Annotated in this window: 97 protein-coding genes, 1 pseudogene, 1 riboswitch and 1 other annotated feature (1 of these 100 running past the window's edge); of the genes and pseudogenes, 36 read left to right on the top strand and 62 right to left on the bottom strand. The window is 55.4% G+C overall.

The window, feature by feature from the left end; translation table 11 throughout:
- Both secA and secM read right to left on the bottom strand, forming a co-directional pair.
- The coding region (secA, locus tag JHD74_RS00005) for a preprotein translocase subunit SecA (RefSeq protein ID WP_199061193.1) at positions 1-1,533 on the bottom strand (1,533 nt) is incomplete at its 3' end.
- An 89-nt stretch (positions 1,534-1,622) separates the two neighbouring features.
- Entirely contained in the window at positions 1,623-2,156 is a 534-nt protein-coding gene (secM, locus tag JHD74_RS00010; protein ID WP_024483520.1) for a secA translation cis-regulator SecM, read from the bottom strand.
- A gap of 26 nt (positions 2,157-2,182) precedes the next feature.
- Here secM and JHD74_RS00015 point away from each other — a divergent pair, with 26 nt between their 5' ends.
- Positions 2,183-2,710: a DUF721 domain-containing protein gene (locus JHD74_RS00015; protein WP_024527165.1), complete on the top strand. Its 528-nt coding sequence runs from the start codon at positions 2,183-2,185 to the stop codon at positions 2,708-2,710.
- A gap of 16 nt (positions 2,711-2,726) precedes the next feature.
- On the opposite strand, the gene lpxC is transcribed toward JHD74_RS00015, so the two are convergent.
- The 16 genes from lpxC to mraZ form a co-directional block, all read right to left on the bottom strand.
- On the bottom strand, positions 2,727-3,644 hold the full coding sequence (gene lpxC, locus JHD74_RS00020) for a UDP-3-O-acyl-N-acetylglucosamine deacetylase (RefSeq protein ID WP_021179330.1): 918 nt from the start codon (positions 3,642-3,644) through the stop codon (positions 2,727-2,729).
- A 103-nt stretch (positions 3,645-3,747) separates the two neighbouring features.
- Positions 3,748-4,902, bottom strand: a complete 1,155-nt coding sequence (ftsZ, locus tag JHD74_RS00025) for a cell division protein FtsZ (RefSeq protein WP_024483522.1) — start codon at positions 4,900-4,902, stop codon at positions 3,748-3,750.
- A gap of 74 nt (positions 4,903-4,976) precedes the next feature.
- Complete coding sequence (gene ftsA / locus JHD74_RS00030) at positions 4,977-6,233, bottom strand: cell division protein FtsA (protein ID WP_024527166.1); 1,257 nt, start codon at positions 6,231-6,233, stop codon at positions 4,977-4,979.
- A complete protein-coding gene (gene ftsQ / locus JHD74_RS00035; protein ID WP_024527167.1) occupies positions 6,230-7,084 on the bottom strand; it encodes a cell division protein FtsQ in 855 nt (284 codons plus the stop codon). The genes ftsA and ftsQ overlap by 4 nt, the downstream gene beginning before the upstream one ends.
- A 1-nt stretch (position 7,085) precedes the next feature.
- A complete protein-coding gene (locus JHD74_RS00040; protein ID WP_199061195.1) occupies positions 7,086-8,006 on the bottom strand; it encodes a D-alanine--D-alanine ligase in 921 nt (306 codons plus the stop codon).
- Positions 7,999-9,474: a UDP-N-acetylmuramate--L-alanine ligase gene (murC, locus tag JHD74_RS00045; protein WP_024527168.1), complete on the bottom strand. Its 1,476-nt coding sequence runs from the start codon at positions 9,472-9,474 to the stop codon at positions 7,999-8,001. The genes JHD74_RS00040 and murC overlap by 8 nt, the downstream gene beginning before the upstream one ends.
- A gap of 54 nt (positions 9,475-9,528) precedes the next feature.
- Complete coding sequence (gene murG / locus JHD74_RS00050) at positions 9,529-10,593, bottom strand: undecaprenyldiphospho-muramoylpentapeptide beta-N-acetylglucosaminyltransferase (protein ID WP_024527169.1); 1,065 nt, start codon at positions 10,591-10,593, stop codon at positions 9,529-9,531.
- Positions 10,594-10,596: 3 nt separating this feature from the next.
- Positions 10,597-11,799, bottom strand: a complete 1,203-nt coding sequence (gene ftsW / locus JHD74_RS00055; protein ID WP_024527170.1) for a cell division protein FtsW — start codon at positions 11,797-11,799, stop codon at positions 10,597-10,599.
- Positions 11,796-13,115 (bottom strand): UDP-N-acetylmuramoyl-L-alanine--D-glutamate ligase, encoded by a 1,320-nt coding sequence (gene murD / locus JHD74_RS00060; protein WP_199061197.1) that lies wholly within the window; start codon positions 13,113-13,115, stop codon positions 11,796-11,798. The genes ftsW and murD overlap by 4 nt, the downstream gene beginning before the upstream one ends.
- 2 nt (positions 13,116-13,117) lie before the next feature.
- Entirely contained in the window at positions 13,118-14,200 is a 1,083-nt protein-coding gene (mraY, locus tag JHD74_RS00065; protein ID WP_024527172.1) for a phospho-N-acetylmuramoyl-pentapeptide-transferase, read from the bottom strand.
- Positions 14,194-15,555, bottom strand: coding sequence for a UDP-N-acetylmuramoyl-tripeptide--D-alanyl-D-alanine ligase (murF, locus tag JHD74_RS00070; RefSeq protein ID WP_199061199.1), 1,362 nt, complete (start codon positions 15,553-15,555; stop codon positions 14,194-14,196). The genes mraY and murF overlap by 7 nt, the downstream gene beginning before the upstream one ends.
- Positions 15,552-17,039 (bottom strand): UDP-N-acetylmuramoyl-L-alanyl-D-glutamate--2,6-diaminopimelate ligase, encoded by a 1,488-nt coding sequence (gene murE / locus JHD74_RS00075; protein WP_199061201.1) that lies wholly within the window; start codon positions 17,037-17,039, stop codon positions 15,552-15,554. Before murE ends, murF begins: the two co-directional genes overlap by 4 nt.
- On the bottom strand, positions 17,026-18,792 hold the full coding sequence (locus tag JHD74_RS00080; protein WP_024527175.1) for a peptidoglycan glycosyltransferase FtsI: 1,767 nt from the start codon (positions 18,790-18,792) through the stop codon (positions 17,026-17,028). The genes murE and JHD74_RS00080 overlap by 14 nt, the downstream gene beginning before the upstream one ends.
- A gap of 42 nt (positions 18,793-18,834) precedes the next feature.
- Positions 18,835-19,155, bottom strand: coding sequence for a cell division protein FtsL (ftsL, locus tag JHD74_RS00085; protein WP_021179318.1), 321 nt, complete (start codon positions 19,153-19,155; stop codon positions 18,835-18,837).
- Positions 19,152-20,093, bottom strand: coding sequence for a 16S rRNA (cytosine(1402)-N(4))-methyltransferase RsmH (rsmH, locus tag JHD74_RS00090; RefSeq protein WP_024527176.1), 942 nt, complete (start codon positions 20,091-20,093; stop codon positions 19,152-19,154). The genes ftsL and rsmH overlap by 4 nt, the downstream gene beginning before the upstream one ends.
- 2 nt (positions 20,094-20,095) lie before the next feature.
- A complete protein-coding gene (mraZ, locus tag JHD74_RS00095; protein ID WP_024483534.1) occupies positions 20,096-20,554 on the bottom strand; it encodes a division/cell wall cluster transcriptional repressor MraZ in 459 nt (152 codons plus the stop codon).
- An 895-nt stretch (positions 20,555-21,449) separates the two neighbouring features.
- On the opposite strand from mraZ, the gene JHD74_RS00100 reads away from it, so the two are divergent.
- On the top strand, positions 21,450-21,917 hold the full coding sequence (locus JHD74_RS00100; RefSeq protein ID WP_199061203.1) for an L-alanine exporter AlaE: 468 nt from the start codon (positions 21,450-21,452) through the stop codon (positions 21,915-21,917).
- A gap of 198 nt (positions 21,918-22,115) precedes the next feature.
- Here the strand turns inward: JHD74_RS00100 and cra are convergent, their stop codons facing one another.
- The 5 genes from cra to leuO all read right to left on the bottom strand — a co-directional run bounded on the left by cra (position 22,116) and on the right by leuO (position 29,142).
- Positions 22,116-23,120, bottom strand: coding sequence for a catabolite repressor/activator (gene cra, locus JHD74_RS00105; protein ID WP_021179314.1), 1,005 nt, complete (start codon positions 23,118-23,120; stop codon positions 22,116-22,118).
- A gap of 281 nt (positions 23,121-23,401) precedes the next feature.
- Positions 23,402-23,896: an acetolactate synthase small subunit gene (gene ilvN / locus JHD74_RS00110; RefSeq protein ID WP_021179312.1), complete on the bottom strand. Its 495-nt coding sequence runs from the start codon at positions 23,894-23,896 to the stop codon at positions 23,402-23,404.
- A complete protein-coding gene (gene ilvI / locus JHD74_RS00115) occupies positions 23,896-25,614 on the bottom strand; it encodes an acetolactate synthase 3 large subunit (protein ID WP_024527178.1) in 1,719 nt (572 codons plus the stop codon). Before ilvI ends, ilvN (JHD74_RS00110) begins: the two co-directional genes overlap by 1 nt.
- Positions 25,615-25,932: 318 nt before the next feature.
- Positions 25,933-27,738, bottom strand: a complete 1,806-nt coding sequence (locus tag JHD74_RS00120; RefSeq protein WP_199061205.1) for a long-chain fatty acid--CoA ligase — start codon at positions 27,736-27,738, stop codon at positions 25,933-25,935.
- 456 nt (positions 27,739-28,194) lie between these two features.
- Positions 28,195-29,142, bottom strand: a complete 948-nt coding sequence (gene leuO / locus JHD74_RS00125) for a transcriptional regulator LeuO (RefSeq protein WP_024527180.1) — start codon at positions 29,140-29,142, stop codon at positions 28,195-28,197.
- Between the two features lie 919 nt (positions 29,143-30,061).
- Between leuO and leuA the strand changes: the two genes are divergently transcribed.
- From leuA to leuD, 4 genes are read left to right on the top strand one after another with little or no spacing between them, the layout of a single operon-like run.
- Positions 30,062-31,636 (top strand): 2-isopropylmalate synthase, encoded by a 1,575-nt coding sequence (gene leuA, locus JHD74_RS00135; RefSeq protein WP_024527181.1) that lies wholly within the window; start codon positions 30,062-30,064, stop codon positions 31,634-31,636.
- A gap of 2 nt (positions 31,637-31,638) precedes the next feature.
- Positions 31,639-32,730: a 3-isopropylmalate dehydrogenase gene (gene leuB / locus JHD74_RS00140; protein WP_199061207.1), complete on the top strand. Its 1,092-nt coding sequence runs from the start codon at positions 31,639-31,641 to the stop codon at positions 32,728-32,730.
- 3 nt (positions 32,731-32,733) lie between these two features.
- A complete protein-coding gene (gene leuC / locus JHD74_RS00145) occupies positions 32,734-34,134 on the top strand; it encodes a 3-isopropylmalate dehydratase large subunit (protein ID WP_024527182.1) in 1,401 nt (466 codons plus the stop codon).
- 11 nt (positions 34,135-34,145) lie between these two features.
- Positions 34,146-34,748, top strand: a complete 603-nt coding sequence (gene leuD / locus JHD74_RS00150; protein WP_199061209.1) for a 3-isopropylmalate dehydratase small subunit — start codon at positions 34,146-34,148, stop codon at positions 34,746-34,748.
- A 45-nt stretch (positions 34,749-34,793) separates the two neighbouring features.
- Here the strand turns inward: leuD and JHD74_RS00155 are convergent, their stop codons facing one another.
- The 3 genes from JHD74_RS00155 to sgrT all read right to left on the bottom strand — a co-directional run bounded on the left by JHD74_RS00155 (position 34,794) and on the right by sgrT (position 37,917).
- Entirely contained in the window at positions 34,794-36,266 is a 1,473-nt protein-coding gene (locus tag JHD74_RS00155; RefSeq protein WP_074028477.1) for a DASS family sodium-coupled anion symporter, read from the bottom strand.
- 143 nt (positions 36,267-36,409) lie between these two features.
- Positions 36,410-37,597, bottom strand: a complete 1,188-nt coding sequence (locus JHD74_RS00160; protein ID WP_024527184.1) for a sugar efflux transporter — start codon at positions 37,595-37,597, stop codon at positions 36,410-36,412.
- Positions 37,598-37,743: 146 nt separating this feature from the next.
- A complete protein-coding gene (gene sgrT, locus JHD74_RS00165) occupies positions 37,744-37,917 on the bottom strand; it encodes a glucose uptake inhibitor SgrT (protein ID WP_071784394.1) in 174 nt (57 codons plus the stop codon).
- Positions 37,918-38,009: 92 nt separating this feature from the next.
- Between sgrT and sgrR the strand changes: the two genes are divergently transcribed.
- The 7 genes from sgrR (at position 38,010) to ilvN (JHD74_RS00200) (ending at position 45,451) form a co-directional block, all read left to right on the top strand.
- On the top strand, positions 38,010-39,671 hold the full coding sequence (gene sgrR, locus JHD74_RS00170) for an HTH-type transcriptional regulator SgrR (RefSeq protein WP_199061210.1): 1,662 nt from the start codon (positions 38,010-38,012) through the stop codon (positions 39,669-39,671).
- Positions 39,672-39,708: 37 nt separating this feature from the next.
- Positions 39,709-39,827: riboswitch (TPP riboswitch) on the top strand.
- Positions 39,828-39,883: 56 nt separating this feature from the next.
- Positions 39,884-40,870, top strand: a complete 987-nt coding sequence (gene thiB / locus JHD74_RS00175) for a thiamine ABC transporter substrate binding subunit (RefSeq protein WP_199061212.1) — start codon at positions 39,884-39,886, stop codon at positions 40,868-40,870.
- Positions 40,846-42,453: a thiamine/thiamine pyrophosphate ABC transporter permease ThiP gene (gene thiP, locus JHD74_RS00180; protein ID WP_199061214.1), complete on the top strand. Its 1,608-nt coding sequence runs from the start codon at positions 40,846-40,848 to the stop codon at positions 42,451-42,453. Before thiB ends, thiP begins: the two co-directional genes overlap by 25 nt.
- Entirely contained in the window at positions 42,440-43,144 is a 705-nt protein-coding gene (gene thiQ / locus JHD74_RS00185; RefSeq protein WP_024483547.1) for a thiamine ABC transporter ATP-binding protein ThiQ, read from the top strand. Before thiP ends, thiQ begins: the two co-directional genes overlap by 14 nt.
- Before the next feature lie 88 nt (positions 43,145-43,232).
- Positions 43,233-43,346 carry an ilvB operon leader peptide IvbL gene (gene ivbL / locus JHD74_RS00190; protein ID WP_193569011.1) on the top strand — a complete coding sequence of 38 codons (114 nt, stop codon included), beginning with the start codon at positions 43,233-43,235 and terminating at the stop codon, positions 43,344-43,346.
- A gap of 113 nt (positions 43,347-43,459) precedes the next feature.
- Positions 43,460-45,154, top strand: coding sequence for an acetolactate synthase large subunit (gene ilvB, locus JHD74_RS00195; protein WP_024483548.1), 1,695 nt, complete (start codon positions 43,460-43,462; stop codon positions 45,152-45,154).
- Positions 45,155-45,157: 3 nt separating this feature from the next.
- Complete coding sequence (gene ilvN, locus JHD74_RS00200) at positions 45,158-45,451, top strand: acetolactate synthase small subunit (RefSeq protein ID WP_024527189.1); 294 nt, start codon at positions 45,158-45,160, stop codon at positions 45,449-45,451.
- A 65-nt stretch (positions 45,452-45,516) separates the two neighbouring features.
- On the opposite strand, the gene dinQ is transcribed toward ilvN (JHD74_RS00200), so the two are convergent.
- Positions 45,517-45,606: a damage-inducible type I toxin DinQ gene (gene dinQ / locus JHD74_RS00205; protein ID WP_138106268.1), complete on the bottom strand. Its 90-nt coding sequence runs from the start codon at positions 45,604-45,606 to the stop codon at positions 45,517-45,519.
- Between the two features lie 392 nt (positions 45,607-45,998).
- A complete protein-coding gene (locus JHD74_RS00210; protein WP_199061216.1) occupies positions 45,999-46,766 on the bottom strand; it encodes a DedA family protein in 768 nt (255 codons plus the stop codon).
- Positions 46,767-46,936: 170 nt separating this feature from the next.
- Between JHD74_RS00210 and JHD74_RS00215 the strand changes: the two genes are divergently transcribed.
- From JHD74_RS00215 to rluA, 3 genes are all read left to right on the top strand, one after another.
- On the top strand, positions 46,937-49,303 hold the full coding sequence (locus tag JHD74_RS00215; protein ID WP_024527191.1) for a DNA polymerase II: 2,367 nt from the start codon (positions 46,937-46,939) through the stop codon (positions 49,301-49,303).
- 356 nt (positions 49,304-49,659) lie between these two features.
- On the top strand, positions 49,660-52,566 hold the full coding sequence (rapA, locus tag JHD74_RS00220; protein WP_199061218.1) for an RNA polymerase-associated protein RapA: 2,907 nt from the start codon (positions 49,660-49,662) through the stop codon (positions 52,564-52,566).
- A gap of 54 nt (positions 52,567-52,620) precedes the next feature.
- Positions 52,621-53,271, top strand: a complete 651-nt coding sequence (gene rluA / locus JHD74_RS00225; protein WP_024483552.1) for a bifunctional tRNA pseudouridine(32) synthase/23S rRNA pseudouridine(746) synthase RluA — start codon at positions 52,621-52,623, stop codon at positions 53,269-53,271.
- Positions 53,272-53,306: 35 nt separating this feature from the next.
- Here the strand turns inward: rluA and djlA are convergent, their stop codons facing one another.
- Positions 53,307-54,140: a co-chaperone DjlA gene (gene djlA / locus JHD74_RS00230; protein ID WP_024527192.1), complete on the bottom strand. Its 834-nt coding sequence runs from the start codon at positions 54,138-54,140 to the stop codon at positions 53,307-53,309.
- A gap of 230 nt (positions 54,141-54,370) precedes the next feature.
- Between djlA and lptD the strand changes: the two genes are divergently transcribed.
- From lptD to apaH, 6 genes are all read left to right on the top strand, one after another.
- Entirely contained in the window at positions 54,371-56,737 is a 2,367-nt protein-coding gene (gene lptD / locus JHD74_RS00235; protein WP_074028469.1) for an LPS assembly protein LptD, read from the top strand.
- Between the two features lie 67 nt (positions 56,738-56,804).
- Positions 56,805-58,106, top strand: a complete 1,302-nt coding sequence (surA, locus tag JHD74_RS00240) for a peptidylprolyl isomerase SurA (RefSeq protein ID WP_074028468.1) — start codon at positions 56,805-56,807, stop codon at positions 58,104-58,106.
- Positions 58,093-59,085, top strand: a complete 993-nt coding sequence (gene pdxA / locus JHD74_RS00245; protein WP_024527195.1) for a 4-hydroxythreonine-4-phosphate dehydrogenase PdxA — start codon at positions 58,093-58,095, stop codon at positions 59,083-59,085. Before surA ends, pdxA begins: the two co-directional genes overlap by 14 nt.
- On the top strand, positions 59,078-59,896 hold the full coding sequence (gene rsmA, locus JHD74_RS00250; RefSeq protein ID WP_021179275.1) for a 16S rRNA (adenine(1518)-N(6)/adenine(1519)-N(6))-dimethyltransferase RsmA: 819 nt from the start codon (positions 59,078-59,080) through the stop codon (positions 59,894-59,896). Before pdxA ends, rsmA begins: the two co-directional genes overlap by 8 nt.
- Before the next feature lie 13 nt (positions 59,897-59,909).
- On the top strand, positions 59,910-60,287 hold the full coding sequence (gene apaG / locus JHD74_RS00255; RefSeq protein ID WP_024483557.1) for a Co2+/Mg2+ efflux protein ApaG: 378 nt from the start codon (positions 59,910-59,912) through the stop codon (positions 60,285-60,287).
- 1 nt (position 60,288) lies between these two features.
- Positions 60,289-61,140, top strand: coding sequence for a bis(5'-nucleosyl)-tetraphosphatase (symmetrical) ApaH (gene apaH / locus JHD74_RS00260; protein ID WP_199061220.1), 852 nt, complete (start codon positions 60,289-60,291; stop codon positions 61,138-61,140).
- Between the two features lie 46 nt (positions 61,141-61,186).
- Here apaH and folA read toward each other — a convergent pair whose 3' ends face one another.
- The 3 genes from folA to JHD74_RS00275 form a co-directional block, all read right to left on the bottom strand.
- Positions 61,187-61,669, bottom strand: a complete 483-nt coding sequence (gene folA / locus JHD74_RS00265; protein ID WP_024527197.1) for a type 3 dihydrofolate reductase — start codon at positions 61,667-61,669, stop codon at positions 61,187-61,189.
- Between the two features lie 141 nt (positions 61,670-61,810).
- Positions 61,811-62,275 (bottom strand): threonine/serine exporter, encoded by a 465-nt coding sequence (locus JHD74_RS00270; protein ID WP_024483560.1) that lies wholly within the window; start codon positions 62,273-62,275, stop codon positions 61,811-61,813.
- Positions 62,272-63,072 (bottom strand): threonine/serine exporter ThrE family protein, encoded by an 801-nt coding sequence (locus tag JHD74_RS00275; protein WP_024527198.1) that lies wholly within the window; start codon positions 63,070-63,072, stop codon positions 62,272-62,274. The genes JHD74_RS00270 and JHD74_RS00275 overlap by 4 nt, the downstream gene beginning before the upstream one ends.
- A gap of 126 nt (positions 63,073-63,198) precedes the next feature.
- Between JHD74_RS00275 and JHD74_RS00280 the strand changes: the two genes are divergently transcribed.
- On the top strand, positions 63,199-63,813 hold the full coding sequence (locus JHD74_RS00280) for a LysE family translocator (protein WP_021179269.1): 615 nt from the start codon (positions 63,199-63,201) through the stop codon (positions 63,811-63,813).
- A gap of 33 nt (positions 63,814-63,846) precedes the next feature.
- Here the strand turns inward: JHD74_RS00280 and kefC are convergent, their stop codons facing one another.
- From kefC to ribF, 12 genes are all read right to left on the bottom strand, one after another.
- Entirely contained in the window at positions 63,847-65,700 is a 1,854-nt protein-coding gene (gene kefC, locus JHD74_RS00285; protein ID WP_024527199.1) for a glutathione-regulated potassium-efflux system protein KefC, read from the bottom strand.
- On the bottom strand, positions 65,693-66,253 hold the full coding sequence (kefF, locus tag JHD74_RS00290; RefSeq protein ID WP_024527200.1) for a glutathione-regulated potassium-efflux system oxidoreductase KefF: 561 nt from the start codon (positions 66,251-66,253) through the stop codon (positions 65,693-65,695). Before kefF ends, kefC begins: the two co-directional genes overlap by 8 nt.
- Positions 66,254-66,397: 144 nt before the next feature.
- Positions 66,398-67,630: a cysteine desulfurase-like protein gene (locus JHD74_RS00295; protein WP_024527201.1), complete on the bottom strand. Its 1,233-nt coding sequence runs from the start codon at positions 67,628-67,630 to the stop codon at positions 66,398-66,400.
- Complete coding sequence (locus tag JHD74_RS00300) at positions 67,627-68,265, bottom strand: 2OG-Fe dioxygenase family protein (protein WP_024527202.1); 639 nt, start codon at positions 68,263-68,265, stop codon at positions 67,627-67,629. The genes JHD74_RS00295 and JHD74_RS00300 overlap by 4 nt, the downstream gene beginning before the upstream one ends.
- 216 nt (positions 68,266-68,481) lie before the next feature.
- Entirely contained in the window at positions 68,482-71,703 is a 3,222-nt protein-coding gene (gene carB, locus JHD74_RS00305; RefSeq protein ID WP_024527203.1) for a carbamoyl-phosphate synthase large subunit, read from the bottom strand.
- 18 nt (positions 71,704-71,721) lie between these two features.
- Positions 71,722-72,870, bottom strand: coding sequence for a glutamine-hydrolyzing carbamoyl-phosphate synthase small subunit (gene carA, locus JHD74_RS00310; RefSeq protein WP_029710773.1), 1,149 nt, complete (start codon positions 72,868-72,870; stop codon positions 71,722-71,724).
- 470 nt (positions 72,871-73,340) lie between these two features.
- Positions 73,341-74,162: a 4-hydroxy-tetrahydrodipicolinate reductase gene (gene dapB / locus JHD74_RS00315; protein WP_098928836.1), complete on the bottom strand. Its 822-nt coding sequence runs from the start codon at positions 74,160-74,162 to the stop codon at positions 73,341-73,343.
- A 457-nt stretch (positions 74,163-74,619) separates the two neighbouring features.
- Positions 74,620-75,573, bottom strand: a complete 954-nt coding sequence (gene ispH / locus JHD74_RS00320; RefSeq protein ID WP_199061222.1) for a 4-hydroxy-3-methylbut-2-enyl diphosphate reductase — start codon at positions 75,571-75,573, stop codon at positions 74,620-74,622.
- On the bottom strand, positions 75,554-76,024 hold the full coding sequence (gene fkpB / locus JHD74_RS00325; protein WP_024483572.1) for an FKBP-type peptidyl-prolyl cis-trans isomerase: 471 nt from the start codon (positions 76,022-76,024) through the stop codon (positions 75,554-75,556). Before fkpB ends, ispH begins: the two co-directional genes overlap by 20 nt.
- Position 76,025: 1 nt before the next feature.
- Positions 76,026-76,532, bottom strand: a complete 507-nt coding sequence (gene lspA, locus JHD74_RS00330) for a signal peptidase II (protein WP_199061224.1) — start codon at positions 76,530-76,532, stop codon at positions 76,026-76,028.
- 13 nt (positions 76,533-76,545) lie between these two features.
- A complete protein-coding gene (ileS, locus tag JHD74_RS00335) occupies positions 76,546-79,362 on the bottom strand; it encodes an isoleucine--tRNA ligase (RefSeq protein ID WP_199061227.1) in 2,817 nt (938 codons plus the stop codon).
- A 30-nt stretch (positions 79,363-79,392) separates the two neighbouring features.
- The gene (gene ribF / locus JHD74_RS00340) at positions 79,393-80,331 is read right to left on the bottom strand and encodes a bifunctional riboflavin kinase/FAD synthetase (RefSeq protein ID WP_024483575.1); all 939 of its coding nucleotides are present in this window, start codon (positions 80,329-80,331) and stop codon (positions 79,393-79,395) included.
- A gap of 435 nt (positions 80,332-80,766) precedes the next feature.
- Here ribF and rpsT point away from each other — a divergent pair, with 435 nt between their 5' ends.
- A complete protein-coding gene (gene rpsT / locus JHD74_RS00345) occupies positions 80,767-81,030 on the top strand; it encodes a 30S ribosomal protein S20 (RefSeq protein WP_024527210.1) in 264 nt (87 codons plus the stop codon).
- Positions 81,031-81,096: 66 nt separating this feature from the next.
- Here the strand turns inward: rpsT and nhaR are convergent, their stop codons facing one another.
- From nhaR to dnaK, 4 genes are all read right to left on the bottom strand, one after another.
- The gene (nhaR, locus tag JHD74_RS00350) at positions 81,097-81,996 is read right to left on the bottom strand and encodes a transcriptional activator NhaR (protein WP_021179255.1); all 900 of its coding nucleotides are present in this window, start codon (positions 81,994-81,996) and stop codon (positions 81,097-81,099) included.
- 179 nt (positions 81,997-82,175) lie between these two features.
- Positions 82,176-83,342: a Na+/H+ antiporter NhaA gene (gene nhaA, locus JHD74_RS00355; protein WP_199061229.1), complete on the bottom strand. Its 1,167-nt coding sequence runs from the start codon at positions 83,340-83,342 to the stop codon at positions 82,176-82,178.
- 279 nt (positions 83,343-83,621) lie between these two features.
- Complete coding sequence (dnaJ, locus tag JHD74_RS00360) at positions 83,622-84,752, bottom strand: molecular chaperone DnaJ (RefSeq protein ID WP_024527213.1); 1,131 nt, start codon at positions 84,750-84,752, stop codon at positions 83,622-83,624.
- Positions 84,753-84,857: 105 nt separating this feature from the next.
- Complete coding sequence (gene dnaK / locus JHD74_RS00365; protein ID WP_021179252.1) at positions 84,858-86,774, bottom strand: molecular chaperone DnaK; 1,917 nt, start codon at positions 86,772-86,774, stop codon at positions 84,858-84,860.
- Between the two features lie 323 nt (positions 86,775-87,097).
- On the opposite strand from dnaK, the gene satP reads away from it, so the two are divergent.
- A complete protein-coding gene (gene satP, locus JHD74_RS00370; RefSeq protein WP_024527215.1) occupies positions 87,098-87,697 on the top strand; it encodes an acetate uptake transporter in 600 nt (199 codons plus the stop codon).
- A gap of 71 nt (positions 87,698-87,768) precedes the next feature.
- Here satP and JHD74_RS00375 read toward each other — a convergent pair whose 3' ends face one another.
- The 3 genes from JHD74_RS00375 to tal all read right to left on the bottom strand — a co-directional run bounded on the left by JHD74_RS00375 (position 87,769) and on the right by tal (position 90,864).
- The gene (locus JHD74_RS00375) at positions 87,769-89,061 is read right to left on the bottom strand and encodes an MFS transporter (protein WP_029710774.1); all 1,293 of its coding nucleotides are present in this window, start codon (positions 89,059-89,061) and stop codon (positions 87,769-87,771) included.
- A gap of 128 nt (positions 89,062-89,189) precedes the next feature.
- Positions 89,190-89,777, bottom strand: coding sequence for a molybdopterin adenylyltransferase (gene mog, locus JHD74_RS00380; protein WP_074028460.1), 588 nt, complete (start codon positions 89,775-89,777; stop codon positions 89,190-89,192).
- 133 nt (positions 89,778-89,910) lie between these two features.
- A complete protein-coding gene (gene tal / locus JHD74_RS00385) occupies positions 89,911-90,864 on the bottom strand; it encodes a transaldolase (RefSeq protein WP_199061230.1) in 954 nt (317 codons plus the stop codon).
- Between the two features lie 379 nt (positions 90,865-91,243).
- On the opposite strand from tal, the gene JHD74_RS00390 reads away from it, so the two are divergent.
- Both JHD74_RS00390 and yaaA read left to right on the top strand, forming a co-directional pair.
- Complete coding sequence (locus JHD74_RS00390; protein WP_199061231.1) at positions 91,244-92,677, top strand: sodium:alanine symporter family protein; 1,434 nt, start codon at positions 91,244-91,246, stop codon at positions 92,675-92,677.
- Between the two features lie 101 nt (positions 92,678-92,778).
- On the top strand, positions 92,779-93,552 hold the full coding sequence (gene yaaA, locus JHD74_RS00395) for a peroxide stress protein YaaA (protein WP_199061232.1): 774 nt from the start codon (positions 92,779-92,781) through the stop codon (positions 93,550-93,552).
- A gap of 43 nt (positions 93,553-93,595) precedes the next feature.
- Here yaaA and thrC read toward each other — a convergent pair whose 3' ends face one another.
- From thrC to JHD74_RS27015, 6 genes and pseudogenes are all read right to left on the bottom strand, one after another.
- The gene (gene thrC, locus JHD74_RS00400) at positions 93,596-94,885 is read right to left on the bottom strand and encodes a threonine synthase (protein WP_199061233.1); all 1,290 of its coding nucleotides are present in this window, start codon (positions 94,883-94,885) and stop codon (positions 93,596-93,598) included.
- A gap of 3 nt (positions 94,886-94,888) precedes the next feature.
- Positions 94,889-95,818, bottom strand: coding sequence for a homoserine kinase (thrB, locus tag JHD74_RS00405; RefSeq protein WP_021179245.1), 930 nt, complete (start codon positions 95,816-95,818; stop codon positions 94,889-94,891).
- 1 nt (position 95,819) lies between these two features.
- Complete coding sequence (gene thrA, locus JHD74_RS00410) at positions 95,820-98,279, bottom strand: bifunctional aspartate kinase/homoserine dehydrogenase I (RefSeq protein ID WP_199061234.1); 2,460 nt, start codon at positions 98,277-98,279, stop codon at positions 95,820-95,822.
- Positions 98,280-98,304: 25 nt separating this feature from the next.
- Positions 98,305-98,423, bottom strand: a sequence feature (Thr leader region).
- Positions 98,362-98,448, bottom strand: a complete 87-nt coding sequence (gene thrL, locus JHD74_RS00415) for a thr operon leader peptide (protein WP_071592991.1) — start codon at positions 98,446-98,448, stop codon at positions 98,362-98,364. (Overlaps the previous feature by 62 nt.)
- Before the next feature lie 195 nt (positions 98,449-98,643).
- Positions 98,644-99,330, bottom strand: coding sequence for a tRNA/rRNA methyltransferase (locus JHD74_RS00420; RefSeq protein ID WP_024527221.1), 687 nt, complete (start codon positions 99,328-99,330; stop codon positions 98,644-98,646).
- A 389-nt stretch (positions 99,331-99,719) separates the two neighbouring features.
- A pseudogene (locus JHD74_RS27015) lies at positions 99,720-99,857 on the bottom strand (hypothetical protein); the annotation flags it as partial.
- Positions 99,858-99,965: 108 nt separating this feature from the next.
- Here JHD74_RS27015 and arcA point away from each other — a divergent pair.
- Entirely contained in the window at positions 99,966-100,682 is a 717-nt protein-coding gene (gene arcA / locus JHD74_RS00425) for a two-component system response regulator ArcA (protein WP_024483588.1), read from the top strand.
- Between the two features lie 125 nt (positions 100,683-100,807).
- Here arcA and creA read toward each other — a convergent pair whose 3' ends face one another.
- Positions 100,808-101,287, bottom strand: coding sequence for a protein CreA (gene creA / locus JHD74_RS00430; protein ID WP_021179241.1), 480 nt, complete (start codon positions 101,285-101,287; stop codon positions 100,808-100,810).
- Positions 101,288-101,629: 342 nt separating this feature from the next.
- On the opposite strand from creA, the gene robA reads away from it, so the two are divergent.
- Complete coding sequence (robA, locus tag JHD74_RS00435; RefSeq protein WP_024527222.1) at positions 101,630-102,499, top strand: MDR efflux pump AcrAB transcriptional activator RobA; 870 nt, start codon at positions 101,630-101,632, stop codon at positions 102,497-102,499.
- On the opposite strand, the gene gpmB is transcribed toward robA, so the two are convergent.
- Positions 102,496-103,143, bottom strand: coding sequence for a 2,3-diphosphoglycerate-dependent phosphoglycerate mutase GpmB (gene gpmB / locus JHD74_RS00440; RefSeq protein WP_024527223.1), 648 nt, complete (start codon positions 103,141-103,143; stop codon positions 102,496-102,498). The genes robA and gpmB overlap by 4 nt on opposite strands.
- A gap of 127 nt (positions 103,144-103,270) precedes the next feature.
- On the opposite strand from gpmB, the gene yjjX reads away from it, so the two are divergent.
- Positions 103,271-103,816, top strand: a complete 546-nt coding sequence (yjjX, locus tag JHD74_RS00445) for an inosine/xanthosine triphosphatase (RefSeq protein ID WP_024527224.1) — start codon at positions 103,271-103,273, stop codon at positions 103,814-103,816.
- Between the two features lie 19 nt (positions 103,817-103,835).
- On the opposite strand, the gene trpR is transcribed toward yjjX, so the two are convergent.
- Positions 103,836-104,156 (bottom strand): trp operon repressor, encoded by a 321-nt coding sequence (trpR, locus tag JHD74_RS00450; protein WP_029710775.1) that lies wholly within the window; start codon positions 104,154-104,156, stop codon positions 103,836-103,838.
- Between the two features lie 270 nt (positions 104,157-104,426).
- The gene (gene sltY, locus JHD74_RS00455) at positions 104,427-106,346 is read right to left on the bottom strand and encodes a murein transglycosylase (protein ID WP_024527225.1); all 1,920 of its coding nucleotides are present in this window, start codon (positions 106,344-106,346) and stop codon (positions 104,427-104,429) included.
- A 649-nt stretch (positions 106,347-106,995) separates the two neighbouring features.
- On the opposite strand from sltY, the gene JHD74_RS00460 reads away from it, so the two are divergent.
- The 5 genes from JHD74_RS00460 (at position 106,996) to ettA (ending at position 114,195) form a co-directional block, all read left to right on the top strand.
- Positions 106,996-109,725 (top strand): cation-transporting P-type ATPase, encoded by a 2,730-nt coding sequence (locus JHD74_RS00460; RefSeq protein WP_074028454.1) that lies wholly within the window; start codon positions 106,996-106,998, stop codon positions 109,723-109,725.
- A 274-nt stretch (positions 109,726-109,999) separates the two neighbouring features.
- Entirely contained in the window at positions 110,000-110,602 is a 603-nt protein-coding gene (locus JHD74_RS00465; protein WP_199061235.1) for a YfiR family protein, read from the top strand.
- The gene (locus JHD74_RS00470) at positions 110,599-111,846 is read left to right on the top strand and encodes a diguanylate cyclase domain-containing protein (RefSeq protein WP_024527228.1); all 1,248 of its coding nucleotides are present in this window, start codon (positions 110,599-110,601) and stop codon (positions 111,844-111,846) included. Before JHD74_RS00465 ends, JHD74_RS00470 begins: the two co-directional genes overlap by 4 nt.
- 41 nt (positions 111,847-111,887) lie before the next feature.
- Positions 111,888-112,385 (top strand): OmpA family protein, encoded by a 498-nt coding sequence (locus tag JHD74_RS00475; protein ID WP_199061237.1) that lies wholly within the window; start codon positions 111,888-111,890, stop codon positions 112,383-112,385.
- Between the two features lie 142 nt (positions 112,386-112,527).
- On the top strand, positions 112,528-114,195 hold the full coding sequence (ettA, locus tag JHD74_RS00480) for an energy-dependent translational throttle protein EttA (RefSeq protein ID WP_021179229.1): 1,668 nt from the start codon (positions 112,528-112,530) through the stop codon (positions 114,193-114,195).
- A 50-nt stretch (positions 114,196-114,245) separates the two neighbouring features.
- Here ettA and JHD74_RS00485 read toward each other — a convergent pair whose 3' ends face one another.
- Entirely contained in the window at positions 114,246-115,154 is a 909-nt protein-coding gene (locus JHD74_RS00485) for a LysR family transcriptional regulator (RefSeq protein WP_029710777.1), read from the bottom strand.
- 100 nt (positions 115,155-115,254) lie between these two features.
- Between JHD74_RS00485 and JHD74_RS00490 the strand changes: the two genes are divergently transcribed.
- A protein-coding gene (locus tag JHD74_RS00490; RefSeq protein ID WP_024527231.1) for a zinc-binding alcohol dehydrogenase family protein crosses the window boundary here: on the top strand, positions 115,255-115,343 show its beginning. 913 nt of this gene lie beyond the right edge of the window; 89 of the gene's 1,002 nt are visible here — the first part of the coding sequence; its start codon is at positions 115,255-115,257; its stop codon lies beyond the right edge, outside the window.

A 115,343-nucleotide genomic window follows, 5' to 3' on the forward strand; every position in this document is an offset into this window, starting at 1 on the left:
GGTACCACGACCGGCCATGTTGGTGGCGATGGTTACTGCGGCAGTCTGACCCGCATTGGCCACAATATCCGCTTCCATGGCGTGGAATTTGGCGTTCAGAACCTTGTGTTCGATCCCTGCCTTGGTCAGCTCACGGGAAACCACTTCCGATTTCTCGATCGAGATGGTCCCCACCAGCACCGGCTGGCCGTTGGCGGTACGCTCACGGATATCTTCGATGATCGCCGCGATCTTCTCTTTCTCGGTCATGTAGACCAGATCCGGCATATCTTTACGGATCATTGGGCGGTTGGTCGGCACCACGATGGTATCGAGCTTGTAGATGGAGCTGAATTCGAAGGCTTCGGTGTCCGCTGTACCGGTCATCCCGGCCAGTTTCTCGTAGAGACGGAAGTAGTTCTGGAAGGTGATCGAAGCCAGCGTCTGGTTCTCGTTCTGGATCTCTACGCCTTCTTTAGCTTCTACCGCCTGGTGCAGACCATCGGACCAACGGCGGCCCTGCATGGTACGGCCGGTGTGTTCGTCAACGATAATGACTTCACCGTCTTTAACGATATAGTCAACGTCGCGGGTGAACAGCACGTGGGCACGCAGCGCGGCGGTGACGTGGTGCATCAGCATGATGTTGGTTGGTGAATACAGCGATTCGCCTTCATCCATGATGCCCGCTTCCATCAGCATCTCTTCGATCATGATCAGGCCGCGTTCGGTCAGGTGAACCTGGCGCGCTTTTTCATCGACCGAGAAGTGCCCTTCCCCCTGGAAGGTGTCGGAGTCTTCTTTTTCCTGGCGGATCAGCTGTGGGATCAGCTTGTTAACGCGCTTGTACATTTCTGAGCTGTCTTCGGCCGGGCCGGAGATGATCAGCGGCGTACGCGCTTCGTCGATCAGGATGGAGTCAACCTCATCCACCAGCGCATAGTGCAGCTTACGCTGTACGCGCTCTTCCGGGCTGAACGCCATGTTGTCACGCAGGTAGTCAAAGCCGTATTCGTTGTTGGTACCGTAAGTAATATCTGCGGCATAGGCTTCACGCTTGGCCGGAGCAGGCATGCCAGGCAGGTTGATACCCACGCTCAACCCCAGGAACTCGAACAGCGGACGGTTGTTTTCGGCGTCACGCTGTGCCAGGTAGTCGTTGACGGTAACCACGTGCACGCCACGGCCGCTCAGGGCATTCAGATAGGCAGGCAGGGTTGCAGTCAGGGTTTTACCTTCACCGGTACGCATCTCGGCGATACAGCGGTCGTTGAGCACCATCCCGCCCAGCAGCTGCACGTCGAAGTGACGCATGCCGAAGACTCGCTTACTGGCCTCACGCACTACGGCGAAGGCTTCCGGGATCAGGCTTTCCAGCACTTCGCCCTTTTTCAGACGCGCGCGGAACTCATCGGTCTTGGCCTGCAGTTCGCTATCAGACAGTTTTTCCATGTCTGGTTCCATACGGTTGATCATCTCAACCGCTTTGCGCATGCGGCGCAGGGTACGATCGTTGCTGCTACCAAAAACTTTGGTCAATAGTTTGATTAACATGATTCTTTATATCTCTTACGCGACGACACCATAATGGCCGTCAACAAGCTGTTGTGTTGTTTGTTTTTTTGCTGCCCTGAGGGCAAAGATTAGCCGAGGGCTGCAGGCCCGGCGCGAATACCTTGCACCTGAGCGAGCCATAGCCCGGCCTGATGCTGCGCCAAAGAAGGAACGATAGGGTGATGGGTATCACGAATGATGGTCGGTGGTTTTGGCTCGTGCGTCAGTAGCGCATTGAGCGTGGAGAGCAGGGCAAGCTGAGCCACCTGTAATGGGGGTTCAACCGCAACGGTCTCCGCTTCCTGCACCCGGGCATAGACAGCCTGAGGTGCCAGAGCAAAAGAGAGGTGACGAATGACGGTTCGAAGCGCATGCTGGTGCCAGTAATCAACGTTAAACGTTGGGCGACGATGCACTTCTTGCAGTAACGCCAGGCTGTTAAAGGCGTGACTGACGGAATTTTGCCGGTTAAGACTGGACGAGGTGCTCGGTAATGCGCTTTGATCGACGGTGCCGGACAGATTTTGCGGTACGCCAAGCGTAGCCGCTACCATCCCCAACAGGAGATGAGGCCAGAAATAACGTCTGCCAAATTGTCGCCAACGATTTAGAATACCGATCACGTGTTTATTATCCGCCGGAGCCCATTATGCGCGATAGCCGTCCACAATTATTAGATATCCTGTTTGACGACGCGTCTGCAACAGAGAAAGGACCGCTGCATAACGTTCAGCAACGCGCTACCGCGCTACTGAAACTCAATCGTGCCGTGAAGGGGTTATTGCCCGCTCAGTTGCACCCTTGGTGCCGTGTCGCCAACTTCAGACAGGGTATTTTAGTGCTGGAAACCGCTAACGCCAGTTGGATGATGCGCTTACGCTATGAACAACCCAGCCTGCTATCCGCACTACGAGCGCAAATTCTACCATCTTTGTCATCAATCGACATCAGGATTAATCCTTCGTTGATGGCAAAAGGCAGCAGCCAGGTACAAAACCTCGGCAAAACTACGGAAAATGGCCAGCAAGCGGAGGTGCCGATGCGTCATTTGAGCCTGGAAAGTGCAGATGCATTACGGGGATTGGCGGCGCAGAGCCCAGAAAAATTACGCAAGATATTAGAACGACTGGCCGCGTTGGCAGGAGAGAGAGCCAACGCGACCGGTCGTGATAAGTAATTAACGTCTTGGCAGCTTAGGCCAGTACGGTTGACGGAGCCTTGAATGCCAACGGCATTTCGGCTTCATCCTGGAATGTCACGAATTCCCAAGCTTCCTGCTTCGCCAGCACGGCTTGCAGCAGTTTGTTGTTCAGCGCATGGCCTGATTTGTACGCGGTGAACGCGCCAATGATGTTATGGCCGCACATGAACAGATCGCCGATGGCATCCAGCATTTTGTGGCGTACGAATTCGTCTTCGAAGCGCAGGCCGTCTTCGTTGAGGACACGATAGTCATCCACCACAATCGCGCAATCGAAGCTGCCGCCCAGGGCCAGGCCACGGGACTGCAGATATTCGATATCACGCATGAAACCGAAGGTACGCGCACGGCTGATTTGGCGTACGAACGAATCGGCTGAGAAATCCAGACGATAACGTTGGGTACTGGCATCAATCGCCGGGTGGTTGAAGTCGATGGTGAAGTCCAGGCGGAACCCGTTATGCGGGGACAGCTCTGCCCACTTGTCGCCATCTTCAACGCGTACGGTGTCTTTCAGACGCAGGAATTTCTTCGCCGAGTTCAGCTCTTCGATGCCGGCATCCAGCAACAGATAGACAAACGGGCTGGCACTACCGTCCATGATCGGGATTTCGGCAGCGTCAACTTCAATAATGATGTTGTCGATACCCAAGCCCGCCAACGCAGCATTAAGATGCTCAACGGTGGAAATACGCACGTCTGACTCATTCACCAGGCAAGTACAGAGCATGGTATCACGCACGGATTTGGCATCAGCCGGGAAATCAACCGGTGGATTCAAGTCAGTGCGACGATAGATGACCCCGGTATTAGCCGACGCTGGGCGCATTGTCAGCGTGACTTTCTTGCCGGTATGTAAACCGACACCAGTCGCCTGAACAATACGTTTTAATGTCCTTTGTTTGATCATCGTTTTATCTCGCAATGTTATCAATCCAACCAGCCCAGCATACAGCAAGGCCGGCGGGACAGTTTAGCACAAAGAGCGGAGATTCCAAATTATCAGCTTATTCCTAGTCTGCCTGCTTACGCAGGAAGGCCGGGATATCAAGATAATCAGGCTCTTTGTTTGGTTGCGCGCTCTGGTCGTTCACCACCTTGGCGGCAGGTTTCACTTCCTGCTGCAGCGGTGACATACCATGCTGCTGGTAGCGGTGATCCATCACTGGCTGGCTGGCCTGTTTATTGGTTACCAGAGTGATTTCAGGACGTTTGTCCATACCGATACCGGTCGCAACTACGGTCACGCGCAGTTCGTCGTTCATTTCCGGATCCAGCGAGGTACCGATTACCACGGTCGCATTGTCGGAAGCGAAAGCACGAATGGTGTTACCCACGGTTTCGAACTCATCCAGACGCAGGTCGAAGCCAGCGGTGATGTTGACCAGCACGCCACGGGCGCCGGACAGGTCGATATCTTCCAGCAGTGGGCTGGAGATCGCCATTTCCGCCGCTTCTTCGGCACGGTCTTCGCCACAGGCAACGCCAGAACCCATCATCGCGTAGCCCATTTCGGACATCACGGTGCGCACGTCAGCAAAGTCGACGTTCATCAGGCCTGGACGGGTGATCAGTTCGGCAATACCCTGCACCGCGCCTTTCAGCACGTCGTTGGCCGCGCCGAACGCGTCCAGCAGAGAAATGCCACGGCCCAGAACTTTCAGCAACTTGTCGTTCGGGATGGTGATCAGTGAGTCCACGTGCTTGGACAGCTCGGCGATACCCTGCTCCGCGAATGCCATGCGCTTCTTGCCTTCAAAGTTGAAAGGCTTGGTCACTACGGCCACGGTCAGAATACCCAGATCTTTTGCGACTTCTGCCACCACTGGCGCAGCACCGGTACCGGTACCGCCACCCATGCCGGCCGCGATGAAGACCATGTCTGCACCTTCCAGAGCGGCGCGCAGGGCTTCACGGTCTTCTTCCGCTGAATTACGACCCACTTCCGGGTTCGCGCCTGCACCCAGACCTTTGGTAATACCGCTACCAATCTGGATGGTTTGGCCAACTGCCGTTTTACGCAGCGCCTGAGCGTCTGTATTAACGGCGAAGAATTCAACACCTTCGATGCGCTCGCGCACCATGTGTTCAACGGCGTTGCCACCGCCACCGCCGACGCCGATGACTTTAATCACCGCGTCATTGGTTAGTTCCATTGGTTCAAACATAGTTTCTCTCCGTTTTGTGCCTGTCGCTGCGAGATCATAAAAAGATTACTCAGCATGATCTCTTTGTCTAAACATTAAAACTCTTTTCTCAGCCAGCTATTGATGCGTTTAAACCAATTGCCCACCGAGGCGCGTTTTTCTACTTCTGCCTCACCGCTCAGGTGAGACTCTTTTCCATAGTGCAGTAGCCCGACCGCTGTAGAATAGTAAGGCTCTTGCGCGTAATCCGTCAGCCCCGTGATGTTCAAGGGTTGGCCGATGCGTACCTGGGTATGAAATACCCGTTGCGCACAGGCTGCCAGGCCATCAATCTGGGCGGCACCGCCGGTCAGCACAATACCCGCTGCCAGATGATGCTTCACCCCTTGCTGACGCAGTTGCTCCTGCAATTGCAATATTTCATCGTTAACCAGATTCAACAGTTCGGTATAGCGTGGTTCAATCACTTCAGCCAATGTCTGTCTTTGCAGACTCCGAGGAGGCCTTCCCCCCACGCTTGGTACCTCTACACTTTCATCCTTGCTAACAATCGCCCCTAATGCACAACCGTGTCGAACTTTAATCGCTTCCGCGTCGGTCGGCGGCGTGCCGAAGGCGTAGGCGATATCGCTGGTGACCACGTTCCCGGCATAAGGGATCACTTTGGTGTGGCGCAGAGCACCGCCGGTATACACCGCCATATCCATGGTGCCTCCGCCGATATCTACCACACAGACGCCGAGCTCGCGCTCATCTTCGGTCAGCACCGCATAACTGGCGGCCAGACCGGCGAAAATCAGTTGGTCCACTTTCAGACCACAACGTTCCACTGCTTTGACAATGTTCTTGGCCATATCGTTATGGCAGGTGATCAGGTGCACCTTGGCCTGCATACGCACGCCGGATAAACCAACCGGGTTTTTGATGCCTTCCTGATAGTCGATGGCGTATTCCTGAGGAATGACGTGCAGGATGCGGTGTTCGTCACGCACACGTACCGACTTGGCGGTATGCACCACGTTTTCCACGTCTTCCTGCGTCACTTCCTCTTCGGAGATCGGCACCATCCCGATCTCGTTCTGACAGCTGATATGCTTACCCGACAAGGCCAGGTAAACCGAAGAAATCTGACAATCCGCCATCAGTTCGGCCTGATCGATAGCGCGCTGTACGCACTTGACTACCGATTCCAGATCGTTAACGCCACCCTTATCCATACCGCGAGACGGGCAACTACCCACCCCGATAATGTTGACCATGCCATCGGGCAAAACTTCCCCCACCAATGCGGAGACTTTTGCGGTACCGATCTCCAGTCCAACTACCAGTTTTCTGTCCGTCGACTTGATCATTGTTGTTTTGCCTGTGCCTGATTCTGTTGCTGATTACTGTTTGGCCGATCGCCTGCGGCTGCCTGCGGGTCGATAAACGCCGGAGCCCAGCCGACTGAGGCACCGGAGTCATAGCGTAAATCGACATAGCTGACGCGCTTGTTTTCCGCCTGCGCCTGCTGCAACAGCACCGGATAAAGCCCGATGAAGCGTTGCAAGCGACCCATGCGATCGTCACGTCCCAGTTCCAGCCGAACATCGTTATCCAAAGCCAACTGCCACGAATGCCGGGCTGTCATGGACGCCATCTTAAGCTGATACTTGTTGGCTGCCAGCACGCCGTTCATCGCGCGGTAACCTTCCAGAACATCCTGTTCGCTGCCTTCCGGACCATAGAGCAAGGGTAATTTCTGATTGCCCAAACGCTGCGCCGGAATGCTGAACGACTTGCCCTCGGCATCAACCATGTGCAAATCATTCCAATGCGCCACCGGGACATACTCCACCAGGTGGATTTTCAGCTCATCCGGCCACTGTTTACGTACGCTGGCCTGTTTGATCCACGGCAGACGTTCGATCTGCTGCTGGATGATGTCCACATCCTGCGTCATAAAGGTGCCCGGTGCTCCCAAAGCCAAGATCGCCTGGCGAACATCGTCGTTAGTGGTGAAATGGCGCTCACCGGTCAACACCAGCCTTGAGAGCGGCAGACGGCTGGCATCTTGCATCCAACCCACCACTACCCAGCCGCACCACAGGATAGTGCCTAACACCATCAGCAGGAAAATCATCCCTGCCAGCTGGGTGCCATTGCTGCGGCGTGGGCCGTTATCCGCCTCGCGATCGCGTGCATTCAGAGCCGCTTGCGACATCTCAGTCAGCCAACGCCAGAATTCCCGCAACCAGCTGCGAGAAAGTTAATCCAGACTGCCGGGCCGCCATCGGGACCAGACTGTGGCTGGTCATGCCCGGAGAGGTATTCGCCTCCAGCAGATAGAAGCTGCCATCGCTGTCTTGCATGACATCAACACGCCCCCAGCCACTACAATCCAGGCCCCGGTAAGCCCGCAGAGCCAGCGCAGCCATAGCGGCTTCCTGCTGTGCATCCAGGCCACTCGGGCAAAAATACTGCGTATCGTCGGAAATATATTTGGCCTGGTAATCGTAAAACACGCCAGCGGGCTGAATACGGATGGAAGGCAGCACCTTATCGCCCAGGATCGCCACGGTGTATTCCGGACCGCTGAGCCATTTCTCTATCAGCACATCCTCATCATGACGGAAAGCTTCTTCCAACGCCCCTTCCAGGGCTGCGCGTTCGGTCACTTTGCTCATGCCAACGCTGGAACCTTCACGGCTTGGCTTTACAATCAACGGTAATCCCAGAGCTTCAATGGCAGCCAGTTGGCTTTGCCGATCGTCGCCCAGATACTGGCGGCGGCTCAGCGCCACGTAAGGCGCCACCGGCAACCCCATCGACTGCCACACCATTTTGCTGCGCCATTTATCCATGGTCAGCGCCGAGGCCATCACGCCGCTGCCGGTATAAGGCAACTGCAAAAACTCCAGCAGGCCTTGCAATGTACCATCTTCACCACCACGCCCGTGCAGCGCGATGAACACTTTGGTGAACCCCTGCGCTTTCAACTCGGTGACAGGGAAGTCACGAGTGTCGATGCCATGTGCATCAATGCCCACTTCTCGCAACCCGGCCAGCACGGCCGCGCCAGATTGCAGTGAAACTTCACGTTCTGCGGAGGTACCACCCAGCAATACGGCGACTTTATCAGCCATGATGATCCTCCTCTTTGATCTGTGGTTGCAGTTTTAGTTCAGCCAGTCGGCGCGCGATTTTACCGACATTACCGGCCCCTTGCACCAGCACCAGGTCATCCCCTTGCAACAGCTGCGCCAACAGCGTTGGCACGGTATCCGCATCGGACACCAGAATCGGATCCAGTTTGCCGCGATTGCGAATAGTGCGGCACAGGCTTCGGCTATCAGCGCCAGGGATTGGAGCTTCACCCGCCGGATAGACATCCAGCATCAGCAATACGTCAACCTGCGACAACACGTTGGCGAAATCGTCATACAGATCGCGAGTACGGGTATAGCGGTGCGGCTGGAAGATCATCACCACCCGCTTGGTTGGCCAACCGGCACGCGCGGCCTTGATGGTGGCATCCACTTCCGTTGGGTGGTGGCCATAATCGTCCACCAACATGGCACTACCCTGTTTTTCGTTCACCGCCGCCAGTGGGAATTCTCCCAGGAAATCGAAGCGACGCCCCGTCCCTTGGAAACCGGCCAGCGCACGCAGAATGGCTTCGTCGGCAATGCCTTCTTCCGTCGCCACGGCAACCGCCGCCGCCGCGTTCAAGGCGTTATGGCGGCCCGGCGCATTCAGGGTCACCGTCATCAACGGCTTATCCTGACGGCTCAGGGTAAAGTGCCCCTGCGGCCCGATCTGGCTGTAGCTCTCGATGCGCACATCCGCATCCTCGCTAAAGCCGTAGGTGGTGATATGGCGACCCACGCGCGGCAACAACTCACGCACGACCGGATCGTCAATGCACATTACCGCACGACCATAAAACGGCAGGTTATGCAGGAAGGTGATAAACGTCTGCTTCAAATTCTCGAAGTCGCCATGGTAGGTATCCATATGGTCAGCTTCAATGTTGGTGACAATCGCCACCATCGGTTGCAAATGCAGGAACGACGCGTCGCTCTCATCCGCTTCCGCAATCAGGTAACGGCTAGAGCCCAAACGTGCGTGGGTACCCGCCGCCTTCACCAGCCCACCGTTAACAAACGTTGGGTCAAGACCGGCTTCAGCGTAAATGCTGGACACCATCGCCGTGGTAGTGGTTTTGCCGTGCGTACCGGCGATGGCAATGCCATGGCGATAACGCATCAGCTCGGCCAGCATTTCTGCTCGCTGGATCACCGGAATGCGCGCCTCGCGGGCTGCGACGATCTCCGGGTTGTCTGCCGGGATGGCGGTCGACACCACCACCACGCTGGCATCCAGCACGTTTTCCGGGCGGTGATGGAAGTAAATCGTTGCCCCAAGCTCGCTCAACTGCTGGGTGACCGGGTTCGGCGCCAGGTCGGAACCGCTGATCTGATAACCTTCGTTGGCCAACACCTCGGCGATACCACCCATGCCGGCACCACCGATGCCAACAAAGTGGATGTGCCGGACGCGTCGCATCTCAGGCACGAAAGTACGTAGTTTCGCCAATTGTTGTGTATTCATCACTTCTCTATCTATCAGGTTCGATTTAGCTCAACAGGGGTAACCCCTACGGCCTTACAGGGCTGCACGAATAATTTCTGCCGCCACGCGTTCTGTTGCATCCGGGATCGCCACCGCGCGGGCCTTTTCGGCCATCTTCAACAGCGTTGGGCGATCCCAGCTTGCCAGCAGTTCCGCCACGACATCGGCAGTAAACTGCGGTTGTTCAATAATTTTGGCCGCACCGGCCTCTTCCAGAGGACGTGCGTTCCAGTATTGCTGACGATCTTTGTGCTGGAACGGCACAAAAATGGCCGGTAATCCCGCTGCCGCCACCTCGCTGACGGTCAGCGCACCAGAGCGACACACCACCACATCAGCCCAGGCATAAGCCTCTGCCATATCATCAATAAACTCGGTCACCTTGTGCCCGGTCTGCCCTACCCTCTCGTAGTCTTGCAGTACCGTTGGCAATGCACCCTTACCTACCTGATGCCAGAGAACTATTTTATCGCCCAGCAGCGCGGCGACTTCAGGAACTGTCTGATTCAGCACGCGCGCACCTTGGCTACCGCCGATAATCAGCACGCGGATTGGCCCTTCACGCCCGTTCAGTCGCTCGGCAGGCAGCGGTAGCGCCAACACATCGGTACGCACCGGGTTGCCCACAACATCCGCATTCGGGAACGCACCAGGGAACGCCTGTAACACTTTCTTGGCGATCCTTGAGAGCCAGCGGTTGGTCAGGCCCGCAATGCCGTTCTGCTCATGCAACACCACCGGGATACCACACTGCCAGGCAGCTAAGCCACCAGGGCCAGAAACGTAACCGCCCATCCCCAGCACCACGTCCGGCTGATAACTGCGCATAATCGCTTTAGCCTGACGCACCGCCTGCCAGATACGCACCGGTGCGGTCAACTGTGCTTTGAGCCCTTTGCCACGCAACCCGGAGATGCGGATAAAATCAATCTCGATCCCGTGCTTTGGCACCAGATCGGCTTCCATACGGTCTGCGGTGCCGAGCCAGCGAACCTGCCAGCCCTGCGCCATCAGATGATGCGCGACCGCCAGCCCCGGAAACACGTGTCCACCGGTACCGCCTGCCATCACCATTAAACGCTTAGCTTTACCGCTCATCCGCTACCTCTTCACAAACGCCTGCGCTTTGGTCAGGCGCGTTTCATAATCAATTCGCAGCAACAGCACGATCGCCGTCGACATAATTAACAGACTTGAACCACCGTAGCTTATCAGTGGCAAGGTCAAGCCTTTGGTTGGCAACATCCCCGCTGCCGCACCGACGTTCACCAACGCCTGGAAACTGAACCAGACACCGATCGAACACGCCAGAAAGCCAGAAAATCGCTGGTCTATCTCCAACGCCCTGCGGCCGATCGACATGGCGCGAAAAGCGACGAAGAATACCATTAACAGGGCCAAAACCACACCGATATAGCCCAGTTCTTCGCCCAAAATGGAGAAGATAAAGTCGGTATGCGCCTCGGGTAAATACTCGAGTTTCTGTACCGAGTTGCCCAGCCCTTGTCCCCAGAACTCGCCGCGGCCAAACGCCATCAGCGACTGGGTTAGCTGGTAGCCACTGCCAAACGGATCGGCCCACGGATTCCAGAACGAAGTCACACGGCGCATACGGTAAGGTTCTGCGATGATCAGCAGCACTACGGCAAACACCCCTGAACCGATGATCGCCAGGAACTGCCACATCTTCGCCCCGGCCAGGAACAACATCGCCAGCGTGGTGATGAACAGCACCACCACCGTCCCCAAATCCGGCTGGGCCAGCAGCAGCACCGCCAACACCACCATCACGCCCATTGGCTTACAGAAGCCCCAGAAGTTGCTGCGGACTTCCTCCACCTTGCGCACCAGATAGCTCGCCAGGTAGCAAAACAGCGACAGTTTGGATAACTCAGCGGGCTGAATACGCAACGGGCCCAGTGAAATCCAGCGCGAAGCCCCGTTTACCGAGCTGCCAACCACCAGCACCACCAGCAACAAGACTATCGATAACAGCAGCATCACGTTGCTATAGCGCTGCCAAATGGCCATCGGGATACGCAGCGTCACCAGCGACAGGCCGAACGCCAGGCCAAGGTAAAGCGCATCACGCTTGGCAAACAGGAACGGATCCTCTGCCAGGCGCTGGCCGATAGGCATTGAGGCCGACGTCACCATCACAAAACCAACAATCGCCAGACCGAAGGTCAGCCACAGCAGGGTACGGTCATACAGCACCATGCTGCTCGTATCGCTTTCACGCGATCCCATCACCCAGTCTTTCAGCTTGTTGGTCAGGCCAAACGTCGGCACCCGTAGTCTCATCCGCCCAGCTCCTGTGCCAGACGGGCAAACTCGTTGCCACGCACTTCAAAATTACGGAACTGATCCAGGCTGGCGCAGGCCGGTGACAACAGCACCATATCGCCAGATGTCACCTGGCGGGCAATGGCCTGCATCGCCTGCTCCATCGTTTCTGTCTGGGTCGCGACATCCGGACGCAGCTGTGCCAGCTGTGCACCATCGCGGCCAAAGCAGTACAAACGCACGTTGTCACCTTGCAGATAGCGCGCCAGCGGCGAGAAGTCCGCAGACTTGCCATCACCGCCCAACAGCAGATGCAGCGTGCCCTTAACCTGCAGGCCGTTCAGCGCCGCCTCGGTGCTGCCGACGTTGGTGGCTTTGGAATCATTAATCCAGCGCACGCCGTTGTGTTCCCACACCAGTTGGAAACGGTGCTCCAGGCCGGTAAAGGTCGTCAGCGCTTTCAGGCTGGACGCACGCGGTAGCTTGACGGCATCGGCCAGGGCCAGGGCCGCCAACGCATTGGTAAAGTTATGGCGACCGGTGAGCTTCATCTCACTGGTATTGAGGACTTTCTCACCATTCACCCGCAGCCAGATTTCACCCTGCTGGCGGTTGAGATGGTAGTCCCCCACGTCGGCACCAAAGCTGACACAGCGCTCATCGGCACCGCGTACCGGCATGGTCAGCGCGTCGTCCGCATTCACTACGCAGACTTCGGCATTTTCATAGACGCGTAACTTGGCGGCACGGTATTGCTGCAGGCCAAATGGATAGCGATCCATATGATCTTCGGTCACATTCAAAATGGTGGCCGCTGCGGCATGCAGGCTGTAAGTGGTTTCCAATTGGAAGCTCGACAGCTCCAGCACGTACAGTTGGCACTCCTGGCGTAGCAGACTCAGCGCTGGCAGGCCGATATTGCCCCCAACGCCCACGGCCCAACCGGCTGCCTTGGCCATTTCGCCCACCAGCGTGGTGACGGTGCTCTTGCCGTTGGAGCCGGTGATCGCCACGATTGGCGCCTGGGCTTCACGGCAGAACAGCTCAACGTCACCGACGATCTCAACCCCGGCATCGGCGGCAGCGCTCAAAGCCGGAGTCGCTAATGCCATGCCAGGGCTAGCCACAATCAAATCCGCAGACAGCAACCATTCCTGATTCAGGGAGCCCAGATGACGTTCAACGCTATCGGGCAGTTGATCCAGGCCCGGTGGCGAAATACGGGTATCCATAACCCGCGGCGTCACGCCACGGGTCGTAAAGAAATCAACGCAGGACAGGCCGGTGAGGCCCAACCCGATGATGACCACTTTTCTACCCTGATAATCCACCATAATCAGCGCACCTTCAGCGTTGCCAGGCCAATCAGCACCAGCATCAGCGAAATAATCCAGAAGCGCACGATCACCCGTGGTTCTGGCCAGCCTTTCAATTCATAGTGATGGTGGATCGGCGCCATGCGGAAAATACGTTGCCCGCGCAGCTTGAACGATCCCACCTGCAGGATCACCGACAACGTTTCAACCACGAACACGCCGCCCATAATCACCAACAAGAACTCTTGGCGCAGCAGCACGGCGATGGTGCCCAACGCGCCGCCCAGTGCCAGTGAACCCACGTCACCCATAAACACCTGAGCCGGATAGGTGTTAAACCACAAGAAGCCTAAACCGGCTCCGACGATCGCGGTACAGACGATGACCAACTCACCGGCATGACGCAGATACGGAATGTGCAGGTAGTTGGCGAAGTTCATGTTACCGGTCGCCCAGGCCACCAGCGCAAAGCCCGCCGCCACGAACACGGTTGGCATGATCGCCAGGCCATCCAGCCCATCGGTCAGGTTGACCGCGTTGCTGGTGCCGACAATCACGAAGTACGCCAACAGCACATACAGCAGGCCCAGCTGCGGCATGATGTCCTTAAAGAACGGCACAACCAGCTCGGTGGCTGGCGTGTCTTTTCCTACGGCATACATGGCAAAGGCCACGATCAGGGCAATCACGGATTGCCAGAAATATTTCCAGCGGGCAATCAGCCCCCGAGTATCTTTGCGCACCACTTTGCGATAATCATCAACAAAGCCGACGATGCCATAACCCACCAGCACGAACAGCACGCACCACACGTAAGGGTTGGACGGATAGGCCCACATCAGCACAGAAATAGTGATGGAGGTCAGGATCATGATGCCGCCCATAGTTGGCGTGCCGCGCTTGCTAAAGTGCGATTCTGGCCCGTCGTTACGCACTACCTGGCCAAAGGACATTTCCTGCAGGCGTTTGATCACCTTCGGCCCCATCCACAGGGAAAGGAACAGCGCGGTCAGCAGGCTGACAATGGCCCGGAACGTCAGGTAGGAAAAGACGTTGAAGCCTGAGTAATATTTGACCAAATGCTCGGCCAGCCAAACTAACATGGTGCTTTCTCCTGTAACGCGCGTACTACCTGCTCCATTGCGGCACTACGTGAACCTTTGATTAACACGGTAATTACCGCATGTGCTGAGAGTAGTTCCGCTACGCGCGCGGTCACTGCTGTTTTATCCTGATAATGTTCACCGTTACCGGAGGCGGAGCTCAATACCTGGCTCAGCCCACCCACGCTGATGACTTTATCAATACCGGCCAGACGGGCAGCTTCACCCACCTGACGATGACACTCTTCGGCCTCTGCGCCCAACTCGGCCATATCGCCAACGACCATCACGCGATAACCCGGCATTTCTGCCAGCACCTGCGCTGCTGCCGTCATCGAGCCGACGTTGGCGTTATAGCTGTCATCAAGCAACAGCTTGTCTTGCGCCAAGGCGATCGGGAACAAACGCCCAGGCACCGCCTGAAGCTGTTGCAAGCCAGCACTCACAGCAGCCAGCGTTGCGCCAACCGACATCGCCAGTGCTGCTGCCGCCAACGCATTGGCCACGTTATGGCGGCCTGGCAATGGCAACTCGATTGCCACCGTGCCGAACGGGCTGTGCAGGGTGAAGTGAGTCACGCTCCCTTTAACCTGGATATCGCTGGCAAAGAAATCTACTGCTTGTGCAGCCTGGGGGGAGAAACGCCAGACTGTCTTGCCCTGTAACTGCGCCTGCCAGTGCGGCCAGTCGTTGCTATCGGCATTGAGGATCGCCACGCCATCCGCCGGCAAACCGGCAAAGATTTCGCCCTTGGCTTGCGCAACGCCTGCCAGTGAGCCAAAACCTTCCAGATGGGCAGCAGCCAGATTATTCACCAGCGCGCTCTGCGGTTGCGCCAAGGCGGTGGTATAGGCAATCTCACCGATATGGTTGGCACCCAGTTCGATCACCGCAAAATCATGCTGCGGTTCTAAACGCAGCAGCGTTAGCGGCACACCGATCTCGTTATTGTAATTCCCGGCGGTATGCAGCACTTCGCCACATTCACGTAAAATGGCCGCGGTCATCTCTTTCACCGAGGTCTTGCCCGATGAACCGGTCAGCGCCACCACTTTGGCTGACACCTGCTGACGTACCCAGGCCGCAAACTGCCCCAGTGCCAGACTGGTATCTTTCACCACCAGCTGTGGGGCCTCCACCAATAAGCGCTTACTTACCAGCAAAGCGCCTGCGCCAGCGGCGACAGCATCGGCGGCAAAGTCGTGAGCATCGAAACGCTCCCCTTTCAGGGCCACAAACAGGCAACCCGCAGTGACCTGACGAGTATCCCTCGTCACTTCGGTAATGATGCAGTCGGTGCCGATCAGCTCGGCATCCAATACCGCCGCCAGCGTCTGAAGCGAGACCGGGATCATGCCAACACCCCCAGCAAACGTGCGACGGTGGTGCGATCGGAGTAATCCAGACGACGGTTACCCACCAGTTGGTAATCCTCGTGGCCTTTACCCGCCACCAGCACCACATCCTGCTCTTTAGCCTGCATGATGGCGCTGGTCACGGCTTCGGCGCGCCCGTGGATCACCTGCACATGCCCGGCATCCAGCAGCCCGGCCAGAATATCCTTGATGATGGCCTGCGGTTCTTCGGTGCGCGGATTGTCATCCGTTACCACTACCCGGTCGGCAAACTGCTCGGCAATGCCACCCATAAGTGGGCGCTTACCTCTATCACGATCGCCACCACAGCCAAACACGCACCACAGTTGCCCTTGGCAATGCAGGCGAGCGGCTTCCAGCGCTTTTTCCAGAGCATCCGGGGTGTGGGCATAATCCACCACCACCGTCGGCTTGCCTGGCGCATTGAAGACTTCCATCCGACCACAGACCGGCTGTAGCTGATTGGCCGTGTTTACCAACGTCTCAAACGGATAACCGAGTGACAGCAGCGTCGCCAAAGCCATGATCAGGTTACTGACGTTGAATGCTCCCATCAGGCGGCTTTCGATCTCGCCGTTGCCCCAGCTTGAGCTGAAGTGGATGGTGGCACCGTTATCGTGATAGTCCACCGCAGTGGTTTTCAGCCAGCGGCCATGGCAGCCAGGCTGCAAATTGTCATGCATGGTGACGGCGACCGCGTCTGGCAATTTGGCCAGCCAACGCAGCCCGACTTCATCGTCGGCATTGATGATCGCCTGCCCAACGTCGTGGCTGGCAAACAGTGACCATTTGGCCGCTTCGTAGCTGGCCATGTCACCGTGGTAATCCAGATGATCGCGGCTCAGGTTGGTGAATACGGCTGCGGCAAAGGGTAAAGCCGCCACGCGGTGTTGCACCAGACCGTGAGAGGAGACCTCCATCGCGGCAAAGGTAGCCCCTTGCTGCGCCAGATCGTTAAGCACGTGCTGCACGTCGACGGCAGATCCGGTGGTATTTTCCGTTGGGCAAACCTGGTCTAACAAACCGTTGCCCACGGTACCCATTACTGCGGCCGTTTCGCCCAACAGTTGGCTCCACTGGGCTAACAGTTGGGTGGTGGTGGTTTTACCGTTGGTCCCCGTCACGCCAATCAGGCGCAGACGCTCGGCAGGCTGATGATAGAAACGCCCGGCTAACGCCGACAGACGCTGGCCAAGTTGGCTCAGGTAAATCACCGGCACACCGTGCATTTCGCAAATTTTACCGTCTTCAGCTTCGCCTTCCGCTTCAGCGATAACGGCGGCAACCCCTTGGGCGATGGCTTGCGGAATATAGCGGCGTCCATCCGTTTGATGGCCAACTACGGCGACAAACAGATCCCCGGCAGCCGCAATACGGCTGTCTAATATCATTTCCCGCAGCGCGCGCTCGGGTGCCGTTGGCACCCACGGAGCGAGTAAATCGCGCAAATTACGATCGGCCACCTGAACCCTCTTTGTTATTAATCACTAATTCGCTTTTGTCACCGGTAGGCAGCGCATCTGGCTGAATGTTCATGATCCGCAGCACGCCCCCCATGATGGCACCAAACACCGGCGCAGAAATCGCACCACCGTAGTATTTCCCACCCTGAGGATCGTTGATGACCACCACCAGAGCAAAACGAGGCTGGCTTGCTGGCGCCACCCCCGCGGTATAAGCGATATATCGGTTGACGTATTTACCATCCGGGCCGACCTTTTTGGCCGTACCGGTTTTAATGGCGATACGATAACCCTTGATGGCGGCTTTCACCCCACCACCGCCCGGCAAGGCGACGCTTTCCATCATGTGCACTACCGTACGCACGGTAGCCTCAGGGAAGACGCGTTCACCGGCAACCGGAGGGTCAACCCTGGTGATCGACAGTGGGCGATAAACGCCCAGGCTGCCAATCGTGGCATAGACTCGCGCTAACTGTAACGGGGTTACCATTAGCCCATAGCCGAAAGAGAAGGTGGCCCTCTCTATGTCAGACCACCGTTGTTTTTTTGGGTATAAGCCACTGCTTTCTCCGACCAACCCCAAATTGGTCGCTTTTCCCAGCCCAAAACGTGAGTAAGTATCTACTAACGCTGAGGACGGCATCGCTAACGCCAGCTTTGAAACACCGACGTTACTCGACTTCTGCAAGATCCCGGTCATGGTCAGTTCCGAATAACGCGCCACGTCTTTGATTTCATGGCCGTTAATACGGTAAGGAATGGTGTTGAGCACGCTGTTTTCTTTCACTACGCCGCGCTGCAACGCCGTCATTACCACCATCGGCTTCACGGTAGAACCAGGTTCAAAAATATCGGTGATGGCACGGTTACGCATGGTATCTTTCGGCGTATCGGCCATATTGTTCGGGTTGTACGATGGGCTGTTGGCCATCGCCAGCACTTCTCCGGTGTTCACGTCCACCAGCACTGCGGTACCAGACTCCGCCTTGTTGAAGGCAACTGCGTTATTCAGTTCACGGTAAACCAGCGCCTGCAGGCGTTCATCGATGCTCAGTGCCAGATTGTGCGCCGCCTGACTGTCTACCGAGGAGATGTCCTCGATCACTCGGCCATAGCGGTCTTTACGTACGGTTCTTTCGCCCGGTTGACCGGTGAGCCAACGATCAAAGCTCTTTTCGACCCCTTCGATCCCTTCGCCGTCAATGTTGGTCACGCCGATGATATGAGAAGTAACCTGGCCAGACGGGTAGTAGCGGCGCGATTCCTGGCGCAGGTAGATGCCAGGCAATTTCAGCTTGTGGATGTAATCACCAATCGCCGGGTTAACCTGCCGGGCCAGATAGACAAAGCGCCCCTTCGGATTGGCATTAATACGATTGGAGAGCTGATCGAGCGGAATTTGCAACGCGTCGGACAGCGCTTTCCAGCGCGAATCCAGCGTAATACCCCCGCGTTCGTTCAACTCTTTCGGATCGGCCCACACGGCGTTCACCGGTACGCTCACCGCCAGCGGGCGGCCAGAGCGGTCGCTAATCATGCCGCGCGCGGTGGGCACCGCCTGCACACGCAGCGAGCGCATGTCGCCTTCTTTCACCAACCGATCCGGATTGATCACCTGCAAATAAGCCACACGCAGCATCAGCCCAACCAGCGCCAACAGAATACAGCCGCACAGCAACGCAAAACGCCAGCTGACAAAGCTGGCCTGATCTTCCTGGCGTTTCAACTTCTTACCGGGACGTACTGCTTTCATGCGTTAGCTATTTGCTCCGTATCGTGACTTCGGCTAAACCACTCATGGCTTGACAATGATAATTTCCTGCGATGGATCAACGTGTTGCATCTGCAGTTTTTCGGTGGCGATACGCTCTACGCGGCTGTGATCGCCAAGGGCATTCTCTTCCAGGATCAGGTTGCGCCATTCGATATCCAGCGCATCCCTCTCCAGCACCAGCTGTTCGCGCTCGGCGGTCAGCAGGCGGGTACGGTGCGCGGTGGTCACCACAAACACGGCGGAAACCAGCGCGGCAATCATCAAAATCAGCGGGATCTTGGCGTTACGCAGCAGATCGCCACCAATGACGCCAACTAAACCGTGGCGCTCATTACCAATCACGCAGGCATCCTCTCGGCAATACGCAGCACCGAACTGCGCGCTCGTGGGTTTTCCGCCACTTCAACATCACCAGGCTTCATTTTGCCCAAGGCTTTCAGCGTGCGGCCACCCATTTCACGCAACTGCGCTTCGGTTAGCGGAATTCCTGCCGGAACCTGGGCACCACGGCTGTGGTGACGCATAAAGCTTTTGACGATACGGTCTTCCAACGAATGGAAGCTGATGATCGACAGGCGGCCTTCTGGTGCCAACACGGCTAATGCACCGTCCAGCGCGCGTTCGATCTCTTCCAGCTCGCTGTTGATGTAGATACGGATCGCCTGGAAGCTGCGGGTTGCCGGGTGTTTATGCTTATCACGGAACGGGCTGGCATGGGCTATCAGCTCGGCCAGTTCCTTGGTACGGGTCATCGGTTCTACTTGGTTTCTTTCCACAATGGCGCGGGCAATGCGTTTGGCGAAGCGTTCTTCACCGAAGGTTTTCAGCACCCAGGCAATATCGTCGGCTTCCGCTTTCATCAACCATTCGGCGGCAGATTGGCCGCTTGATGGATCCATACGCATATCCAGCGGGCCGTCACGCATAAAGGAAAATCCGCGTTCTGCGTCATCCAGCTGCGGGGAAGAGACACCTAAGTCGAGCAACACGCCGTCGATCTTGCCTACCAGTTCCCGTTGCTGCACATAGTCAGCCAAATCGGAAAACGGGCCGTGGATGATAGTAAAACGTGGGTCTGCAATAGATTGAGCTGCGGCAATTGCCTGCGGATCGCGATCGATAGCCAACAAGCGCCCTTCCGGCCCCAGTTGGGACAAGATCAGACGAGAATGACCACCGCGACCAAAAGTACCGTCGATGTAGATGCCGTTACTGCGAATATTGAGCCCCTTCACGGCCTCATCCAACAGTACGGTCGTATGTTTATAATTTTCCAGCATGCTTATAGTGACAAGTCCTGTAGCCGCTCAGACAACGGTTCCTGAGTGGATTGTTCCGCGTCAATATCATCCTTGACTTGTTGATACCAGGTCTGTTCATCCCACAGTTCAAACTTGTTGAACTGCCCGACCAGCATCACTTCTTTAGTAAGCCCGGCATGTTGGCGTAGCGTATTGGCTAACAGCAACCGGCCGGCATTATCCATCTGACACTCGCTGGCATGGCCCAACAGCAAGCGCTGGACTCGGCGCTCGGCGGGATTCATGCTCGACAGACGGGACAACTTTTGCTCGATGATTTCCCATTGAGGTAATGGATAAAGCAGCAGGCAGGGCTGATGGAGGTCAATGGTGCAAACCATTTGGCCTTGCGATTCCTCATTCAGTAAATCCCGATAACGGGTCGGTACGGCGAGCCGTCCTTTACTGTCGAGGTTGACCATCGTTGCCCCACGAAACATACCTGAGCTACCCCCTCGTGACCCTTTTCACCACTTTACACCACAAATTCCCACATAAGGGAGTTTACGGAGGGTATGAAAACCTTGTCAAGCCAGAGCAAGAGCGGTTTGGCAATATTTATAGGCATATTCTGGAGGCTGGCTCACGAAAGGAACTCTATTTATTGCATGAATATAAATTAACATCATGATTAAAGAGGAGAATTTTCTAAGCGGAAAGAGTGCGATTAAAATAAACACAAATTGACGATTAAATAACTCATTATGTCCTTCTGCAATCCAGGTCTCACTTTTCAACATCGCTCTCGGCGGGGATACCCCCACCGCATCCCGCGTCGGTCAAGGCTTGGCCACAAGCCGCTTGCCAGCAGGGAAATGCCATAAACCCTTGACTTAATAACACTCAGCAAGTATTTCGCTGCCAACGGCGCGCTATTTTACTTCAATTATTCCGTCAAAGAACAACCCAAAGATAAAATAAATGGCGAAGCACTGGCTTAAGCCGTTAATTATGATTCAAATCAAAATGGTAAGATTATTCTCAAAACACCTATTTACAATTAACCTGGATTTTTTTGCGCATTTAGGAATATGCGCAAATTTAGTGCGCCTATCGCTGAATCAGCCGCAAAACCGTCATCTCGCCGCCACCAGACAATCATAATACATTGTTTATATTAACAATATTTTCATTCACCATTTTAAACTCCTGCTTTACGAGCTTTTCCCCCTGTTGTCAGGATAAAAATCAGCCAAATGTTAAAAATAAAAATTTTAAGCCACTTAAAACATTCCATGTAGTCAAGTACACTACAAAAATGCTTAAAGGTCAGTTAATAACACCTAATTAACATTAATAAGCAACATGTTAACCGATAAATTCAGGGATCGTGTCATGTCTAGAGCCGTTTCACCATGGCGCAGCGCTGCCGCCGATACTTTTGCGCTAGTGGTGTACTGTTTTATCGTCGGGATGGCGATTGAAATACTGATTTCGGGCATGAGCTTTAGCCAATCGCTCTCCTCCCGGGTGGTGTCGATCCCCGTCAATATCGTGATCGCCTGGCCCTATGGCCGCTACCGCGATTTCTTCATCGCCACCGCACGCCGCAGCCCACGCGGGCAGTTTTTGCTGCGTAACCTGGCCGATCTGTTGGCTTATGTCAGTTTCCAATCGCCGGTTTACGCCGTCATTCTGTGGAGCGTGGGCGCCGATGGACAACAGATCCTGGCCGCGGTGACCAGTAATGCGGTGATTTCGATGGCGATGGGCGTGGTATACGGCTATTTTCTGGAATATTGCCGCCGGCTGTTTCGCGTGGTCCCCTCCCCCCAACCCTCTCCAACAGGGAGAGGGAGCTGATAGCCCCTGCTCTGCTGGAGCTAAACGGCACCAAAGTGAGTCACTATAGTTTCAGACCCACTCCACCAAGGAGAGCGGATACGAAGCTGTGATCAGGAACAGGAGTTAATCAGTCACCGGGTGTACAGAACGAATAGCGTAGTCAAATTGTGACTCGATCGGTCCCTCTCCCTGTGGGAGAGGGTTAGGGTGAGGGCATTATTTGCGGCTCAGGCTGCCACGGCGGAACAGGTTACGGCGAATGCGCGTCATACCCGGTTTAGGTTTGCGCGGTTCATCCAGGCTGGCAAGCACCAGCTCCAGCACCCGTTCGGCAACATCACGGTGGCGCTGAGCCACGGCAAGCACCGGGCATTCCAGGAAATCCAATAGCTCATGATCACCAAAGGTGGCAATCGCCAGATCCGCCGGTAAACGCCCACGCTGTTTCAGCGTTACGTCCATCACGCCCTGCAACAGCGAGAACGAGGTGGTAAACAGCGCCTGTGGCATCGGATGGGTTTTCAGCCATTCCGCAAACAGCACACCCGCTGCTTCACGCTCATAGCTATTGGCATAGAGATAATCCACTTGCCGCTCATCATCCTGCCAGGCCTGGCGGAAACCCTGCTCACGCAAGAAGCTGACCGAAAGCTCAGGCAAAGCTCCCAGATACAACACCGACTTGGCGGGGAAAGTGCGTAACTCCTGTGCCAAGGCAAAGGCGTCCTCCTGATCGGCCCCCACCACGCTGATAAAGTGTTCACGATCCAGAGCGCGATCCAACGCGATAATCGGGAAAGGATCGTTAGCCCAGCGTTGATAGAAAGGATGCTCCGGCGGTAACGCGGTGGAGACGATGATCGCATCAACCTGGCGTTGCAGCAGGTGCTCAATGCAACGCATTTCATTATCCGGCTGATCTTCCGAGCAGGCGATCAACAGTTGGTAACCACGCTGACGCGCCTGGCGCTCCAGGTAGTTGGCGATGCGGGTATAGCTGGTATTTTCCAGATCCGGGATCACCAGGCCGATAGAACGAGTGCGGCCTGCACGCAGCCCTGCCGCTACGGCATTCGGGTGATAATTGTGCTCCCTGACCACGGCCATCACTTTTTCGACGGTTTTATCGCTGACACGATACTGCTTCGCCTTGCCGTTGATGACATAACTGGCCGTAGTGCGCGAAACGCCTGCGAGACGCGCGATTTCATCCAGTTTCACGTTAACCCCTTTAAATGACTCTCAAAATGACAATGGATCGTGTGGCGTTGTTTACCCCACGCTTTCAATGTACGGCTAAACATGCAGCGAACCGAAAGCAGAAGGGTAATGAGTAACCATGATAGTCACTATGGTTATTCAACCCGTAATGGCGATCTAACAGCAGAAAACACGGCCGAGCAACCGCTTTCGCCCAAAGGTGCCAGCAAATGGGCAAAAAATTAAAAAGAAAGGGCGCAGCAAACCTGCCACGCCCCGGATGCAGTGCAGAAAACCCGCTATCAGCGCATAATCTTGTCGCCGCGCGACACGCCAACAATCCCCGATCGGGCCACTTCAACGATTTCTGCCACTTCACGTACGGCGTTGAGGAAGGCATCCAGCTTGTCGCTGGTCCCCGCCAACTGCACGGTGTAAAGCGAGGAGGTGACATCCACAATCTGGCCACGGAAGATATCCGTGCTGCGTTTCACCTCTTCACGCCCGTAGCCACTAGCCTGCAGCTTCACCAACATGATTTCACGCTCAACGTGAGCCCCCTGCACCAGCTCACTGACGCGTAAAACGTCAACCAGCTTATGCAACTGCTTCTCTATCTGCTCCAGTACCTTTTCATCACCCACCGTCTGGATCGTCATGCGTGACAAGGTTGGGTCATCGGTAGGAGCAACCGTCAGGCTTTCGATGTTGTAGCCACGCTGAGAGAACAGCCCGACGACGCGCGACAACGCACCGGATTCGTTTTCCAGTAATACCGATAAGATACGGCGCTTCATCAGGTTCTCTCCGTTTTGCTTAGCCACATTTCGTCCATGCTTCCACCGCGGATCTGCATTGGATAAACATGTTCGGTCTCGTCGACGGTCACATCGACAAACACCAGACGTTCTTTTTCAGCCAGCGCCTGCGCCAGCTTGCTTTCCAGCTCATCCGGGGTACGAATGGCGATGCCAACATGGCCATAGGCCTCGGCCAGCTTGACGAAGTCCGGCAAGGAATCCATATAGGACTGAGAATGGCGGCCAGAATAGATCATGTCCTGCCACTGCTTCACCATGCCCAGGTAGCGGTTATTCAGGTTGACCACCACTACCGGCAAATTGTACTGCAGAGCCGTGGACAACTCCTGGATATTCATCTGGATGCTGCCGTCACCGGTGACGCACACCACCGTTTCGTCTGGCAGTGCCAGTTTCACCCCGAGGGCGGCTGGCAGGCCAAAGCCCATAGTGCCCAAGCCACCCGAGTTGATCCAACGACGCGGTTTATCGAACGGATAATAAAGCGCGGCAAACATCTGGTGCTGGCCAACGTCGGAGGTGACATAGGCATCGCCCTTGGTCAGGCGGTGCAGCGTTTCGATCACCGCCTGAGGTTTGATGGTGCCACTGTCTTTGTTATAGCCCAGGCAATCACGCGCGCGCCACTGTTCAATGGACTGCCACCAGTCACGCAGCGCATCGAAATCCTGCGCTTTGTCCTCATGCGCCAGCAGTTCAAGCATCTGCGTCAGGACTTGTTTGGCATCGCCAACGATAGGAATATCGGCATCCACCGTTTTGGAAATGGAGGTCGGGTCGATATCGATATGCAGCACCGTGGCATCCGGGCAATATTTGGCCAGGTTATTGGTAGTGCGATCGTCAAAGCGCACCCCTACGGCAAAAATCACGTCGGAATGATGCATGGTCTTGTTGGCTTCATAGGTGCCGTGCATGCCCAGCATACCGACGCTTTGGCGGTGAGTCCCGGGGAACGCCCCCAGCCCCATCAGCGTACAGGTGACCGGCAGGTTCAGCTTTTCCGCCAGTTGCAGCAACTCTCCATGGCACTCCGAATTGATGGCACCGCCGCCCACGTACATGATCGGCTTTTTAGCCGCCAGAATGGTCTGTAGGGCGCGTTTGATTTGCCCGCGGTGGCCTTGCACCGTCGGGTTGTAGGAACGCATGCTGACGTCCTGCGGATACGCGTAAGGCATTCTTATCGCCGGGCCGACGATATCCTTCGGCAGATCGACCACCACCGGGCCAGGGCGGCCGGTAGAGGCCAGGTAAAACGCCTTTTTCAGCACGGAAGGAATGTCTTCGGTACGCTTGACCAGGAAGCTGTGTTTTACCACCGGGCGGGAGATACCCACCATGTCGCACTCCTGGAAGGCATCGTAACCAATCAGCGAGCTCGGCACCTGGCCAGATAGCACCACCATCGGGATGGAATCCATATAGGCGGTGGCGATGCCAGTAATGGCGTTGGTAGCCCCAGGGCCTGAAGTGACCAGCACTACGCCCACTTCGCCGGTCGCTCGTGCATAGCCATCGGCCATATGCACCGCCCCTTGCTCGTGGCGTACCAGAATATGATCGATGCCCCCCACCGTGTGCAGGGCATCATAGATATCGAGTACCGCCCCGCCCGGATAGCCGAATACATGCTTAACGCCCTGATCGATCAGCGATCGGACGACCATCTCGGCTCCTGACAATATTTCCATGGGTTTGCCTCCAGGCTTACATAGCTTGTTCTTGTCTGACGCCGGAACGTAGCGCCTGTCCTGTCTGGGGCATGGCCCCAAAAATCTTATGGACGTTTTGGACTCTTAACATAGCGTCAGAATATGGGGCAGGCAAACGGCAAAATGGCTTATCACCGGCAAGGGTATTGCCATCAGGCTGGAGAAATGCGGCTTGGCAAAACTATGCACTAGCTGAGCGGTTGTTCATCTGGGCATTATTTCGAGGGTGGGGGTAATTACAGAACTAAATCAGGCAAGGGCGACTGGGGATTTTTCGTCCGCCTGCCGCCCCTATCATCACTTTTCCTGATACATCGACTCTATCTCATGCTGATAACGCTGTAGGATCACCTTGCGACGCAGCTTCAGGGTCGGGGTGAGTTCCCCCAATTCCATCGAGAAGGCCGCCGGCAGCAGGGTAAATTTCTTCACCTGCTCAAACAGGGCTAACTCTTTTTGCATCTCCCGCAGACGCTTTTCGAACATTTCGATGATATGGCTGTTGCGCAGCAGTTCGAGCCGATCCTGATACTTCAGATTGACCGATTTGGCATACTCTTCCAACGACTCGAAACTTGGGACGATCAACGCGGAGACAAATTTGCGTGCATCGGCAACGATCGCGACCTGTTCGATAAAGCGATCCTGCGCCAGGGTGCCTTCCAGCATCTGTGGCGCAATGTATTTGCCGCCGGAGGTCTTCATCAGATCCTTCAGCCGCTCGGTAATAAACAGGTTGCCGCTATCGTCGATCATGCCGGCATCGCCGGTTTTCAGCCAGCCGTCAGCGGTAAAGCTATCGGCCGTCTCCAACGGTTTATTGAAATAGCCGCGCATCACGATTGGCCCCCGCACCTGGATTTCATTTTCATCGCCAATGCGCACTTCTACGCCGGGCAGCGGCTTGCCGATCGAACCAAAGCGAAAGTTGTTCTCTTCCCAGCATGAGACCGTGGCACAGGTTTCCGTCATGCCGTAGCCGTATTTGATGTTGATACCCATCGCCTGGAAAAACAGAATGACGTTATCATCAAGCTTGGCACCGGCCGCCGGCAAGAAGCGCACCCGCCCCCCCAGGATCCCCCGCAGCTTGCTTAACACCAGCTTGTCAGCCCAGCGGTGAGAGAGGTCGAACAGCTTGCCTAACGGTTTCCCAGCCCTTTCCTGGAGGAACTTACGTTCACCGCAGACGATGGCCCAGTGGAATAAGGCACGCCGTAACCAAGGCGCACGAGCGACCTTTTCATGCACCGCGCTGAAGATTTTTTCATAAAAGCGTGGCACTGCACACATCAGGGTCGGTTTGACATCGGCCATCGCTTCCCGCACCCAGTCGGTATTGGGCAGATAAACGTTCTGCGCGCCCGAATGCATGATAAAGAAGCTCCAGGCACGTTCAAACACGTGTGACAGTGGCAGGAAGCTGAGGGAAACGTCATCCGCCGTCACCGTAAGACGATCGTCATGCAGCTGCAACTGTGCGGCCATATTGCGGTAGTCAAGCATCACGCCTTTCGGCTCCCCGGTGGTGCCTGAGGTGTAGATAAGGGTGAATAAATCCTGCAAATCGCGCTCGGCAATTCTTTGCTGACGCTGGGCTTCGAAACGCTCGATATCCGCAAGACGTTCGAAATGATGCAGGTGTTGAGCAATCTCACAGCCGCGCAAATCAGCTGAAGCATCAAAGACAATAATGTGGGTCAGTTGCGGGCATACGCCACGCAGCGCAATCGCGGCATCCAACTGTTCTTGTTCGCCGACAAACAGAATGCGGATATCGGCATCGTTAATGATAAATGCCGCCTGAGCAGGAGTGTTGGTGGCATAAAGCGGCACGCTGACCGCCCGCAGCTCGAGGATCGCCAGATCGGCCAACGACCAGGCCATGCTGTTGTTGGCAAAAATCGCGATACGTTCCTGTACCTCGACGCCCAGTGCCAGCAAGGCGCAGGCAATATGTTGCATATGCGCCCCGACCTGCGACCAGGTCAGCCGTGTTTCTCCCTGCGGGGACCACTGACGGAAAGCCGTATGTTCGGCACGGTTAGCAATGTGATGCTGTATACGTTCGACCTGATGGTAATGCTGCAAGGTATTGGTCATAGCGCTCTATGCCTGAAATTAATCAACCAGTTAACCGCGATTGGAGCGGAAGCTCTCACATCTCAGCTTACACGTGTTTACTTTTTTTGCGCAGTCTACCTAGTCTCCGGCTGTGGGAAAAGGGATTTCAGCGTAGAAGTGTGAGCCAAAACGCGCTTGTGCTCATTTCTCTTGATCTTGGACAAAAGGGAGTGCAAAAGGTTTACGCCAAACAGACAAAGTGGGATCGACGACAAGAAAGGAAAGGTGACAGGTTAAAATAACGGCAGTATCGTTTGGGGCAGAATAGTGTTTCGGTCACTTAAATTAAATAACCCTCGCGGGTAAATGATATTTTCCACGGTATCACTACACGGAATTATCTTAGTTTTTCTTGAGCCTATTCTTATTAATCTTTCACGCTGTCCATTATCAACCCGACGCACTCGAAAGCGCGCTGGGCCAATAAATCACTAATTAACGCAATACACCCGCTTGGCTAAGTACGGACTTCATCCACTGATGGCCTTCATCACGCTCGGCAGACTCATGCCAGGAAAGATAACAGGTGGCGGTTTTTCTCTCCCAAGGCAGCGGAATTAATTTTAGCTGCAAGGCTTGTGCGTGCTGCTGGGCAAACCAGCGAGGAGCGATTGCCACCATCTCGGTCATGGCGACCAGATTCAATACGCTGAACAGGTCGGTACATTGCTGGGTGACACTGCGCTGTAGGGTTTCGTCCAGATAGTAGGGTTTGCTAAAGGAGCAAAAGCGCTCCAATGCGATGACGGCATGATGCTCCGCCAGCATCTGTTTCTGGCTAATGGTACCCACCAGGCGTGGGTGAGACTGCGCGGCAACCAGGGTCAATTCATCATCGAACAAGGCAATATCCTGAAACTCGGGATGTTCAAGGCGGCTATAGCCAATGACAAACTCGGTTTCCTGATAGCGTAACTGATGCTCGATGTTATTGCTCATGTAAGACTTGGTCTGTATCTGCACGTTGGGAGCCATGCTCTTGACGTTGTTGATTATTTTGGCAGTCAGACGAATATCTAGCGGGCTGCAGATAGAAAGCATAAAGAGGCGTTCACTGCTCAGGGCGTCAAAGCCAGCGCCTGGCAGCTCATTTTGTACCAGCTGCAGTGCCTGGCGTACCGGGCCAAAAAGTTGGCGGGCGCGCATGGTAGGCTGAATGCCACGGCCGAAGCGAACAAACAGCTCGTCGTTGAACATGAGCTTCAAACGCGACACGGCATTGCTGACCGCCGGTTGCGACATCCCTAAGGAATTTGCCGCCTTGGTAATATTCTGCATCTGCATAACCGCATCAAAAACAGTGAGTAAATTAAGATCCACACTGCGCAAATGAATATCACCGTTTTCTTTCCTCAAGACAGTTCCTGAATTATATTCGGACATATCCAAACTCCACTAAGTCCCATGTAGATAATCCCGCTAGCGCGCAGGGGAATAACGGGAAAAGACACGCTACGTTATTCCCACACAGCGAAATTAGTTATCCCTTTTGACTACTCTTGTAAGATAGCAATCGGGCATCATCCTATAAAAATATGACACAGCGGTGCATATTAGGCATTGTTCGTCGTCGGGTAGCCTTGGCACATCGGTTCGCAACTCGCCGATGGCACACAAACAAAATTGGCAGGCAAAACACCTGAGTTATGGATACCTGTTTGGTACACATCAACCTCTGGATCAGACCATAAAATGAGTTAATGGACAATCATACCAGAGCAAAATAGGTCTCTTTAGCCTCACTTAATTGATTGTAGCGGCTCAGTTCAGCGCTAAAAATACGAATTACGAATGAATTAACGACAACAAATTGACACCATGAATGCCAAGCCCACAACATCAGCATCCCATCAAACCACGTTTGCTGTTTTTTTGCGCCAACGATAAATTTTAACCGAGTAGTCTTGCTAATCAATGCGGCAGTGCCACTTTCAAACCATTTATGCTAATAAACCCCTGTTCACCTGTGGATTTAACGCTGGCCCTTGCGGATTTTACCGAATTTCCAACTGGTGCTATCCCCGTTGGTGCCACGCTTTTCAATACCCCTGTTTTAATCAGGTGTTGACATGCCCCGGCCAATAAAGTATCAAATTAGGCAACGAAACAATTTTAGAGAAGCTGACCGCTATGATCCGTACCCACCGTCTACTAGGCCTACTACTAAACGCATCTTATGTGCGCGGTACGCTGGTGGACGGGGTTCAAAGCTGATTCAGCCCATCATCTGCAAAACCCGCGCTACTGCGCGGGTTTTTTTTTACCCGCTTAGCGTGAAACAAACACGACAAGGAACAACACGATGAGCCAACAAGTCATTATTTTCGATACCACATTGCGTGATGGTGAACAGGCGCTGCAGGCAAGCCTGAGCGTTAAAGAAAAAATCCAGATCGCCATGGCGCTGGAAAGAATGGGTGTCGATGTAATGGAAGTCGGCTTCCCAGTCTCCTCCCCGGGGGACTTCGAGTCGGTACAGACCATTGCCCGCCAGATCAAAAACAGCCGCGTTTGTGGTCTGGCACGCTGTGTTGATAACGACATTGACGTCGCTGCCGAAGCATTACGCGTAGCCGAGGCCTTCCGTATTCACGTCTTCCTGGCCACCTCCACCCTGCATATCGAATCCAAATTAAAGCGCTCTTTCGACCAGGTGCTGGAAATGGCGGTGCGCTCAGTGAAACGCGCCCGTAACTATACCGATGACGTTGAGTTTTCCTGTGAAGACGCTGGCCGTACCCCGATTGATAACCTGTGCCGCGTGGTAGAAGCCGCCATCAACGCCGGTGCCACTACCATTAATATCCCTGATACCGTTGGCTACACCACGCCAAACCAGTTCGGCGGCATCATCACTACGCTGTACGACCGCGTGCCTAATATTGATAAGGCGATCATCTCCGTCCACTGCCACGACGACTTGGGCATGGCCGTGGGTAACTCTATCGCAGCCGTCCAGGCCGGTGCCCGCCAGGTAGAAGGCACCTTGAACGGCATCGGCGAACGTGCCGGTAACTGTTCACTGGAAGAAGTGATCATGGCCATCAAGGTGCGTCAGGACTTTATGCAGGTGCACACCAATATCAATCATCAGGAAATCTACCGCACCAGTCAGTTGGTCAGCCAGCTGTGCAATATGCCTATCCCGGCCAACAAGGCCATCGTCGGTTCCAACGCCTTCGCTCACTCCTCCGGTATCCACCAGGATGGCGTGCTGAAAAACCGCGAAAACTACGAAATCATGACCCCTCAGACCATCGGTCTGAAAGATGTCCAGTTGAACCTGACCTCCCGTTCCGGCCGCGCGGCGGTAAAACACCGTATGGAAGAGATGGGCTACAAGGAACAGGATTACAATCTGGACGTGCTGTACGCGGCTTTCCTGAAGCTGGCAGATAAGAAAGGCCAGGTGTTTGACTACGATCTGGAAGCCCTGGCATTTATCAATAAGCAGCAAGAAGAGCCTGAGCATTTCAGCCTGGAATACTTCAGCGTGCAGTCTGGCAGCAGCATTATGGCTACCGCCTCGGTCAAACTGAAATGTGGCGAGGAAGAGAAGTCCGAAGCCGCTACGGGCAACGGCCCGGTCGATGCTGTTTACCAAGCCATCAACCGTATTACCGGCTACCCGATTGAGCTGGTGAAATATCAACTGACCGCCAAAGGCCAGGGCCGCGACGCGCTGGGCCAGGTTGATATCGTGGTGTCTTACAATGGCCGCCGCTTCCATGGCGTGGGCCTGGCAACCGATATTGTGGAATCCTCTGCCAAGGCGATGATCCACGTATTGAACAATATCTGGCGCTCTCAGCAAGTAGAAAAAGAAAAGCAGCGCTTGCAGCAAACCAAACAGCAAAATAATCAGGAAACGGTGTGAACATGACTAAGACTTACCACATTGCCGTCTTGCCCGGAGACGGAATCGGCCCAGAAGTAATGGCCCAGGCCCACAAAGTGTTGGATGCCGTGCGCCAACGCTTTGGTATCCGCATTACCACCAGTGAATATGACGTCGGTGGCATTGCCATCGATCGCCACAGCACCCCACTGCCTGCTGCAACCGTTGCCGGCTGCGAGCAGGCCGATGCCATCCTGTTCGGCTCGGTAGGCGGCCCCAAATGGGAGCACCTGCCACCGGCAGAGCAGCCGGAGCGCGGTGCGCTGCTGCCGCTGCGTAAGCACTTCAAACTGTTCAGCAACCTGCGCCCTGCCCGCCTGTACCAAGGGCTGGAAGATTTTTGCCCGCTGCGTGCCGATATTGCCGCGCGTGGCTTCGACATTCTGTGCGTACGTGAGTTAACCGGCGGCATCTACTTTGGCCAACCCAAAGGCCGTGAAGGCCAGGGCATGCATGAGCGCGCCTTTGATACCGAGGTCTACCACCGCTTTGAGATCGAACGCATCGCCCGTATCGCCTTCGAGTCCGCCCGCAAACGCCGCAATATCGTCACCTCGATTGATAAAGCCAACGTGTTGCAAAGCTCCATCCTGTGGCGTGAAGTTGTGAGTCAGGTAGCCAAGGACTATCCGGATGTGTCGCTGTCGCATATGTATATCGACAACGCCACCATGCAGTTAATCAAAGACCCATCCCAGTTCGACGTGTTGCTGTGCTCCAACCTGTTCGGCGACATCCTGTCGGACGAATGCGCCATGATCACCGGCTCGATGGGCATGCTGCCGTCCGCCAGCCTGAACGAACAAGGCTTTGGCCTGTACGAACCCGCCGGGGGTTCCGCACCTGACATCGCGGGCAAAAACATTGCCAACCCGATCGCGCAAATTCTGTCTGCCACCCTGCTGCTGCGTTACAGCCTGGGTGCCGATGAAGCCGCAGATGCGATCGAGCGCGCCATTAATCAGGCATTGGAACAGGGCTACCGTACCGCCGATCTGGCCGGTGCCGGCAAAGCCATCGGCACCAATGAAATGGGCGATATCATTGCCCGCTTCGTGGCTGAGGGGGCGTAAATCATGGCCAAGACCTTATATCAGAAATTATACGATGCCCACGTGGTGCATGAAGCGCCAAACGAGACACCGCTGCTGTACATCGATCGGCATCTGGTGCATGAAGTGACCTCCCCACAGGCCTTCGACGGCCTGCGTGCCATGGGCCGCAAAGTGCGTCAGCCGGGCAAGACATTTGCCACCATGGATCACAACGTGTCGACCCAGACCAAAGACATCAACGCCAGCGGCGAGATGGCTCGCATTCAAATGCAGGAGCTGATCAAGAACTGTGCAGAGTTCGGCGTCTCACTGTATGACCTGAACCACCCCTTCCAGGGCATTGTGCACGTTATCGGCCCTGAGCAAGGCATGACGCTGCCGGGCATGACCATCGTCTGTGGTGACTCCCATACCGCCACGCACGGTGCCTTTGGCTCGCTGGCGTTCGGTATCGGTACTTCGGAAGTGGAACACGTGCTGGCGACCCAAACCCTGAAGCAGGGCCGCGCCAAGACGATGAAGATTGAAGTCACCGGCGATGCGGCAGAAGGTATCACCGCCAAAGATATCGTGCTGGCCGTGATCGGCAAAACCGGCAGCGCTGGTGGTACTGGCCACGTAGTTGAATTCTGTGGCAAAGCGATCGAAGCGTTGAGCATGGAAGGCCGCATGACGCTGTGCAACATGGCGATTGAGATGGGTGCCAAAGCAGGCCTGGTTGCGCCAGACGACACCACCTTCAATTACCTGAAAGGCCGCCAGTTCGCTCCTACCGGGGAAAACTGGGAGCAGGCCGTGGCCTACTGGCGCACCATGAAGTCCGACGCCGAAGCCAAATTCGATACCACTATCACCTTGCGGGCGGAAGATATCGCGCCACAGGTCACCTGGGGCACCAACCCTGGGCAAGTTATCGCGGTCGATCAGGCGATCCCAACCCCCGATTCCTTTAGCGATCCGGTGGAACGTGCCTCAGCTGAAAAAGCGTTGGCCTATATGGACCTGAAACCCGGCATCAAGCTGACTGACGTCGCAATCGACAAAGTGTTTATCGGTTCTTGCACCAATTCACGCATCGAAGATCTGCGTGCCGCAGCCGCCATTGCCAAAGGCCGTAAAGTGGCCGCAGGCGTGCAGGCGATTGTGGTGCCTGGCTCCGGCCCAGTGAAAGCACAGGCGGAAGAGGAAGGTCTGGACAAGATCTTTATCGAAGCGGGTTTCGAATGGCGTCTGCCAGGCTGCTCCATGTGCCTGGCGATGAACAACGACCGTCTGAACCCTGGCGAACGCTGTGCCTCAACCAGCAACCGTAACTTCGAAGGGCGTCAGGGCCGCGGTGGGCGTACCCATCTGGTCAGCCCGGCGATGGCTGCTGCTGCTGCCGTTACCGGCCATTTTGCCGACATCCGTGAATTGCACTAAGGAGCACCAGCGTGGCTAAATTTACTCAACATACCGGCTTAGTGGTGCCTCTGGACGCGGCCAACGTCGATACCGACGCCATTATCCCTAAGCAGTTTCTGCAGAAAGTCACTCGCACCGGTTTCGGCCAGCACCTGTTCAACGACTGGCGCTTCCTGGACGATGCGGGTCAACAGCCAAATCCTGAGTTTGTGCTGAACCTTCCGCGCTATAAAGGGGCCAGCATCCTGTTAGCCCGGGAAAACTTTGGCTGTGGCTCATCCCGTGAGCACGCGCCATGGGCACTGACTGATTACGGCTTCAAGGTAGTAATTGCACCAAGCTTTGCGGATATCTTCTACGGCAACTCGTTCAACAACCAGCTGCTGCCGGTCACGCTGAGCGAACAGGATGTGGATACTCTGTTTAAGCTGGTGGCAGAGCACGAAGGCACGGAGTTCGTGGTCGATCTGGAAAAGCAGACGGTGAACGCCGGGGGCAAAAGCTACCCATTTGAGATCGACAGCTTCCGCCGCCACTGCATGATTAACGGTTTGGACAGCATTGGCCTGACGTTGCAGCACGAAGCGGAGATTTCCCGCTACGAAGCGCAGCAACCAGCGTTTCTGAACTAAACCTCAGCCTCACCCGCCGCCCGGCGGGTGAGGCTTTCATCAAACTCACCAATAGCCTAACCACTTCCACCATACCCCACCAATCAGCGCCCAGATCAGCAGGTTGACCACGCTCATGATAAAGCCGGTTTTCCACCATTCCCCCAGGGTGGCATAGCCCGACCCAAAGATGATCGGCGCGGTACCGGTAGCATAATGGGTTAACGACATCATCAGCGAAGACGAGAAGGCCAGGATCAGGCCAAGCAGAGCCGGAGGCGCACCAAGGGCAATACCTGCGGCAAAGAACGCGGCGAACATGGCGGTCACGTGCGCGGTGGTACTGGCAAAGAAGTAATGCGAATAGAGATAGACGAGCGTTAGCAGAATGGTCCCTCCGACCCAGCTCATCCCCATATGATCGATACCCGAACCTACCGTTTGTGACAGCCAGGCAATCAGACCCAGTTTGCCGAGGTAGGTCGCCATCATCACCAAGGCGGCAAACCAGACCACGGTATCCCAGGCCCCTTTGTGCCTCAGCACGTCGTCCCAGCTCAGTACGCCAGTTGCCAGCAGGATCGCCAAACCAATCACCGCTGCCGTCGTTGGGTTAACCGCCAGTGCGGGGCCAAAAATCATCGCCGGAACTCCGGCCCACATCACCAGCAACAGGGCAAACACACCCAGCGTGATCTTCTCTGGCAGGGTTATCCGCCCCAGAGTTTGCAGCTTATCTTGTGCAAACAATGGCGCATCCGGGGTGCTTTTGATTTCAGGTGGATACAACCAATAAACCACCAGCGGCATGACGATCAGCGAACAAATCGCCGGTACCAGCGCCGCTACCGCCCACATACCCCAGGTCAGTTCAAACTCCGAACCGGCACCTTTGGCGATCAAATTGACAATCAGCGGGTTAGGCGCGGTAGCAGTAATAAACATCGCCGAGGTGATCGGATTGATGTTGTAGTTCACCAGCGAGAGATAGCGGCCAATCTTGCCGGAGGTGTTCAGCTCGGGCTTGGAGCCAAAGCTGTCCGCTATCGATTTCATTATCGGGTGAATGATCCCGCCGCCACGGGCGGTATTGCTCGGCGTAACCGGTGCCAGCACGGTTTCCGCCAGGGTTAACGCATAGGCGATCCCCAGCGTTTTCTTGCCAAACAGCGAGATAAAGTAGTAGCCAATGCGCGATCCCAGGCCGGTTTTATTCAGGCTCAGGGAGATCATGATCGAGAAACCGATCAGCCAGATGAGTTGGTTGGAGAACCCGCTCAGTGCATCGTCCAGCGCGGCCCCCGGCTTGCCAGGGTTGGTCACTCCCGTCACGGCCACCAGCGCAATGGCAATGATGGATACGGCGCCGATCGGCATCGCCTTGCCGATAATGGCAATGATGGTCCCAATAAACAGTGCCAGCAAATGCCAGGCATTCGGTGCCACCCCTTCAGGGACGGGGATCACAAACCAGATCAGCAGAGCAGCGATAACGGCACAGAGGGAGGGAACAGGTTTGAGCGGCGTTAGTTTATCCATAACATACCCACTTTTTTCAACGGGAGCGGCATCTCAATAGCAAGATGGATAAGAGCGTGAAGCTCACGCTCTGAGTCCGTTTATCTTAGTGAGAATGGAGCGGTTTTCTCAATGATATGTATCAACTAACCGGGTGTTACAGCTCACACTTCGCGAACTTTGGCACACATCCACAGCGCCAGGATGGCAAGCAGAGTAATCAGGTAGTAAACCGCAGAGTGCCCAAAGTTTTCCACCAACGCGCCTTGCAGTACACCGGCCAGGATCACCCCAGTCGAAATGCTGTTGGTAAACATGGTGGTCGCGGCACCGGGCCGCCCCGGCATCAGATCCTGAAAATACAACATGCCGATCCCGGCAACAATGCCGATAAACACCGCGTTGAACAGTTGCAACACCATCAACGCCAGTTGGAACTTAAACAGCACCAGCCCGGCATAAAACAGCACGCCTGCTGCCACTGCAAACAGCATCATATTGCGTTTGCCAAAGCGTTTGACGTAATACCCCGCCAGCAGCATAGCCGGGATCTCCAGCCCGGCCGCGGTGCCCATCAGCCAACCTGCCAGCCGTTCTGGCAAGCCCAGATCGGCAGTGATGTACAGTGGCATATCGATGATATACATGGTGTTGCAGGTCCACATCAGCATCGAGGCCACAAACAGCAGGCGCACGTCGGGATCGCGCCAGGCGCTGATTGGCGCGATAGGCGGAGAATCTACGCTGATCTCAACGTTGGCGCGGGGCACCGAAGGCAATATCAGCCACACCAGCAGCACGCTGACGACAAAAATCCCCGCCGCAATTATAAACATCACGGTAAAGCCGTAGTTCAGTGCCAACATAAACGACAGCGGCGGGCCGATCACCCAGGCCAGTGAAAGCTGAGCACGCATCACCGAACTGAACATCACTACTTCACGTGCCGAGCTGTCCGCATACTCACGCGCCAGGGCAAAAATCTGCGGCATGGCGGTATTGGCTATCGCGGCCAGCAATACACCAGCAGTGATCAAGGTCAGATAATCACGGTTGAACGCAAACAACAGGCTATTACCCACCGCCATGGCACAGCACACCAGGATCAGCTTGCGCCGATCGCCACGGGTATCCGAACGCTTGGCCAACAGGAAGCTGACGGCAATCCCGGCGATGGCATTCACGGTATAGAACATACCCACCCATAACGGGCGCACCTTTACCTCGGTGGTCAAAAACAGGCTCAGCGTGGGGGCTTGCAGCGCTCCGGCAATGCCGGTCAGGAAGGCTATCAACAAGAAGGCGGCAAAAACGGGATTAAAACGGCGCGGCAACCAGCGTCTGAAACTCATGGCGATATCCCTATCCAGAAATAAAGAAGGCTATGCTACAGAAGGAAAATTGCCGAAGGAAGTAAAGACGGCAGATAAAAATGCCAGTGGGTTGCCCCACTGGCTGGTGAAAAGCACCATTACTCAGAAACACTTTGCGGCGAACGTCAGATACGCTCACGGTATTGCTTGTCGCTCAGCGTGGCGATGTCCCACTGGGTCAAATGGGCCAGCATCTCCAACCGCGCCTGTTCAGGTACCACCTGCAGCCAATCGGCCTGCTGGCGGCGGATCGCGGTGAAATAACGCTGATAAAACTGTTTGGCTAACAGAACTGTCATTGGCTATCCCCCCGCTGTTTCAACTGTAATCATTATCGGCGTAATATAGGGAAAGATAAATTGACGACTTGATGCCAGAGAGTTCCTCTTTTATGTCCACCTCACGCCTGCAACAACAGTTCATTCGCCTGTGGCAACGCTGCCATGGCCAAACTACCGAAACCACGCTGCAAGAGTTGGCAGAAGTGCTCAGTTGCTCCCGCCGCCATGTTCGCTCGCTACTGGGAGCCATGCAGCACGAGGGCTGGCTGACCTGGCAGGCCGAATCCGGCCGGGGTAAACGTTCGCAGCTCAGCTTCCACTACACCGGGTTGGCATTGCAACAACAGCGTGCCGAAGAATTGCTGGAACAGGATCGCATCGATCAGTTAGTCCAGTTGGTGGGCGATAAAGACGTGGTACGCCAAATGCTGCTTTCCCAGCTGGGGCGCAGCTTCCGCCAGGGGAAACATATCCTGCGCGTGCTCTACTATCGTCAGCTTTACAACCTGTTGCCCGGCTCGGCACTACGCCGTTCAGAAACTCACCTGGCAAGACAGATTTTCAACGGCCTGACGAGGGTAAACGAGGAAAACGGGGAACTGGAACCCGATCTTTCGCATCATTGGCAAACAATCACCCCTTTGCACTGGCGCTTTTATCTACGTCCGGCGATCCATTTTCACCATGGCCGTGAGCTGGAAATGGAAGATGTGATCCAGTCGCTCAACCGCCTGATCCCACAACCGCTATTTTCACATATCGACAGGATCGACTCGCCCACGCCCTATGTCATCGATGTGCATCTGCACACGCCGGACTACTGGCTGCCCTGGCTGCTAAGCAGCGTACATGCCATGATCCTGCCGCGCGAATGGCAGAGCCTGCCGGATTTTGCCCGCCATCCGATCGGCACCGGCCCCTATCGCGTGATACACAACAATCAGAGCCAGATGAAAATCCATGCCTTTGACGACTACTTTGGCTATCGCGCCCTGATCGATGAGGTCAACATTTGGGTATTACCGGAAATCACCGAAGAGCTGGCCCACTCCGGCGTCCAACTGCAGGGAGATGATACCGGTAGGAACGAGCTGGAAAGCCGTCTCGAAGAAGGCTGTTATTTTCTGCTGTTCGACCAGCGTTCGGCACTGGCGGCCGACCCGGAGATCCGCAGTTGGCTAAGCGAACTGATCAATCCGATCGCGCTGCTGAGCCATGCCGGGCCGCTCTACCAGCGTTACTGGGCTCCGGCCTATGGCATTCTCCCGCGCTGGTTACATAACCGTGTGTTGGGGCAGCAACCCAAGCCTGCGGGCTTAACTGAATTGACCCTGACCTTCTACAGCGAACATTCCGAGTTCCACGCAATCAAGCAGGCTATCGCCTCTCTGCTGGCTGAGCAGGGCATCAAACTCAATGTACAGGTCGTGGATTATGAAGCCTGGCATAAGGGCAAAGCGCTAAGCGATCTGTGGTTAGGCAGCGCCAACTTCACCCTGCCGCTGGAGTTTTCGCTATTTGCCACGCTGTATGAACTGCCGTTGATCCAACACTGTTTGACGGAGGATATCGCGCAGGATGCCGCTCAGTGGCGAGAAAATCGCCTGTCCATGGCCGAATTTTGCCAGCGCCTGGTCAGCAACCATCAGTTGCATCCGTTATTCCACCACTGGCTGCAACTGCATGGTCAACGCAGTATGCGTGGGGTACGAATGAATACCCTCGGCTGGTTCGATTTTAAATCTGCCTGGTTTGCGCCGCCGGAAGCATAATCGCCTTTCACCCACGCCGCTAAGCCTCTACAATAGCGCCGACTCAACGGGGTGCGGATAACCCGCCAATTTTTGGCCAACGGTTTTCCGCTGAGAGCACACCCGTCGAACCTGATCCGGTCAATACCGGCGGAGGGATTTGAGCATGGCGCGTTAACCTTCGTTAACCCAGTCCTCAGATACCTTTGCCCCTTTACTATTAGGAGTGCAAAGTGGTCAAAAAATACCTGCCCTGTTTATTACTGCTAGCGGCGATGCCCGTCCTGGCCAAGCCAACGCTGACGGTCTACACCTACGACTCTTTCGCTGCCGACTGGGGCCCTGGCCCGGCGGTAAAAAAAGCCTTTGAGGCCGAATGTGACTGCGAATTGAAATTCGTGGCGCTGGAAGACGGCGTGTCGTTACTCAATCGCCTGAGAATGGAAGGCAAAAACAGCGCCGCCGACGTGGTTTTGGGGCTGGACAACAACCTGCTGCAAGCCGCGCAGCAAACGGATCTGTTCTCCGCCAGCCAAGTCGATACTAGCAAGCTCACGGTTCCCGGTGGCTGGCACAACCAGACCTTCGTTCCCTACGACTATGGCTACTTTGCTTTCGTCTACAACAAAGACAAGCTGAAGAACCCGCCGACCAGCCTGAAAGAGTTGGTGAGCAGCGATCGCCCCCTGAAGATCATCTATCAGGATCCGCGCACCAGCACACCTGGCCTTGGCCTCCTGCTCTGGATGCAGAAAGTGTATGGAGACGAGGCGCCGCTTGCCTGGCAACAGTTGGCGAAGAAAACCGTCACCGTTACCAAAGGCTGGAGTGAAGCCTACGGCCTGTTCCTGAAAGGGGAAGGCGACATGGTACTGAGCTACACCACCTCCCCTGCCTACCATCTGATCGAAGAGAAAAAAGACCTCTATGCGGCGGCCAACTTCAGTGAAGGCCACTACCTGCAAATCGAAGTCGCTGGCAAGCTAAAGGCCAGCAAACAGCCAGAACTGGCCGAGCGCTTCATGCAGTTTATGGTCTCCCCGGCCTTCCAGAACACCATTCCCACAGGCAACTGGATGTACCCGGTGATCAAGACGGAACTGCCCGCCGGTTTCGAACAGATGAGCGTGCCGCAAGCGGCATTGCAATTCAGTGCCGAGGAAGTGGCACAACAGCGTGGTAACTGGATCCGAGCATGGCAAACTGCCGTCAGCCACTGATCCCCCGCTGGTTATGGCCGGGGCTGATGGCCGCAGGTCTGATCCTGCTGATCGCGTTGGCGGCCATGGGCTCGCTGTGGCGTCATGCGCCCGAAAGTGATTGGCGCAGCCTGTGGCAAGACAGCTACCTGTGGCATGTAGTGCGCTTTACCTTTTGGCAGGCGCTACTCTCTGCCGTGATCTCGGTGGTGCCTGCCATCTGGCTGGCCCGAGCGTTATACCGGCGGCGCTTCCCTGGCCGTAACCTGCTGCTGCGGCTGTGCGCCATGACGCTGGTGCTGCCGGTGCTGGTGGCTGTATTTGGCATGCTGAGCGTCTACGGCAGGCAAGGCTGGCTGGCAACGCTCTGTGGTTGGCTGGGCGTGAACTACAGTTTTTCGCCTTATGGCCTGCAAGGCATCCTGCTGGCGCATCTGTTCTTTAATATGCCGCTGGCCACCCGCCTTCTGCTACAGGCGCTGGAGAACATCCCCACCGAGCAGCGCCAACTGGCCGCACAGCTGGGGATGAACGGCTGGCAGCAGTTCCGCTTTGTGGAATGGCCTGCGTTACGCCGCCAGATCCTCCCCAGCGGCGCACTGGTGTTTATGCTGTGTTTTGCCAGCTTTGCAACCGTGCTTTCGTTGGGCGGCGGGCCACAGGCCACCACCATAGAGCTGGCGATCTATCAGGCCTTGAGTTACGACTACGATCTCAGCCGCGCGGCGCTGCTGGCGCTGATCCAACTGGCTTGCTGCCTGGGGCTGGTGGTGCTCAGCCAGCGTTTGAGCCAGGCTCTGCCGGTTGGCCATACCCACGCCCAGCGCTGGCGCGATCCGCAGGACAGTCTGGGGCGGCGCATTAGCGATACGCTATTAATTGTCGCTGCGCTACTGTTACTGCTACCTCCGTTGCTGGCGGTGATCATCGATGGTGCCAACCAGACGCTGGTCACCGTGCTGCAACAGCCCATTCTCTGGCAGGCCCTGTTCACCTCGCTACGTATCGCACTAGGCGCGGGCATTTTGTGCGTGGTATTGACCATGATGCTGCTATGGAGCAGCCGTGAGCTGAAGCTGCGGCAACGGGCCGCCTGGGGACAGACGCTGGAACTGAGTGGCATGGTGATCCTCGCAATGCCGGGCATTGTGCTGGCTACCGGTTTCTTCCTGTTGCTGAGCGATACCACTGGGCTACCGCAATCGCCTTATGCGCTGGTGATCCTCACCAATGCATTGATGGCGGTGCCCTACGCGCTGAAAGTGCTGGAAAACCCGATGCGCGATCTGGCCGAGCGTTATAATCCACTATGCTTGTCTCTGGATATCCACGGCTGGCAGCGGCTGCGCTGGATCGAGCTGAAAGCGTTGCAACGCCCGCTGGCGCAGGCTTTGGCCTTTGCCTGTGTGCTGTCGATTGGCGATTTCGGCGTGGTAGCGCTGTTCGGCAACGAGCAGTTCCGTACCCTGCCTTTTTATCTCTATCAGCAGATTGGCGCATATCGCAGCAACGACGGGGCCGTGACCGCTCTGCTGCTACTGCTGCTCTGTTTCCTGCTGTTTACCCTGATTGAACGTTTACCGGGCCGCCATGCTGACGCTTGAAAAACTGACCTATCTGTACGAACACCTGCCGATGCGTTTTGACCTGCGCATTCAGCCGGGAGAACACGTTGCGGTGCTGGGCCCTAGTGGCGCAGGCAAAAGTACCTTGCTCAGCCTGATCGCCGGTTTTCTGCCGGCGGCCAGCGGCAAACTGTGGCTCAACGGAAGCGATCATACCGCTTCGCCCCCCGCCAAACGCCCGGTGTCAATGCTGTTCCAGGAAAACAACCTGTTTGCCCACCTGACTGTCAGGCAAAACATTGGCCTAGGGCTGGATCCTGGCCTGCGCCTAACCGCCGCACAGCAGGAACAACTGGCACAGATTGCCCAACAGGTCGGATTGGAGGGGCATCTGCAGCGCCTGCCGTCACAGCTTTCCGGCGGGCAGCGGCAGCGGGCAGCCTTGGCGCGTTGCCTGATCCGCCAGCAGCCGATCCTGCTGCTCGACGAGCCTTTCTCTGCACTCGATCCGGCACTGCGCAGTGAGATGCTGCAACTGCTGCAAAACGTCTGCGACCAGCGCCAACTCACGTTGCTGATGGTTTCACACAATCTTGAGGATGCCGCCCGCATCGCGCCGCGTACGTTGCTGGTCGTGGATGGGCGGATTTATTACGACGGCCCAACGCAGGCATTGGTAAGCGGCAGCGCACCGGAAGCCAAGGTGCTGGGTATTCCGGTTAAACCGTGATCTACCACGCGTTTTTTATGCTGAACCAATAAACCTGTTGTGCGAATTTTGCACCTGTGGTTTTATAAAATTCTGTTTTTTACTACTGATGATAAGGCTCCCTGTGATCGCATCCTCGCTGACCTCGACCCTACTAACAACCGCGCTACCAGCCGCGGTGGTCGTCGTGCGTGTGGTGGTGGTCGTCGGCAACGCGCCGTAGGGTCCGAATCAACGCATCGATTCCCAAACCCCGCCGGCGCAAACCGGGCGGGGTTTCTTGTTTTAGTCCCCCTGCCCAGAAAAGCTAACCGGCCCAGAGAAAAGGATAGGCACATGGCAACTTCGGGCACGCCACACCAAGGCCAACGTATTACCGGCGCACAGCTGATCGTGCATCTGCTGGAGCGTCAGGGTATCACCACTATTGCAGGCATTCCCGGTGGCGCAGCGCTGCCGCTGTACGATGCTCTGAGCCAAAGCACCGTCATCCAGCACGTGCTGGCCCGCCACGAGCAAGGGGCCGGTTTTATGGCGCAGGGCATGGCACGTACCAACGGCAAGGCGGCGGTCTGTATCGCTTCCAGCGGCCCAGGAGCCACCAATCTGGTGACCGCCATTGCCGACGCCAAGCTCGATTCGATCCCGCTGGTGTGCATTACCGGCCAGGTATCTTCCTCGATGATCGGCACCGATGCCTTCCAGGAAGTGGATACCTACGGCATTTCCATTCCCATCACCAAATACAACCACCTGGTCCGTGATATCAGCGATCTGCCGCAGGTGATCTGCGACGCATTCCGCATTGCCGAATCCGGCCGTCCAGGCCCGGTGTGGATCGACATCCCGAAAGACGTGCAAACCGCCGAAATTGAGTGGGATTTGTTACCGCCAATGGCCGTTCCAGACGCCCCACCGGCCTTTGATAGCAAGCAGGTCGAACAGGCTGCTGCAATGATCAACCAGGCCAAGCGCCCTATTCTGTATCTGGGCGGTGGCATCATCTGCGCAGAAGCCCATAAACCGGCGCTGGAAATGGCCGAGCGCTCCAACCTGCCAACCACCATGACGCTGATGGCATTGGGCGCAATGCCGGTAGAACACCCGCTGTCATTAGGCATGTTGGGGATGCATGCCGCGCGCAGCACCAACTTTATCCTGCAAGAAGCCGACCTGCTGATCGTGCTGGGCGCCCGCTTCGACGACCGGGCAATCGGTAAAACCGAGCAATTCTGCCCGAACGCCAAAATTATCCACGTGGACATCGACCGTGCCGAACTGGGCAAGGTTAAACAGGCCAATATTGCCATCCATGCCGATGTCGGCCAGGTGCTGCAACAGCTGTTACCGATGATCGAAGCACAGCCGCGTACCGAATGGATGAACACCGTTAACGATCTGAAGCGTGAATTCCCGATCAACATGCCAAATGTGGCAGATCCATTGAGCCATTACGGGCTGGTTAAAGCCGCAGCACGCTGCGTGGACGAAAGTGCCATTATCACCACCGATGTAGGCCAGCATCAGATGTGGGTAGCCCAGGCGTATCCACTGAGCCGCCCGCGCCAGTGGCTGACCTCCGGCGGTTTGGGCACCATGGGCTTTGGTTTACCTGCTGCGATTGGTGCAGCCCTGGCAGAGCCTCAGCGCAAGGTGCTGTGTTTTTCCGGTGACGGCAGCCTGATGATGAATATTCAAGAAATGGCGACCGCCGTTGAACACAATCTGGACGTGAAAATCATCCTGATGAACAACCAGGCCTTGGGATTGGTACACCAGCAGCAGACGCTGTTCTATCAACAGCATATCTTTGCCGCCACCTATCCAAAGCGTACCGATTTCCTGAAGATTGCCGCCGGGTTTGGCCTGGACACCTGCGATTTGAATGCCGAGGCAGATCCACAGGCCGCGTTGCTGGCGGCGATCCAACGCCCTGGCCCTTGCCTGATCCACGCGCTGATCGATATCAACGAAAAAGTTTACCCAATGGTGCCACCGGGTGCCGCCAACATCGAAATGATTGGAGAATAAGCCATGCAATCACTACAAAAGAATCCACAGGTGATCCTGGAGTTGGCGGTACGGAACCATCCGGGCGTAATGACCCACGTTTGTGGCCTGTTTGCCCGCCGTGCCTTTAACGTGGAAGGTATTTTATGTATGCCGCTGAAAGATGGAACCCAGAGCCGCATTTGGCTATTGGTGGCCGACGATCAGCGCCTGGTGCAGATGATCAGCCAGGTTGAAAAGCTGGAGGATGTGTTACAGGTGAAACGCCATAGCGAAGATATGCGGGTGTTTGAGCAGTTGGAGGCGTTCTTCCAGTAAGCTTTCGCGGCTGAATGTTAAAGGCCGGGAGTGGTTAGCCCCCGGCCTTAGCTACGTTTCCATTATCAGTTCAGTAACTGAAGCACGTAACGGATCAGTTCCAGCAACGCGATCAGCGCCCCAAGAACGATGATTGCCTTATCGATATCAATCATCCGGTTACTCCATAACATGGAGTGAGTCACCGCCGCTTACCCTTACATTGCCTGTCACAGCGCAGCACTCAGTTGTTAGATGAATGCGGCTTCACTCCGGCCAGAGCATCGGATAACGGCACCACCCGTACACCCGACCAGGGCTTGAATATGTACATGCGCACACCGAAGTAAAGACAGCAACAGAGCTAACCCGCTGATTATATCTTAATCAGTCCAAGGCACGACATACTAGATATCCGATTTCTGAGCTTTTGACATTAGAGAGTATCAAAGATAAAATTGATCCTGTTAGATGAATGCGGCTTCAACCGGTCAGAGTTACCCACTCGACACCGGGAAATAAAAAAACCGACCTCACCAGTCGGTTTTTTTATGCCCAAATTTTAGCGTCAGCCCGCCAGCACTTTCCACAGCAGATGTCGATATACCGGCATCAACGCCTGCTGATGCATATAATAGAAACACACCAGCGCCCCTACCCAGCTAGCAATACAGGCCAACCGCAGCCGCTTCGGCGTTAGCCAGCGTGTCAGCTTATCAGCACTGCGCTTTCCTTCACGCCACCAGCGCCAACTCAGCCAGGCCGCCAGCCAGAACAGCACCACCACGCCAAACAACAGCCATTTGAATAACGCGCTGTTGGCGCTGGCAGGAATATCGATCGCGACCCCCGCTAGAATGCCGGGGAAGAAATAGACCGGCGGCCAGGTCAGGCAACCGATGATATTGGGCATGGCAAATTTGTAGGGAGGCAGATCGAGCATGCCGGCCACCATTGGCACCAGCGGGCGCGTCGGGCCCACAAAGCGGCCAATCAAAATGGTAACGACACTGTGCTGATGCAGCGCATGCTCGGTTTTATCCAGCATCGCCTTGTTCTTTTTCAGAAACGACCAGCGGTGCAGCGGTCCTTTGAAAGCCCGGCCGATAAAGTAGGAAATCCAATCCCCCAATAGGCAACCGACAATGCCAGCTCCCCAGGCCATATAAAAGTCCACCTGTCCGCTGCCGATCAGTGCGCCAATGCTGGCCATCATCACCGTGCCCGGCAATAACAAACCGACCAACGCCAGCGACTCCAGGAACGCCACCAACATGACCACCACCAGGGTGAAAGCCAATGACTGGGTGATCAACTGCTGTAAATAGGCTTCCATTAAACCTCTGTTGGTAAGCTAAACGTATGGGCGAAGGATTGTCCGGCTCGGGCCAGGGGGAGTCAATCGTTGAATTGTATGTAGATTTAGCCAATCCGGCCAGTAATAGACAATGACTGTATAAAAACCCATACTATAAACATCTATAGATCACCGATGCTCAGAAACTAGTGACATCTCTACAGCAGGGTTTCTTACTCACCCGCCATTGGCGTGATACGCCCGCCGGTACCGAAGTTGAGTTCTGGCTGGCAACCGATAGCGGGCCACAACGGCTACGGCTGGCCCCACAGACCTCCGTGGCATTCATTCCCGCCGAACAGCGTCAGCGGGCCGAGTTGCTGCTGCGTGAAGAGCGGCATGTCGAGCTGAAACCCTTGCCACTGCAGGATTTCCATTCCCGTCCGGTGATGGGCCTTTATTGCCGCCAGCATCGTCAGTTGATCAAGCTGGAAAAACTGCTCAAAGAGGGTGGCGTCAACGTGTTTGAGGCCGATATCCGCCCGCCGGAACGCTATCTGATGGAGCGCTTTATCACCGCCCCGGTGTGGTTCAACGGCCAACCCGACGGTAACGGCCTGTGGCTCAACGCCCAGATGAAGCCCGCCCCAGACTATCGCCCCTCTTTAAAGCTGGTATCACTGGATATCGAAACGACCGCCCATGGCGAGCTTTACTCCATCGCGCTGGAAGGCTGTGGCCAACGCCAAGTGTATATGCTCGGCCCGGCCAACGGCGGCACTGAGGCGCTGGATTTCGAGCTGGAATACTGCAACAGCCGTCCACAAATGCTGGAACGCCTGAACCAATGGCTGGAGCAGCACGATCCCGACGCCATTATCGGCTGGAACCTGGTGCAGTTCGATCTGCGGGTGCTGCAGAAGCACGCCGAACGTTATCAGATCCCCCTGCGCTTTGGCCGTGGTGGTAACCTGTTGGAATGGCGCGAGCACGGCTTTAAGCAAAACCACTTCTTCGCCTCGGCCTCCGGGCGATTAATTATCGACGGTATCGAGGCGCTGAAATCGGCCACCTGGAACTTCCCGTCCTTCAGCCTGGAATATGTGGCGCAAACGCTGCTTGGGGAAGGGAAATCGATCGACAACCCTTACCAGCGGATGGCGGAAATAGACCGCCGGTTTGCCGAAGATAAACCCGCTCTGGCCCGCTATAACCTAAAAGACTGCGAGTTGGTGACGCGTATTTTCGCCAAAACCGAGCTGTTGACCTTCCTCCTCGAACGCGCCACCGTGACCGGCTTGGCGGCCGATCGCAGCGGCGGTTCGGTAGCAGCCTTCAACCATCTTTATATCCCACGCATGCATCGTCAGGGCTATGTGGCCCCTAACCTTGGGGAGTTGCCGGAAGAGCACAGCCCCGGCGGCTTTGTGATGGATTCACAGCCCGGCCTGTATGATTCGGTGCTGGTACTGGATTACAAAAGCCTGTATCCGTCGATCATCCGCACCTTCCTGATCGATCCCGTCGGGCTGGTAGAAGGCATGCAGCACCCGGATGATGAAAACTCGGTGCCGGGTTTTCGCCAGGCTCGCTTCTCCCGCACCAAACACTGTCTTCCCGAGATTGTTCGCCAGATCTGGCAGGGGCGCGAAGCGGCCAAGCGCCACAACAATAAACCGCTGTCGCAGGCGCTCAAGATCATCATGAATGCCTTCTACGGCGTGCTGGGATCGAGCGGCTGTCGCTTCTTCGATCCCCGGCTGGCCTCGTCGATCACCCTGCGCGGCCACGAGATCATGCGCCAGACGCGGGAGTTGATCGAAGCTAAAGGTTACCAGGTGATCTACGGCGATACGGACTCGACCTTTGTCTGGCTAAAAAAGGCCCACAGTGAACAGCAGGCCGCCGAGATTGGCCGCGAACTGCTCGATCACGTCAATCAATGGTGGCAGCAGCATCTGCAACAGCAATATGGGCTGGAAAATGCGCTGGAACTGGAGTTTGAAACCCACTATTCCCGCTTTTTAATGCCCACCATCCGCGGTGCCGAGCAGGGCAGCAAAAAACGCTACGCCGGGTTGATCAGCAAACCGGACGGTAGTGAAGAGATGGTGTATAAAGGGTTGGAAACGGTACGCACCGACTGGACCCCGCTGGCGCAGCAGTTTCAGCAACAGCTCTATCAACGCATCTTCAAGCGCCAGCCCTATCAGGACTTTGTGCGCGATTACGTGGCCAAAACGCTGAACGGCGAATTTGACGACCGGCTGGTATACCGCAAACGCCTGCGGCGCAAACTGGACGACTATCAACGCAATGTCCCACCCCACGCCCGTGCAGCCAGGCTGGCCGATGACTATAATCGTCAACAGGGGCGGCCTCTGCAATATCAGAACGGTGGCTGGATCAGCTATGTAATGACGCTAGCCGGGCCAGAACCTCTGGAAACCCGGCAATCTGCGATCGATTACGATCATTATCTCGAACGTCAGTTGCAACCGGTGGCAGACGCTATACTTCCCTTCCTGTACGACGATTTTTCGGCGTTGGTCACCAGGCAGATAGGCCTGTTCTGAGCGGTCAAAACAGAGGGTAATGCCACCCCATGGGGAAACCCTTTCTTTTCACTGGTGTTAGTCGGCATTTGGGAAGAAAAAATCATCGGGTTTTACAGGTGACGAATGCGCCGCCTTCCATTACCATAGCGCCCTTCCCAAATTCTGAACCACTATTCACAACATCGTTGTCGCCATGCCGTCACCAGACGTCTGGCGTAACAGGCTATTACCCGCTAAATGAAAATAAAGCTCGCCAACCGGTTACAACGCGGTAGCAGGCAAGATGCCGGGAATAGCCAGCAGTTGAAACAGGTTACCCAGGGCTTATCTGCCGGGTAGCAAGACTTACTTAATAAGAATCGAGCCGACAAACTATGCCTTTTACACTTGGTCAACGCTGGATCAGCGATACGGAAAGCGAATTGGGACTGGGAACCGTGGTAGCACTTGACGTGCGCATGGTCACCCTGCTTTTCCCCGCAACCGGTGAAAACCGCCTCTATGCCAGAAACGACTCGCCAATCACCCGCGTGATGTTTAACCCGGGCGACACCATCAGCAACCACGAAGGCTGGCAGTTGCAGGTGGAGGAAGTCAAAGAGGATAACGGCCTGTTGACCTATATCGGCACGCGTCTGGACACCCAGGAAAGCGGCGTCGCTATGCGTGAAGTGCTGCTGGACAGCAAGCTGACCTTCAGTAAACCACAAGACCGCCTGTTTGCCGGTCAGATTGACCGCATGGATCGCTTTGCGCTGCGTTTTCGCGCCCGCAAATACCAGAGCGAGCAGTATCGCCTGCCGTTCGCTGGCCTGCGTGGTATGCGCGCCAGCCTGATCCCGCACCAATTGCATATCGCCTACGAGGTCGGCCAGCGCCATGCACCGCGCGTTCTATTGGCCGATGAAGTGGGCCTGGGTAAAACCATCGAAGCCGGGATGATTATTCATCAGCAACTGCTGGCTGGCCGCGCCGAACGTGTGCTGATCGTGGTACCGGAAACCCTGCAACATCAGTGGCTGGTTGAAATGATGCGTCGCTTCAACCTCTATTTCTCACTGTTTGACGATAGCCGTTACTCCGAAGCGATGCTAGACAGCAGCAACCCGTTCGAAACCGAACAGTTGGTGATCTGCTCGCTGGATTTCGTGCGTCGCAACAAACAGCGCCTTGAGCAGTTGGCCGATGCCCACTGGGATCTGCTGGTGGTAGACGAAGCTCATCATCTGGCCTGGAGCGAAGACGCGCCGAGCCGTGAATATCAGGTGATTGAACAGTTGGCGGAGCACATCCCGGGCGTACTGCTGCTGACGGCCACCCCGGAGCAGCTTGGCCAGCAAAGCCACTTTGCCCGCTTGCGCCTGCTGGATCCCAGCCGTTTCCATGACTACCAAGAGTTTGTCACCGATCAACAGAAATACCGTCCGGTAGCCGATGCGGTGACGCTGCTGCTGAGCGGCGAGCGCCTGGCGGATGACAAGCTGAACCTGCTGGGTGAGCTGATCGACGAGCAGGACATTGAGCCCCTGCTGAAAGCGGCCAACAGCGATACCGACAACAGCGAGCAGGCACGCCAGGAACTGGTCACCATGCTGATGGATCGCCACGGCACCAGCCGCGTGCTGTTCCGTAATACCCGTAACGGCGTAAAAGGTTTCCCACGCCGCCACCTGCACCAGATCAAACTGCCGTTGCCAACGCAATATCAGACGGCGATCAAGGTGTCAGGCATCATGAGCGCCAAGAAAACCGTCGAAGCCCGCGCCCGCGACATGCTCTACCCAGAACAGATTTATCAGGAGTTCGAAGGGGAGAATGCGACCTGGTGGAACTTCGATCCGCGCGTTGAGTGGCTGCTGGATTATCTGGTCGCCAACCGTCATGAGAAAGTGCTGGTGATTTGCGCCCAGGCCGCGACCGCTCTGCAACTGGAGCAGGTGCTGCGTGAGCGCGAAGCGATCCGAGCCGCCGTGTTCCACGAAGGGCTGAGCATTATCGAACGCGATCGCGCCGCCGCCTACTTCGCTTCACAGGAAGAAGGAGCACAGGTGCTGCTGTGCTCCGAAATCGGTTCGGAAGGGCGTAACTTCCAGTTTGCCAGCCAGATGGTGATGTTCGACCTGCCGTTCAACCCGGATCTGCTGGAACAGCGTATTGGCCGTCTGGATCGTATTGGCCAGATGCACGACATCCAGATCATGGTGCCTTACCTGGAAAACACCGCTCAGGCCGTGCTGGGCCGCTGGTTCCATGAAGGGCTGGATGCCTTCGAGCACACCTGCCCAACCGGCCGGCCGATTTATGACAGCTGCTATGAGCAACTGATTGGCTACCTGGCCGCCCCTACCGAGCAGGAAGGTCTGGATGAGTTTATCCATGCCTGTAACCAGCAGCATAAGCAATTGAAAATGCAGCTGGAACAGGGCCGTGACCGTCTGCTGGAAATGCACTCCAACGGCGGTGACAAAGCGCAGGCGCTGGCAGGAGCCATTGCGGCACAGGACAATGACGTTAACCTGGTGAGCTTTGCTCTCAACCTGTTCGATATCGTCGGCATCAACCAGGAAGACCGCAGCGACAACCTGATCGTCCTGACGCCATCCGACCATATGCTGGTACCGGACTTCCCAGGGCTGCCGCAAGATGGCTGCACCGTGACGTTTGATCGCGAACAGGCACTGTCTCGTGAAGATGCCCAGTTTGTCAGTTGGGAACACCCGATTATCCGCAATGGGCTGGATCTGATCCTCTCCGGCGATACCGGGAGCTGCGCAGTTTCCCTGTTGAAAAACAAGGCACTGCCGGTGGGTACTCTGCTGGTCGAACTGGTGTATGTGGTTGAGGCGCAGGCCCCTAAACACCTGCAATTGACCCGCTTCCTGCCGCCAACGCCGATCCGCATGTTAATGGATCGCAAGGGAACCAACCTGGCAGCACAGGTCGAGTTCGAAAGCTTTAACCGCCAACTGAACGCGGTCAATCGCCACACCTCCAGCAAACTGGTCAATGCGGTGCAGCAAGAAGTGCACGTGATGCTGCAACAGGCAGAAAGCCTGGTGGAAGAACAGGCCCGCGCCCTGATCGAACAGGCCAAGCAAGAGGCCGATGACAAGCTGAGTACCGAGCTGGCACGTCTGGAAGCCCTGAAGGCGGTTAACCCGAATATCCGTGATGACGAAGTCGAAGCGCTGGAGTTCAACCGCAAGCAGGTGCTGATTAATCTCAACGAAGCGGGATGGCGGCTGGATGCTATTCGCCTGGTAGTAGTGACACACCAGTGATCCACACAGCGGGGAGCCAAAGCTCCCCGGTTTGCCCTTCTCAGCGGAGCTAACATGGAACCTTACAATCCCCCGCAAGATCCGATGCACGTGCTGTATCAGGATGAGCACATCATCGTGGTCAACAAACCTAGCGGGCTGCTTTCCGTGCCTGGCCGTGCCCCGGAGAACAAGGACAGCCTGATGACACGCATCCAGGCAGACTTCCCGGCGGCGGAGTCCGTGCATCGCCTGGATATGGCTACCAGCGGGGTGATCGTGGTGGCTTTGAACAAGGCCGCCGAGCGGGAGCTTAAACGCCAGTTCCGCGAGCGCGAGCCGAAAAAATGCTACATCGCCCGCGTATGGGGGCATATGGCACAGGATGAAGGGTTGGTGGATTTACCGCTGATTTGCGACTGGCCGAACCGGCCCTTGCAGAAGGTCTGTTTCGAAACCGGCAAGGCCGCGCAGACCGAATATGTGGTGCTCTCCCGGGACGCGGATGGCAGCACGCGGGTCAAGCTGCTGCCCATCACTGGGCGCTCACACCAATTGCGCGTCCATATGCTGGCATTGGGTCACCCCATTCTCGGCGATGGCTTCTACGCCCCACCAGAGGCCAAGGCGATGGCACCGCGCCTGCAACTGCACGCACAAGAGTTGCGTATCACTCATCCCGCGTTCCAGACCCCGATGCATTTTCGCGTAGAGCCGGATTTCTGAGTTTATAGGGGCGCCGCACGCTACGCCCCCTACGCTTATTTAAAACCCTTCTCGCGTTTGATCAGGTCGTAGGCCGCCTGGATCTCCTGCGCTTTCTGTTTCGCCATTTCCATCATTTCCGGCGGTAACCCCTTGGCGACCAGCTTATCCGGGTGATGCTCGCCCATCAGTTTACGGTAGGCACGCTTGATGGTGGTGGCATCGTCGCTACTGTTAACACCCAGTACCTTGCAAGCATCTTCCAGCGTTGGACCACGTTGCGCCTGCTGGTAGCCACCTTGAGAGTAGCCTCCTTGCTGCCCCTGCCAACTGCCGCCGCCAAACTGACGCCCGCCTTCGATCATACTGAGGAACTGATCGAACTGAGCGCGGGAAATTCCCAACTCTTCGGCGATCACATACAGCACCTGGCGTTCATTCGGATGCAGCGAGCCGTCGGCAAACGCGGCCTGGATCTGAATTTCCAGAAACATCCGAATCAGGTCAAAGCGACCAAAACAGATGCTGCGTAGCTGCTGCAAGGTTTCACGCAGCGGGAACTGGCTGTGCTTGCCTTCGCGGAACGCCTGCTGCGCCGCGGTACGGGCCTCGCCATGCAGTTGCAGGCGGTCCATAAACAGGCTGGCTATCTGGATATCGGCTTCGGTTACCCGCCCTTTCGATTTGGTCAGATGCCCCATAACCTGAAAAGTGGTGCGGAAAAATAACGTCTGCCGCGTTTGCTGATCGGTAAAGAAGCCCCGACTGCGCTTGTTATTACGTGCGGTATCGATCATATGACCAACAATCAACCCCAGCACTACACCCCAGAATCCGCCGCCAGCCCAAACGGCGACAATCACTCCGAGCAGTTTTCCCCAATACTGCATATACTCCCCAACTATCAAACCGTAATAAGCCGTGTATCCCTATCAGTACGTGCAAGGGTTAAGGCGATTTTTTCCAAGAATTCGATTATCATACCTGTCATTTATCTCTGCGCCTAACGACGACGCAATCGAACGGCAGGATTTAACACTAGCGCAACGCTGATGAGTGATATAGTCTCTGACCGTTTGCCGGACATGACGCCTCTGATGACGGAACACCAAAACCGCGTATGAAAAAAAGTTTCCCAACACTGCTGGCCACGTTGATTTGGACGGCAATTTATAGTCAGCACGCGCTGGCAGATCTGGCCGAGCAATGTATGCTCGGCGTGCCTGTTTATGATAAGCCCGTGATCAGCGGCGATCCCAACAGCCTGCCGGTCACCATCATTTCCGATGATTCGCAGGCCAACTACCCGAACAGCGCGCTGTTCAGTGGCAACGTCAACGTCGAACAGGGCAACAGCACCCTGACGGCGAAGCAGGTTGAGCTGAACCAGACGCAAAAAGACGGGCAGCCTGATCCTATCCGTACCGTTACCGCCACCGGTGATGTGAACTACTCGGATAATCAGATCAAACTGAAAGGCCCTAAAGCCTGGTCAAACCTGAACACCAAAGATACCGACGTCTATCAGGGCGACTATCAGATGGTGGGCCGCCAGGGGCGTGGTGACGCCGACAAGATGAAGATGCGCGGTCAAAACCGCTACACCATCCTGGAAAACGGCACCTTCACCTCCTGTTTGCCTGGTGATGACAGCTGGAGCGTAGTGGGCTCCGAAGTGATCCATGACCGCGAAGAAGAAGTGGCCGAGGTGTGGAACGCCCGCTTCAAGATTGGCAAGGTGCCAGTGTTCTACAGCCCCTATTTGCAGCTGCCGGTGGGCAATAAGCGCCGCTCCGGCTTCCTGATCCCCAATGCCAAATATGGCAGTAATAACGGCTTCGAATTCATGTTGCCGTATTACTGGAACATTGCGCCAAACTTTGACGCCACCATCACGCCGCACTACATGACGAATCGTGGCCTGCAGTGGCAGAACGAATTCCGTTATCTGCTGCAACCAGGTCTGGGTACCATGGCCTTCGACTGGCTGCCAAGCGATAGGCAGTACGAAAAAGATCACGGGGATGTCGACAGCAGTAAGCGTTGGCTGTTCTACTGGGCGCATAACGGCGTCATGAATCAGGTGTGGCGTTTCAACATTGACTACACCAAGGTCAGCGACCCTTATTACTTCACCGACCTGGATTCCAAATACGGCTCCACCACCGATGGCTACGCCACGCAGAAATTCAGCGTCGGTTATGCCGATGAGAACTGGGATGCCACGTTGGCTTCCAAGCAGTTCCAGATCTTCAGCGGGGTGGGCAACCAAAACGCCTACCGTGCGCAGCCACAGTTGGATCTCAACTACTATAAATCGGATATCGGCCCGTTTGATTTCCACACCTACGGCCAGGTTGCCAACTTTACCAGCGTCAACCCGAATAACCCAAAAGCCACTCGTTGGCATGTGGAACCGGCGATCAATTTGCCGCTGGCCAACAGTTGGGGTAGCCTGAATACCGAAGCCAAACTGATGGCAACGCATTTCCAGCAGACCATTCCAAACGGTTTTGCCGCCGACTATGCCAGCCGTAACCCGGGTAGCCCGGTTCCCGATCTGGAAGACTCGGTCAACCGCGTTCTGCCGCAGTTCAAGACCGATGGCAAAGTAGTGTTCGATCGCCCAATGGATTGGTCAGAAGGTTATACCCAAACCATCGAGCCACGTATGCAGTATCTGTACGTGCCTTATCGCGATCAAAGCAATATCTATACTTATGACTCAACCCTGCTGCAAACCGACTACTCGGGCCTGTTCCGCGACCGCTCCTACAGTGGCCTGGATCGCGTAGCCTCGCAGAACCGTGTTGCAGCCGGTGTCACTTCGCGTATTTATGATGATGCGCTGGTTGAACGTTTTAACGTTTCCGTAGGTCAAATCTACTACCTGAGCCGCTCGCGGACCGGGGATCAAAGTAGCAACTTTGATAATAGCGATGATACCGGCAGCGTCGTCTGGGCTGGTGACACCTATTGGAAGATTGACGATCGCTGGGGCCTGCGTGGTGGTGTGCAATACGACACCCGTCTTGACAGCGTCGCGTTAGGTGACGCGGTAGTGGAATATCGTCAGGATCAGAATCGCATGGTGCAGTTGAACTACCGTTATGCCAGCCCGGAGTATATTTCGGCAACCTTGCCGGATATCAGCAACCCAGGCTATCAGGACGGTATTTCACAGGTTGGTCTGGTGGCCAGTTGGCCAATTGCCGATCGGTGGGCAGTCGTCGGGGCGTATTACTACGATACTCGTGCGAAACAAACCGCCAACCAGTTGGTCGGCCTGCGTTATAACACCTGCTGCTGGGCGGTCAACGTGGGTTATGAGCGCAAGATCACCGATTGGGACTACGGTAATCAGGTCAGCAAGTACGATAACAAAGTTTCATTCAACGTCGAACTGCGTGGCTTGAGTAGCGATCACAGCCTTGGCACCAATGAAATGCTGCGCTCGGGTATTCTGCCTTACCAACGCGCATTCTGATATTGATAAACGAATTGAAAAAAAACAACTTTCACCCGCATTTGCGGAAACAGATAACGGGAAATGTATGAAGAACTGGAGAACGCTTCTTCTCGGATTGGTGGTTTGTGCCAATACCGCGTTCGCAGCACCGCAACAAATGGATAAAGTCGCCGCCGTCGTCGATAACGGCGTAGTACTCGAGAGCGACGTAAACGGCCTGATGCAATCGGTGAAACTCAACGCACAGCAGGCTGGCCAGCAATTGCCAGACGACAATACGTTGCGTCACCAGATCCTTGAACGTCTGATTATGGATAACATCCTGCTGCAGATGGCGCAAAAAATGGGGATCACCGTCAGCGATGCCGATCTGGACAAGGCGATCGGCAATATCGCCGCCCAGAACAAGATGAGCCTGGATCAACTGCGTAGCCGCCTGGCGTATGAAGGTCTGAACTACAACACTTACCGTGCGCAGATCCGCAAGGAAATGCTGACCTCGGAAGTGCGTAACAACGAAGTGCGTCGCCGTGTCACCATCCTGCCGCAGGAAGTTGACGCGTTAGCCAAACAGGTCGGCGCACAGAACGGCGGTGAAACCGACATCAACATCAGCCACATCCTGATCCCGCTGCCAGAAAACCCATCGCAGAAGCAGGTTGATGAAGCCGAAGCGCTGGCGAAACGCCTGGCCGGTGAAGCGACCAGCGGTGCCGACTTCGGCAAACTGGCGATCACTTACTCTGCCGACTCACAAGCGCTGAAAGGCGGCCAGATGGGTTGGGGTAAACTGCAGGAAATGCCAACGCTGTTCGCAGAACGTCTGTCCAGCGCCAAAAAAGGCGATGTGGTTGGTCCGATCCGTTCCGGTGTCGGCTTCCATATCCTGAAGGTTAACGATATCCGTGGCGGTACCCAGTCGATTTCCGTGACCGAAGTGCATGCCCGTCATATCCTGCTGAAACCGTCAGTGGTGATGACCGACGATCAGGCACGCGCCAAGCTGCAAGAAGTGGCTGCGGCCATCAAGAGCGGCAAAGCGAAGTTTGAAGACGAGGCTAAACAGCTGTCACAAGACCCAGGCTCTGCCCTGCAGGGCGGCGATCTGGGTTGGGCTTCGCCAGACATGTACGATCCTGCCTTCCGCGATGCGCTGCTCAAGCTGCAAAAAGGCCAGGTCAGCGAGCCGGTACACTCTTCCTTTGGTTGGCATCTGATCCAGTTACTGGATACTCGCCAGGTGGATAAAACCGATGCGGCGCAGAAAGATCGTGCCTACCGCATGCTGTTTAACCGCAAGTTTGCCGAAGAAGCGCAAACCTGGATGCAGGAACAGCGTGCCGCTGCTTACGTGAAGATCCTCGATGGAAGCAATGCACCGCAATAACCGTATCGTCATCACCCCCGGCGAGCCTGCCGGGGTTGGGCCGGATTTGGTCACCGTACTGGCGCAACAGGATTGGCCTGTTGAACTGGTGGTGTGCGCCGATCCGGCCTTGTTGCTTGAGCGCGCCCGCCAGTTGGCGTTACCGCTCACGCTGCGCGACTACCAGCCAGGCCAACCTGCACAGCCACAGCGTGCCGGGACCTTAACGGTATTGCCCGTTACAGCCCCTGCGGCCGTGGTCGCTGGTGAACTTAACGTCGCCAACAGCGCCTATGTGGTAGAGACTCTGGCTCGTGCCTGTGACGGTTGCCTGAACGGTGAGTTTGCCGCGCTGGTTACTGGCCCGGTCAACAAAAGCATCATCAACGACGCTGGCGTCGCCTTTACCGGCCACACCGAGTTCTTTGCCGATCGCAGCCATTGTGAACGCGTGGTGATGATGCTGGCTACCGAGGAGCTACGCGTCGCTCTGGCAACGACCCATCTGCCGTTACTGGCAGTCCCGGGTGCCATCACCCAACAGAGCCTGTTCGAAGTGATCACCATTCTCGATAGGGATCTGAAAAACCAGTTTGGCATTCCGCACCCGCTGATTTACGTCTGTGGGCTAAACCCACACGCGGGGGAAGGCGGCCATATGGGGCGTGAAGAGTTGGATGTGATTATTCCGGCTTTGGAGGTGCTGCGTAGCCGCGGCATCCAGCTGATTGGCCCGCTCCCGGCGGATACCCTGTTCCAGCCCAAATATCTGCAACATGCAGATGCGGTGCTGGCGATGTATCACGATCAGGGCTTGCCTGTACTAAAATACCAGGGGTTTGGTCGGGCGGTGAATATCACCCTCGGTTTGCCTTTTATCCGTACCTCGGTCGACCATGGTACCGCGTTGGAACTGGCTGGCAGCGGCACTGCCGATGCAGGCAGCTTCAAAACGGCCTTGGCTCTCGCCATTAAAATGATAATTAACAGCAATGAATAATAGAGTCCACCAAGGGCACTTTGCCCGCAAACGTTTTGGACAGAACTTTTTAACCGATCAGTTTGTCATCGATAGCATTGTCTCAGCCATTCACCCACAGCCGGGCGAAGCGGTGGTTGAAATCGGCCCAGGCCTGGGAGCCTTGACCGAACCGGTTGGCGCGCGGATGGATCGCATGACGGTGATTGAACTTGACCGCGATCTGGCAGCCCGCCTGGCCAATCACCCACAGCTGAAAGACAAGCTGACCATTCATCAGCAAGATGCCATGACGGTGAACTTCGCCGAGCTGGCAGCCGTGGAAGGCCAATCGTTGCGTGTGTTCGGCAACCTGCCGTATAACATCTCGACGCCGCTGATGTTCCACCTTTTCAGCTATACTTCAGCTATCCGCGACATGCACTTTATGCTGCAAAAAGAGGTGGTCAACCGTCTGGTTGCCGGCCCGAACAGCAAGGCATACGGGCGCTTGACCGTGATGGCACAGTATTACTGCAACGTTATTCCCGTGTTGGAAGTGCCGCCGACTGCGTTCGCGCCGCCGCCTAAAGTCGATTCTGCCGTGGTTCGTCTGGTACCGCATCTGGTGATGCCAAATATTGTCGGCGATGTGCGTATGCTCAGCCGCGTGACCACCCAGGCGTTTAACCAACGCAGAAAAACCATCCGCAACAGCCTGGGCGATCTTTTCACCCCGGAACAGTTGACGGAACTCGGCGTCGATCCGACGCTCAGAGCAGAGAATATTTCTGTAGCGCAGTACTGTAAGCTGGCAAACTGGCTTTCACAACAGCAGGCGCAGCAGCAATAAAGGAGCAGTTGTCATGATTGATTCGCCCCGTGTATGTGTGCAGGTACAGAGTGTGTATGTGGAATCACAATCGATACCTGAGGAAGAACGTTACGTCTTCGCGTATACCGTTACCATCCGTAATCTGGGGCGCTTTGACGTGCAACTGCTGGGCCGTTACTGGCTGATAACCAACAGTAACGGTCGGCAAACTGAAGTTCAGGGCGAGGGAGTGATCGGTGAACAGCCTATTATCCAGCCCGGCAGCGAGTTCCAATATACCAGCGGTGCGATACTCGAAACGCCGCTGGGCACCATGGAAGGCCACTATGAAATGGTTGATCAACAGGGTCAGCCATTCCGTACCGCTATTCCGGTGTTCCGTTTAGCCATCCCTACGCTGATCCACTAATATGTCGACATATCTTATCGGCGACGTTCATGGCTGTTTCGATGAACTGCAGTCGCTATTAGCTCAGGTGAATTTCGATCCCCTGCAAGACCAACTGTGGCTGACAGGCGATCTGGTCGCCCGTGGCCCCGGCTCGCTCGAAGTGCTGCGCTACGTCCGCTCTCTCGGCACGGCAGTGCGTATGGTTCTGGGTAACCACGACCTGCATCTGCTGGCGGTGTACGCCGGTATCAGCCGTAATAAACCCAAAGACCGCATGACCCCTCTGCTCGAAGCGCCTGATGCTGACGAGTTGATCAACTGGCTGCGTCGCCAGCCGGTGCTGCAGGTAGATGATGAACGCAAACTGATCATGGGCCACGCTGGCATTACCCCACAGTGGGATATCGAGACCGCACAGATGTGTGCCCGTGAAGTGGAAGCGGTACTCAGCAGCGACAGCTATCCCTTGTTCCTGGATGCGATGTACGGTGATATGCCCAACAACTGGAGCCCGGAACTGAGCGGGTTGGCACGCCTGCGCTTTAGCACCAATGCCTTGACCCGCATGCGCTATTGCTTCCCTAACGGCCAGTTGGACATGATCTGCAAAGATGCGCCGGGCACCGCTCCCGCTCCGCTGAAACCCTGGTTTGATCTGCCACGTCTGGTCGATCCCGAATACAGCATCATCTTCGGTCACTGGGCTTCACTGGAAGGCAGAGGTACGCCGGAAGGGATCATCGGTCTGGATACCGGTTGCTGTTGGGGCGGGGATTTGACCCTACTGTGTTGGGAAGACAAGCGCTACTTTACCCAGCCAAGCAACCGTCGTGATGCGATAGACGGCGCGGATACGCTGGCAGCGTCTTAAAACGACAATGGGCACCCAAGGGTGCCCATTTGATAGCTAACCCGCCTTAGCGGCGTTCCAAAATCTCAAAACAGTAACCATGCGAGTTCAGTGCATCCGCATCGTGGAAGGCGCTGAACGACGTTTCCCATTCGTCCGGCTCGTAATCCGGGAAGTAGGTATCGCCACCCACTTCGGTATCGATATGCGTCAGATACATCCGGGAAGCCCGTGGCAGGAACTGGCTATAAATGCTGCCACCGCCCATCACCATCACTTCCTCCACCTCGCCAGCCGCAGCCAAGGCCTCCTCCAGCGAAGTCACCCAGGTCACGCCAGGTTCTTTACCCGGCTGGCTGCTTAACACGATATTATGGCGGCCCGGTAATGGGCGGCCAATCGACTCAAAGGTCTTACGGCCCATAATCACCGGTTTATTTAACGTGTTACGTTTAAACCACGCCAAATCCTCCGGCAGGTGCCACGGCATGGCATTTTCCATACCAATAACGCGATCCGCCGCCAAAGCAGCAATCAGGCTGATAATCATTGTTTAACCCTGTATAGGCAGCAAAATTGTTCACACTATACGTAAAGCCCCGGCCACCGTCGATAGACGAATCGAGCGATAGTCATATATCGGACGGCTCTGAACATAAACTCCAATAATCCCAGATCCTTAGAAAAAGCCCTAAACGCCGGGACGTTTACGATACAGCCACAGACCCGGTACCGACAGGCCAATCGACAAGGCTCCCACGATAAAACAGGCTTTGAGGAAGTTGGAGATCATCACCGACATCAGGGCTTCGCTGTAGCCCAAATGTGAAATCTCCACCACGCTGATCATCGCGGTATAGGCTGAAATACCGGGGAACATCGGGATCACCGCCGCAACGGTAAACACCTTGGGATGCGCCAGCAGCCAGCGTGACCAGTAAATGCCGATGATACCGATCAGGATGGCGGCCAGGAACGAGCCCCATTCGATATTCATACCGAAATGCATCATCAGCATCCGCGAACCGTGCCCCAGCGCCCCAAGCAAGGCACAGTAGCGCAGCGCTCGCACCGGCACGTTGAACACCATGGCAAAGCCGAGCGCGGGTACTGCCGCCAGCAGCATGTCCTGTAACAGCGCCCACAGCAGGCTCATGACCACCCCCGTAAATCCCACAGCGACATCGCCATCACCACGCCGATGCAGGTTGCCAGCGTCAGTAAACTGGCCATCGCCCAGCGGGCCAGGCCGGTATTCACGTGGCCTTTAAACATATCGGCTACCGCGTTGATCAGCGGGAAACCGGGCACCAGCAACAGCACGCTGGCCGCCATCGCTACGCTGGAGGTTTGGTGGAAAAACGGCACACGTAACAGCAGGCCGGAGACCGACGTGGCGACAAAGGCCGTCAGGCAAAAGTTGATCAGCGGATTCATATGGCGAGCGGTCAGCATCTGGCGCACAAACATCGCCAGACCACTGGCCATAAAGGTGACCGCAAAAGCATCTGGCCCGCCGCCGTTGAGCATGCTGAAACAGCCACAGGACAACCCCACCATCAGCACCACCAGCCAACGCGGATAGCGCAGCGGACGGATTTTTTCAAAGCGCCGCGCCACGTCATGGACGTCAGCCAAATGGTGTTCCGCCAGGATCACAATGTGCTGCACCTCGGTCACCATTTGCATGTTGATCCCACGATCGACGTTCTTTCGCGTGGTGGTCAGGCAGGCATCATTGCTGATGGTGGTAAGCACCACGGCGTTGGCCGAGATGGAGCTTTCTACACTATCCATGCCAAGCGCCAGGCCCAAACGAGTCGAGAGTTGTTCCACCACCATGCTTTCCGCCCCGTGCTGTAGCAGCAGCAACGCACACTGAATACACAGACGGGTGATCTCACGCTGTTGCTGGTTTACACCGGGTATCTCTGCGGTTAATTCCTTTTTCATGTCGCTCAATCACATCCTCTTAATGAAGACCCATCATATAACCAGAGATTAGTGTAATAGGTTGATGCACGTCAGGAGGAGTGGCGTTATTATCAGCAGAATTAGGCCTTTTTCAGAGACTCGCTCATGCTTGAAACCTCATTGTTTGTCGCCGGTATTGCCACGCTCGGCATGCTTTCCCCCGGGCCAGACTTTTTTCTGGTGATTAAAAACGCGGCGCGCTATCCGCGCCTGGCAGCAATGATGACCGCGTTCGGCGTGATCTGCGGCGTGGCAACTCATATGTCTTACTGTGTCGCGGGCCTGGCGGTAGTGATCACCACCACGCCGTGGTTGTTCAACGTGCTGAAATACGCCGGTGCGGTGTACCTGATTTGGGTCGGTATTCAAGCCTTGTTGTCACGCGGTGGCAGCAAGATGAACGTCAGCAGCCTGCCTCAACAGCAGGTCAGCCTGAAAAGCGCCTTTGTACAAGGTTATCTGTGTAATCTGCTCAACCCGAAAGCCACGCTGTTCTTCCTCGCGGTGTTTACCCAGGTATTGCAAATCAACTCCGGCCTGGGTGAAAAACTGTGGTATGCCGGGATTATTTTCGGTCTTTCCGCCGTTTGGTGGCCGGTGCTAGTGTTTTTAATCCAAAGTGGGCCGGTGCGCCGTGGGCTGGAGAAAACCCAGAAGGTGGTCGATAAGCTGCTGGGTGGGATGTTAATCGCCTTGGGCATCAAGGTCGCGCTGAGCTGAGAAACCGGCGAGGGGCACCCCCTCGCCAGCCAATTACCCTTTCGCTTCCACTACCTCTTCCTCAGGCGCTTTGCCATCAATACTGCCGCGCCAGCCGTTTTGTTGCACGTGAGATAGGCGCATCTGATCTTGCTCGATGGCCGACGACAGCATTTCTTTAGCCCGTTGCAAGCTGGCGACACGGAACTCGGTATCTTCGTAGTTCTCCAGCGTATCCTCCAGCATCTTCAGGTTATAACGCCGGAAGGTATCCGCCTTTTCACGGGCTTCGTAGGCGTCCAACCCCAGCAGTTCGAGAGTTTCTCTGCCGATCAGTAACGAGCTTTCAAAGGTTTCCCGCGCAGGTTTTTCCACCCCCAACTGCCGCAGTTGATACCAGTGGTCCACATCGCGGGCACGCGCCACCACTTTCAGGTGCGGGAAATGGCGTTTGACCAGTGCCGTCAGTTGCAGGTTCGCCTCCACGTCGTCGATGGCGTTAATCAGGATTTTGGCATGTTCCGCTCCTGCCGCTTCCAACAGATCGGCCCGCGTCGCATCACCATAGAACACCTTGGTGCCAAATTTGCGCAGCGTTTCGATATGGTCCGGATCGTGATCCAGCACCACGGTATGCACGCCGTTGGCCAGCAGCATACGGCCAGCGATCTGGCCAAAACGGCCAAAACCGGCGATGATCACGCTGGCATTCTCTTCGTCGATCACATCTGCCGGGCGTTCGTCCTGCGGGGCATTCTTGGCCAGGCGAGCGGCAACCACCAGCAGCAATGGCGTGGCAGCCATCGAAAGTGCAACGGCCAACGTCAGCGATTTAGCCCATTCGAGCGGCAACACACCGGCCATCTGCGCCGCAGCGAAGATCACAAAGGCAAACTCACTGCCCTGCCCCAGCAAAATGGCGAACAGCCCGCGCTGGCGCTTGGGGACCCCTAGCATTGGCGCAACCAGCCACAGTAGCACCGCCTTCAGCAGCATGAAACCCAGCAACAGCGAGGCAATCAGCAACGGGTGATGGAACAGCGTGCCAAAGTCGATCGACATCCCCACGCCGATAAAGAACAACCCAAGCAGCAGGCCTTTAAATGGCTGAATATCGCTTTCCAGCGCATGGCGATATTCGGAACTGGCCAGCAACACGCCAGCCAGGAAGGCCCCCATCGCCATCGATAGCCCAGCCATCTCCAGCAGAATGCCAAAACCAAACACCAGGAACAGCGCCACGGCGCTGAAGACTTCACGCATGCCGGAACGCGCCACAAAGTGCAGCAAAGGCCGGGTAACATAACGCCCCAGCAGCACCACGACCGCCAGCGCCCCCACCACCTTGGCGGCAGAAAACACAAAAGCACCCAGCGTGGTAGCCGCTCCGCTGCTGGCCAACAGTGGGATCATCGCCACCAGGGGAATAGCGGCAATATCCTGGAACAACAGCACCGCAAACGAGCTGCGGCCAATCGGCGAAGGCGTCAAGTTACGCTCACTCATCGCCTGCATGGCTATCGCCGTTGAGGAGAGTGCTAACGTCAAGCCAATCAGCAAGGCGACCTGCCAATTCAACCCGAGGAAATAGCAGAAGGCGCTCAACACCAGGCCGCATCCCACCATTTGGATGCTCCCACCACCAAATACCGCTGCCCGCAACGTCCACAGCCGCCGAGGATCCAACTCAAGCCCGATGATAAACAGCATCAGCACTACGCCAATTTCGGCAAAGGTCAGTATCGACTCCGGATCGGAAACCAGTTTCAGCCCCCAGGGGCCAATGACACAGCCCGCAATCAGGTAGCCGAGTACCGATCCCAACCCCAGGCGTACGGCAATCGGCACCAACAACCCGGCCGATCCCAGATAGATCAGCCCTTCAATCATCATCGAGTGATTATCCATTCACTGACTCCTGCTCTGCTGCTGGCTCGCTGTGTTCCATCAGATACTGCACCAGCCGCTGACGATAGGCTTCCCCTGCGGCGATCAAAGCCGGTTCGTTACAGGTAAAGGTGTTGTGCACGGCAAAATACGGTTGCCACTTCATACCGCAGTAAATCGCCGTGGCCTGTAGTGGCTGACCCAGAGCGGCAAAGTTGGGGTAATCGCCCAAAGCGAAATGCTGCTCATCTCCGCCGCTGGTGACAGCCCACAGGCAGTCTTTCCCCACCAGGGCGTTGCCCTCGTGGCCATAGGCCCAGCCATGCTCCAGCACTTTGTCGATCCACAGTTTCAACAATGGCGGCAAGCTGTACCACTGCATCGGATGCTGTAAAACCACCATATCGGCCCGTTCCAGCGCCCGCTGCTCGGCGTTGATATCGATATTAAAATCTGGATACAGTTCGTACAGCGTGCGAACCTCCACACCGGGAATGTCTTTTACCGCCTGTAGTAACCGTTGATTGGCATGAGAATGCCGGGGATAGGGATGAGCGTAAATAATCAGGATCATGCGCTTCTCGTTGTTGCGTTTCATACAACGAGTATATACCAGTCACCGTGCCGCCATTACTGGCATAAAAACTTGCTGCCCCAATGCCCCCATCCTCTAACCATCAGGATACGGGGGCAATATGGCATCACTGGCTTACGGTAATTATTGATTTAACGTGTTGATAATCTCAAACAAACGGTCAATTTCCTGGCGAGTGTTGTAATGCATCAATCCGATCCGCACGACACCGCCACGTTGCTCCAGACCCAGTTGGCGGATTAGCCCCAGCGCATAAAAATGCCCGTTGCCGACACAAATATTGTGCTCTCCCAGCGCTCTGGCAACCGATTCAGGCAGCCCGTGTTCAAACGTCACGGCGAAAGTCGGGGTTCGGCAGTTGGCATCAGGCCGATCGATACCGTACAAACGCGCCCCCCTGACTTGCCGTAGCTTATCCAGGAAATAAGCGCTAAGCGCTTCTTCATGTTGGCTGAGTTGGCTAAAGCTGTCTTGCAAGCGCTGCCGCAATGGCGCACCCGGTTCTCCCCACTGAGCCAGGTATTCGATCGCAGCAGTCACCCCCGCGAGCCCTTCAAAACTCTGAGTTCCCGTCTCGAAACGCCCAGGGCCAAGATCGGTGGCCGGCTCGACCTTGTAAGGACGTAACGTTTGCAACCACGGCGTAGCCAGATAGGCAATCCCGACGTGTGGGCCAAAAAATTTATACGCGGAACACAGGAGTATGTCGCAACCCAACGCCTGAACATCAATAAGGCGGTGCGGGGCATAGTGCACTGCATCTACATATACCAAAGCGCCAACCTGGTGTGCCGCCTCGACGATACGCTTTATATCCACGATCGAGCCTGTGGTATTTGACGCATAGGTGACTGCCACCAACCGGGTTTTGGCGTTCATGAGCGCACAAAGTTTATCGACGTCTAACGTACAATCCTGCGTATTAACAGGAACCTGATGGACAACGACCTGTTTATCGGCAGCGGCCTGTTGCCAGCTCGAAACGTTCGCATAGTGATCCAGAGCGGTGACGATCACCTCATCCCCGGCTTGCCAATCCCGGCTGATAGCGCGGCTCAGCTGAAAAGTCAGTGAGGTCATGTTGGCGCCAAAGACAATGTTGTCGGCCGAGTTGGCATTCAAGAACGCCCGCACGGACTCTCTGGCTTGTAACATCACTCGCTCAGTGGCTTTGCTGGAAAAATAATGTCCCCCCAGGTTGGCATTATGGTGGCCCAAATAATCGACCATCTTGTCTAACACCGTGCGCGGGACCTGTGAGCCACCGGGACCATCAAAGAACACCACGCTTTTTCCTTGATACAGCTGACCCAGAGCGCTGAATTGCGTCCGGCTTTGTTCAGGCGTAAATTTCATGCCACCCTCGCTGTCAGAACAAAAACATCCATATGCCCTTCTTTATCGGTCACGACGGCACGGATTGGGCAGGCGTTATGCCACAGCTTACTATCAGCAATCATCGCAACTTCGCCATTTTCCAACACCTTACGGAAAAATGGCTCTTCGCGATTGCTGTTATAGAGCAGGATATCCCCCCCGACAATGTTATGCCTGTCGATACCGACTATCGCGATATGATCAAAACCATCACGATGGATGCCTTCTGGTGCCACCTGAGTTTCATCATAGGTGGTGGTAATGCGGATTTGGTGGATCTCGATTTCCTGGTTGTTCGGTAGATCATTGCTGTCAACAAAGAGCCCACACATTTCGCGCATGCCCTCATTTTGCCAGGTCGTGGCCAGGAGCGGTTCGAACTGGCGGACAATATTGCCCTGAAAATGGTTGATATCTTCAGTTTGTACAAACTCATGTTTGCCCGTCTCTACCACTTTTCCATCCTGAAAACGCATGACGGAATAACGCCGCAGGCGGTACTTGCCATCCGCATGCTGGGTGTGGGGAAGCGTGTTGAATGAAGGAGCCAGTTGAGCAATCCCCTCCTGGCTAAGATGGGTGATCTGCAGGATATTCTCGTGTTTGTTTAGCATGATGACACCTTATTGAACAGGCCCGTTTTACAACAGAAAATAACAGTAATCATCATTAAAAATAGATAAAGATAATGGGATATCAAATTTCTCATCACAAAAATATGACGCACGCCCACAAAATCAGCACAAGCCGCAAATCATCACTTTTGGGTTGCCGCGGCAATAAAAAAGGCGCTGCAAAAGCAGCGCCTCAGTGGTAGCCAAGTTATTAACTTACTTGGTGATACGTGCGTGCAGTTCCTGTACCGACGTGACCTGCTCGGTTGGATCGGCCTTCATCGCCATCGAGGTAGCAAAGCCGCCGTTCATCGTGGTGTCGTAGTGCACTTTATACTGCAGCGCACTGCGGCGGATCAGCTTGGAGTCTTCAATCGCCTGACGCCCCGCCGTAGTATTCACGATGTAGGTGTATTCGCCGTTCTTGATGCGGTCCTGAATGTGCGGACGCCCTTCATGCACCTTGTTGACCAGGCGTGGGTTAATCCCCGCTTCGCCCAGCACCACTGCGGTGCCGTGGGTAGCATCCAGTTCAAAGCCCTGCTTGAGCAGGCTGGCAGCCAAATCCACCACGCGAGCCTTGTCCCCACTGCGAACTGACAGCAGCGCACGGCCTTTCTTCATGCCGGAGTTACTGCCCAACATCGCCTTGGAGAAGGCTTCGGCGAAGGTACGGCCAACGCCCATCACTTCACCGGTCGAGCGCATTTCTGGCCCGAGGATCGGGTCAACGCCTGGGAACTTGTTGAACGGCAGCACCACTTCCTTGACCGAGTAGTACGGCGGGATGACCTCTTCAGTCACGCCCTGTTCGGCCAGTGATTTACCGGCCATCACGCGCGCCGCCACTTTTGCCAACGCTACGCCGGTAGCCTTGGAAACGAACGGCACGGTACGTGCGGCACGTGGGTTCACTTCGATCAGGTAGACTTCGTTGTTCTTCACCGCAAACTGCACGTTCATCAGACCACGAACCTGCAGCTCAAACGCCAGTTTTTCTACCTGCTGGCGCATCACATCCTGGATCTCTTTGCTCAGCGTGTAGGCTGGCAGTGAACAAGCGGAGTCACCGGAGTGGACGCCAGCCTGTTCGATATGCTCCATGATGCCACCGATCAGCACGCGCTCGCCGTCACAGATAGCATCCACATCCACTTCTACCGCATCGTCCAGGAAGCGGTCCAGCAGCACTGGCGCGTCGTTGGATACGCTGACCGCGTTCTGGAAGTAACGACGCAGGTCGATGTCGTCGTAAACGATCTCCATCGCACGGCCACCCAGTACGTAGGATGGGCGCACCACCAGCGGATAACCGATGCCGGCCGCTTTCTCAACCGCCTGCTCGATGGTTGCCACGGTGGCGTTGGCCGGCTGCTTCAGGCCCAAGCGGTTAACCGCCTGCTGGAAACGTTCACGGTCTTCGGCACGGTCAATCGCATCAGGGCTGGTGCCAATAATCGGCACGCCTGCCGCTTCCAACTCACGCGCCAGTTTCAACGGGGTTTGCCCGCCATACTGCACGATCACGCCTTTTGGCTTCTCGATACGGACGATTTCCAGCACGTCTTCCAGCGTCACTGGTTCGAAGTACAAGCGATCCGAGGTGTCGTAGTCGGTAGAGACGGTTTCCGGGTTACAGTTGACCATGATGGTCTCGTAGCCGTCTTCGCGCAGCGCCAGCGAGGCGTGTACGCAGCAATAGTCGAACTCGATGCCCTGGCCGATACGGTTCGGGCCACCGCCCAGGATCATGATTTTCGGACGATCGTTGGTCGGGTTGGATTCACACTCGTCTTCATAGGTGGAATACATGTAGGCGGTGTCGGTCGCAAACTCGGCCGCACAGGTGTCCACACGCTTGTAGACCGGGTGCATGTTGAAGCTGTGGCGCAGCTTGCGGATTTCGCTTTCAGCCACGCCAGCCAGCTTGGCCAGGCGCGCATCGGCAAAGCCTTTACGCTTGAGCGTACGCAGGAAATCAGCGTTCAGGCCGTTGATACCCGCTTCGGCAACCTGCTCTTCCAGACGCACCAGCTCTTCAATCTGCACCAGGAACCAGCGGTCGATGTTGGTCAGGTTGAACACGCCATCGACGGACAGACCGGCACGGAAAGCATCGGCGATGTACCAGATACGATCGGAACCCGCATCCTTGAGCTCACGGCGGATCTTGGTCAAGGCTTCCGGATCGTCCAGGCTCACTTTCGGATCGAACCCGGTCGCGCCCACTTCCAGGCCGCGCAGCGCTTTCTGCAATGACTCTTGCTGGGTGCGGCCAATCGCCATCACTTCGCCGACCGACTTCATCTGGGTGGTCAGGCGATCGTTGGCACCGGCAAACTTCTCGAAGTTGAAGCGCGGGATCTTGGTGACGACATAGTCGATGGACGGCTCAAAGGAGGCTGGCGTACGGCCACCGGTGATGTCGTTCATCAGCTCATCGAGGGTGTAACCCACCGCCAGCTTGGCGGCGATCTTGGCAATCGGGAAGCCGGTCGCTTTCGAGGCCAGCGCCGATGAACGGGATACGCGTGGGTTCATTTCAATCACGATCAGGCGGCCGGTTTTCGGGTTCACCGAGAACTGCACGTTGGAGCCGCCGGTTTCCACCCCGATCTCACGCAGCACCGCCATCGAGGCGTTACGCATGATTTGGTATTCTTTGTCGGTCAGCGTTTGCGCTGGAGCCACCGTGATGGAGTCACCGGTATGGATACCCATAGCATCGATGTTTTCGATCGAGCAGACGATGATGCAGTTGTCATTCTTATCGCGCACCACCTCCATCTCGTACTCTTTCCAGCCGATCAGCGATTCGTCAATCAGCAGCTCTTTGGTCGGGGACAGATCCAGACCACGTTCGCAGATTTCTTCGAACTCTTCGCGGTTATAGGCGATGCCGCCACCGGTGCCGCCCATGGTGAATGACGGGCGGATAATGCATGGGAAGCCCACATCAGCGGCCACCGCCAACGCTTCTTCCATATTATGGGCGATGCCGGAACGCGCCGTGTCCAGGCCAATTTTCTTCATGGCGATATCGAAACGGCGGCGGTCTTCGGCTTTGTCGATGGCATCGGCGGTAGCGCCGATCATGGTGACGCCAAACTCGGCCAGTACACCCTGACGTTCCAACTCCAACGCACAGTTCAGCGCGGTTTGCCCACCCATGGTTGGCAGCACCGCATCCGGGCGCTCTTTCTCGATGATTTTACGCACCACTTCCCAGTGGATCGGCTCGATGTAGGTGGCATCGGCCATTTCCGGGTCGGTCATGATGGTGGCCGGGTTCGAGTTGACCAGTACGACGCGATAACCTTCTTCACGCAGCGCCTTACACGCCTGGGCACCAGAGTAGTCAAATTCACACGCCTGGCCGATAACGATCGGGCCAGCGCCGAGGATCAGGATGCTTTTTATATCTGTACGTTTTGGCATGGCTTTTCTGGCTCCTGATTATTTGGCGTTGGTACGGTAAGTCTCAATCAGTTCGATAAAGTGATCGAACAGCGGCGCGGCATCGTGCGGGCCTGGGCTGGCTTCTGGGTGGCCCTGGAAACTGAACGCGGCTTTATCGGTACGATGGATGCCCTGCACCGTGTGGTCGAACAGGGATTTATGCGTGACCCGCAATGTGTTCGGCAGATTATTTTCATCGACGGCAAAGCCGTGGTTCTGCGCGGTGATCATCACGGTATTGTTATCCAGATCCTTCACCGGGTGGTTACCGCCGTGGTGGCCAAGCTTCATCTTCATGGTTTTGGCACCGCTGGCCAGCGCCAACAGTTGGTGGCCCAGGCAGATACCAAATACCGGGATATCGGTTTCCAGGAAACGTTTGATGGCGGTGATGGCGTAATCGCAAGGCTCCGGGTCACCAGGGCCGTTGGACAGGAAGATGCCGTCCGGATTCATTTTCAGTACGTCTTCCGCAGGGGTTTGCGCTGGCACCACGGTGAGGCGGCAGCCGCGATCCACCAGCATACGCAGGATATTACGCTTGGCGCCGTAATCGTAGGCCACTACATGGTAAGGCAGTTCGCCCGCAGGTTTAGCCTCCGGCAAATCGCCTTCCAGCGTCCAGCTCCCCTGTTGCCAGGCGTAAGCTTCTTTGGTGGTGACCTCTTTTGCCAGGTCCATGCCTTTCAGGCCAGGGAAAGCCTTGGCTTTTTGCAGCGCCAGATCGGCATCGGTGAGGTCGCCCGCGATGATGCAGCCGTTCTGTGCGCCTTTCTCACGCAGCAGACGAGTCAGCTTGCGGGTATCGATATCGGCAATCGCCACAATATTGTGACGCTTGAGGTAATCGGCCAGGCCCATTTCGTTGCGGTAGTTGCTGGCAATCAGGGGCAGGTCGCGGATGACAAGGCCTTGAGCATGAACAGCGGAGGATTCTGCGTCGGAATCATTGGTGCCGACATTGCCGATATGAGGATAAGTAAGAGTAACGATCTGGCGGGAGTAGGAAGGATCAGTGAGGATTTCTTGATAACCGGTCATCGAGGTATTGAAGACCACTTCCCCCACTGCCGTACCTTCTGCCCCGATGGCCCGACCGTGGAATTGGGTTCCGTCTTCCAGAACCAATAGCGCTGACTTAATCAAAACACCCTCCGAGGAATAATCAATCACAATATTTGCATATTAATTCAGATTTCACGCCCTAAATCAATGCAAAAACCGCCCTCAAGGCCAATTTTTGGCAAATTGGGCGCATTTTAATGATGAGCGCCCCGCTTGTCTAGATAAAGCGCCATTTTTTTCATTATTTTTGCAGCCTTCAGGGTTTAAAGGGTGTCACAGGCACAAAAACACCAGCAAACTTGACCGGGTAAACGGTTGCGAGACACAGTGACAGAAAAAATGGCTTAAAACAGCTTAAATCTGCGTGGGGAGCAATAAAGATGACATAAAAAACAGGAATAAGACTAGATAACATATAAAAACAATAGCCACATCATTAAAAATGATCGTAACCCTCATTTTCAATGTTAAAAAAAAGGACAATAAAATTATTGTCCGATTATCATATCATTATGATAAACACAACCACATCACGATGGTGTTCATTAAAATTATAACTGGTCTAAACCGAGCACATCACGCATATCAAACAGCCCATTATGCTGGTTTGATATCCATGACGCGGCACGCACCGCGCCATTGGCAAACGTCATCCGGCTTGAGGCTTTATGGGTGATTTCTACCCGCTCGCCAATATCGGCAAACATGGCGGTATGTTCACCCACAATATCCCCGGCACGAATGGTGGCAAAGCCGATGCTCTTTGGATCGCGCTCGCCGGTATAGCCCACGCGCTCGTAAACCGCGCACTCTTTCAGATCGCGTCCCAAGGCACCGGCGATCGCCTCACCCATAGCTAACGCCGTTCCCGAAGGGGCATCGACCTTGTGGCGGTGGTGAGCTTCCACAATTTCGATATCGGTATAATCGCCCATTACCTTGGCCGCTTTTTCCAGCAGCTTGAGCACCACGTTGACGCCCACGCTAAAGTTGGCGGCAAACACGATGCCAATCTGCTGTGCCGCGGCCTGGATCGCCGCTTTACCTGCATCATCAAAACCGGTGGTGCCGATCACCATGGCTTTGCCGTGGGCCACGCAAAACGCCAGATGGGCCAGGGTGCCTTCCGGGCGGGTGAAGTCGATCAGGATATCGAAATCGTTGACAACCTTTTCCAGGTTATCGCTGACGGTGACGCCCAATGCACCAACGCCAGCCAGCTCACCGGCATCTGTGCCAACCAGGCTAGACCCTGGGCGCTCCAGTGCCGCCCCCAATACCACACCCTGTGCCTGCTGCACGGCCTGGATCAATTGGCGCCCCATGCGGCCACCGGAACCCGCAATCGCGATGCGGATTTGTGAATCAGTCATACTTCGCTCTCTTTTATGGTCAAAAGCCACTCCTCGGCTATGGGTTCAGGGTAACTTCCCTACCCTATCACTACCAGAGGATTTGCTTACGGATTAGAAAATTATGATATGCCCGGTATGTTATCAGTAACGCTGTCAATTGATTAACAATTACCCGATTAGCGTCAACCTTCTGCTGCTACATAATCATGCACTATTTATGCATTACGATGAATGGCGATAAAGTCGATTTTTGCTCATTCTGCACGCTAAAGGACGAGCCTAATACCGCAACACATAAAGCCTAAGGCAGGTGGGAGACATACAGGTTAGCCGACCGTTGAGCGCATGGATGCGCGATTCGAGCCCCCTGGGACGGGTTCTTCAGTATGGCTCCCTGCTACACGATTAATTACAGCGAGTTAAAACGCAAAACGGGAAGCCAAGGCTTCCCGTTACTTAATGATATTGGCAACGATCAGTCGATCTGCTTGATATCCATGCGCAGTTCTTTCGGCACTTCAAACACGATATTCTCTTCACGGCCGCTGAGCTCCTGCACGTCTTTGCCGCCCAATGCTTTCAAGCGGCTGATGACGTCCTGAACCAGCACGTCCGGCGCAGAGGCTCCGGCGGTGACGCCAATGTTGCTGGCGTCTTTCAACCAGGATTCCTGAATGTCCGCCGCCGAATCGATCAGATAGGCCGGTTTACCCACACGCTGGGCAAGTTCCGCCAGGCGGTTGGAGTTGGACGAGTTCTTCGACCCCACCACCAGCACCAGGTCGGCATCACCTGCCAAGCTGCGCACCGCTTCCTGACGGTTGGTGGTGGCATAGCAGATATCGTCCTTGCGCGGCCCGATAATATCCGGGAAGCGCTTACGCAACGCATCAATAACGTCGGAAGTATCATCCACCGATAAAGTGGTCTGGGTCATAAAGCACAGGTTATGCTCGTTCTTCACCTGCAATTGCCAGACATCTTCCGGCGACTCAACCAGGTACATGCCCCCCTCAGGGTTACTGTACTGGCCCATGGTGCCTTCCACTTCCGGATGCCCGGCATGGCCAATCAGGATCGCTTCGGTGCCCTTACGGCTGGCCCGAGCCACTTCCATATGCACCTTGGTCACCAATGGGCAGGTGGCATCAAACAGCATGGTCAGATCGCGGGCCTTAGCTTCGGCCCGAACAGCCTGCGACACACCGTGGGCAGAGAAGATCAGGATCGAGCCGTCCGGCACTTCCGCGATCTCTTCGATAAATACCGCCCCGCGCTCGCGCAGGCTTTCGACCACATAGCGGTTATGCACCACTTCGTGACGTACGTAAATCGGCGCACCATAAATCTCCAGCGCACGTTCTACGATGCTGATCGCACGATCGACCCCGGCGCAGAAGCCACGCGGGTTAGCCAGCAATATTTGCATGCGCTTCCTCCTGCTGCGGGTCAATCTCCAGCACTTCGATATCGAAGGTCACCGGATGCCCCGCCAACGGATGGTTGAAATCAACGGTGATCGAATCTTCCGCCACTTCACGCACCACACCAGGCATTTCACTGCCGTCGATGGCGGTAAACAGCATGATGGTGCCAACATCTGGCACGCCGGTTTCGTTAAAATCGCGGCGTGAGAAGAACTGGATCAGATCCGGGTTCTCCGCACCGAACGCGGCTTCCGGTTGCAGGGTAAACGCACATTTGTCCCCTGCCCGCAGGCCGATCAGTTGCTGTTCCAGCGGAGCAGACAGGCTGCCATCGCCCAGGCGGAACAGCGCGGGTTTGCCGTTACCCTGGGTTGATTCCGCGGTCGTTCCATCTGCCAGTTTCAGCGTAAAATGCACCAGCACTGCGCTGTTGCCGTTAACCTGAGCCGTCATATCACTTACCTTCGCTGTTGACGCTTTTCTTCGCCGGCAAGAACCCTTCCAGCACGATCATGGCGGCACCGACGCAGATAAAGCTGTCCGCCAGATTGAAGGTCGGGTAATGCCAGTTGCCGATATAAAAGTCGATGAAATCGACCACAAAGCCATGCCACAGACGATCAAACAGGTTGCCGAGCGCACCGCCGATAATAAAGGCATAGGCGATATTGTTCAGCTTCTGCTGGGCACTGCTGCGATACATCATCACCAGCAGCACCACCACGATGGCGACCGCAATACCGGCAAAGAACCAGCGCTGCCAGCCACCGTGATCCGCCAGGAAACTGAACGCCGCACCGTAATTACGGGCGTAGTACAGGTTGATAGATGGGAACAACGGCTGGGTCTGGCCCAGCACGAAGTTACTCAGGATCCACTGTTTGCTGAAAAAATCCAGCGTCAGCACCACCACTACCAGCCATAGCCAGCGCAAGCCGGTCGAACTTATCGGTCTACTCATCAGGCGCTTGATCTCAGGCAAAGTTACGTTTTTCGCCGTCACCGGCTACGTTGGTCACACAGCGGCCGCAGAGTTCTGCATGCTCCGCCACCTGGCCGACATCGGTGGTGTAATGCCAGCAGCGCGGGCACTTCTCACCATCCGCTTTGCTGAATGCAATTTTCAGCCCTTTCAACAGTTCGCTCTGCTGCGCATCGGCAGGAGCATCTGCAAACGGTGCTACGCTGGCCGATGAAGTCAGCAACACAAAGCGCAGTTCGTCCTGCAGGCTGTTCAGACGTGCTGCCAGATCGCTATCGGCGTACAGCGTAACCGCCGCCTCCAACGAACCGCCAATGTGCTTGTCAGCACGTGCCTGTTCCAGCACCTTGTTCACTTCTCCACGCACTTTCAGCAAATCGGCCCAGAACGCATCGTTCATGCCTTCGCCTGCTGCCAACCCGAACAGACCGTCGTACCACTCTTCGGTAAACACGTACTGCGTGCGCTCACCCGGCAGGAAGGCCCAGATTTCATCGGCGGTAAACGACATGATCGGCGCCATCCAACGTACCAGCGCTTCCGCAATGTGGAACAAAGCGGTCTGGCAGCTGCGGCGGGCAACGCTGTCGCTTTTCGCGGTGTACTGACGGTCTTTAATGATGTCCAGATAGAAGGACCCCATTTCTACCGAGCAGAACTGCATCAGGCGCTGTACCACTTCGTGGAAATCGTAGTTGGCATAGGCCTGCTCGATATCCTGCTGCGCGGCCATTGCACGGCCTACGGCCCAGCGATCCAGTACCACCATCTCTTCCGGTGCCACGCAGTCAGTGCTTGGATCAAACCCGTTCAGGTTGGCCAGCAGGAAACGCGCGGTATTACGGATGCGGCGATAAGAATCGGCAGCACGCTTGAGGATTTCGTCGGAAACCGCAATCTCGCCGGTGTAATCGGTAGAGGCGACCCACAGACGCAGAATATCGCCACCCAGCTTGTTCATCACGTCCTGCGGGCTGACGGTGTTGCCGATTGATTTGGACATTTTGCGGCCCTGACCATCGACGGTAAAGCCGTGGGTCAGCACTTCTTTGTAAGGCGCTTTACCCTTCATGGCGGTCGAAATCATCAGCGATGACATGAACCAGCCACGATGTTGGTCGGAACCTTCCAGATACATGTCGGCAGAGTGGCCGTTGAATTCTGGACGCACGTCAACCACGGAAGAATGGGTTGAACCTGAGTCGAACCAGACGTCCAGCGTATCTGGCACTTTCACATAATCGGCCGCTTCGGCACCGAGGATATCGGCAGCGTCCAGATCCCACCAGGCCTGGATCCCGTCTTGCTCAACACGCTTGGCCACTTCTTCCATCAGCTCTACGCTGCGTGGGTGAAGCTGCTCGGTGTCTTTGTGCACGAACAGGGACATGGGAACGCCCCAGGTACGCTGACGTGAGATACACCAGTCTGGACGGTTTGCGACCATGGTTTCGATACGCGCCTGGCCCCAATCCGGGATCCATTGCACGCCTTTGATCTCTTCCAGCGACTGCTTGCGCAGACCCTTTTGATCCATGCTGATAAACCATTGCGGCGTGGCGCGGAAGATGATCGGCGTTTTGTGGCGCCAGCAGCACGGGTAGCTGTGTTGCAGTTTTTCCACGTGCAGCAGAGCGCCCTTTTCTCGCAGCAACTCAACGATCAGATCGTTGGCCTTGAACACGAACTTGCCGTCCAGCGTTGGATAGGTGCCGGTCAGGTAGCAGCCGTTCGGGCCAACCGGGTTAGCGACTTCCAGGCCGTATTTCTGGCCGATCACGAAGTCATCCGGGCCGTGGCCAGGAGCGGTATGTACGGCACCGGTACCGGCATCCAGCGTAACGTGATCGCCCAGGATCGCCGGCACGTCAAAGCCCATAAACGGGTGGGTAAAGCGCATCAGTTCCAGATCGCTGCCCTTGCAGCTACCCAGCACTTCCCAATGGCTGATGCCTGCACGTTTCATCACGCTTTCTACCAGGTCCGCTGCCAGGATCAGGCACTGGCCTTCAACCTGGACCAGATGGTAGGCGAACTCTGCATTCAGCGAGATCGCACGGTTGGCAGGCAGCGTCCACGGTGTGGTCGTCCAGATCACCAGTGACACAGGGCCATTAACGCGGGTTACGCCAAATTTGCTGGCCACAGCCGCCGCATCAACCGCGTGGAACGCGACGTCGATGGATGGCGAGGTTTTGTCGTAATATTCAACTTCCGCTTCCGCCAGGGAAGAACCACAGTCCGTGCACCAGTGCACCGGCTTGGCGCCTTTGAGCAGATGACCATTGCTGATGATCTTGCCCAACGCACGGATGATGTTGGCTTCGGTTTTAAAATTCATGGTCAGGTACGGATGATCCCAGTCACCCAGCACCCCCAGACGGATAAAGTCTTTCTTCTGGCCTTCTACCTGCTCGGCGGCATATTCACGACATTTCTGGCGGAACTCTGCCGGTGTCAGTTTCTCACCCGGTTTGCCATACAGTTGCTCAACCTTCAGTTCGATAGGCAGACCGTGACAGTCCCAGCCAGGAACATAAGGCGAATCAAAGCCAGCCATCCCTTTTGACTTGATAATAATGTCTTTGAGGATCTTGTTTACCGAGTGACCAATGTGAATGCTGCCATTCGCATACGGAGGGCCGTCATGCAGAATGAAGGATTTCTTGCCCTTTTTGGCGGCACGAATGATCCCGTACAGATCCTGTTCATACCAACGTGCGAGCATGCCAGGTTCACGCTTGGCGAGATCGCCACGCATCGGGAACCCTGTTTCCGGCAAGTTCAGGGTATTCTTGTAGTCACTCATTAGATTCTCGATCTCGTTTCGGTTCGTAGATTAAGCCGGTGTCTGTAGCCCGAAGAACGTCCGGGCCGTCACCACATCATTGGCGATTTGCTGCTTTAGCGCATCGAGCGAAGCAAAACGCTGTTCATTGCGCAATTTTGCGCGCAGCACCACATCCAAGTGGCGCCCGTAAAGATCCATGGTTACGTCCAGCAGATGCACTTCCAACTGCTGACGTACGCCTGCCACCGTAGGGCGGGTGCCGATATTGGCCACGCCAGGCAAAGGCTCGGGGCCCAGGCCATAAACATCGACGGCATATACCCCTTTCACCGGGGCAACCAGGCGTTTGAGCGGCAGGTTGGCGGTGGGGAAACCAATGGTTCTCCCCAGTTCATCGCCATGCACTACGCGCCCGGAAATACTGTAAGGATGCCCCAGCAGGGTTTCTGCCAGCGGCAAATCATCATCACGCAGCGCATTGCGGATAGCGGTGCTGCTGATGCGCAGGTCGCCTTCACGGAAGCTTGGCGTGCTGACCACCTCAAAGCCGAACTCTTGCCCGGCAAGCTCTAACAGCGGGAAGTCCCCCTGGCGACCAGCACCAAAGCGGAAATCATCCCCCACCATCAGGAATTTTACCCCCAGCTTTTCGACCAGCAGCTCGGCAACGAATGCCTGAGCGGTATGGGCGGCAAAGCGGGGATCAAACTTGACGCATAACAGGTAATCAACCCCGGCCTGCGCCAGGTATTTGGCTTTGTCACGCAAACGCGTGAGGCGGGCCGGAGCCTTGTCCGCGGCAAACAGTTCCAGCGGCTGTGGCTCAAAGATCATGACAATGACGGGTAACCCCAGGCGTCGCCCTTCCTGCTTCAACTGCCCCAACAGCGCCTTGTGACCGCGATGGACGCCGTCAAAGTTGCCGATGGTGAGCACACAGCCACGGTGGCGTGCCCGGATATTATGGATGCCGCGAATTAGCTGCATAGCTGGCCCAACACAGTGGAAATCGGCGGATTATACCTTGTACAGCGGTCAAGGTTAACCCGCGATTGGTTCCTTTGATGTAATAGTCATACCATACCGGAGGATAATCGCCTTAACCACCGTTTATCTGGCCCAATGCGTGCTATATTAGCGCGCTGATAGCGAGCTTGGCTTCTGGCCGACGCTTGAAAGACGGGGGATAACCCACCAGGACCAACAGCTTGCAGACTGTGATGCAAATCACATGGCGATTTTTCTCGTGAAACACTGTATTCCCATGGCTGAAGCTGGTAAAATCCTGCGCCATCACAACGTAGCAAGTGCCGCCCGTACAAACGGCGCTTATTTGCACAAATCCATTGACAAACGAAGGCTAAAAGGGCATATTCCTCGGCCTTTGAATTGTCCTCAATATATATATTTGGGAGTTGGACCTTGGCTAATATCAAATCAGCTAAGAAACGCGCCATACAGTCTGAGAAACGTCGCAAGCATAACGCTAGCCGTCGCTCAATGGTGCGTACCTTCATTAAGAAGGTTGACGCAGCTATCGCAGCTGGCGACAAAGACGCAGCACAAAAAGCATTCCTCGTAATGCAACCACTTGTGGATCGCCAGGCTGCTAAAGGCCTGATCCACAAAAACAAAGCAGCACGTCATAAGTCAAACCTGACGGCGCGTATCAACGCAATGCAATAAGCATTACGTTGTGTGCTTGTTAAAAAAACCGGCCTCGGCCGGTTTTTTTACGCCTGACGTTCAGGCCTACAGCGCGAACAGCGCCGAGAAATCCTTGTTGCACACCCGCTGTACCGCCGGATGCTGGATCATTCGCTCGGCAAAAATGATGTAATACTCTTCCTGCACGCTATCGACACGCCCTATCTCCACCACGTCATCATCGCTATAGGTATCCAGCGCATACAGCGTTGGCGCTACGAAGATCGCGTTGTGGTACAGGCCGAAAGCCTTCATCAGAGCCGCATCGTCAAACTCCCCCAGTATCTCAACCTTGATACCTTGCGTATTGAACCAGTTGAGCAACTTACGCCCCAGCATCGAACGCCTTCCCGGGATCAGCAAGCGGCGCTGTTCCAGACAGGCAGGGAACGGTAAGTCGGGTATCGGCTGACGACAGAAGAAACTGACCCCACACTCGCCCAGCTTAAGCGAAAACAAACCTTCCTGCTGGCTAGAGTCAACCGGGCAATCCGACAGGATCATATCCAGCTTATGCTGGCTCAGTTGCTCCAACAGCATCTCATGGGTTGATTCAAAACAGCGCAGGTGGATTTGCTCGTTGTCCACCACCACCGCCGTTTCCAAGACCTGGCTGACCAGACGTTTGGATAGCGCATCCGCTACGCCCACGTCAAACAGCAGGTTGGACTCCTTGCGGTAGTTGACGATATCCAGCATTTCCTGGCTGAGCATAAACATCTTGTCGGCATAGCGGAACACCAGTTGGCCTAGCTCGGAGGGGACCAGCCCGCGCCCCTGGCGTTTGAACAGCTTACCGTTGAGCCGTTCTTCCAGTGCCTTGATTTGGCCGGTGATGGTCTGCGGCGTGAGGAACAGGGCTTCTGCCGCTCCCACGACCGACCCCTCCTTGCAGACCTGCCAGAAGTAATACAGATGGTTAAAGTTGATATGAGACATTCTCAAAACGTTCTCTCCTTAGGTTTCTCATCGGCAAACGGTCTGCCGTGATGAGCGACAAACTCCCTATCGTTAATTTCGGACAACGCAAAGTTATCTTTAATCCCAAGTGCAGCGTGGCTGACAAAGCCACGCTACCTCTACTATTGTAATAGCCCTTCAGCAACGAGGGGTAAATACAAAGGTCATCGGCTGCAAGGCAAGCTCAAACGCAGCAGGCCGTAACCCACTACCGCAGCACTGGTCGATCCCAATAGTATGCCTAATTTGGCATAGGTACTGAGAGCCACATCCGCATCGGCGAAGGCCAATGAGGCAATAAAAATCGACATGGTGAAACCAATACCACAGAGCACGGCCACGGCAAACACCTGTTTAAAGCCGATATCCTGCGGCAAGCGGGCAATCCCCAGCTTCACCGCCAGCCAGCAGAAGACGAAAATCCCCAGCGGCTTGCCGATAAACAGCCCGGCAGCAATCCCCAGCGGCAACAGTGAAGTCAACCCGCTCAAGGACACCCCTTGCAACGATACCCCCGCGTTGGCAAAGGCGAACAGCGGCAGGATCAGGAAAGCGACCCAAGGGTGCAGCTCATGTTCCAAGGTTTCAGAAGGTGAAGGCTCACTCTTGGCATTCAGCGGGATCATAAAGCCAACAATTACCCCGGCCAGCGTAGCGTGAACGCCTGACTTGAGGATCGCTACCCACAGCACCAATCCGACCATCATATACAGCGAGGTCTTACCCACTCCCCGCCAGTTCATTAGCGCCAATACCACGATCGCCGCAGCCGCAACGCCCAGCGCCACCATCGAGACCTGATGGGTATAGAACAACGCGATAATGATAATGACCCCAAGGTCATCGATAATCGCCAAGGCCAGCAGGAATACCTTCAGGCTGGTCGGCACCCGGTTGCCCAGCAAGGCCATCACGCCCAAGGCAAAGGCAATATCCGTTGCCGCCGGGATCGCCCACCCCTGGCGGGTCACTTCATCGGCACCGTTGAACAGCAGATAGATCAGCGCCGGAGCCAGCATGCCGCCTAACGCGGCAATCGCCGGGAAGATAGCCTTCTCACGCCCAGCCAGGGAACCTTGCAGCAGTTCACGTTTGACTTCAAGCCCCACCACCAGGAAGAAGATGGCCATTAAACCGTCGTTAATCCACAGCAGCAGCGGTTTGGCTATTTCCAACGAGGCGATGCTGACCGCCACGGGTAAATTGAGAAAGGCCTGATACAGCCCCTGTACGGGGGTATTGGCCATGATCAAAGCCACCACGGCAGCAGCGATCAGAATAATGCCGCCAGCGGCTTCTTGACGCAGAAATTGACGAATAATAGTAGTCACAGTACGTCGCTCCAAAATGCCCGTCGTCTTTCAAGCTACAACTCGAAATCCATAGGACATAGATAAAGAGGCAAAGCGCCCCCGGTTTCCAGACAATGAAACGAGTATAGTCGAGTAATCACCTCGAAAAAATCAGTTTATAAATGCAAAACAACTCGATAAAACCGATCTATTTGAGCTATATATCACACTTTTAATAAGGGTATTGATACAGCAAAGATAAAAAAACCCCGGTTTGCTTAAACCGGGGTTTGAGGAGTGATGCGCGGGGAACGTTGATTAACGAGTCAGGTCGTCAAAAAACTTTTTCACGCCGTCGAAGAAGCTTTTCGAACGCGGGCTGTTTTTATCCCCAGAAGGGCCACCCAAACTCTCTTCCAGCTCTTTGAGCAGCTGCTTCTGCTTCTCGTTCAGACTCACCGGCGTTTCTACCACCACGCGGCACAGCAGGTCACCCTGGCTGCCACCCCGGACCGATTTCACCCCTTTGCCACGCATGCGGAACAGTTTACCGGTCTGAGTTTCTGCCGGGACTTTCAGCTTGACGCGGCCATCCAGCGTTGGCACTTCAATCTCGCCACCCAAGGCAGCCATAGCAAAGTTGATCGGCACTTCACAATAGAGGTTATTGCCTTCACGCTCGAAGATCGGGTGAGCACTCACCTGAACCTGAACGTACAGATCCCCTGCTGGTGCACCGTGTTCACCAGCTTCACCTTCACCCGCCAGGCGGATGCGGTCGCCAGTATCTACACCCGCCGGAATTTTCACCGACAGGGTTTTGGATTTCTCTACGCGACCGTGGCCGTGACATTTGTTGCACGGATCCTTGATGATCTGACCACGCCCGTGGCAGTGCGGACAAGCCTGCTGCACGGTGAAGAACCCTTGGCGCATCTGCACCTGGCCCTGACCATGACAGGTCGGACAGGTTGCCGGTGAACTGCCCGGCTTGGCACCGTTGCCATGGCAGACATCGCACTCTTCCAGCGTTGGAATACGGATCTCTTTGGTCACGCCACGCACGGCTTCTTCGAGCGTCAGATCCATGTTGTAACGCAAATCGGATCCACGGCTGGCACGTTGACGGCGTCCGCCGCCAAAGATATCGCCAAACACGTCGCCAAAGATATCGCTGAAGTCGGCACCGCCGCCACCAAAGCCACCACCACCGCCCATACCACCTTGCTCAAAGGCCGCATGGCCGTATTGATCGTAGGCAGCACGTTTTTGATCGTCGGTCAGGATCTCGTAGGCTTCCTTGACCTCTTTAAACTGGCTTTCGGCGTCTTTTTCCTGATTACGATCAGGGTGATACTTCATCGCCAGGCGCTTATACGCCTTTTTGATTTCGCGCTCGTCTGCCGTCTTGGCAACGCCGAGCACCTCGTAATAATCTCTCTTCGCCATTATTTCTCTTACCCTTAACATGCGTGCACGGGCGTAGAGTTGCCTCGACGCCCGTGCTGGTTTCCGGTTACGGCCTGTGGCCGCACCGTGCCCGCTTAAGGGCGATTATTTTTTGTCTTTCACTTCTTCAAACTCGGCGTCAACCACGTCGTCGTCTTTCTGCGCCGCGTTGTCTGCACCGGCATCAGCACCCTGTGCCTGCTGCGCTTGAGCCTGGGCCATTTCCATCAGCTTGCCGGAAACCTGCACCAGAGCCTGGGTTTTCGCTTCGATTTCGGCTTTATCTTCGCCTTTCACCGCCGCTTCCAGATCTTTCAGCGCGCTCTCGATAGCGGTTTTGTCTTCAGCTGGCAATTGCTCGCCCGCTTCTTCCAACTGCTTACGGGTACCGTGGATCAGGTGATCCGCCTGGTTACGAGTTTGCACCAGTTCTTCGAACTTACGGTCAGCTTCAGCGTTCACTTCGGCATCGCGTACCATTTTCTGGATTTCTTCTTCGTTCAGACCAGAAGAAGCCTTGATGGTGATCTTCTGCTCACGGCCGGTGTTCTTGTCTTTCGCAGACACGTGCAGAATACCGTCGGCGTCGATATCGAAGGTGACTTCGATCTGCGCCATACCGCGTGGTGCCGGCTGAATGCCGTCCAGGTTGAACTGGCCCAGTGACTTGTTGTCATTGGCGCGTTTACGCTCACCCTGCAGCACATGGATGGTCACTGCTGCCTGATTGTCTTCGGCAGTAGAGAACACCTGGCTGTGCTTGGTCGGGATAGTGGTGTTTTTGGTGATCAGCGGCGTCATTACGCTGCCCATGGTTTCGATACCCAGTGACAGTGGGGTAACGTCCAGCAGCAATACGTCTTTCACATCACCGGCCAACACACCGCCCTGAACCGCAGCACCAACGGCAACCGCTTCGTCCGGGTTAACGTCTTTACGTGGTTCTTTACCGAAGAAGTCAGCAACTTTCTTCTGAACCATAGGCATACGGGTCTGGCCACCGACCAGGATCACGTCCTGAATGTCAGAAACCGACAGGCCTGCGTCTTTCAGTGCCACTTTCAGCGGCTCGATAGAGCGAGCAACCAGATCTTCTACCAGCGACTCGAGTTTTGCACGGGTCACTTTGATGTTCATGTGTTTTGGACCGCTGCCATCTGCAGTGATGTACGGCAGGTTGACGTCGGTCTGCTGAGCAGAAGACAGCTCGATCTTGGCTTTTTCAGCGGCTTCTTTCAGACGCTGCATCGCCAACGGATCGTTGCGCAGATCCATGCCCTGCTCTTTCTTGAACTCTTCCACCAGATAGTTGATCAGGCGGCTGTCGAAGTCTTCACCACCCAGGTGGGTATCACCGTTGGTTGCCAGAACTTCGAAGGTTTTTTCACCGTCAACGTCGTCGATCTCAATGATTGAGATATCGAAAGTACCGCCACCCAGGTCATAAACCGCGATGGTACGGTTGCCCACTTCTTTGTCCAGGCCATAAGCCAGGGCCGCAGCAGTCGGTTCGTTGATGATACGTTTCACTTCCAGACCTGCGATACGGCCAGCATCTTTGGTCGCCTGACGCTGAGCATCGTTGAAGTAGGCAGGAACGGTGATAACCGCTTCAGTTACCGGTTCACCCAGGTAATCTTCCGCCGTTTTCTTCATTTTCTTCAGGACTTCCGCAGAGATCTGCGGTGGTGCCATTCTCTGGCCCTTCACTTCCAGCCAGGCGTCACCGTTATCGGCAGCGACGATGCTGTAAGGCATGATAGCCTTGTCACGCTGTGCTTCTTCATCCTGGAAGCGACGGCCAATCAGGCGCTTGATCGCAAACAGGGTGTTTTGTGGGTTGGTAACAGCCTGACGCTTAGCAGGCTGGCCAACCAGAATTTCACCATCCTGGGTATATGCGATGATTGAAGGAGTGGTGCGATCGCCTTCGGCATTCTCCAGCACGCGCGCCTTGCCACCATCCATAATTGCTACACAAGAGTTGGTTGTACCCAGGTCGATACCAATAATTTTGCCCATCTAAACATCTCCACTAATAAATTCATAATCGGTCAGGTTGCTAACTATATGCGGGCGTTTTTTTGCTTTTCAACTGCCCGGCATCTCAGAGTTACCCGCGGTCAGCAACTGCGGTTGCCAATAAGATGGGGCCATCCACACCAGCATCAAGGGGCTGGGCAAAAAAAATTTCGTTTTTATCCGCAGCCAGATCATTGTTTCCTGACGTGGGGATCATTATGATGCCGCGCGCTCTGATGGAAGTTATGGGTTTTTCGGCCATTCAGACCAATTATTAAATTACCTATCCATTTTCGTTACAATTCTGTTATCGCAGAGGACATATGCACTCCAACAAGTTGGCAAATCCCGGCCCCCTGGGTCTGATGGGCTTCGGGATGACTACCGTCTTGCTGAACCTGCACAACGCGGGCTTTTTCCCACTGACTTCCGTCATCATCAGTATGGGGATTTTCTTCGGTGGCATGGCTCAGATTTTTGCCGGTATTCTTGAGTTCAAGAAAGGCAACACCTTCGGCTTGACCGCCTTCACCTCTTACGGCTGTTTCTGGCTGAGCCTGGTAGGCATCCTGCTGTTGCCACGCATGGGCCTGGCAGAACCGACCGACGCGAACGTCCTCGGCATCTACCTGGCACTGTGGGGCGTCTTCACCCTGTTCATGTTCTTCGGCACGCTGCGCACCAACCGCGGGTTGCAGTTCGTGTTTGCCAGCCTGACCGTGCTGTTCGCACTGTTGGCCGTCGGCAACATCACCGGTAACCACGCGATCCTGACGTTCGCCGGTTACGAAGGCATTATCTGTGGTGCCAGCGCGATCTATCTGGCAATGGCTGAGGTGATCAACGAACAGTTGGGCCGCACCGTACTGCCAATCGGCCCGGTGAAAGTTCAGCAGGCCACACCTGCTGCTGTTACTGCATAAATCCGTACTAACGTGATATGAAAAAACCCTGCGGTGTTCAATCGCAGGGTTTTTTATTGGGCTAAAATCGCTTAGCTCAAGAGCGGCTTTTCACTGTTCAGGTCGCGACGCAGGTAGATCCCCAGCAGCAGGCCGAGCGTCGACAATGCCAGCATATAGTAAGCGGGCGCTAACGGGGTTAACTTCATGATCAGCGTGACAAATACCGGAGTTAAACCACCAAAAATCGCGTATGCCACGTTGTAGGAGAACGAAATCCCGCTAAATCGCACTTCCGCCGGGAAAGCCCGCACCAGCACGTAAGGCACCGCGCCGACGATCCCCACGCTGAAGCCAACCAGCGCGTAGGTGGCAAACAGCATTTCCGGATGTGTTGCCACCGACTGATAGAACAGCCAACTGCACCCCGCCAACAGCAAACTGCCGACGATAAAGGTTTTGCTGGCACCAAAGCGGTCCGCCGCAGAACCAGAGACGATACAGCCAGCAAACAGCATGATGATCGCGATGCTGTTGGCCTGTAGTGACAGCGCCGGGGCTATGCCAAACTGTTTTTGTAGGTAGGTGGGCGTCATCAGGATCACCACCACAATGCCTGCCGACAACAGCCAGGTCAGCAACATCGAGACCGCGATCTCTTTACGGTGATTCATCACCACCGATTTCAGCGGTAGCTCTTCTGCCAGCGCTTTGCGCGTCTGCATCTCGATAAAGATTGGCGTTTCCTGCAACCAGCGGCGCAGATACATGGCAAACAGGCCGAAGATGCCACCCAGGAAGAACGGGATACGCCAGCCTCCGTCATGAATAGCCTGTTGGCTGAGCGTGGTATTGATAATGGTGGCCACCAGCGAGCCGAGCAGGATACCGGCCGTCAGGCCAGCAGTGAGCGTGCCACAGGCGAAACCAATGCGTTTACGCGGCACATGCTCCGCCACAAACACCCAGGCACCAGGGACTTCACCACCGATCGCCGCGCCTTGCAGAACCCGCATCAACAGCAGCAGCAACGGTGCGGCGATGCCGATATTGGCATAGGTGGGCAGCATCCCCATCGCCAACGTCGGTAACGCCATCAGCAGAATGCTCAGGCTGAACATCTTTTTACGGCCCACCAGATCGCCGAAGTGCGCCATGATAATGCCGCCCAGTGGCCGAGCCAGATAGCCCGCCGCAAAGATACCGAAGGTCTGCACCTGGCGCAGCCACTCTGGCATATCCGCCGGGAAGAACAGATCGCCCATTACCGCAGCAAAGAAAACAAAAATGATGAAGTCATAAAACTCCAACGCACCGCCCAGAGCAGCCAACGTCAGAGTCTTATAATCTTGCCGGTTGAGCCGGCGATTATTATCGTGATGCATAAGATACCGTTAGAGGAAACAGGAAAGACACAGAAAGCATAACGGCTGACTGTAAAAAGTTTCTTACTATAACGGCAAAATACTTTCACACCAGATGCGCTGAAGGTTATCCCGCAGATTGCTGAAATTTAGAGATTTATCTCGCGCCGCGCATTCTTGGGACGAAATGCTGCTACCACAGCCTCGTGGGTCTCTACATAAGGGCCTTCGAGCAGTTGGATGCAATAAGGCACGCTGGCAAAAATACCGTGCACTACCACCTTGCCTGCCGCGTCCTTCACCCCTTCCAGCGTTTCTTTAATCGATTTGGGTTGCCCCGGCAGATTGATGATCAACGCCTGTTTACGGATCGCGCCAACCTGGCGTGAAAGAATTGCCGTTGGCACATAGTGTAGGCTGATTTGGCGCATTTGCTCGCCAAAACCCGGCATTACCCGATCGGCAATCGCCAGCGTAGCGTCAGGAGTGACGTCACGCCGGGACGGACCGGTGCCGCCGGTAGTCAACACCAGATGGCAGCCCATTTCATCAACCAGCTCACACAACGTATGCTCAATCAGCGTCTGCTCGTCAGGGATCAGTCGGGTTTCCAGGGTGAACGGCGTTGCCAAAGCGCTGCCCAGCCACTCTTCCAGCGCCGGGATCCCTTTATCCTGATAAACGCCCCCTGAAGCGCGGTCCGAAATAGAAACCAAACCAATGCGTAATGTATCCATGTTTTACCTCTGTCTTATGCCCCGATTACCGAAGGGAGATGAATGACGGGAGTATAGGGGGTTTGCCCGATGAGGTGGATATTCAGGTATAAAAAAAGGTGGCCGAGGCCACCTTCTGCACGACTTTTCGTAATTACAGCAAGTCGGCGATCATTTTTTCGAGCTTGCCCTGGTCTACGGCAAACTTGCGGATACCGTCGGTCAGTTTCTCAACCGCCATTGGATCCTGGTTGTGCTGCCAGTAGAACTCAGGCTCGGTCAGCGGTGCCGGACGCGCTTTCACTTCGCCGGTATAAGACAGTTTACGCTCCAGTGCGCCTTCGCTCTCCGCCAGCTCTTTCAGCAGTGCAGGGGCGATGGTCAGACGATCGCAGCCCGCCAGTTCGATGATTTCACCGACGTTACGGAAGCTGGCGCCCATCACCACCGTTTCATAGCCGTGCTGCTTGTAATACTGATAAATTTCAGACACTGAAACCACGCCCGGATCTTCGTGCGGAGCAAACTCTTTCTTGTCGCCATTGGCTTTGTACCAGTCAAGGATACGGCCAACGAACGGCGAGATCAGGTACACGCCAGCTTCGGCGCAGGCACGTGCCTGAGCGAAGGAGAACAGCAGCGTCAGGTTACAGTTGATGCCTTCTTTTTCCAGGCGCTCGGCCGCACGGATGCCCTGCCAGGTGGAGGCCAGTTTGATCAGGATGCGATCGTTGCTGATGCCCGCTTCGTTATACAGTTTGATCAGGCGCTTGGCTTTGGCAACGCTGGCTTCGGTATCATAAGACAGACGCGCGTCTACTTCGGTGGAAATGCGGCCCGGGACCAGTTTCAGGATCTCCAGACCAATGTTGACGGCCAGCTTGTCTGCGGCATCGGCAACCTGCTGATCGCGATCGTTGCTCTGCTCGCGCGCCCAGGCAATGGCTTCATCAATCAGTTTGCGGTATTCAGGAATTTGCGCTGCATTGAGGATCAGCGAAGGGTTGGTGGTGGCATCTTGCGGTTGATATAGCTTCATTGCAGCGATATCACCCGTATCCGCAACTACCGTAGTCAGCTGGCGTAGGGACGTTAATTTATCGGTCATGTTGGCATTATCTCATCGTTTGTGCATGAACTTTTGGCATCGTTCAACCATGCCTTGTCCTGATAATAACATGCACGTAGCCCGGCGCAAGGCAGGAAAATCACGCGCTGGCGGCGGTTGTTTTATCCTTGTGCGAGCAACCGGTTACGCACCGATAATTCGCAATTACCGAAGCAATGCCACGGCATTATCGCGCTGTCCCCCCTGAAAATTATGTTAAATTCCCGCCAACTTTTTATTCACCGCAACAATCCAGATAGAAGGCTGTAATTCCCGTCAATGGGATGATTTTAGCCAAGTTCTTGTAGAGAACTGACTCAAGTTTTCCGAACCAAGGTCGAAGAACCAGAGGTGCAGTAATCTTAACAAGGAGAAACATGTGACGGATCTGATTAACTTTATCAATAACATCCTGTGGAGTTCAGTACTGATCTATTTGCTGTTGGGTGCCGGCATCTACTTCACCTTACGTACCCGCTTTATTCAAATTCGTCACTTCAACCATATGTTTTCCGTGCTGAAGAACAGCACCAAAAGCGACGGTGCGGGTATTTCATCCTTCCAGGCACTATGCACTTCATTAGCCGCTCGTGTCGGCACCAACAACCTTACCGGCGTGGCGATAGCGCTTACGGCTGGCGGCCCCGGCGCCATCTTCTGGATGTGGGCGATCGCGTTTATCGGCATGGCGACCTCTTTCATTGAGAGTACCCTGGCACAGCTCTACAAAACCAAAGACGATAACGGCCACTACCGTGGCGGCCCGGCCTACTATATGGAAAAAGGCTTGGGTATGCGCTGGATGGGCGTGATGTTCTCCATTTTCCTGCTGATCGCATTCGGCCTGGTGTTCAATGCGGTACAGGCCAACTCCATCGCCCTGGCCAGTTCCGTGGCCTTTAACATCGACCCCATGTACGTCGGCATAGTGTTGGTGGTACTGAGCGCCATGGTGATCTTTGGCGGTATCCGCGCCATCGCCCGCGTCGCAGAAAAAATCGTACCGTTTATGGCCTTGGCTTACCTCCTGCTGGCGCTGTGGATCATCGGTCTGAATATTGAGCATATGCCAGCCATCCTGGCGTTGATCTTCAAAAGCGCTTTTGGCGTGCAGGAAGTCGCTGCCGGTACCCTGGGCTACGGGATCTCCCAGGCCATGACTCAGGGTATACAACGCGGGCTGTTTTCTAACGAAGGCGGGATGGGATCGGCCCCCAACGTGGCCGCTTCCGCTACCCCTTATCCGCCACACCCTGCCTCGCAGGGCTATGTGCAGATGCTTGGCGCATTTGTTGATACCATCGTCATTTGCAGCGCAACGGCGGCGATAATCTTGGCCTCTGGTGCACTGGATAGTCCCCCGTCCGACATCAGCGGCATCGATCTGACCCAGCGGGCCATGGCCAGCGCCGTCGGTTCCTGGGGCGCGCCCTTTGTCGCGATCGCCGTTTTCCTGTTTGCCTTTACCTCTATCATTGCCAATTATGCCTATGCCGAGAACAACCTGATCTTCCTCAAGCACCACCATCCGACAAAGCTGACGATTTTCCGCTGCTTTGCCTTGGGGATGGTGATGTTTGGCTCTATGGCAGAATTATCCACGGTGTGGAAAATGGCGGACATCTCGATGGCGCTGATGGCGATCACCAATCTGACCGCTATCTTGTTACTGTCCGACGTGGCCTTCAAATTGGCCAAGGATTACAACTACCAGCGTTCACTTGGCAAGCTGCCCACCTTTGACATCAACCACTACCCGGAGCTGGGATCCCAACTCGAATCGGGGATCTGGAAGCCGAGCAGGCAGAGTTAATCCTCCAGGGCGTGCGTAAAGTGCGCCCTATCACAGCCATACCTCCTGGTCTTGCGCGCTTTTTGCTACAGTAGCCACATGTTGATAAACAGGATGTGACCATGCTCATTATTATTTCACCTGCCAAAACCCTCGATTATGCAAGTCCGTTAGCCACCGAACGCTTTACTCAGCCCGAATTGTTGGATCAATCGCAAAAGCTGATCAAAATCTGCCGTAAGTTGACCCCGGCACAAATTTCCGGCCTGATGAGCATCAGCGATAAGCTCGCGGGCCTGAATGCCGCACGCTTTGGCGAATGGCAGCCTGATTTCACCCCGGACAATGCTCGTCAGGCGCTGTTGGCGTTTAAAGGCGACGTTTATACCGGCTTACAGGCGCAAGACTTCAGCGAAGAGGATTTCGACTTCGCACAGCAGCATCTGCGGATGCTCTCTGGCCTGTACGGGGTGCTGCGCCCGCTGGACCTGATGATGCCTTACCGGCTGGAGATGGGGATCAGGCTGGAGAACCCGCAGGGCAAAGATCTATACAGCTTCTGGGGCGAGCGGATCACCGAAAAGCTGAATCAGGCCCTGGAGCAGCAAGGCGATGATGTGGTGGTGAACCTGGCTTCGGATGAATACTTCAAATCGGTAAAACCGGCCAAGCTGCGCGGTACGCTGATCAAGCCGGTATTCCTGGACGAGAAAAACGGCAAGTACAAAGTCATCAGCTTCTACGCCAAGAAAGCGCGCGGGCTGATGAGCCGCTTTATCATCAAGAATCGCTTGGAGCACAGAGAACAGCTGGTTGATTTCAATCTGGAAGGGTATGCCTTCGATGAGGCGGCTTCGGCAGGTAATGAGCTGGTGTTCAAACGCCCGGAGCAGTGAGAAATCCGTTCCCTCTCTCAACAAGGAGAGGGAACGGGTTTTATCAGACTGGCAACGTCATCATGAATTGGCGCAATGCGGCAAAATCCGCCGCCATATTATGCGACAACAGCGGCAACTGTGCGCGCACCGCCAAGGCCTGTGGTAACGGTAACTCCTGGCCGAGGATCTCTTCAACGCTTTCCTTGAACTTGGCCGGATGTGCCGTGCCCAGGAACAGACCAAACTCCCCTGCCTGCAGTTGATCGCGCAGAACGCGGTAGGCGATCGCCGCATGAGGCTCTGAAAGGTAGCCCAAGGCAGCCAACTCCTTCATGGTTTCCTTGGTGGTTTCATCGCTCACCGCGCCATGGGCCAACTCCTTCAACTGCCAGATTTTACGGCGGAACAGCTCTTCCACACGCGGCCAGTTGTTAGGCTGGCTGACGTCCATCGCATTGGATAACGTCGCCACGGTGGCGTTTGGCTGCCAATCACCGGTGGTCAGGAAGCGTGGCACGGTGTCGTTAGCATTGGTGGCGGCGATAAAGCGTTTCACCGGCAGCCCCAGGGATTTCGCCAGCAGCCCGGCGGTCAAGTCGCCAAAGTTGCCGCTTGGCACGGAAATCACCAACTGATTGCGGGCTTCCTGCGGCAGTTGCGCCACGGCTTCAAAGTAGTAGCAGATTTGCGCCAGCAGGCGGCTGATATTGATCGAGTTGGCCGAGTTCAGGTGAACGGCCTCTTTCAGTTCCTGATCGTCAAACGCCTGCTTCACCAACGCCTGGCAGGCGTCAAAGTCGCCATCGATAGCGATGGTGTGGATGTTGCCACCCAACGTGCAGAACAGCTTTTCCTGAAGCGAACTGATCTTGCCCTGTGGATAGAGGATCACCACGCGCACGTTTTTCAGGCCGTAGAAGGCATGAGCAACGGCTGCGCCGGTGTCACCGGAGGTTGCAGTCAAGATGGTCACTGGCTGATCGCCCGCGACTTCCGCCAGCATCTGCGCCATAAAGCGGCCGCCGAAGTCTTTGAACGCCAGCGTCGGGCCGTGGAACAGCTCCAGGCAGGCGACATCGCTCTCCACCTGTGCCACCGGGGCCGGGAACTCAAACGCGGCCTTCACCCGCTTGTACAGCGCCTCTTCGCCGATCTCGTCGCCAATAAAAGCGGACAGGATCTTGCTGCTGCGAGTGACAAAGTCCATCTCCAGCAGCTTATCAATCTCGGTCAGTTCGAATTCTGGCAGTTCCAGCGGGAAAAACAGCCCTTGCTGCTTACCCAGGCCCTGTTTGATAGCCTGCGCGAAGCTGACCTGTTCGTTATGATCTTTCAGATTGTACAGTTTCATGCGTTATCCCAATAGTCGAGCGCCAGCGGTATCCAGGCGGCAAATATGAACAAAACCTTCGTCGTTTTGCAGGTAATGGTTGGTCAGCCAATCGGCCATGCGTTGCGCCGTTGCGCCGTCATCACAGACCGCAAACAACGTCGGGCCGGAGCCGGAAATGCCGCAGGCCAAGGCACCGATATCCTGTGAGGCTTTACGCGCTTCAGCAAAGCCTGGCAACAGGCGGGTGCGATAAGGCTCGGCAATCACGTCCTGCATCAGCTTGGCCGCCAGACGCGGTTGCTGAGTGTGACAAGCGTGAATAAAGCCCGCCAGATAACGGCCATGGCTGATACAGTCCTGGCGGCGGTATTGCGCGGGCAGAATGGCACGCGCCTCTGCGGTGGATACCTTGATGCCCGGATAGGCCATCACCCACAGCCAGTCTTTAAAGCCAGGCACTTCCTGGCTGATGATCCCTTCTTCTTCCAGCATCAACTGCAAGCCGCCCAGATAGCACGGCGCAACGTTATCGTAATGCACGCTGCCGGAAATACGCCCTTCCAGTTCGCCCATCAGGGCCAGCAGTTGTGTCTCGTTGAGCGGGCGATCGCAAAATTCGTTCATCGCCATCAGACCAGCCACCACCGAGCAAGCGCTGGAGCCCAGCCCGGAACCGATCGGCATGTTCTTCTCCAGCCGCATCGCTACCGGTACTTCACGGCCAATCGCCTGGCAGAAACGCTCCCAGCACTGGTAAACAATGTTCTCTTTAGGATCGCTCGGCAGCTTGCTGACAAAACGCCCGCCATTTTCCAGGCTGAAGCGGCTGGCCGCTTCTACACTGACGCAATCCCCCAGCAGCGTGCCGTCGATAGGGGAAACCGCAGCTCCCAGCACATCGAACCCGACGCTGACGTTACCAATTGAGGCCGGTGCATACACCTTAACCATATTAGACTCCCAACTTCCATGACAGTGTGCGCAACAGATCGGCAAATACCCCGGCCGCCGTCACATCATTACCGGCACCATAACCGCGCAGCACCAGCGGTAATGGCTGATAGTAACGGCTGTAGAAGGCCAGGGCGTTCTCACCGTTCTTCACTTTATACAACGGATCGTTGCCGTCTACCGCATCAATACGTACCAGGCAGCGGCCTTCTTCGATGGCACCCACATAACGCAGCACCTTACCTTCCGCGGCAGCAGCAGCCACACGGCGGTTAAATTCGGCATCCAATTCCGGCAGGCGGGCAATAAAGTTCTCCACATCACCGCTGGCATCAAACGACGGAGGTAACACCGATTCGACTTCAATATCGCTCAGTTCGAGCGTATAGCCTGCTTCACGCGCCAGGATCAGCAGCTTGCGAGCGACATCCATCCCCGAGAGGTCATCACGCGGATCTGGCTCGGTGTAACCGAGGGCCTTGGCCTGCAAGGTGGCCTCTGACAGCGACATCCCCTCATCCAGTTTACCGAAGATAAAGGACAGTGATCCCGACAAAATACCGGTGAAACGCACCAACTCATCGCCCGCATTGAGCAGGTTCTGCAGGTTTTCAATCACCGGCAGGCCCGCACCCACGTTGGTGTCATACAGGAACTTGCGGCGAGAACCGGCTGCGGCGGTGCGCAGTTGCTGGTAATAATTCATCGACGAGGTGTTGGCCTTCTTGTTTGGCGTTACCACGTGGAAACCATCGGCCAGGAAATCGGCATACTGATCGGCCACTGCCTGGCTGGAGGTACAGTCGACAATCACCGGATTGAGCAGGTGGCACTCTTTCACCAGGCGGATCAGGCGGCCCAGATTGAAAGGCTCTTTGGCTTCGGCCAGTTCGTCCCGCCAGCTTTCCAGCGAGATACCGTGTACGTTGGTCAACATCGCCCGTGAGTTGGCAATGCCACAGATGCGCAGATCGATGTGCTTTTGCTTCAGCCAAGGCTGCTGGCGATAAACCTGCTCGATCAGTGCCCCACCAACGCCGCCCACGCCAATTACAAACACTTCGATCACCTGATCGGTGTTGAACAGCATCTGATGGCTGACGCGCACACCGGTGGTGGCGGAATCATTATCAACCACCACGGAGATTGAACGCTCGGAAGAGCCTTGAGCGATCGCCACGATATTGATGTTGGCGCGAGCCAAAGCAGAGAAGAAGCGCGCAGAGATGCCACGCAAGGTGCGCATACCGTCGCCGACGACCGAGATGATTGCCAGGCGCTCCATCACATCCAGCGGCTCCAGCACGCCGTCTTTCAGCTCCAGGTAGAATTCGTCCTCCAGGGCACGACGAGCGCGTTGCAGCTCGCTCTGGGGCACACAGAAGCTGATGCTGTATTCGGAAGAGGACTGGGTGATCAACACCACCGAGATCCCGGCGCGTGACATCACGGCAAACACACGTGCCGCCATGCCGACCATGCCTTTCATACCAGGGCCGGACACGTTGATCATCGCCATATTGTTCAGATTGGTGATGCCCTTTACCGGCGTATCATCAGCCACGCTTTCGCCACCGATCAGGGTGCCGGGAGCTTGTGGGTTGGCGGTGTTTTTAATCAGGCAAGGGATTTGGAACTGGGCAATCGGGGTGATGGTACGCGGGTGGAGAACTTTGGCGCCGAAGTAGGAGAGCTCCATCGCCTCGCGGTAGGACATCGACTTCAATAATCGGGCATCCGGCACGGTACGCGGATCGCAGGTATAAACCCCGTCCACATCGGTCCAGATCTCGCAACAGTCGGCACGCAGGCAAGCGGCCAGCACGGCGGCGGAATAATCGGAGCCGTTGCGCCCCAGCACGACCAGTTCGCCTTTGTCGTTACCGGCAGTAAAGCCCGCCATCAGGACGATATGGTCAGAAGGAATGGCCGCTGCAGCGATACGGAGAGTGGACTCGGCAATATCAACGGTCGACTCCAGATAGTGGCCCTGAGCCAGCAGCTTCTCTACCGGGTTAATCACCGTCACCGGGTAGCCCTTGGCTTTGAAGACGCCTTCCATGATGGCAATAGAGAGTTTTTCACCCCGGCAGATGATGGCCGCATTGACGCTATCCGGGCACTGCCCCAACAACGCCACGCCATGCAGTACCTGTTTGAGCTGCGCGAACTCCTGCTCGACCAGTGCCTTGAGGCGATCGTACTCAAAGCCAGGCAGCGCCTTGGCCAAACCGCTGAGCAGGTCGGCAAAGATGCGCTCGGCGTCGCTCATGGTTGGCAGAATATCCTGGCCGGCTACCGTTTTTTCAATCATCGCCACCAGGTGATTGGTGATTTTGGCCGGTGCGGACAATACCGTGGCTACCTGTCCCTGGCGTGCATTGTTCTCCACGATATCGGCAACGCGCAGAAAACGTTCCGCATTCGCTACCGAGGTTCCACCAAATTTAAGCACTCGCATTTCTGTTATCTCCTGAATTTATGCCGAAAAAAAAGCCCGCACTGGTTAGGTGCGGGCTTTTTTCTTCTGTTTCCTGTACGCGTCAGCCCGCCCCGTTACCTGTGGTATCGGTGGTGGTAATAATTGTCGTATTCAGGCTGATGTTTCGCATTTTGTCTGTCTGTCTCATTAGAATCTCTGTCCCCTCTATTGGTTAAAGCAATCGCCTGGCCAAGTCAAATTATTTCTTTGTTTTGCCTATTTACTGGCCATAGTGGGATCTGCGCGATGAAGCCGATAAAAAAACGGAATTGCAGAACAAAAAATCACAACAAAGCCGATTAAATAGTGAATAACACCAGACAAGCAACAGAAAACGCCTACATCACTTCGTCAGTTTTTTTTCAATATCATGCAGCAACCGGTGCAGCATGACAGTGTCGCGCTGCTGCAATACCCCGAGCCGCTGGTGTAACCAATCGCGCAATTTTTGGTCATCTGCCACGTCCAGCGCCTGTAACAGGCGATCTGCCCGTTGCCGCAACGCATTGAGCTGCCCGGCATCGGCCAGGGGTTCCTGCTGCGCGCTGACTGACATTAACTGCGCCAGTTGATAGCAATACACCATCACCGCCTGGCCGAGGTTCAACGAAGGATAATCGGCCACCATTGGGACGCCGGTCAGCAGATCGGCCAACGCCAGCTCTTCATTGGTCAGGCCCGAGTCTTCACGGCCAAACACCAGTGCAGCCTGATGCACCCATTGCTGGCGTTCCGCCAACTGCTCCGTCAGTTGCTGAGGGGTACAGTAATAATGGAAGCGTGCGCGGCTGCGAGCGGTGGTCGCAACGGTAAAGTCCACGTCTGCCAATGCCTCTTGCAGGGTAGAAAACGTCTGCACCGCATCCAGAATATCGCCAGCACCGTGGGCGACCCAGCGGGCAGCGGGCTGAAGATGGGCCTCGCTGTCGACGATGCGCAACGAGGTGAAGCCCATGGTTTTCATCGCCCGCGCCGCTGCGCCAACATTTTCCGCCCGAGCGGGCGCGACTAACACGATATGAAGCTGCATCAAGACTCCAGAAAAATAAAGAGAATAGTTCTTTGACTGTTGGGATTTGTCTGATTATATTTACAAACGATTAACATCGTAAATGACCGCTTGCTATAATATTATTAAACAGGCACTTCATCCTATAAAGCAGACGAAACATTCATAACTACAGGTTAAGTTTTAATTTTCATTAAAAACAAAGCACTGTATTTTCACCCCAGACAGTTAGCTTTCAATTGTAACGCATCGGCCCCAACAAAGCTGAATCGTTCACAGAATTTGACGATCTGTGACTTAACTTGGCAGTTCTGTAAGTGTTTTTCACAAAACTGTTAACGTGCTACAATTGAATTTGATATATGTCAACAAAGCGTAGTTTTGTTAGGTGATGAATTCGGCACACACTGTTATATTGCTGTTAATAGGGTTAGGATATGCGCCGTTTTGGCATCATTCGGGGTGGTAAAAAATAGCCCCCCCACCCAGCTAGCGATCTTGTTGACATTGATGGAAAGCGCATCAAGAACGAGTTTACGTACTGTAGTCGTTTGGTAATTGAGGGAACGTGAGCGGTATCTCTGCCCTCCATGGAAGAACACCAAGACTGCTGTACTTCCTATTTTCTATTTTGTTGGCAATTTTAGGTAGCAAATATGCAGACCCCGCACATTCTGATTGTCGAAGACGAGTTAGTCACTCGTAACACCCTGAAGAGCATTTTCGAGGCGGAAGGCTACATTGTTCATGAAGCCAATGACGGTGCAGAAATGCACAACATCCTGTCCGAAAATGATATCAACCTGGTTATCATGGATATCAACCTGCCAGGCAAGAACGGCCTGCTGCTGGCGCGTGAACTACGCGAACAGGCCAGCGTCGCGCTGATGTTCCTGACCGGTCGTGATAATGAAGTCGATAAAATTCTCGGCCTGGAAATCGGCGCCGATGACTATATCACCAAACCGTTCAACCCACGCGAACTGACCATTCGTGCGCGCAACCTGCTGTCACGCACCATGAATCTGGGTAGCGTCGGCGAAGAGCGCAAGCTGGTTGAGAGCTACAAGTTCAACGGTTGGGAGCTGGACATCAACAGCCGCTCTCTGATCGGCCCTGCTGGCGAGCAGTACAAACTGCCACGCAGCGAATTCCGCGCCATGCTGCACTTCTGTGAAAACCCGGGCAAGATCCAGTCCCGTGGTGAGTTGCTGAAGAAAATGACTGGCCGTGAGTTGAAGCCGCATGACCGTACCGTAGACGTGACCATCCGTCGTATTCGTAAGCACTTCGAATCCACGCCGGACACGCCGGAAATCATTGCCACCATTCATGGTGAAGGTTACCGCTTCTGCGGCGATCTGGAAGAATAAGCCTGTCTTAACGTCACAGGTTAAAAAGGGTTCAGCTTGCTGAACCCTTTTTTATTGAGACCAGACGCGATGCCATCTGAATGGGCTCACAACGTAGGGGGCGCTGTATACTGCGCCCGTCTGGATTACTTGGCTTCACCCCAAGGGATGATTGGCACCGCGCTCAGGGCATTTTTCGGTGAACCATCTACCACCCGATCGGAATAGCTCAGGTAGATCAGCGCATTGCGATTGGCATCATAAAAACGTACTACCTGCAGCTTTTTGAACACCAAAGAGGTGCGCTTCTGGAACACCACGGTTCCTTCAGCCTTGCCCTTCTTAATCTTGTCGCTCAGCTCAATCGGGCCAACCTGCTGGCAAGAAATGGCCGCATCCGAGGTATCCTCTGCCAGCCCTAACCCCCCCTTTATCCCACCGGTTTTAGCCCGGCTGATATAACAAGTTACATTTTTAACATCAGGATCGTCGAACGCTTCAACCACAATTTTATGATCTGGACCAAACAGTTTGAACACCGTATCGACCGATCCTACCTGTTCCGCCTGCGCGCTATTAACCGTTGCGCAAACCAGACCGAACAAAAATATCCATCCTTTTTTCATTCACTTAACTCCAATAGAACAGCGTGTTAAATCACAGGGCTGCTAATAAGAACGCCGATGCTTCAGGTCATAGAAATGGGTTTTCCTCGGCCCAGGCAGCTCTTTTTAGCACAGAGAGCGAAAAAAATCTTTGGGAGTCGTGGAGGAAAAAAGTTGCTATTATGCGGCATCGTCATCGCTTAATGCCTGTTAACACCAGTTTTCCCCCGCTTCCCGCAACGCATATCGCAAAAGCGCCGTATGTAATGCAACTGATTGATCAATAAGTCAGTGAGCATCAGGTATCAGCATGACAAATCAAACAGTTCGGGTTCCGAACCTGAAGCTCTACGAGGAAGATCTATGGATCAAGCCGGTATCATTCGTGATCTGCTTAGCTGGCTGGAAAGCCATTTGGACCAACCTTTGTCACTGGATAACGTGGCGGCAAAAGCGGGTTACTCTAAATGGCATCTGCAACGGATGTTTAAGGATATCACTGGGAACGCCATCGGCGCCTATATTCGGGCAAGAAGGTTGTCCAAAGCCGCCGTCGCATTACGCCTCACCAGTCGGCCTATTCTGGATATTGCTTTGCAGTATCGTTTCGACTCACAGCAGACCTTCACTCGCGCATTCAAAAAACAGTTTGCGCAAACCCCGGCGCTGTATCGCCGTTCTGAAGACTGGAACGCCTTCGGCATGTGCCCGCCAATACGTCTGGGCGCCTTTACGCTGCCACATCCAGAGTTTGTCACACTACCAGAGCTGGACCTGATCGGCCTGACGCAGAGCTACTCCTGTACGTTAGAGCAAATCTCCAACTTCCGCTCCGAGCTGCGTACCCAATTCTGGCAACAGTACCTGGGGCAGATAGAAACCCTGCCACCGGTGCTTTACGGCCTGCACCACTCGCGGCCAAGCCAGGAAAAAGACGACGAGCAGGAAGTGCTGTATACCACTGCCCTGGAGGCGCAACACGTTCCGACCAAGGTGCAGGAAGGCCAGCCGATCACGCTGCAGGGTGGTGAATATGCCATGTTCAGCTATCAGGGGCCAGCATCCGGCCTGCAGGACTTTATCCTGATACTGTACGGCACTTGCCTGCCAGCATTGGAACTGACCCGTCGCAAAGGGCACGATATTGAGCGCTTCTATCCGCAAGGTGACCGGCGTCCGCCTCAGCCACCCAGCGAGATCCGTTGCGACTATCTGATCCCGATCCGCCGTTAGCGCTGTAGCTCATCCAACGCGGGCATGTCCAGATGCGAGATATCGCCCGCACTTTCCACAATCCAGCCTGGAGCCAACCAAGGGCTTTGCTGATAGTCGACGCGTGACAACGAGCAGTTGCGCAAACGCAGACGGCGCTCGGCATAGGCCGGTAGCCCTAAAACTGTCCCGATCAGGCACCCCAGCGCGATGCCGTGGCTGACAATCAACGGCTTGCTGCCTTGCGGCAGTTCCAGGCACGCTGTCAGCGCCGCATGCATCCGCGTGGCCAACTCTGTCATAGATTCACCTTGAGGGATACGGCCGTCAGCAGTACCATCGACCATCTGTTTACGCCACAGCTCTTCCTGCGGTGTCAGGCTGTCGATCAAACGTTCTTCCAGAACGCCCATATGCAGTTCACGCAGCCGGGCATCTACCATAACGTCGCAACCGCAAGCGTCCGCAATGATTTGCGCGGTCTGACGGGTGCGGCCCAGATCGCTGGAAATCACGTGCGTCACGCCCTCACGGCTAACGCGTTTGCCAACCAGATGAGCCTGGTGAACGCCAGTGGCGGTTAATGGGCTGTCGGATTGGCCCTGAATGCGGCGTGCTGCGTTCCATTCCGTTTCGCCGTGGCGAACGAGGTATACCTGTAACATTATGCTTTTCCGTTATACTGCGTGAAACTTGAGTTTATCTGTGGCTCGTGCCTTGCACTACGCATAACTTGCCGCCATCAAAAATCATGGCAAGACACAGCCCCACTTTAAGGAAGCTAAAGCCGTTATGTATCATGTTATCGCTGCAACTACCAACCCGGCAAAGATCAGGGCTATTCAACTGGCTTTTGAAGATACCTTTGGCGCAGACCAATGCCGCATAGAATCGGTTGACGTCGCCAGCGGCGTTTCACTGCAACCCATTGGCAATACCGAAACCCGTACCGGCGCACGCCAACGCGTGATGGAAGCGCGGCAGGTGCGGCCAGAAGCCGACTTTTGGGTCGGAGTAGAAGCCGGGATCGAAGAAAATATGACGTTCGCCTGGATGACGGTAGAGAACCCAACGACCCGTGGCGAATCGCGTTCTGCCAGCCTGATGCTGCCAGAATCAATTTTACAGGGTATTCGAGCTGGTCGCGAGTTAGGCGATGAAATGGCCTTGATCACCGGCAATAGCGAAGTCAAACGTCAGGGGGGAGCGATCGGTATCTTTACCGACGGTCGGCTGAGCCGCACCAGCGTTTACCATCAGGCACTGCTGCTGGCGCTGGTGCCGTTTCACAATCCGATTTACCGCAGCCACAACAGCAATAATACGCCGCAGCAATAAGCCACCAGGGGTGATGGCTTCACCCCAGTAATTGCTGTTCCAACCACTGTTTCAGCGCTGGCGTCGCCATCTTCAGGCTGTTTGACCCTCTGGTGATGGTTGCGATACCGGCCCCGAGCTCATTCTTCAGCTCGCGCTGGCTCATTTCGCCACGCATCAGTTCCTGAATAATCCGCACCCGTGTCCCCAGCGCAGTACGCTCATCCGGCGTCAGCAGCAGTTGCATCAACGGTTGGTGTAAATCCTGATCGAACGAGCTCTGCAGCAGTGCGACAAAGCGCAGCCAATCTTCATTGCCTTGTTCTGAAAGAGCGGGGTCGTTTAGCGATAATTGCGTCATGCCAGCCACCATACTATTTAACTAGTACAGCAGCATAGCATAGACCAGGTAGCCGTCAAAATGCCGCTGACGTTAAGCTAAATAGCTGCATGTATTGGTGCGACAGGTGGGGGCCATGCAGAACGCCGACACGCCGTAAACTCATCCCTGAGGGCTCGAATCGCGCATCCTTGCGCTCAACGGTCGGCTAATCTGCATGGCCCCCACCTGCCTCTGACTTTCGTGGTGCGGTATTAAACACCGTTATTTAGGTAACTATCTTATCGAGAATTAGTAGCGTCTTTGCCACTCGGCATCCGTCAATACCTTCGCTGGTCGATGCATGAAGTAACGATAAAATGCGTCATAGGCCAACACGTTCTTCACATAAGAACGGGTTTCCGAGAACGGAATGCTTTCCACAAACGCCACGGCATCCACCCGGCCATCGGTATTGCCTAACCAGGTATTCACCCGTGATGGACCAGCGTTATAGGCCGCAGACGCAAGAATACGGTTACGACCAAATTGCTGATACACCGACTCCAGATAGCTGGTGCCAATGGTGATATTGGTTTGCGGATCAAAAAGTTGGCTCGGACTGCTGTAGCCTGGGATGCCGAACAGATCCACCGTATGTTTCGCGGTGCGCGGCATGACCTGCATCAAACCTGCGGCCCCGACCGGCGACTGCGCTTTCGGGTTCCAGGCGCTCTCCTGGCGGGCTATCGCCATGGCATAGCTCGGCGTAATGCCTTTATCTTCGGTAGCACGGCGGAACTCCTGCGGCCAAGCCATCGGGAAACGTTCTTCGAGATGATCCCACAGTTTGCCAACAATGGTCGCCTGTACGCTCAGATCGGCCCATTTCTGCTCAAAGGCATAGCGGGCCAGCGCTTCCTGCTCCGGGCGGCTACGGCTGGCGACGAATGAGCTCCACTCACTGCGCGCCAGGTTATCCATATTCCAGTACATCAGTTCACGCACCCGGGCAATCTCCGGGCCACTCACCAGATCGGCGCGCGGTTTTGCCGCCACGGCGACCATTACCGGATAAGGCACCTGCAGTTTTTGTGCAGCCACCATCGGGTAGAAGCCGCGTTCGTTCATCAGGCTACGCAGTATCGCTTCACCTTCGCTGCGTTTACCTTCATCGATCATTACACTGCCACGCCAGTAGCGCCATTCATCCTTGTTACGCGATTCTTCAGGCAAGCGTGCCAGCCAGGTTTTCAGCCCCTGACGATCGCCAACGCCCAGCGCCATACGCACGCGACGCTCCAGCAAGGCTGGCTGTTGGCTGCGCAGGATCACCTGATCGCGCCATTGGGTCTGCTCAAAAGTGGCATCATTGCCCATCAACCGCCAGGCCACCTCTTCCTCCATTGCCAACTTCTCGCTCTCGCTCATTTTCTGCAAGCGGGCCAGCGTTGGGATCATGGCTCGAGCATTTTCTACGTCCTGACGGGCAAGACGAGCGAATACGATGGTGGTAGCCGAACGGGTAAAGTCTGTCGGGCCAACGCTACGGGCAAAGGCTTCCAGCGTGGCAGGATCGTTTTGCAACCGTACCAGCGCATCTCCCATGGTCTGATAATCGCTGGGCAGTTGGCGGTACAGGTAATTCACCAGGCTGCTGTTGCCCTCTTTCAGCGCCAGCTTCATCCGCGCCAGCGTGTTCAACGGCGTTTGCTTACCGGCAGCCTGCCAGACGCTGAACAGCTTATCGCAGGAACCCGGCAAGGTTTTACCGCTCATCCAGATATCATCGGCACCGGCCCAGGCCGCCTGCTGATCGCCAGTGGCCCACTTGGCGTAATAAAAATTACAGCGCGCCGCAACAGGTTTAGGCTCTTGTGGGCTGAAGGACAGCAGGGTAGTCCAGTCTTGACGGCTCGCCAGTTCGTTCACGAAACGGGCAGAAAGCGATTTTGCAGGTGGCAACGTAGGATGCAACCGCAAAAACTGCTGGACCTGAGCCGCGCTGGCCGTACTGAGATCCTGCGTCAACTGGCGATATTCCAGATAAGGGTACAGGGGGTAATCCTGCAGCGTTGGCATCAACTGCGCCACCACGTCCATCTGTTTACTGTCCCAGGCCTGCTTGATTTGCAGATAACGCTGGCGTTCACCGTCCAGGGAGTCTGCCAATGTTGCACCAGAAAATGCCGTCAGGCACAGCCCTACAGCCCACAACCGCCATTTGTCCACCTTGACCATACTTACTCTTTCCTCGCTGGGTTAGCTTGCCAGAACCGATCCACCCCGCTGCCGCGCCGCGTCAGCAGCCAACGGGCCAGTGGATCCTGCTCTGCGAGTGTCTCACGCCCCACCGTGGGAAGCCACGCCGGGAACAAAACTGTGCCGCCACCATGGGTTGGCATCAGGTATTAATCATAGACAGCAAAAACGTGTATCCATTCATTACTTTATAACAAGTTTATCAGCGTAGATGAAAACCACGCTGTCAGACTATCGCGTCAGGCAGCACAGCAAGACGACGTTTTGAAAAATCATGGGATTATGGGAAATTTTTTCATCACACAATAACGCCAGTGTTCTATAGTTTTCTATGCAGACACGAGTTTTTCTATACAAAAAATGACGTTACAGAGACATTAATAGAGAAACATTTGCTCACCGATTAAAACAATTCCTATTACTTTGTTTTTATTATCTCAGATCAAAAACTCAAGTTTGCGATTATTTACTATCACGCGGCAGATAATTGGCCATCCACTAACTGAAATTATTACCATTCACGTCTGTGTGACAGAAAACAATGGAATATCAACCCGGCAAAAGGGCTGCCGACACAGATGGGGACTTAGATTCGAACGACTTTAAGGAGAGGCACTCCATGCCAAAACATTCCCCCACTGCATACCAAGAGCCGCCCAAGCCGGAAAAAGCCTGGTATCAATATGATATTGAACAAACGCTTCAGCATTTGAACGGCCAGCAACAAGGCCTGAGCGAGCAGGAAGCCGCCGAGCGGCTGAAGAAGTTTGGTCCCAACGCCCTGCCGGAGCAGGCAGGCAAAAGCGCCTTTATGCGCTTTATTGCCCACTTTAACGATGTGCTGATTTATATTTTGCTGGCCGCCGCCTTCCTCAAAGGCATTATGGGACATTGGATCGATACGGTGGTTATTCTTTGCGTTGCCGTGATCAATGCCCTTATCGGATTTGTGCAGGAAAACAGCGCAGAGAAATCGCTGAAAGGCATTAAGAATATGCTTTCCAGCCAAGCTATTGTGGTGCGTGACGGAATTAACCACACCGTGAATGCGGAAGATTTGGTCCCGGGAGATATCGTATTATTGCGCCCTGGCGATAAAATTCCCGCCGACCTGCGGTTACTGGAATCTCACAACCTTCAGGTTGAAGAGGCCATCTTGACCGGCGAATCCACCGTGGTCTCGAAACAAACCGACGCTATCCCTGATGAAGTGATGATTGGCGATCGCACCAACCTGTTGTTCTCCGGCACCACCATCAGCGCCGGGAATGCCAAGGGCGTGGTTATCGCGACTGGCGGCTATACCGAACTCGGCCACATCAGCGAGATGATCTCGACCGTTAAAACCCAGCGTACCCCGTTACTGCAACAGATGGATCGCCTAGGCAAAAACATCTTCATCCTGATCCTGGTGATGATGGTGCTGCTGTTCGTGTTTGCCTTCACGATGCGTGATATGCCACTCGGTGAGCTGCTGGTGGCGCTGATCAGCCTGGCGGTGGCCTCGGTACCCGAAGGTCTGCCTGCCATTATTTCCATTATCCTGTCTCTGGGCGTGCAGTCGATGGCACGTAACCGCGCGATTATCCGCAAACTGCCTACGGTAGAAACCTTGGGCTCGATGACGGTGATCTGCTCGGACAAGACCGGCACGCTGACCATGAACGAAATGACGGCAAAAAACGTCATCATGGCCGACCATGCCTACCGCGTGGAAGGGGAAAGCTATGAACCGGTTGGCGGCATTTTCTTTGCCGACAGTAACAAACCGGCGCAAGTTCAAGATATCCCACCGTTAGCGCAGTTCATTACCGCGATCACCCTGTGTAACGACAGCCAGGTAAAGCAGGATGGCAGCGGCCGCTGGGCGATCACAGGTAGCCCGACGGAAGGCGCACTGAAAGTGCTGGCGATGAAAGCCGGATTGGAGATAGGTGAAGCTCGCCAACTGGCTAAAATCCCGTTCGACTCCAGTTACAAATATATGGCCGTACGTAGCCAGGTAGCAGGCAAGAATCAGGTGTTCCTTACCGGCGCACCAGACGTACTGTTCGCACTGTGCGAATTCGAACTGACCGATTCTGGTATCAAGCCCTTCCGCCGCGGCTACTGGGAAGCGGAGATGTCGCGCTTTGCCGAGCAAGGTTTACGTATGGTGGCCGCCGCCAGTAAAACCACACCAGATGGCGAAGTGGCGCTGGATCACGGTGATATTCGCCAGCAGATGGTGTTTATCGGCATCGCTGGCGTGATGGACCCACCGCGCCCTGAAGCGGTCGCCGCCATCGCCGAATGCCAGCAAGCGGGGATCCGCGTGAAGATGATCACCGGCGATCACCAAAAAACGGCCATGGCCATCGGGGCTATGCTGGGTATTGGTAACAGCCAGGATTCTATCACCGGTTCCCAACTGGAACATATGGATGACCAGGCGTTGGCAGAAGCCGCCGTGCGTTACGATATCTTTGCCCGTACCAGCCCGGAACATAAGCTGCGTCTGGTAAAAGCGCTGCAGGATAAAGGTGGCGTGGTGGGGATGACCGGCGACGGCGTCAACGATGCGCCAGCGTTGAAACAGGCTGACGTGGGTATCGCTATGGGGATCAAAGGTACCGAGGTCACTAAAGAAGCCGCTGATATGGTACTGACCGACGATAACTTCGCCACCATCGCCAGTGCGGTAAAAGAAGGCCGCCGCGTTTACGACAACCTGAAGAAAACCATCCTGTTCGTACTACCGACCAACCTGGCACAGGGCCTGCTGATCATCATCGCCATTCTGGCCGGTGCCATGCTGCCGCTAACGCCCATCCAGATCCTGTGGATGAACATGGCCACCTCCACCACCCTGTCCTTCGGCCTGGCCTATGAGCCCGCCGAAAAAGGGCTGATGCACCGTAAACCGAGGGTGCCGGGCAGCAACGTGTTGGATCTGCACGCTATCTGGCGCATCGGCTTCGTTGGTGTGCTGATCGCCATCAGCGCCTTCGCACTGGAAGCCTGGATGGCACCACGTGGCTACAGCAGCGAGCTGATCCGCACCGTGTTATTGCAAACCCTGGTCACCGCACAATGGGTTTACATGTTCAACTGCCGCACCGCAGACCGTTTCCCGCTCAACCGCCAGTTGTTCCTCAATAAGGGCCTGTGGTTGGTGAGTGGCGTACTGTTACTGCTACAGATGGCCATCATTTACCTGCCGTTTATGAACGCGCTGTTTGGCACCGCGCCGCTGCCGTTGTTCTATTGGGGAGTGACGCTGATGATAGCCATTGCTCTATTCCTGATCGTAGAAGTAGAAAAATGGGTGATTAACCGCATCAAAGCGAGCCGAAAAACGCTATTATAAGCGCGTAAGGACACGCAAATTTCACTAAAACGCCCGGCAAACCCTGCCGGGCGTTTTATAACGTTAAAAATACCTAGGAAAAATCTCATAAAACCGAGCATAAAGCGCACAACAAACGGCTCTTATAATACAATCCGCCCCCAAGACGGTCAGGTTATGCTTTTTGGGTAGTGCGATTGATTGTACGTGGCAAAGTTTTACCCTTTTCGACTAGGCTCAATTATTTAGTATCAGACTGCCGTGCCATCAAGCCGGCCGTAGGCAGGAATGGCAAATGAAGATGTCGATAAAGGCCAGAAGGTTGGCTGCCAGGACACAGGGTTTATATAGCAACCCGGTCCGATCGCGTCGCATGCTACCGATCCTGCTGCTGGCTATGTTGATGTTTCCCAGCTTGGCCGGGGCTGATACACAAGATCCCTACCAAAAACGTATTCATACCGTCACCACCGTGGTGGTGGGGATTATCAGCTATGCTCGCTGGCCCGCCAAACCTGATCCGATCCGCTTGTGCGTGACTGCGCCTGTCCAGTATGCAGAAGGTCTGTTCGACCCGGTATTGCTGACGGCACCGCAGCCAATCAAAACCCTGCGGATCGAGATAGATAATCCGCAGTTGGCAACTAGCTGCGATGTAGTGTATTTGGGCGACGTCAATGCCGCTCAGAAACAAGATTTTTTCCACCGCATTTCGGGTCACTCGATCCTCAGCATTAGCGAAAAGGATATGGAATGTGCTGTTGGCAGTGCCTTTTGTTTGCAAATCAGCAACGATCAGGCGGGTTTTAAAGTGAATCTGGACTCACTGGCGCGCAGTGGCGTGCGTGTTCACCCTAACGTGCTGCAATTGGCGCGTAAAAAGGGGCCGCCGCAATGAAACTGTTAGGTCACAAAGGTTCGGCTACATCTCGCCCCACGCTGGGACAAGTGCTGCAACGGATGAACCTGGGGCTGGCGCTGATCGCCGTCAGCGCCGCGGGGATTTTCCTGACGTTGCTAGCGCTGTTTGCCCTGCGAGCCTACGCCAACCATAACCTGCATCTGATTGCCCGCTCGATCAGTTATACCGCTGAAGCCGCCGTGGTGTTTGAAGACCGCCCCGCCGCTCGCGAAGCATTGATGCTGATCGCTTCCAACGAAGAAGTGTCGGAGGCCAAGATCCTGGATATGCAGGGGATCGCCTTGGCCAGTTGGAGCCATCCAGCGGATAGCCCATTGCATGGGTTGGAACAGATGGTGGCCCGCTGGATCTTGCCGGAAGCGGTGGTTCTGCCCATCGCCCGTGAAGGCAAACAGATCGGCCTGGTCTGGCTGACCGGCAACGGCAGCAGCCTGCTGAAATTCTTGCTGCGCGGTATGGTGGGCATGATTGCCTGCCTGATGCTCAGTACGTTGTGCGCCCTGGTACTTTCCCGCAGAATGCTCAGAGGGATCGTGACCTCCTTGGACGATATCACCAACGTTGCCCATACGGTACGTCGCGATCGGACTTTCGAACTGCGGGTACCTTCAGCACCGATTGCCGAGCTGCACGAACTGAGCTGTGATTTCAACGGCCTGCTGGATGAAATCGAAGCCTGGCAACAGCACCTGCAACAAGAGAATGACGCATTAACCCACCAAGCCACTCACGACAGCCTGACCGGGTTGCCAAACCGGGCCTTCTTTGAAGCTCAGTTGGGCCGCGCGCTGTCAGAGCTCGAACCTGATGAAAAGCTGGCGGTACTGTTTATCGACGGCAATCGTTTCAAGGAGGTGAACGATAACCATGGCCATGCTGCCGGTGATACCGTCTTGATCACCATCGCAGAGCGCCTGCGTAGCAGGTTGCGCAAGCACGATCTGGTCGCCCGGATGGGGGGCGATGAATTCGCCATCCTGCTGGCGCCGCTCAAAGACACCAACGATGTGTTGCCGATTGCCGACATCATCATCGAGTGTATGCAACAGCCCATTGTGTTGCCCAACAAGGAAAGAGTGATCGCCGCACTGAGTATCGGCATCGCGTTTTACCCTGAACATGCCTCTACCACTCAGGAACTGCTCAACGAAGCGGATGACGCAATGTACCGGGCAAAACACCTGTCCCACGGAGGCTGGCGGTTAGCGATGCGCAAATAGCGCCAGCACCGGGCCTCAAACAACCAAAAAGAGAAAAATCAATGTTACAGCAAAATTTTAAACGGACTTATTCCCTACTGGCGTTAGTGTTTATCACCTTGCTCACGCTGGCAGGCTGCCAGAACAAACCACAGGGGCTGACGGCGGAACAGATCGCCTTACTGCAGGCGCAAGGGTTCAAACTGACGGATAACGGCTGGGAGTTTGGCTTTTCCGACAAGGTGCTGTTCGGTAACAACGTCGGTAAATTGAGCCCTCAAAGCACCGAGATCGTCGAGAAGATGGGCAAGGCGCTGAAGAGCGTTAACATCGTGCAATTCCGCCTGGATGGTCATACCGATAACTACGGTGAAGACAGCTACAACGACCAGCTTTCACTGCGCCGCGCCAACGCCGTGGCCGATGTCCTGGCCGGTGTCGGCATCCCGCGTGCCAATATAGAAACTCGCGGAATGGGTAAACGTCAACCGGTAGCCAGTAACGCCACTTCCAGCGGGCGCGCTGAAAACCGTCGCGTGGCGATCGTCGTCACCCCTTAAGAAACAGCAAAGTTCACCTAATGGTGAGCATTAGCGGTTATACTTGGCGATCGTCATAGGGGATCTGGGAACCGGTGCTGAAACGGGCTACACTCAGGCCGCCAGACATCCTATAAAAACTGATAGAGAGGCTCGGAGCAACGTGGCTCAATACGTCTATACCATGCACCGCGTCGGCAAAGTGGTTCCGCCGAAGCGTCATATTCTGAAAAACATTTCCCTGAGTTTCTTCCCTGGGGCCAAAATTGGCGTACTGGGCCTGAACGGTTCCGGTAAGTCTACCCTGCTGCGCATTATGGCCGGCATCGATACCGATATCGAAGGGGAAGCTCGCCCGCAGCCGGGCATCAAGATCGGCTACCTGCCGCAGGAACCGCAGCTCAATATGGAGCACAGCGTTCGCGAATCGGTTGAAGAAGCGATGGCAGAAGTGGTCGGTGCCCTCAAGCGCCTTGATGAAGTGTACGCACTGTACGCTGAAGAAGGGGCCGACTTCGACAAGCTGGCCGCTGAACAAGGCCGCCTGGAAGAGATCATTCAGGCTCACGATGGTCACAACCTCAACACCCAGCTTGAGCGCGCCGCCGATGCACTGCGCCTGCCGGAGTGGGACGCAAAAATCGCCAACCTGTCCGGTGGTGAGCGCCGCCGCGTAGCGCTGTGTCGCCTGCTGCTGGAAAAGCCAGACATGCTGCTGCTGGACGAACCGACCAACCACCTGGATGCCGAATCCGTGGCCTGGCTGGAACGCTTCCTGCACGACTTCGAAGGCACCGTGGTGGCGATCACCCACGACCGTTACTTCCTCGATAACGTGGCTGGCTGGATCCTGGAGCTGGACCGTGGCGAAGGCATTCCGTGGGAAGGTAACTACTCTTCCTGGCTGGAGCAGAAAGACGCTCGTCTGGCGCAAGAAGCCTCAACCGAAGCCGCTCGCCGCAAGTCGATCGAGAAAGAGCTGGAGTGGGTACGTCAGGGTGCCAAAGGCCGTCAGTCTAAGGGCAAAGCCCGTCTGGCACGCTTTGAAGAGCTTAACAGCACCGAATACCAGAAACGTAACGAGACCAACGAACTGTTTATCCCACCTGGCACACGCCTGGGCGATAAAGTGGTTGAAGTTAACAATCTGCGTAAATCCTACGGCGACCGCCTGCTGATCGAAGATCTCACCTTCGCGGTACCTAAGGGTGCCATCGTCGGCATCATCGGCCCGAACGGCGCGGGTAAATCCACGCTATTCCGCATGATGTCCGGCCAGGAACAGCCTGACTCCGGCAGCATCGTGCTGGGTGATACCGTCAAGCTGGCTTCGGTCGATCAGTTCCGCGACAGCATGGATAATTCCAAAACCGTATGGGAAGAAGTTTCCGGCGGCCAGGACATCATGCGCGTGGGCAACACCGAAATGCCAAGCCGTGCCTACGTTGGCCGCTTTAACTTCAAGGGCGTCGATCAGGGCAAACGCGTGGGCGAACTGTCCGGTGGTGAGCGTGGCCGTCTGCATCTGGCCAAGCTGCTGCAGGTTGGCGGCAACGTACTGCTGCTCGACGAACCAACCAACGACCTGGATATCGAAACCCTGCGCGCGTTAGAAAACGCCCTGCTGGAGTTCCCGGGCTGTGCGATGGTGATCTCGCACGACCGTTGGTTCCTTGACCGTATTGCCACCCACATTCTGGACTATCAGGATGAAGGCAAGGTGGAGTTCTTCGAAGGTAACTTTACCGAATACGAAGAGTACAAAAAGCGTACTCTGGGTGCCGATGCGCTGGAACCTCGCCGTATCAAGTACAAGAAAGTCACCAAGTAACGTCCGGTTGGCTATCTATGCTCTCAAGCCCGCATTTTGCGGGCTTTTTGTTATCCCCAATCCAGTGCCTGCGCATAATCCACAAAGACCGGATGCTGGATCACCACATCGATAAAACAGGCCAGAGCCGGGGAATTAAGCTTACGGCTCGGATAAACCAGATACAGTTCATTGCCTTCGGCTTGCCACTGTGGCAACACTTCCACCAATTGCTTTTGCGCGACCACCTCACGGCTGAGAAAAGCGGGCAGTAGCGTAATGCCCGCCCCCAAAATGGCACACTCGCGCGCGTATAACAGATTATCGGTGGTATGCCGCAGCGGCAATTGCCAACGGTAGTACTCTTCACCCCGGCGCAATATCCAGGCAGGCCAGGCGCGGTGAGCGATGCAAAGATGCTGCTGCAACTGCTGCGGATGCAGCAATGGCGGGTGTTGGGCCAGATAGTCCGGTGCAGCCAACAAATAACGGGGAGCATGCCCCAGACGGCGGCCAATCAACGAGGAATCCTGCGGTCTGCCGGTACGCAATGCCGCATCAAACCCCTCCTGCACCATATCCACCATGGCATCTGACACTGACACTTCCAACGAGACATCCGGATATTGGCGCTGGAAATCTGCCGCCAGACGCGGAAGCAACGTCGCCCCCAGCCCGGCAGGCGTGGAGATGCGTAGACGGCCACTGGGGTTATCGCGTAAGCGCTGCAAGGCCAGATCGGCCCGTTCGGCAGCAGAGAGCATCTCCTGGCAATGTTCAAGATAGCGCTCACCGGCAAAGGTCAAATTTAACTGCCGGGTGGTGCGGTTGAGCAAGCGCAGACCGAGCTTTTGTTCCAACTGGCTGACACGCTGGCTGACGCTGGATTTAGGCAGCCCGGCCCGTTTGGCTGCCGCAGTAAAACTGCCGCACTCTGCCACCAGCGCAAACAACGCCATATCCTGCAACTGCTTGAACATAATTGTTCACCTCAGACGAACACTTAGTTAGTTATTGTCCATCTTATCACTCTACTCCTCAGGGTCTACACTGGGACTATTCATGCGAAGGAGCACAATTATGTTAATCAAAGCCATTGCCGTCGATCCGAAAAATCCAGCCGTTTTTATCGAGATCGCTCCAGAAAAACCCGCACCGGGTCAATACGA

Source organism: Serratia sp. ASV30, assembly GCF_016428815.1.
In the GTDB taxonomy this organism is placed as follows: Bacteria; Pseudomonadota; Gammaproteobacteria; order Enterobacterales; family Enterobacteriaceae; genus Chania; species Chania fonticola_C.

What these genes read in the sequence shown, in the direction of transcription:
- JHD74_RS00485 (WP_029710777.1), bottom strand. Translation starts at nt 115,154, where the DNA reads ATGTTCAAGCAGTTGCAGGATATGGCGTTGTTTGCGCTGGTGGCAGAG.
- JHD74_RS00465 (WP_199061235.1), top strand. Translation starts at nt 110,000, where the DNA reads ATGAAGATGTCGATAAAGGCCAGAAGGTTGGCTGCCAGGACACAGGGT.
- JHD74_RS00295 (WP_024527201.1), bottom strand. Translation starts at nt 67,630, where the DNA reads ATGAAATTTACGCCTGAACAAAGCCGGACGCAATTCAGCGCTCTGGGT.
- yaaA (WP_199061232.1), top strand. Translation starts at nt 92,779, where the DNA reads ATGCTCATTATTATTTCACCTGCCAAAACCCTCGATTATGCAAGTCCG.
- carB (WP_024527203.1), bottom strand. Translation starts at nt 71,703, where the DNA reads ATGCCAAAACGTACAGATATAAAAAGCATCCTGATCCTCGGCGCTGGC.
- JHD74_RS00015 (WP_024527165.1), top strand. Translation starts at nt 2,183, where the DNA reads ATGCGCGATAGCCGTCCACAATTATTAGATATCCTGTTTGACGACGCG.
- thrL (WP_071592991.1), bottom strand. Translation starts at nt 98,448, where the DNA reads ATGAGACAGACAGACAAAATGCGAAACATCAGCCTGAATACGACAATT.
- apaH (WP_199061220.1), top strand. Translation starts at nt 60,289, where the DNA reads ATGTCGACATATCTTATCGGCGACGTTCATGGCTGTTTCGATGAACTG.
- JHD74_RS00420 (WP_024527221.1), bottom strand. Translation starts at nt 99,330, where the DNA reads ATGCAGCTTCATATCGTGTTAGTCGCGCCCGCTCGGGCGGAAAATGTT.
- mraY (WP_024527172.1), bottom strand. Translation starts at nt 14,200, where the DNA reads ATGTTAGTTTGGCTGGCCGAGCATTTGGTCAAATATTACTCAGGCTTC.
- JHD74_RS00475 (WP_199061237.1), top strand. Translation starts at nt 111,888, where the DNA reads ATGTTACAGCAAAATTTTAAACGGACTTATTCCCTACTGGCGTTAGTG.
- trpR (WP_029710775.1), bottom strand. Translation starts at nt 104,156, where the DNA reads ATGACGCAATTATCGCTAAACGACCCCGCTCTTTCAGAACAAGGCAAT.
- rapA (WP_199061218.1), top strand. Translation starts at nt 49,660, where the DNA reads ATGCCTTTTACACTTGGTCAACGCTGGATCAGCGATACGGAAAGCGAA.
- ilvB (WP_024483548.1), top strand. Translation starts at nt 43,460, where the DNA reads ATGGCAACTTCGGGCACGCCACACCAAGGCCAACGTATTACCGGCGCA.
- kefF (WP_024527200.1), bottom strand. Translation starts at nt 66,253, where the DNA reads ATGATCCTGATTATTTACGCTCATCCCTATCCCCGGCATTCTCATGCC.
- thiQ (WP_024483547.1), top strand. Translation starts at nt 42,440, where the DNA reads ATGCTGACGCTTGAAAAACTGACCTATCTGTACGAACACCTGCCGATG.
- leuB (WP_199061207.1), top strand. Translation starts at nt 31,639, where the DNA reads ATGACTAAGACTTACCACATTGCCGTCTTGCCCGGAGACGGAATCGGC.
- mraZ (WP_024483534.1), bottom strand. Translation starts at nt 20,554, where the DNA reads ATGTTTCGTGGGGCAACGATGGTCAACCTCGACAGTAAAGGACGGCTC.
- ftsA (WP_024527166.1), bottom strand. Translation starts at nt 6,233, where the DNA reads ATGATCAAGTCGACGGACAGAAAACTGGTAGTTGGACTGGAGATCGGT.
- leuO (WP_024527180.1), bottom strand. Translation starts at nt 29,142, where the DNA reads ATGTCCGAATATAATTCAGGAACTGTCTTGAGGAAAGAAAACGGTGAT.
- sgrR (WP_199061210.1), top strand. Translation starts at nt 38,010, where the DNA reads ATGTCCACCTCACGCCTGCAACAACAGTTCATTCGCCTGTGGCAACGC.
- satP (WP_024527215.1), top strand. Translation starts at nt 87,098, where the DNA reads ATGCACTCCAACAAGTTGGCAAATCCCGGCCCCCTGGGTCTGATGGGC.
- JHD74_RS00460 (WP_074028454.1), top strand. Translation starts at nt 106,996, where the DNA reads ATGCCAAAACATTCCCCCACTGCATACCAAGAGCCGCCCAAGCCGGAA.
- ilvN (WP_021179312.1), bottom strand. Translation starts at nt 23,896, where the DNA reads ATGAAGCGCCGTATCTTATCGGTATTACTGGAAAACGAATCCGGTGCG.
- pdxA (WP_024527195.1), top strand. Translation starts at nt 58,093, where the DNA reads ATGCACCGCAATAACCGTATCGTCATCACCCCCGGCGAGCCTGCCGGG.
- dnaJ (WP_024527213.1), bottom strand. Translation starts at nt 84,752, where the DNA reads ATGGCGAAGAGAGATTATTACGAGGTGCTCGGCGTTGCCAAGACGGCA.
- dinQ (WP_138106268.1), bottom strand. Translation starts at nt 45,606, where the DNA reads ATGATTGATATCGATAAGGCAATCATCGTTCTTGGGGCGCTGATCGCG.
- JHD74_RS00280 (WP_021179269.1), top strand. Translation starts at nt 63,199, where the DNA reads ATGCTTGAAACCTCATTGTTTGTCGCCGGTATTGCCACGCTCGGCATG.
- JHD74_RS00210 (WP_199061216.1), bottom strand. Translation starts at nt 46,766, where the DNA reads ATGGAAGCCTATTTACAGCAGTTGATCACCCAGTCATTGGCTTTCACC.
- mog (WP_074028460.1), bottom strand. Translation starts at nt 89,777, where the DNA reads ATGGATACATTACGCATTGGTTTGGTTTCTATTTCGGACCGCGCTTCA.
- JHD74_RS00155 (WP_074028477.1), bottom strand. Translation starts at nt 36,266, where the DNA reads ATGGATAAACTAACGCCGCTCAAACCTGTTCCCTCCCTCTGTGCCGTT.
- JHD74_RS00100 (WP_199061203.1), top strand. Translation starts at nt 21,450, where the DNA reads ATGTCTAGAGCCGTTTCACCATGGCGCAGCGCTGCCGCCGATACTTTT.
- robA (WP_024527222.1), top strand. Translation starts at nt 101,630, where the DNA reads ATGGATCAAGCCGGTATCATTCGTGATCTGCTTAGCTGGCTGGAAAGC.
- ftsZ (WP_024483522.1), bottom strand. Translation starts at nt 4,902, where the DNA reads ATGTTTGAACCAATGGAACTAACCAATGACGCGGTGATTAAAGTCATC.
- ftsQ (WP_024527167.1), bottom strand. Translation starts at nt 7,084, where the DNA reads ATGTCGCAAGCGGCTCTGAATGCACGCGATCGCGAGGCGGATAACGGC.
- rsmA (WP_021179275.1), top strand. Translation starts at nt 59,078, where the DNA reads ATGAATAATAGAGTCCACCAAGGGCACTTTGCCCGCAAACGTTTTGGA.
- lpxC (WP_021179330.1), bottom strand. Translation starts at nt 3,644, where the DNA reads ATGATCAAACAAAGGACATTAAAACGTATTGTTCAGGCGACTGGTGTC.
- rluA (WP_024483552.1), top strand. Translation starts at nt 52,621, where the DNA reads ATGGAACCTTACAATCCCCCGCAAGATCCGATGCACGTGCTGTATCAG.
- arcA (WP_024483588.1), top strand. Translation starts at nt 99,966, where the DNA reads ATGCAGACCCCGCACATTCTGATTGTCGAAGACGAGTTAGTCACTCGT.
- leuA (WP_024527181.1), top strand. Translation starts at nt 30,062, where the DNA reads ATGAGCCAACAAGTCATTATTTTCGATACCACATTGCGTGATGGTGAA.
- thrA (WP_199061234.1), bottom strand. Translation starts at nt 98,279, where the DNA reads ATGCGAGTGCTTAAATTTGGTGGAACCTCGGTAGCGAATGCGGAACGT.
- JHD74_RS00080 (WP_024527175.1), bottom strand. Translation starts at nt 18,792, where the DNA reads ATGAAAGCAGTACGTCCCGGTAAGAAGTTGAAACGCCAGGAAGATCAG.
- murG (WP_024527169.1), bottom strand. Translation starts at nt 10,593, where the DNA reads ATGAGCGGTAAAGCTAAGCGTTTAATGGTGATGGCAGGCGGTACCGGT.
- JHD74_RS00120 (WP_199061205.1), bottom strand. Translation starts at nt 27,738, where the DNA reads ATGACCAATACCTTGCAGCATTACCATCAGGTCGAACGTATACAGCAT.
- dapB (WP_098928836.1), bottom strand. Translation starts at nt 74,162, where the DNA reads ATGACTGATTCACAAATCCGCATCGCGATTGCGGGTTCCGGTGGCCGC.
- murC (WP_024527168.1), bottom strand. Translation starts at nt 9,474, where the DNA reads ATGAATACACAACAATTGGCGAAACTACGTACTTTCGTGCCTGAGATG.
- sgrT (WP_071784394.1), bottom strand. Translation starts at nt 37,917, where the DNA reads ATGACAGTTCTGTTAGCCAAACAGTTTTATCAGCGTTATTTCACCGCG.
- dnaK (WP_021179252.1), bottom strand. Translation starts at nt 86,774, where the DNA reads ATGGGCAAAATTATTGGTATCGACCTGGGTACAACCAACTCTTGTGTA.
- ilvI (WP_024527178.1), bottom strand. Translation starts at nt 25,614, where the DNA reads ATGGAAATATTGTCAGGAGCCGAGATGGTCGTCCGATCGCTGATCGAT.
- surA (WP_074028468.1), top strand. Translation starts at nt 56,805, where the DNA reads ATGAAGAACTGGAGAACGCTTCTTCTCGGATTGGTGGTTTGTGCCAAT.
- JHD74_RS00040 (WP_199061195.1), bottom strand. Translation starts at nt 8,006, where the DNA reads ATGGCTGATAAAGTCGCCGTATTGCTGGGTGGTACCTCCGCAGAACGT.
- lptD (WP_074028469.1), top strand. Translation starts at nt 54,371, where the DNA reads ATGAAAAAAAGTTTCCCAACACTGCTGGCCACGTTGATTTGGACGGCA.
- tal (WP_199061230.1), bottom strand. Translation starts at nt 90,864, where the DNA reads ATGACCGATAAATTAACGTCCCTACGCCAGCTGACTACGGTAGTTGCG.
- ribF (WP_024483575.1), bottom strand. Translation starts at nt 80,331, where the DNA reads ATGCAGCTAATTCGCGGCATCCATAATATCCGGGCACGCCACCGTGGC.
- JHD74_RS00275 (WP_024527198.1), bottom strand. Translation starts at nt 63,072, where the DNA reads ATGAAAAAGGAATTAACCGCAGAGATACCCGGTGTAAACCAGCAACAG.
- murF (WP_199061199.1), bottom strand. Translation starts at nt 15,555, where the DNA reads ATGATCCCGGTCTCGCTTCAGACGCTGGCGGCGGTATTGGATGCCGAG.
- JHD74_RS00270 (WP_024483560.1), bottom strand. Translation starts at nt 62,275, where the DNA reads ATGAGCCTGCTGTGGGCGCTGTTACAGGACATGCTGCTGGCGGCAGTA.
- leuC (WP_024527182.1), top strand. Translation starts at nt 32,734, where the DNA reads ATGGCCAAGACCTTATATCAGAAATTATACGATGCCCACGTGGTGCAT.
- thrB (WP_021179245.1), bottom strand. Translation starts at nt 95,818, where the DNA reads ATGGTTAAGGTGTATGCACCGGCCTCAATTGGTAACGTCAGCGTCGGG.
- ilvN (WP_024527189.1), top strand. Translation starts at nt 45,158, where the DNA reads ATGCAATCACTACAAAAGAATCCACAGGTGATCCTGGAGTTGGCGGTA.
- ileS (WP_199061227.1), bottom strand. Translation starts at nt 79,362, where the DNA reads ATGAGTGACTACAAGAATACCCTGAACTTGCCGGAAACAGGGTTCCCG.
- folA (WP_024527197.1), bottom strand. Translation starts at nt 61,669, where the DNA reads ATGATTATCAGCCTGATTGCTGCTTTGGCGGCGGATCGCGTTATTGGT.
- djlA (WP_024527192.1), bottom strand. Translation starts at nt 54,140, where the DNA reads ATGCAGTATTGGGGAAAACTGCTCGGAGTGATTGTCGCCGTTTGGGCT.
- fkpB (WP_024483572.1), bottom strand. Translation starts at nt 76,024, where the DNA reads ATGACGGCTCAGGTTAACGGCAACAGCGCAGTGCTGGTGCATTTTACG.
- JHD74_RS00470 (WP_024527228.1), top strand. Translation starts at nt 110,599, where the DNA reads ATGAAACTGTTAGGTCACAAAGGTTCGGCTACATCTCGCCCCACGCTG.
- murD (WP_199061197.1), bottom strand. Translation starts at nt 13,115, where the DNA reads ATGGTGGATTATCAGGGTAGAAAAGTGGTCATCATCGGGTTGGGCCTC.
- rsmH (WP_024527176.1), bottom strand. Translation starts at nt 20,093, where the DNA reads ATGCTGGAAAATTATAAACATACGACCGTACTGTTGGATGAGGCCGTG.
- thrC (WP_199061233.1), bottom strand. Translation starts at nt 94,885, where the DNA reads ATGAAACTGTACAATCTGAAAGATCATAACGAACAGGTCAGCTTCGCG.
- ivbL (WP_193569011.1), top strand. Translation starts at nt 43,233, where the DNA reads ATGATAAGGCTCCCTGTGATCGCATCCTCGCTGACCTCGACCCTACTA.
- JHD74_RS00160 (WP_024527184.1), bottom strand. Translation starts at nt 37,597, where the DNA reads ATGAGTTTCAGACGCTGGTTGCCGCGCCGTTTTAATCCCGTTTTTGCC.
- JHD74_RS00300 (WP_024527202.1), bottom strand. Translation starts at nt 68,265, where the DNA reads ATGCTAAACAAACACGAGAATATCCTGCAGATCACCCATCTTAGCCAG.
- yjjX (WP_024527224.1), top strand. Translation starts at nt 103,271, where the DNA reads ATGTATCATGTTATCGCTGCAACTACCAACCCGGCAAAGATCAGGGCT.
- lspA (WP_199061224.1), bottom strand. Translation starts at nt 76,532, where the DNA reads ATGAGTAGACCGATAAGTTCGACCGGCTTGCGCTGGCTATGGCTGGTA.
- kefC (WP_024527199.1), bottom strand. Translation starts at nt 65,700, where the DNA reads ATGGATAATCACTCGATGATGATTGAAGGGCTGATCTATCTGGGATCG.
- ispH (WP_199061222.1), bottom strand. Translation starts at nt 75,573, where the DNA reads ATGCAAATATTGCTGGCTAACCCGCGTGGCTTCTGCGCCGGGGTCGAT.
- ftsW (WP_024527170.1), bottom strand. Translation starts at nt 11,799, where the DNA reads ATGAGACTACGGGTGCCGACGTTTGGCCTGACCAACAAGCTGAAAGAC.
- JHD74_RS00375 (WP_029710774.1), bottom strand. Translation starts at nt 89,061, where the DNA reads ATGCATCACGATAATAATCGCCGGCTCAACCGGCAAGATTATAAGACT.
- gpmB (WP_024527223.1), bottom strand. Translation starts at nt 103,143, where the DNA reads ATGTTACAGGTATACCTCGTTCGCCACGGCGAAACGGAATGGAACGCA.
- apaG (WP_024483557.1), top strand. Translation starts at nt 59,910, where the DNA reads ATGATTGATTCGCCCCGTGTATGTGTGCAGGTACAGAGTGTGTATGTG.
- thiP (WP_199061214.1), top strand. Translation starts at nt 40,846, where the DNA reads ATGGCAAACTGCCGTCAGCCACTGATCCCCCGCTGGTTATGGCCGGGG.
- creA (WP_021179241.1), bottom strand. Translation starts at nt 101,287, where the DNA reads ATGAAAAAAGGATGGATATTTTTGTTCGGTCTGGTTTGCGCAACGGTT.